The organism is Hoylesella oralis ATCC 33269, from assembly GCF_000185145.2.
Lineage (GTDB): Bacteria > Bacteroidota > Bacteroidia > Bacteroidales > Bacteroidaceae > Prevotella > Prevotella phocaeensis.
Window position 1 is genome coordinate 1,957,163 of the sequence record NZ_GL833119.1, and the last position, 115,343, is coordinate 2,072,505.

Here is a 115,343-nt window from a genome sequence, read left to right on the forward strand (position 1 = left end):
CTTATACAGTTATCTCCATTAATGGAAATAGTGCAATTGTGGAGCATAATTTGGATAATGATCCGCAGCATCCGCAGCGAATAACACTCATAAAAGTAAGATAAAACAATTATTTTTGTACGGTTAAAACTACTCGAATAATTAAGCACTTACCGATTGCCGGTAGGTGCTTTTTCGTTTAACCATCGAAGATTACCGGAAATATTAGTCGGATATGAGATGTAGAGAGCGATATAATAAATGCAATGCGGATGATTTCGAGGAAATAAACTCTTAAAAAAGAATAAAAATGGCATGAACCTTTCAAGCGATTGCACCTTATTTTATTACCTTTGCGACCAAAAATACAGATAACCTATCATGAAGAAAAGTTTTTTCTCTGTTTCATTTATTGCGTTCATGGTTGCCTCTTTACTGTTCCACTCAGAGTGCATGGCGCAAGGAAAGAAGCGAGAGTTCAGAGGTGCATGGATACAATGTGTCAACGGTCAATTCGAAAGAATTGGTACAGAGAATATGAAACGTATGCTGACTTACCAATTGAATGAGTTGCAAAAGGATGGTGTTAATGCCATCATATTTCAGGTTAGGGCAGAATGCGACGCATTATATAATAGCTCTTTGGAGCCTTGGAGCCGCTTTCTTACGGGAAAGCAGGGCGTTGCTCCGTCGCCCTATTGGGATCCGTTGCAATGGATGATTACCGAATGCCATAAACGAGGTATGGAATTGCATGCATGGATAAATCCATATCGTGCCAAAACTAAGTCTACGGCTACGCTTGCCGGTACGCATGTGGCTATCAAACATCCCGAACGGGTGTTTGCATATGCTAACCAATTTATATTAAATCCCGGGAATCCGGCTAACAGAGAACATATATATAAGGTGGTGGAAGATATTGTTCGGCGGTATGATGTAGACGGCATTCACATGGATGATTATTTTTATCCGTACCCCGCAGTCGGCGAAACTATTCCCGATGACCGCGAGTTTAGGCTATATAATAATGGTATATCTAATAAGAACGATTGGCGGCGCGACAATGTAAACGTATTGATAAAACAGCTTTCGGAGAATATTCACAGCCTTAAGCCATGGGTGAAGTTCGGTATATCGCCTTTCGGTATTTATCGGAACAAGAAAAACGCCCCGCTTATAGGAAGTAATACCAATGGTTTGCAGAATTATGATGATCTGTATGCCGATGTATTGCTATGGATTAACAATGGCTGGGTGGATTACTGTGTGCCGCAGTTGTATTGGGAAATAGGGCATCCTGCGGCAGATTATGAAACTCTAATTACTTGGTGGAACAAATATGCCAAGAACCGTCCGCTCTTTATTGGGGAGAACGTGATACGAACAACGGAGTACCCCGACAAGAATAATCCGAAAAATAATCAAATGAACGCAAAGTTCAGTCTGCACGACCGGTTACCCTATGTAAACGGTACCGTGCTGTGGTATGCTAAGGCGGTGACAGATAATGTAGGCAGTTATGGTACAGCACTTCGCAATTATTATTGGAAACGGCCTGCATTGCAGCCGCTCATGCCGTTCATCGACAGCAAAGCTCCCAAGAAACCCAAAAAGGTGAAACCCGTATGGACTAACGACGGGTATATTCTGTTCTGGCAACAGCCTAAAGGGAGCAAATGGGATGATGTAGTAGAGAAATATGTTGTGTATCGTTTTGAGGATGGGGAAGAAGTAGATCTTGAAAAACCATCGAAGATATTGGCAATAACGAACAAAACTTATTATAAACTTCCTTACATAAATGGAACAAAGAAATGCGTATATGTTGTTACATCTCTCGATAAAATGAGCAATGAAAGCAAAGGACGTAAGAAACGTGTGAAACTGTAATATAAAAGATCGGATTGAGGTTTCTCTATCCGATCTTTTATTTGTAAGGCGCATTCAAATATCTATTCAGTATTTCTCGGTTCTTTTCTGATAGGCCATATAGCCTATTATTCCGCATATGATGAACAGTAGTCCGATACCTAAAAGAATATTGGATTTTAAGTTCGTAACATATTCGATGCATAGGCATGCCACACCAAGATATACGAATGGAAACCCTATATATTTGATGTATCTTTTCATTTTATAGCTAATTTTCGGACAAAAATACTAATAATATTTGTCTGCATCAAAAAAAAACGTACTTTTGCATCGCATTTGTATAAGGTGCATTTTATTATTAATTATTTTATTAATTTAAAGTAGTATGAATCAATACGAAACCGTTTTCATTTTGACTCCCGTTTTGTCTGATGAACAGATGAAGGAAACGGTCGCTAAATTCAAGAAACTGCTCACCGATAATGGTGCGGAGATCGTGAATGAAGAGGCTTGGGGACTGAAGAAAATGGCTTACCAAATTCAGAAGAAGACCTCGGGCTTCTACTGTTTGTTTGAGTTTAAAGGTGAGCCGACAATTGTGAATAAGCTCGAAACAGGCTATCGCCGCGACGAGAAGGTAATCCGCTATATTACCGTAAGTCTCGACAAATATGCTGTTCAGTATGCAGAGAAGAGGAAACAAAAGTACGCTAAAAAACAGGAGGCATAATCATGGCAGAACAGAATAATTCAGAAATTCGTTATTTGACCGCTCCTTCTATCGACGTCAAGAAAAAGAAGTATTGCCGTTTCAAAAAAAGCGGAATCAAATATATCGACTATAAAGATCCCGAGTTCCTTAAGAAATTCTTGAATGAACAAGGTAAAATTCTTCCGCGTCGTATTACTGGAACATCCTTGAAGTATCAGCGTCGCGTTGCTCAGGCTGTAAAGCGTGCACGCCAGATAGCACTGCTTCCTTACGTAACCGATTTGATGAAATAATTAAAGAGGAGGAAACAGAATGGAAATAATACTGAAAGAAGATATTATCGGGCTTGGTTACAAGAACGATATTGTGAATGTAAAGAACGGTTACGGCCGTAACTATCTTATACCACAAGGAAAAGGTGTTATAGCTTCTCCTTCGGCAAAGAAACAACTTGCAGAGGACTTGAAGCAACAGGCACACAAGATTGCTGCTTTGAAAGCAGAGGCTGAGAAGAGAGCAGAGGCCTTGAAAGATGTTGCTTTAACCATTTCGGCAAAGGTAAGCGCAACGGGCGTTACATACGGTTCTGTTGGTGCTGCCAATGTTGCAGAAGAGTTGAAGAAATTAGGCATAGAAGTAGATCGTAAGATTATTACTATGCACGATGCCAAGAAAGTCGGTGATTACGAAGCAACTGTTCACTTCCACAAGGAAGTTGAGATAAAAGTACCGGTAAAAGTGGTTGCTGAAAATGCTCCTGTTGTGGCAGCACCTGTTGAAACAGTAGTAGAGGAGGTTGCCAAGATTGAAGAGACTCCTGCAGAAGAATAATTTGCACTGTAAAGCAAACCAACATAAAAATCCCGATTACCGTATAAGGTGATTGGGATTTTTTATTTCGATTTTTGTTCAATTTGGGTATTTCGCATTAATAATATACCTCGAATAAAAATATATAACTCAATATTTTGTAATCTGTTTGATTTAGTTTAACTTTGCAGGGCAAATATTTTAGGCAGATTAATTAATTTGAATTAAGAAATGAAAGCATTTGTTTTTCCCGGACAGGGTTCTCAATTTGTAGGTATGGGTAAAGACCTGTACGAAAACAACTCTCTTGCAAAAGAATTATTCGACAAAGCTGATGAGATCCTTGGCTTTAAGATTACAGATATTATGTTTGCCGGAACCGATGATGAACTAAGGCAAACTAAGGTTACTCAACCGGCCGTATTCCTGCACAGTGTGATTTCAGCACTTTGCATGGGCGATGAATTTGCTCCTGCAATGGTAGCCGGCCATTCATTGGGCGAGTTCTCTGCGTTGGTTGCAGCGGGAGCGTTGAGCTTTGAAGATGGCCTTCGTCTAGTGCACGCTCGTGCTCTTGCCATGCAGAAAGCATGTGAGGTAAGCGAGGGAACTATGGCTGCAATTATCGGATTACCAGATGAGAAAGTGGAGGAAGTTTGTGCAGAAGTCAGTGCGGAAGGTAATGTGGTAATTCCTGCTAACTATAATTGCCCCGGGCAGTTGGTAATTTCAGGGAACGTAAATGCTGTAAATGCGGCATGCGAAAAGCTGAAAGCTGCGGGAGCAAAGCGTGCTCTCCCTTTGAAAGTCAGCGGTGCATTTCACTCTCCATTGATGCAACCGGCTAAAGAGGAATTGCAGGTAGCTATTGAACAGACTACTATCAATGCCCCTAAATGCCCTGTTTATCAGAATGTGGATGGTAAACCGCATACGGATGCAGCCGAAATTAAAAGCAATTTAATTGCCCAGCTGACAAGTCCCGTACGCTGGACTTCTTCGGTACAGAATATGATTGCCGACGGTGCAAATGATTTTACGGAGTGCGGGCCGGGCAAGGCATTGCAGGGAATGATCAGCCGTATTGATAATACCGTGACGGCTCACGGTATTGAAGAAGCATAATCAATGGAGGATAGTAAGAAAATTATTATCTATCAAGTTCTCACACGTCTTTTCGGCAATCGTAACCAAACTCGTAAAGAGAATGGTTCGGTTGCCGAAAATGGTGTAGGAAAGATGGAAGACTTTACGCCGAAAGTCTTGAAACAAATTCGCGATTTGGGAGTTACGCACGTGTGGTTTACGGGAATTATTCGCCATGCAACGGCGACGGATTATTCACAGCGTTACGACATACCGCGACAACACGCGGAGGTGGTCAAAGGGAAAGCGGGTTCTCCGTATGCAATAACCGATTATTACGATGTTGATCCGGATCTTGCTGTCGACGTGGAAAAACGCATGCAGGAGTGGGAAAGCCTGATTGCGCGCACCCATCATGCGGGCTTGAAAGTTATTATGGACTTCGTTCCTAACCATGTAGCAAGGGAATATCGGTCGATATGCAAGCCAAATGGAGTAGAAGATTTGGGAGAGAACGACCGAACTGACAGGCAATTCGACCAACAGAATAACTTTTATTACTGTCCTAATCAAGAGCTGTCTCTTGGTTTTATCAATAAGGAGCACAATACTTATCATGAAATGCCTGCCAAAGCTACCGGTAATGACCATTTCGACAATTGCCCGGGAGTGAACGATTGGTACGAAACCGTGAAGCTGAATTACGGTGTTGATTATTGTGATACGGGCGGACGTTCTTACCATTTCGATCCCATACCCAATACATGGCTGAAGATGACGGATATACTTCTGTATTGGATGGCTAAGGGGATAGACGGCTTCCGTTGCGATATGGTGGAAATGGTTCCCACTGCTTTTTGGGCATATGCCATCAGTATTGTAAAAAAGCGTTTTCCTAAGACGGTCTTTATCGGTGAAGTGTATGTTTCCGACCAGTACCGAGCATATATCGAAAGCGGTTTCGATTATCTTTACGATAAGGTTGGGATGTATGACTGCCTACGGGATGTTATCTGCGGAAATCGTCCGGCTGGCGCCATTACATATCAATGGCAACATGTCGATGATATCAATGAACGCATGCTCTACTTCTTGGAGAACCATGACGAACAGCGTATTGCGAGCGACTTTTTCTGCGGCGATGCTCGTAAGGCCATTCCGGGAGTGATGGTAAGTGCGTTGATGCGTAAAAACCCGTTTATGCTTTATGCCGGACAGGAATACGGTGAACGCGGGATGGACAAGGAAGGTTTCAGCGGAATTGATGGTCGTACGAGCATCTTCGACTACTGGTCGGTTGATGCAATACGCAGAGGGTATTTTGCCAAGCTGCAGTTGAAACCGGAAGAACGAAAACTGGTAGCACGATATAAACAGATTTTGAATATCGCTAAACGAGAGCAGGTTGTTGCAAAAGGCGACTTTTTCGATTTGATATATGTAAATCCTATGTCGGATAGTTTCGATCCCCGTTATCAGTATGCTTTTCTGCGAAAGTACCGAAGCACATTGCTGTTTATCATCGTCAACTTCTCTGATAAGACGGTGCAGACGGCTACGATTATTCCCGAACACGCATTCGATTGTTTAAGGATGGCCGAGTGCATTACCAACGGTGTAGAACTGCTGACGGGTAAAAGTCAGACCATTGCGCTAAGGAAAGATGGTGTGATAGCAACAATGGTATCTCCATACAGTGGATGTATTTTTAAATTCAATTTATCGATGACGAATATAGACATTAATTTCAACGACCATAACAAGGAAGATTTCCCGCCTGCACACACTGCGGAGCATCTGCTCAACCAAACTATGGTGAGAATGTTCGGTTGCGAACGTTCGAATAACGCACACATAGAGCGGAAAAAGAGTAAAATTACCTACATCTTGGACCATAAGCCAGACCGTAAGGAAGAAAAGGCCATAGAAGATAAGATGAACGAGCTGATACAGGAAGACCTCCCCGTAACCTATGAAGTCGTAGACAGAGACCATCTGCCTACCGATGTAAAAACCGATCGTCTGCCTGCCGACGCCTCAGATATGCTCCGGCTTGTACGGATTGGCGATTACGACGTTTGTCTTTGTATTGGCAAACATGTGCGGTCGACGAGTCAGATAGGTAGATTTGAAATCCTCGGTACGAACTGGGATGAGGCGAAACACGCTTATCGCATTCGGTTCAAAGTGGTGCAGTAGTTGCGAAATCGACGATTTCTGCACCGATCGAACGAAAAGTATGCATGGCACCGAAGATTTCGGCGTTAGTGTGCGATCTTCATCAATAAAACAACTGTAAATTAAAAGAAAAATAATATGACAAACGAAAGACAAACATTAAATCGTAATCTGGCCCAAATGTTGAAGGGCGGAGTAATTATGGATGTAACAACGCCCGAACAAGCGCGTATTGCCGAGCAGGCTGGGGCATGTGCCGTAATGGCGTTGGAAAGAATTCCGGCCGATATCCGCGCTGCCGGAGGCGTCTCGCGAATGAGCGATCCTAAGATGATAAAAGGAATACAAGAGGCTGTTTCTATTCCCGTGATGGCGAAATGCCGTATCGGCCATTTTGCAGAAGCGCAGATATTGCAGGCCATCGAGATTGATTATATCGACGAAAGCGAAGTGCTGTCGCCTGCCGATCCCATTTACCATATCGACAAAACACAGTTTGCCGTGCCTTTTGTTTGTGGTGCCAAAGACTTAGGCGAGGCGTTGCGTCGAATTGCCGAGGGGGCAACGATGATCCGCACGAAGGGCGAACCCGGAACGGGCGACATTATTCAAGCCGTTACTCACATGCGTTTGATGCAAAGCGAAATACGCAGGCTCGTGTCGATGACCGAAGATGAACTCTTCGAAGCGGCTAAACAACTGCAATCGCCCTACGAGCTGGTGAAGTTCGTACATGATAACGGAAAGCTGCCCGTTGTGAACTTTGCTGCCGGAGGCGTTGCCACACCCGCCGATGCCGCACTGATGATGCAGCTTGGAGCAGAAGGCGTGTTCGTTGGCAGCGGTATCTTCAAGAGCGGTAATCCCCAAAAGCGTGCCGCCGCAATCGTAAAGGCCGTAACGAATTATAACGATGCCAAGATTATTGCTGAACTGTCTGAAGATCTCGGCGAGGCGATGGTCGGCATCAACGAACAGGAAATACAGGTATTGATGGCCGAACGGGGTAAGTAATGAAAATTGGAATATTAGCCTTACAAGGAGCATTTGCCGAACACGCGCAAATGCTCCGAACTTTAGGAGCCGATACGTTTGAAATACGCCAGAACAGCGATTTAAACCAACCCGTAGACGGTTTGGTTATTCCGGGAGGTGAAAGCACCGTACAGCTTAAGTTACTGAACGATCTCGATTTGTTAGTGCCGATGCGCCGGATGATTACAGACGGTATGCCGGTGTTCGGAACATGTGCCGGCCTGATACTGCTTTCGAAGAAAGTAGACGGACAGGCTTATGGCGGAATTTCTACCATGAATATACAAACGTGCAGGAATGCTTACGGGCGCCAGTTAGGGAGTTTCTATGCGGAAAGCGTGATGGAGGGAGTGGGGGAGAAAGTTCCCATGCCGTTTATTCGCGCGCCTTACATTCAAACTCTTTTGAGCGACGAATGCCAAACGTTGGCCACGGTCGAAGGGAGGATAGTTGCCGCCCGCGAAGGAAATCAATTGGTAACGGCTTTCCATCCTGAGCTTACGAACGATACCCGTGTGCACAGGTTCTTTTTAAATATCGTGAGTTCGGCCGATAGTCGGTAGCATTTGCAGCTTGCGGTAAGGGTGAGGACATGAAAAATCCCGATCCTGTTCTCGTCGTCGCGACGGTCAAAAATGGCGGATCGGGATTGTCATAGAGAGTTATAAAATATTTTCAAGTGGCGAATGTTGAATTCTGAAGCGAAGTTCGGTGTTTGGCCGATTGCTGCGTGTTGTGCGATCGGTTAATGCAGACTTTTCTTTTGCGCTTGTTCGTTCTTTATTCCCCACGGCATTATGCCCCCGGTTTGGGTGTGGTTTGAGCAGGTTTTTCGCCTTCCAACTTTACTTCGAGACCTTGCAGGAACTGTTTCCGGCGCGTATGATCTGTAGCCGTCCAATGCGTTTCGGGCTGGAAGTTGATGCGTGCGCCCACGATGTGGTCTGTAGAATTAAAGTCTTTGGGCGAATTGGCAGGCTTGCTTTTCAGCCCTACCTTGAATGCGCCGAAGCCTTCGAGCACCACGCGGTCGCCGTTCTGCAGATGACGGCGGAACACGTTGATCATTTCTTTCAGCACTACGTACACATCGGCCTGCTTAGCCGTGGTGTTGTCTTGTATTTCCTGACTGATTTCTTCGAGGTTTACCACGTCGTTTATCACTGCGCGGGCATACCATTTGCCTTTGTAGGCACTGTTCTTGCGGTTGTCTTGATACAACTTGTATTTCACTGCCATAATCGTTTGGTTTTAAAGGGTTTAACATGTTATTTATAAAGAGTTTGGCTGCTTGTTGTAAGGAGACGGTCTTTTTATGCTAAGGAGATGGCCTTTTTACGATAAGGAGATGGTCTCTTTACGATAAGGAGATGGTCTCCTTACAAGCTGCGGGTTATTGATTGTCCCATTGCATGTCGTTTACTTGCCATTCTTCGTCGTCTGACGCTCCTTTAGCCTCGCCTCCGTTATGAGTAGTTACTACGAATTGTGCGACGTTTTTTTCGGTTGTGAGACGGATAATCCTGATAGCGGGAGCTATGTATATCTTTCTCTTGTTCATTGTGTTGTGTGTTTATTTAATGATTTTCTTTTTTCTATTTAAAAAGTTTCTTCATATTTTCTTTGTTTTATAGTTGAATATTTAGTGCAAAATTGTGCTTGTTTTGCCTTTCGAAGTTTGATGAAAACGCATGAGAAACGTAGCAAAGGGAACTTATGTGAGCCCTTTGTTTATGGGAGATACACGGCGCTTCGCGCGTGCGTATGAGAAAGCTTAAAATAGAGGGGTTAAGCGACGGTGTGTGTGTGTGTGTGTGTGTGTGTGTGTGTGTGTGTGTGTGTGTTAGCAAAATATCTGACACTGCCAAATATAATGCGTTAAAAAGCACAGAGAAATTAAAGTTTCTCTGTACGCCATTTACACCTTTATTATATATACTACACTTTTCTAACATTTCGGGACAAAGATAGGTAATATATCTTAAACTTGCAAGTAAATGAATGAAAAATATTACAAATAAGATAAAAAGGATGCTTATTGGGAGTGTTCTGATTAAATATCATGGATGTAGGATGAACGTTTGAAAAAAAATAATTACATTTGCACGTTCATGAAAAGAAATGAATAAAGGATTTTTATATTCGTTGGTCTTAGGTTTGTGCATTTTTATTCTGTTTGCACTGAACTTGTTGCTCGGCTCTGTTGCAATTCCGGCAGGGGATGTGTGGACAATCCTAACTGCCGGAGAAGGGGTAAAGGAAAGCTGGCGGTATATCATTACAGAGTCGCGACTGCCGCAGGCTATGACGGCAACACTATGCGGAGGGGCATTGTCGGTGAGCGGACTTATGCTGCAAACGGCATTCAAAAATCCGCTGGCGGGCCCGTCGGTTTTGGGTATCAACGGTGGAGCCGCGCTCGGTGTAGCATTGGTGATAATGGCAACGGGTGGAAGCGTTTCTGCTTTCATGTTCAGTGCGAGCGGTTTCATGGCCGTATTCACAGCTGCTTTTGTAGGAGCAATGGGTGTTACGGCTGTTATCTTTATCTTTTCGCTTGCCGTTCAAAATCGCATAATGCTGCTAATCATCGGTTTGATGATTAGCTATCTGTCTTCGTCAGTTATTTCTTTGCTCAATTTCTTTGCAACAGACGAGGGTGTGAAGTCTTTCACAATATGGGGACTCGGCGATTTCAGCGGAGTTTCTCTGCAGTATATACCCATCTTCGCAGGCGTTATTGTTATCGGACTGCTTTCTTCTATCACACTTATCAAGCCCCTCAATGCGCTTCTTTTAGGCGATAAGTATGCAGAGAGTATTGGCGTTTCGGTAACGAGAGTAAGGAATAGACTGTTGATTACAACGGGATTGTTGACTGCTATAACGACTGCTTTCTGTGGTCCGATAGCTTTTATCGGCCTTGCCGTACCTCATATTGCAAGGCTATTGCTCGGAACAGAGAACCACAGACAACTCCTTCCTATAACAATACTGACAGGAAGTGCAGTTGCGTTGTTGTGCAATCTGGTATGTTATCTGCCGAAAAATGGGGAAATTATTCCTCTGAATGCCATTACTCCTTTGATTGGAGCGCCGGTTGTGATTTGGGTGATGTATAAAAAGAGGTAATCTTTCGGCAAGCATCTTATCCACAGTTTTATTTGCTTTGGCACTTCTAATAATGCTTAATTTCGCCATATTTTTGTCGGAAATGCCTTATATATGAAAAAAAAATAGTAATTTAGCCCCTCGGAAAACGATATAAAACGGCTTAGAAGTAAAATAAAGGCCGTTCTCGCGAATATTCAACAAAATAACATAGATTAAATGGACGAAAATCAGACAATGGATCAAGACAGGATCATGAAGATCAACATTGAAGAAGAAATGAAATCTTCGTACATAGATTATTCAATGTCGGTCATCGTGGCTCGTGCTCTTCCTGATGTACGTGACGGCTTTAAGCCGGTTCACCGCCGTATTTTATACGGCATGTTGGGAATAGGGAATACGAACGACAAACCTTATAAAAAATGTGCGCGTGTAGTAGGAGAGGTGTTGGGAAAATACCATCCGCACGGCGACTCATCTGTGTATGGCGCATTGGTGCGTCTTGCACAAGATTGGAATATGAGGTACACCCTTGTCGATGGTCAAGGAAACTTCGGTAGTGTAGACGGTGATTCGGCAGCGGCCATGCGTTATACGGAATGTCGCCTCTCAAAAATGGGCGAGCATATCATGGATGATCTTGAAAAAGACACCGTTGATATGGCCAATAATTTCGACGATACTCTGCAGGAACCGACGGTTATGCCGACGAAAATACCTAATTTGCTCGTAAACGGAGGCAACGGTATAGCCGTGGGTATGGCAACGAATATCCCGACGCATAACCTCAACGAAGTAATCGATGGATGCTGTGCATATATAGATAATCCAGCTATTGATACAGACGGATTGATGGAGTATATCAAGGCTCCGGACTTTCCGACAGGTGCATATATTTATGGTCTTCAAGGTGTAAGGGATGCCTACGAGACAGGCCGTGGCAGAATAGTAATTCGTGCCAAGGCAGAAATCGAGGTTGGAGAGAACCATGATAAGATTGTTATTACTGAAATACCGTATGGTGTCAATAAGCAACAACTTATCGAGTATATCGCAGACCTTGTGAAGGAAGGCAAGCTCGAGGGTATTTCCAATGCGAACGACGAGTCTGGCCGGCAGGGTATGCGTATTGTGATAGACGTGAAAAGAGAGGCGAATGCCAATGTTATCTTGAATAAACTGTTCAAGATGACGGCTCTTCAAAGCTCTTTCTCCGTAAATTGCATTGCGCTGGTGAAAGGCCGTCCGCGGTTGTTGGCATTGAAAGACTGTGTGAAATATTTCGTTGAGCATCGTCATGAAGTAACAATCCGCCGCACACAATTCGAATTGAAGAAAGCACAGGAACGGGCACATATCTTGAAAGGTCTTATCATTGCCTGCGATAATATAGACGAAGTGGTGCATATTATTCGGGCGTCGAAGACTCCTGCCGATGCACAGAAGAATTTGGAAAACAGATTCGAACTCGATGAATTGCAGTCGAAGGCAATTGTTGACATGCGTCTTTCGCAGCTTACAGGGTTGCGTATGGACCAATTACACGCAGAATATGAGGAGTTGGAAAGGCTAATTGCTCATTTGCAACAGATACTCGAGGATCCTGAATTATGCAAAAAGGTAATGAAAGACGAACTCAATGAGGTAAAAGAAAAGTATGGCGATGACCGTCGTACTAAGATCATCCCAGCAGAACATGAGTTCAATGCCGAAGATTTTTATCCCAATGATCCTGTTGTTATAACAGTAAGTCACCTCGGATATATCAAGAGAACTCCATTGAGTGAGTTCCGAGAGCAGGCTCGTGGAGGAGTTGGCTCTAAGGGAGCACGGCATCGCGAGCAGGATTTCACAGAGTTTATTTATCCTGCGACAATGCATCAAACCATGCTTTTCTTTACCAAGAAGGGGCGTTGTTATTGGCTGAAATGCTACAATATTCCGGAAGGAGCGAAAGATGCGAAGGGTAGGGCTATACAAAATCTGTTAAATATCGAAAGTGATGATTCTGTTAATGCTATTCTGCGTCTGCGCGGCCTTGATGATGAAGAATTTATCAATTCACATTATGTCGTATTCGCAACAAAGAATGGAACCGTCAAGAAAACAAGTCTTGAAGCTTATTCCCGTCCTCGTACAAACGGAGTTATTGCCATTAACATTGCAAATGGCGACGAAGTGGTAGATGTAAGATTAACCAACGGGCACAATGAGCTGATTATGGCCAATCGTAATGGTAGGGCTGTTAGGTTTGATGAGAAGACCATTAGAACTATGGGACGTACTGCAACCGGCGTGCGAGGTATTCGTCTTGATAAGGGAGATGATCAAGTTGTTGGTATGATAGTAGTTAACGATTCTGTTCAAGAAACGGTAATGGTTGTTAGTGAAAACGGTTATGGTAAACGTAGCGGAGTAGAGGATTACCGGAAAACAAATCGTGGAGGCAAGGGAGTAAAGACCATGAATATTACCGATAAGACAGGACGTCTCGTTGCAATAAAGAATGTTACGGATGATAACGATCTCATGATTATCAATAAGAGTGGTATAACGATCCGCCTTGCTGTAGCTGATTGTCGGGTGATGGGCCGTGCTACTCAAGGTGTACGCTTGATAAATCTGTCGAAAAAGAATGATGTCATTGCAAGCGTATGTAAGACTATGAGTTCTGAATTGGAGGCTACCGTTGAGGAGGAAAGCCGTTCACAGTGGGCGCAGAAGAATGAGAACGCTCCATTGAATAACAGCGAAGAAGGAGACAAAACCGTAACGTCTCCGCTTGACTTTGATGACAAGGTAGATGAATAAAGTAAAATTTAAAATAATAAGCTTATGAAAAAATTAATGATTATGGCTTTATTGGCACTTAGTGCCACTACAGTCTTTGCAGGAGATAGCGAACCGTTAAAGGCTATTATGAAAGCTAATGATTTTGCTACGGCGCAAGAATTGGTTAAGTCGAGCCTTTCGCAACTTCCGAATGACGAAGAAAAGGCGAAAGCTTACAATAAGTTGGTGGAATTGGCTATGTCTAAAGTTGAGAAAGAACAGACCATCATTACCCAAAATCAGTTGGCTGAACAGTTAAAGCAAGGTAAGGTAGAACCTTTTGATACAGCTGGCTACTATTCAGCTATTTATAATGCGATCACTAATGCAATCGAATGTGATAAGTATGATCAGATGCCTAACAGTAAAGGTAAGGTAAAACCAAGGTTTCATAGTGGCAACCAAAGCAAGCTTTATCCTTTGCGTCCGAACCTGATTAACGCCGGTCAAGAGGCGATACAAAAGAAAGATCAAGAGGCTGCACTTAAATATTTCGGTCTTTATGCTGAAAGTGCAAGTGCTCCTCTCTTTAAAGAAGTAGATAGAACAAAAACACCCGATACGTATTTAGGAGAAGTTGCACGTGTTGCATCCGTATATGCTTTCCAAAATAAGAATATGGAACTTGCAAACAAGTATGTGGATATTGCGATGTCTGACACGGCCACTTATAAAGAAGCCTTGGACCTCAAGGTTTACTATATGCAGCAAGGGCTGAAGACGCATGAAGATTCGTTGCAATTTGTTTCAAAGTTGCAAGAACTTTATGTAAAGAACCCGAAGAGCGATCAAATATTTATGACACTGTCTAACTTGTATGGAAGTTTAGGTCAGAAGGGTGAAATGGATAGACTTATCAATGAAAAAATCGCTCAAGAACCTAACAATTTTACGGCATGGGCTATGAAAGGACAGGCCGAAATGAATGCTCAAAAATGGGATGAAGCCATTGCAAGTTTCAAGAAAGCTGTAGAAATCGATACGAAGAATGCCTTGGTATTGACTTATTTAGGGTTCTGTATCAATGCTAAAGCGCAAAATATGAATAATCCTCAAGAACAGAAGAAGTTGTATACTGAGTCTGTAGGATATTTGGAGAAGGCCAAGGAAGTTGATCCGAATAGGGAGAAAGCAAATTGGAGCTATCCTCTTTACCAATGTTATTACAATCTCTATGGGGCTAATGATAGTAGAACTAAAGAGATGGAAGGTATGAATAAGTAATTTATTTAGTATAGTTGGTACATATAGAGTAGGTGTGTACCAACTATATTTATACTCTCTATGAAGAACGAAGTTCCTTATACTTTGTTTATCTTGTTGTCAATACTCTCAATATTTGTAAGAAACGGGAAGATTTTCAATCGGGCAAGTCGACATCGTTTGGAGGTAAATACGATTATGAATTAATTTCTTACGGTTAAAGATAACGATTTTTATAATGTACTATTGTGCAAAGTTATTATAGTAGCCTTACCATATAACAGAATATGATAAAGCTACCTGATAAAATAACAGGTAGCTTAGAGTAAAATTTTCGTCTGTTTATCCCTCTTGTATCCATAAAATAAAGGATTATAAACCGGCTGAATAGTGGATTAAAATTAAATTCGTATTTAAAAAGATTAGCCAAATACTGTCATTATATAAAAGATATTGCATATTAGGTAAAAGAGAGAAAGTCAAGAAAATAATCTTACATAAAAAGAATAATATATGATAAAGGGGCGACAATATATACTATTGTTTCTATTTTTCTTTACCTTGAATACTATTTATGGGCAAAAGAAAGAAATCGCACAGGCCCGTCAGTTTATTAAGAACGGGAATAATTTAGAAAATGCAGAAAGCATGATGACTAAATTATTACAGGATTCGACGAATAAAAACAATACAAAGATATGGAATACTCTTTTTAATGCGGTTAAGAAGCAGTATGAATTAGGAAATGAAAAACTATACTTGAAACAACAGTATGATACAGCCCAGCTGTTTATAATAACAAGACGGATGTTCAATATATTAGAGAGCTATGATTCTGTAGAGGCAATTCCCGATAGGCTTGGGAATATAAAAATAAAAAACAGGGACAAACATGCTGATTTTTTGAACCAATATAGAGCGAACCTGTATAATGGAGGAAATTTCTTCATCAAGAAGCAAAATTTTAAGGAAGCATATGCTATGTTCAATGACTATATAGATTGTACAAGGCAACCATTGTTTACGAAATATAACTATTTACAGAATGATAAAATTCTTCCTGAAGCAGCTTATTGGACTGTTTATTGCGGATATAAGATGAAGGATGCTAAAGCGACTTTGCTTTATGCCGATATTGCTGCAAAAGATACGGCGCATTATATGTATATGTTGCAATATTTGTCAGAAACTTATAAAGCGGAAAATGATACAAGCCATTATGTCGATTGCTTGAATGAGGGGTTTAATAAATATCCGACTTCACCATTCTTTTTTCCTCGTCTGATAGATTACTACAGTCATGAGAAAGATTATGCTGCAGCAATGAAGATTGTGAATGTTGCTTTGCAGATGGATAGTGCTAATGTGGTATACCGATTTGCGAAAGCCTCTGTTCTTTTGAATACCGGCGATTATGCGGAATGCATTAAGATATGTGATAAAATAATTCTTGAGAATGATACTTTGGCGGATGCTTTTCTATTTGCAGGTTTGGCCTACTTCAATCAAGCGGCAGAGTTAGAAAGAAATGTACAGATAAGTCGTGGTGATAGGCAACGTATAATCAAGTGCTACCAAAAGGCATATCCGTATTTGGAGCGGTATCGTGAGTTGGCTCCCGACCAAGAGAAAAAGTGGGGAATGCCTCTTTATAAAATATATTACAATTTAAACATGGGGAAGAAGTTCGATGAAATCGATAAAATAATAAGGGGAGAGAATAATGCAAATAAATGACATGCTTTCTAAATTAAAAATAACACAATTGAACCGTATGCAGGAAGATTCTATTGAAGTGATACTGCATAATGATAAAGATGTTATTATATTGTCTCCTACCGGTTCGGGAAAAACGTTCGCCTATCTGCTTCCTCTCATTCAGTTACTCGACAGTCAATCAAACTTGTGCAAGCTATAATTATCGTCCCGGGCAGAGAACTGGCTTTGCAGTCTGCCAATGTATTGAAGTCTATGAACACTGGCATACATGCATTTGCCAGCTATGGTGGGCGTACGACAATGGAGGAACACAAAGCAATATCACAAATTAAGCCCCATATTGTCTTTGCTACGCCGGGGAAATTGAATGATCATATAGATAAAGATAATTTTAATACGAAAGATGTTAAATTTTTAGTTATCGATGAATTCGATAAATGCCTTGAGATGGGGTTTCAAGAAGAGATGAAGGCTATAATCGATAAGCTTCGTTCGGTAAAACGCCGTATATTGGTATCTGCCACCGATGCAGAAATTATACCCGATTTTGTAAATATAGGTCGAAGTTGTAAGATTGATTATTTATCTTCTAAAGAACAGATACCTAAAAGGATAAAGGTATATAAGGTGAATAGTCCTACAAAAGATAAACTCGAGACCTTATCTGGTTTATTAAAAACCGTTGGTGAAAAAAGCAGTATTGTCTTTCTTAATCATAGGGAAAGTGTAGAGCGGACAGCAGATTTTTTATATAATAACGGCTTTGTAGTGAGTTCTTTTCATGGGGGAATGGAGCAAAAGGCGCGAGAAGATTCATTATATCGTTTCTCCAACGGTTCAACAAATATCTTTGTTTGTACCGATCTGGGTTCTCGTGGCTTGGATATTCCCGATGTAGAGAATGTAATCCATTATCATATACCTGAAAATGAAGATAGCTATATTCATCGTGCAGGCAGAACAGCCAGATGGAAATCTGATGGAAATACTTATTTTATACTTGGTCCTGAAGAAAATATTCCAGACTATGTAAATAGTGTTATCGAAAATTTCTCTATTCCGGAAGAATTGCCCGCTCCTGCTTTGCCGGTTATGACAACCCTTTATATCGGAAAAGGTAAAAATGATAAGATCAGTAAGGGAGATATTGTAGGATTTCTTTGTAAAAAGGGTAAACTTAATATAGGAGATATCGGAAAGATAGATGTAAGGGATAGATATTCTTATGTAGCTATAAAACGAACAACAATGAATGCTGTCTTAGACTTAATTTGCGGTGAAAAAATAAAGGGATTGAAAACAATTATAGAACAAATTAAATAATAAAACGTAAGAAAATCAATTATTCAAAAAATAGATGGTGAATAATTTGTTTGTATCATACAAAAGATGTATCTTCACGGTCGACATTATATACGAACCGTTATTTATTAATTTTTAAAATACTCTAATCAGATGAAGAAGTACAACTTTAATGCAGGTCCGTCAATGCTTCCTCGCGAAGTAATTGAAAACACAGCTAAGCAAATTCTGGATTTCAATGGTTCTGGTTTGTCACTTATGGAGATAAGTCATCGTGCCAAAGATTTCCAACCGGTTGTTGATGAATGTGTGGCTCTTATCAAAGAACTACTCAGTATTCCTGATGGTTATTCGGTAATTTTCCTTGGTGGGGGTGCTTCCCTTCAATTCTGTCAGGTTCCTTATAACTTTCTTATCAAGAAAGCTGCTTACCTGAATACAGGTACATGGGCGAAGAAGGCTATGAAAGAAGCAAAACTTTTTGGGGAAGTTGTTGAGGTAGCATCTTCTGCTGATGCCAATTATACTTTTATACCCAAGGGGTGGACATGTCCGACTGATATAGATTATCTGCATGTCACAACCAATAATACGATTTACGGAACTGAGATGCGTAAAGAACTGGATGTTCCTGTTCGTTTAATTGGCGATATGTCTTCCGATATTTTTAGTAGACCGGTCGATGTAGCTTGTTATGACTGCATTTATGCCGGTGCACAAAAGAATCTTGCTATGGCAGGAGTGACGGTAATAATTTTAAAAGACGATGCTCTCGGAAAGGCTCCTCGTGAGATACCGACAATGTTGGATTACCGCACACATGTAGAAAAAGGTTCGATGTTCAATACTCCTCCTGTCGTTCCTCTTTATTCTGCTCTTGAAACTCTTCGCTGGATTAAAAGGAATGGTGGTGTAGAGGAAATGGATCGTAGGGCAAAAGAGCGTGCTGATATTTTGTATAGTGAGATTGATCGTAACAAATTATTCCATGGAACCGTCGAAGAAGAAGACCGAAGCCTCATGAATATATGTTTCGTTATGAACGAAGAATACAAAGAACTTGAGAAGTCTTTCTTAGACTTTGCAATAGAAAGAGGCATGGTTGGAATTAAGGGGCATCGTTCTGTGGGTGGCTTCCGTGCAAGTTGTTATAATGCACAGACAGTAGAAGGAGTTCAAGCTTTGGTAAAGGCGATGAAAGATTTTGAAGCGATGCATTAATTAATAAAAAGTCAAAGGTGTAATTTATGTTATGCCCATTATTATTAATCAAATTAGGGTAGTTTGTAATTTATATTATTTGAATTATTCTAATTCCTTTCCTGAATGGAGAGATTTATTATAATATAGACTATGAAAATATTAGTAGCAACAGAAAAGCCTTTTGCCGCAACTGCGGTTGAAGGCATAAAAAAAGAGATAGAAAATATTGGTAATCAAGTTGTTATGCTTGAAAAGTATACGGATAAGCAACAATTACTTGATGCGGTAAGTGATGCAGATGCCATGATTGTGCGGTCTGACAAGATTACCGCCGAAGTCCTTGACGCTGCGAAACAATTAAAGATTATCGTACGTGCAGGAGCCGGCTATGACAATATTGATACAGAATATGCAAAGGGAAGAGGAGTGATTGTGGAGAATACTCCCGGGCAGAATTCCAATGCTGTTGCCGAGTTAGTGTTTGGTTTGCTTGTATTTGCCGTTCGTAATTTCTATAATGGTAAATCCGGTACGGAACTTAAAGGAAAAAAGTTGGGTATTCTCGCTTTCGGGAATGTAGGACGTAATGTGGCCCGTATTGCCAAAGGCTTCGATATGGAAATATTTGCTTACGATGCATTTTGCCCTGCAAGCGCAATCGAAGAAGCTGGGGTGCATGCAGTAGCAAGTCAAGATGATCTTTTTAAAATATGTGATATCGTATCGTTGCATATTCCTGCAACAGCAGAAACTAAAGGTAGCATTGACTATAAGACTGTTGCACAAATGAAAAAGGGAGGTATTCTTATTAATACGGCCCGTAAGGAAGTTATTAATGAGCCGGAATTATTGAAACTTTTTTCAGAACGTGAGGACTTGAAGTTCATTACAGATATCAAGCCCGATGCTGACGAAGAATTTGCAAAGTTTGAAGGCCGATACTTCTCTACTCCGAAAAAAATGGGAGCACAGACAGCCGAGGCGAATATCAATGCCGGTATTGCTGCCGCACGACAAATTAATGCATTCTTTAAAGATGGCTGTACTAAATTCCAAGTAAATAAATAATTTATTATCGTATTCGCACGGCAACAACACTCTTAGCCGTGCGAGTTTATTAATCAACTAAAACACAATATCATGGCAACAATAAAGCCTTTCCGCGGTCTCCGTCCTCCAAAAGATTTGGTCGAGCGAGTAGAATCTCGTCCATACGATGTTCTCAATTCTGAAGAGGCAAGAAAAGAAGCCGGTTCTAATGAGATGAGTCTTTATCATATTATCAAGCCTGAAATCAATTTCCCCGTTGGAACATCTGAATATGATCCGCGTGTTTATGAGAGCGCTGCAGAGCAGTTTCAAAAATTTCAAGACAAAGGATGGCTTGTGCAGGATGAAAAAGAATTGTATTATATTTATGCCCAAACAATGAACGGCAAAACACAATACGGTCTTGTTGTCGGAGCTTATGTCGACGACTATCTTACAGGTGTTATCAAAAAGCATGAACTTACACGGCGCGATAAAGAAGAAGACCGTATGAAACACGTACGGGTATGCAACGCAAATATGGAGCCTGTGTTTTTTGCTTATCCGGACAATAAAACTCTTGATGATCTGATTAACCGTTATGCTACTAAGAAACCCGAGTACGATTTTATTGCACCGATAGACGGATTCCGCCATCAGTTTTGGCTTATCAGCGATGATACAGATATACAGACGATTACCGATGAGTTTGCTAAAATGCCGAGTTTATACATTGCGGATGGGCATCATCGTTCTGCTGCTGCTGCTTTGGTGGGAGCAGAAAAGGCGAAACAAGACTCTCATCATACAGGTAAAGAAGAGTATAACTATTTCATGGCCGTATGTTTTCAAGCCTCTCAACTGACAATTCTCGATTATAACAGGGTGGTAAAGGACTTGAACGGAATGACCTCTGATCAGTTTCTTGAAGCATTGAGCAAGAATTTTGTTATCTCATGTAAGGGAAAGGACAATTACAAACCGACAAAACTCCATGAATTTTCATTATACATAGATGGTAAATGGTACAGCCTTATTGCAAAAGAAGGAACTTATGATGATACAGATCCGATAGGAGTGCTCGATGTAGACATCTCATCGCGTCTTATCCTTGACGAGTTATTAGGTATCAAAGATCTGCGTTCCGACGAGCGGATCGACTTTGTTGGTGGTTTGCGTGGGCTCGGAGAGCTGAAACGAAGAGTCGACGACGGCGAAATGAGAATGGCTTTAGCCCTATATCCTGTGACTATGAAGCAAATTATGGATATTGCCGACAGCGGAAAGATCATGCCTCCTAAAGCAACATGGTTCGAGCCCAAACTGCGTAGCGGTCTCGTTATCCATAAATTATCTTGATTGATGGCAGTCGAAGACACTTTTAAAACGATAACCAATAAAGTAGGCGAGGGATATTACACAGAGAAGCGGAGTAAATTCCTCGCCTTTGCACATCATGTTACAACGATAGAACAAGTTAAAAACGTTATATCCGATTATCGTAAAAAATATTATGATGCTCGCCATTGCTGTTATGCATATATGCTCGGTTCCGAACGAAAAGAGTTCCGTTCGAACGATGATGGAGAACCCAGTAGCACAGCAGGTAAACCCATATTGGGACAGATAATTTCTCATGAACTTACCGATATTCTCATTATCGTAGTGCGTTATTATGGCGGTATCAACCTCGGTACTGGCGGACTCATCACAGCTTATCGTGAAGCAGCGGCGGATGCTATCTTGCATTCCGAAATAGAGACAAAGGTAGTAGAAGAAGTTGTTAACTTTTCATTCAGTTACGCAATGATGAATTCCGTAATGCGTGTAGTCAAAGAATTGTCACCACGCATCATTAGACAAGAGTTCGATAACACGTGCACAATCTCGCTCGCGATATCGCGGAGTAAGGCCGATCAGTTGCGCGAACGCCTGCGTAAATTATCCTTTGAATAATTTTGTTATATCGGAAATAAATATTACTTTTGCAAAACCCTTAGGAAGGTTGGCAGAGTGACCGAATGCGCTGGACTCGAAATCCGGTATACCCATTACGGGTATCGGGGGTTTGAATCCCTCACCTTCCGCAATCGTTAAAAAGAGGGCTTCAAAAATGAAGTCATAATGACGGTCAAAAATAGCAGAATCGTTGTAAAACCTTGTTTTTACAACGATTTTTTGTATTCTTATTTCGATGGCTGAATAACGATATATATATGAGTTGACTGTCATAAAACGGCCGTTTATTGCTATATTTACTGCTACACAAAATTTTCAGGATGAAAAAATGTAGCAGTGATAGCAGAATGAGTAATATATAGACTGAACTAATTTTCTTGTTCTCAGTGCTTTATAGCGAATTTCAGTTGTCAACCTCCGTGGTTCATGTTGTCAACCTCCGTGGTTCACGTTGTCAACTTCCGTGGTTCACGTTGTCAACCTCCGTGGTTCATGTTGTCAACCTCCGTGGTTCACGTTGTCAACTTCCGTGGTTCACGTTGTCAACTTCCGTGGTTCACGCTGTCAACCTCCGTGGATCACATTGTCAACCTCCGTGGTTCATCGTGTCAACCTCCGTGGTTCACACCGTAACTTTCATACGGACAGAACTTCTCGTAATTCTCTTACCGATGAAGAAGTCATGGCCATTGATTTCGAAAAGTTTTGCACGGCACATCAGGATTTAGTAAGGGACGTTTTCTTATTTTGCCGGTTTGGCATATATTGATGTCAGAAATCTTGCAGTGTATTTCAGAAAGAAAATCAGTTTTTTAGCCTATCTTTAATATATTTTCAGTATATTTGTAGCGTGTTTCTTCGGAAGCGCAAGGACATATTTGCTCAATAGCTTCACAATCACCACCGAAACAAAGAGCAATCATCAATATTGGGACTGCCCCGAATACGGGCGCAGCTTTCCCGTATTTGATGATGGTTTGTGGTGAACTGTGAGGCGTATGGCGAAAGTCTGCGCCTTTTTAATTGGCACAGGTAGATGACGATAATTTTTATTCACTTAAAAAAATAATTTTATGAAGAAACTATTATTATGTGCCGTAATGCTCCTTTTGGCAGTCGGAGTCAATGCCCAATTGATGAGAGCAAAAGAACTGGAAAAGTATGCCAAGGAAAAATATGGCGAGAAATGGAATGATGCAGCCAAGAACCTTGCTGGTCAACTACAGTTAGACAAGAACAATGCGCTGACCTACACACAGATTATCGAGGTACCTGAAAAAACTAAAACGCAACTGTACGTCATTCTCAACTATTGGTACAGTAATACTTTTGGCAGTGGTAAATCTGTTATTCAACTGAATGACAAAGAAGCTGGAGTTATTATTGCCAAAGGGTATGTTGATGCCATAGCCGTCCATGCAGGAGGAACAAACTCATATACGGTTAACCTCACTCCAATCATCAAGACAGATATCAAAGAGGGCAAGGTTAGGGTAACATACACTGTGCCTTTCTACGATGTGGACAAGATGGCAGGAGGCGGTATTTTGGGGGCGATGAATGGCTCGCGCGGAACATTGGTACAAGAGAATTGGCCCATAGAGAAATGCTTTCCTTTTGCAGAGAAAGACAGTCATAAGAAAACTTCAGCAAAGGCTCTCGTGATGGCTCATGCTTATTCGAATGTTATCATGGATAAGATAGAAGAGGCTGTCAAAAATGGTGTGTCTAATAATGAAAATGAAGAGTGGTAATATACACCACCAAATCAAATTATCTCTTTCAAAGCAAGCATCTGTCTGTAAAGGCAAGTGCTTGTTTTAGCTTAAGACGATGCAGGACGGAAGTTCTCAGATTACTGTCGCGAGATGCTTCTTAGTGGAGTGTTTATTTCTGTTCCCAAGATGACGGACAATGAAAAGGAAGCTATCAAGGTACTCAAACGAACCGCCTAATTCTGTGATAAAATAAGAATAGAGGACTAATTCCGATTGACGAAAAACAAAGCAGGGAGGAGTAAAGCAAAGAGGAAGAACCGCAGCAGATAGATGAAGTGTACAGGTAAACAAATGTTTTTCTACTACCTTTATTAAATTAAAGCCTGCATCCAACGAATATAAACGTACTGTTTATATTCGTTGGATGCAAGCTCTATCGTTCTTGGATAGCCTTTCGACAATGGTTATTTGTCATACTTATGCGGTCTGTTCCGACTGTATCTGTCTTAAGAGCATCTTCTGATGTTCCGTTAAGTTGGTGGGCAAGGTTACGTTGTAAGTGATGATCAGATCGCCTGTGGTGCCGTCTCCGCGGTCGTAGCCCTTACCTTTCAGCCGGACTTTCGTGCCGTTCTGCGTTCCGGGTTTTACTTTAAGTTTCAGGCGGCTGCCACCTGTGGTTTGTATGATGATGTCGCCTCCGAGTATTGCCGTGAACATATCGATAGAGACGTTGGCGTCCATCTCGCCGGTGGTTCTCCGCTGCGTGCGGCGGGTTGTGCGCGTTTTGGCACCACTTCCGAACAGATCTTGGAAGAAACTCGAGAAGCCTCCACTGCCGAAACTGCTGAAGTCGAAGCCTTCGAAAGGTGAGTCGCCACCTGAAGACGACCACTGGAAACCTCCCGTATTCTGTCCGCTTGCAGCATTAAATCCGTCTGCCTCGCGCCACTTCTCGCCGTATTGGTCGTATTTTTGCCGTTTCTCGGGATCGCTCAACACGTCGTAAGCCTCGTTGAGAGCCTGAAATTTGGCCTTTGCCTTCGGATCGTTGGGGTGCAGGTCGGGATGAAATTGTTTGGCACGCTTACGGTATGCCGCCCGCACATCCTTCTGCGGTATGTTACGGTCTACACCTAATATTTTATAATAGTCTATAAATGCCATGTTTATTGAATTAATTTGTTACTTGTAGGGTAGCAAAAAGTATGCCGTTGGGCCGCTTTCCTGTAATTATTTTTGGCTGTGTGTTGCTCGTAAATGAAAAATCGGACAGGCGTATTTGTTGTTAAAAGAATAATTACTACCTTTGCAAAATACAAATGTGAAGAGAGAAAGTGGCAATTATGAACGATATAATCATTAAGGAAAGCAGGCTGGTCGAGGCCGCTGAAAATGGAATGGACGCTTTTGTGGACGTGTTTTTCGATGCAATAAACGGTGCGGTCGGCGGAGAGCTTTCTGTGGAACATCTGCAACAGCTCAATGTCGACCAGATTACGCTTCTGGCATATAGGTATATGCGTGATGAGGTGATGGACGGCGGTTTCGTGCAATTGATACATAACGGTTACGGCGGTTTCATATTTATGAACCCGTTCAATAAGGCCGTAAGGGCGTGGGGCATGCAAGATCTTCACCGGATTATTAGCAAGTGCCATAGGCTTTATGTCAAATATGGTAAAGAGATCGAGAAAGATTGTAGCGACGATGAATTCATGGCACTGTTCGAACGTTTCCCTGAGTTCGATGTGTTCGACGATGAGTTCGTGGAAAAAGAAGAAGCGTTTACGGCGGCCGTAGCCCATTATATCGACGAGCATATCGAAAACTTTGCGAAAATAGAGAAAGATGAATAAAGAAGAATTGGAACTCCGCAGAAAGAGTCCTGTACAGATAAGAAACAAAAAAGCTTCATTCGAATACTACTTTGTAGATACTTATACGGCGGGCATCGTGCTCACCGGCACGGAAATCAAGTCGATCCGGCAGGGAAAAGCCTCGTTGGTCGACAGTTTTTGCTACATCAACAATGGTGAAATCTGGGTAAAAGGTATGAATATTTCGCCTTATTTCTATGGTTCTTACGCCAATCACGAGGCGAAGCGCGACCGTAAGTTGCTGTTGACCAAGCGCGAAATCTATAAATTGCAGGAGGCTACAAAGGCGGTGGGCTTTACTATCGTGCCCATACTCGTGTTCATAGATGGCAAGGGGCGTGCCAAAGTAGATATCGCCTTGGCCCGCGGAAAGAAAGAATACGACAAGCGGCAGACACTGAAAGAGAAAGAAGACCGGCGCGAGATGGATCGTGCAATCAAACATTTTTGAGCTATCATGACTTTACGGGATGCCGCGGCACAGCGGATACTGATACTCGACGGTGCTATGGGCACCATGATACAAGACTACGGGCTTACGGAAAACGACTTCCGTAATGAACAGCTGGTGGATATTCCGGGACAAATGAAAGGTAATAATGATGTGCTGAATCTTACACGTCCGGATGTAATCATGGATATTCATCGGCGATACTTGCAGGCCGGAGCCGATATTATAGAAACCAACACCTTTTCTTCGCAGCGCATTTCGCAGGCCGACTACCGTTTAGAAGGTTATGCAGTTCGGCTTTCGCTGGAAGGCGCACGCTTGGCAAGACAGGCAGCCAATGAGTTTTCTACTCCCGAGAAGCCACGATTTGTTGCGGGAAGTGTGGGGCCGACCAATAAAACCTGCTCTATGTCGCCCGATGTAAGCAATCCTGCTGCAAGAGAACTGACTTATGATGACTTGTATCAAGCTTATACAGAGCAGATAGAAGCATTGGTCGAGGGTGGAGTGGATGCTCTTTTGATAGAAACAATTTTCGATACGTTAAATGCGAAAGTAGCCATTGATGCTGCGCAGAGCGTTATGGCATCGCATCAAATCAGTCTCCCGATCATGCTGAGCGTAACTGTCAGCGATCTTGCCGGCAGAACCTTGAGCGGACAAACATTGGAGGCTTTCTTGGCAAGTATCAGTACATACGATATTTTTTCCGTGGGCTTGAACTGTTCTTTCGGCGCTCGGCAGATGAAGCCCTATCTGAAAGAGCTGGCACGGAAAGCACCTTATTATATTTCCGCCTATCCAAACGCCGGTTTGCCTAACTCTATGGGGCTTTATGATGAGACGGCCGAGTCGATGACTCCTCAGATAGGAGAGTTCATAGACGAAGGATTGGTGAATATAGTCGGTGGGTGTTGCGGTACAACCGATGAGTTTATCGCCCGATATGCCCGATGGGCACAGGGAAAAAAGCCCCGCCGAGTGGTTGCGAAACCAAAGACGATGTGGCTTTCGGGGCTCGAATTGCTCGACGAAACTCCCGAAGTACAGTTCGTAAACGTAGGAGAACGTTGCAATGTAGCGGGAAGTCGTAAGTTTCTTCGCTTGATAAAAGAGAAAAACTACGAGGAGGCGATGTCGATAGCCCGTAAGCAGGTGGAAGACGGGGCGCTCGTAATTGATGTTAATATGGATGACGGACTGCTCGATGCCAAGGCGGAAATGGTGACTTTCTTGAATATGATTGCCGCCGAGCCCGATATAGCAAAGGTTCCGGTAATGATAGATTCTTCGAAATGGGATGTGATTGTTGCCGGATTGAAATGCTGTCAGGGTAAGTGTGTAGTTAATTCCATTTCGTTGAAAGAGGGAGAAGAGAAGTTTATCGAGCATGCCAAAGACGTGCAGCGCTATGGTGCAGCCGTGGTAGTGATGTGCTTTGATGAACGGGGACAGGCTACCTCTTTCGAACGCAGGATAGAGATAGCAGGGCGGGCCTATCGCATTTTGACGGAGAAGGTGGGCATGAATCCGCTCGATATCATCTTCGATCCGAATATACTGGCTATTGCCACGGGGATGGAGGAGCACGACAATTATGCCGTAGACTTCATTAAATCGGTGGAATGGATAAAGAACAACCTGCCCGGAGCTCATGTGAGTGGAGGAATAAGCAATCTGTCGTTTTCTTTCAGAGGAAATAACTATGTGCGCGAAGCCATGCATGCTGTGTTCCTTTATTATGCTATTAAGGCGGGGATGGATTTTGGTATCGTAAATCCAGCAGCTAAGGTAATGTACACAGATATACCCGAAGAGCATTTGCAGATACTCGAGGATGTGGTGTTGAACCGTCGGAAGAATGCGTCGGAAGATTTGATAGAACTAGCCGATCGTTTGAAAAAAGAAGCAGAGGAGGCATCCGCGAGACAAAATGTCGGTAACTCTCAGGCGGAAAATCGGGAAGGATGGCGCAGCGAACCGGTAGACAAACGCTTGGGATATGCTTTGAGGAAAGGTATAGGGGATTATCTTGATGAAGATATCCGTGAGGCGTTGAAGGTATATCCTCGTGCGGTCGATATTATAGAAGGTCCATTGATGGCGGGTATGAATGAAGTAGGGGAGTTGTTCGGTGCGGGAAAGATGTTCTTGCCGCAGGTAGTGAAGACGGCACGAACGATGAAACAAGCAGTTTATATTCTTCAGCCTTATATAGAAGGCGAAAAGAAAGATAATTCTTCGAAAGCGGGAAAAGTAATACTTGCCACAGTAAAAGGCGATGTACATGATATCGGCAAGAATATAGTTTCAGTGGTGATGTCGTGCAATAACTACGAAGTGATTGATATGGGAGTGATGGTTCCGGCCGAACATATTGTGAAGAAAGCCATTGAGGAGAAAGCCGATTTGATAGGATTAAGCGGACTTATTACACCTTCGCTTGAGGAAATGGTGAACGTGGCAGTAGAAATGCGGCGGGCAGGGCTGGATATTCCCATCATGATCGGTGGGGCCACAACCTCGCAATTGCATGTGGCATTGAAAATTGCCCCGGTATATAGCGGTCCTGTGGTATGGATGAAAGATGCATCGCAGAATGCTTTAGCGGCGGCAAAGCTGCTGAATAAGGCGGAAGAACCTTCGTATGCTAATTCTCTGAATGAGAAGTATGCCAAGTTGCGCGAAGGCTATCGGCAGGAACAGCAACAACTTATTTCGATAGATGAGGCACGGAAAAATAAATTAAATTTGTTTGAATCTTGATTTTATTTCTTTATGTATGGATTTTTCTTACTAAGAGATGGTGAAAAAATGTGAAATAATATTTTGTGAAATATATAATTTACACTACTTTTGTAGAGGTTTAGTAATTTTGAAATGAAGTTTAAAAATAGAAAACGGTGGCATTGCTTACCTGGTCAACCGATAACAGAACTCGATAAGCAAGTGATGTATTGGGAGAATAAAGGTAAGGAAGTGCCCACGCGTGAATTGATAAAAACGCCCGAACAGATAGAAGGTATACGAAAGAGTGGGGGTGTTAATACAGGAGTGCTTGACGAAGTTGCAAAACAGATACATGCTGGAATGAATACACTCGAAATAGATAAAATCTGTTATGATTATTGCACTGGGCACGATGCTATTCCCGCATGCTTGAATTATGAAGGTTTTCCTAAAAGTGTATGTACAAGTATCAATGAGGTCGTATGTCATGGGATACCGAAAGAGGAAGATGTTTTGCAGGAAGGAGATATTGTAAATGTGGATTTCACTACAATATTGGATGGATATTATGCAGATGCATCCCGTATGTTCATTATAGGGAAAACTACTCCTGAAAAAGAACAGCTTGTAAGGGTTGCCAAAGAATGTCTGGAAGTAGGTGCTGAGGCAGCTAAGCCATTTGGGTTTGTTGGCGATATCGGGCATGCTATTCAGAAACATGCAGAAAAATATCATTATGGAGTTGTACGTGATTTGTGTGGTCATGGAGTCGGTCTTGATTTTCATGAACAACCGGATGTGGTACATTACGGACATCGTGGAACGGGCATGTTACTTGTTCCCGGCATGGTGTTCACGATAGAACCGATGATCAATATGGGTACATGGAAAGTATTTATAGATGCAGATGATAGATACGGATGGGAAGTTATTACGGGAGATGAACTACCTTCGGCACAATGGGAGCACACCTTTGTGATGACAGAGCATGGAGTTGAAATCTTGACATATTAAATGGAAACGAATAATATTTATATATTAGGTATAGAAAGTAGTTGTGATGATACTTCTGCAGCAGTGCTTAAAAACGATGTACTACTGAGTAATGTAACGGCTTCACAAGAAGTACATAAGGCATATGGAGGAGTTGTTCCAGAGCTTGCTTCGAGGGCACATCAACAGAATGTAGTTCCTGTAGTTGATCAGGCAATAAAGAAAGCCGGTATCACCAAAGAACAACTATCGGCTATCGCTTTTACACGTGGGCCGGGATTAATGGGTTCATTGCTTGTGGGAGTTAGTTTTGCCAAAGGTTTGGCTCGCTCATTGGAAATTCCTTTGATAGATATCAACCATTTACAAGGACATGTTATGGCTCATTTTATCAAGGAAAGTGATAATGATTATCATCAGCCACCCTTTCCTTTTCTTTGTCTTTTGGTAAGTGGAGGTAATTCGCAGATTGTAAAGGTGAAGGCTTATAATGATATGGAGGTACTCGGGCAGACTATTGATGATGCAGTAGGGGAAGCTATTGATAAATGTTCGAAAGTAATGGGGCTTGGCTATCCCGGAGGTCCAATTATCGATAAGCTGGCGCGTCAAGGTAATCCGCATGCTTTTCAGTTTTCTGAACCTAATATCTCCGGAATGGATTATAGTTTCTCCGGTTTAAAGACGTCTTTTTTATATAACTTGAGGAAATGGATTGAAGAAGAAGCCGATTTCATCGAAAAGCATAAGACGGATATAGCAGCAAGTCTCGAATTTACGATTGTAGATATATTAATGAGAAAATTGCGTATGGCTGTCGAGAAAACAAAAATTACGCATGTGGCTGTTGCAGGCGGTGTTTCTGCTAATAATGGTTTGCGAAATGCTTTTCGTGAGCATGCAGAGAAATATGGATGGACTATTTATATACCTAAGTTTAGCTATACTACGGATAATGCTGCAATGATAGGAATAACTGGATATTATAAATATATGGATCATGATTTCTGTAGCATAGATAAGCCTGCTTTCAGCAAAGTAACATTCAAATAGTTTATGCTGCTTTATGTTAATAAATAAATTTATAAAAGAATGGAATTAGAAAGTAAAGTTTTGAGTAAAGAGCTACAACAGCTTCTTTATGATAATAAGAAAACGTTAGGTACGGCGGAGAGTTGTACTGGTGGAAGAATTGCAGAGGCTATTATTGCGGCTCCTGGCGCTTCTAATTATTTTAAGGGAGGAATTATTGCTTATACAAACGGAATCAAAGAAGAATTGCTACATGTGGACCATCAGACGTTAGAAGAGAAGACTGCTGTGAGCGAGGAAGTTGCAATCCAAATGGTAAAGGGTGCTTGCAAGGTGCTCCATTGTGATTATGCTATTTCTGCGACAGGTATTGCCGGACCGGGAGGAGGAACTGTTAGTATTCCTGTAGGAACAATTTGGATTGCTTGTGGAACGAAAGACAAGGCTCATACCTATAAATTGGAAGAAGATTTCGGACGTGATATCAATCTTGCAATAGCAACGAATAAAGTCCTCCGCCTATTTTTAGATTTTCTGAAAGGAGAGAATATAAATGAAATTTCAGAATCCGAAGGATAAAGTTTCTGTAACATCATTTAAATTTAATATAGATTTTTTGCATTAGACTCGAGTATTTAAAACGGCATTTCATTGCTTATGAAAAAGTATCTCTAATTTTTTCTTTTTAATTCCGTTAGTGATTTAAGAGCCAATATCTTATGCCTACCACTGAGATGGGTATTGTTACAAGAGCTGGGCGAAGTAATAGTACAACATAGGCATCCTTTATTTCAAATGAGTAACGGTAAGTTGAAGGTAAACATTCAGCAAACTATGCTATCCAATGTAGGGGACGCAATACAAATCCAGTCGCTATTGCCTTTATCAAGCAAAACGAAGGAATAGCAGACTCCAACCCCTCTTTCCGCACGGATATAGTCTTCAACACAAGCTTCCTCAAAATTAGTCATGCAAGTAGAACTGTGTCAAGGTTATTTCTCTTATATAGTATTAATCTCAGATGGGAGACACGATATTTAATCGTGTTTTCTATGTGAGGAGCTTTTTTGTTCGCAAAGTTACATGATTTCATACCGTTCTCCAAATTTTGTAGTCAATTGCTGTGAGATGAGTGCCCAATTCAACAGGGACAATAAACCACTTCTCCCTGATGTTACGATAGGTCAAGATAGACGAGTTTTTCCAATGCCGTATCGGAGGGGAATTACTCCCTTGTTTTTCGTGACCTTTTGTATCTGGCGGTGGTAGATTGGTGAAGACACTTCGAATGACATCAGGGAAGCCTTTAAGCCTATCCGCATCGCAAATCATAATATCCTCCATTATCGTCCTTTCCCTTGTAGCAGAATGCATTGAGCCGGCAGATAGTATAGACCGGCTCCAGCATGCGAGACATACATTTCTTTATCTCAGGTAGCACACGGTCTATAATTGCGCTTATGGTTTCAGCAGAGAGCTTAGTATTATTGTCTCATGCTTACGAACCATCTGAGAGGAAAAACTGTCATCACGGTTACGGAGTGTGTCTTGTCGCAATGAGTAGTATATTTGTAGCTGTATTCCTAATTAAGACATTGATAAAATAGTTTTGTTATCTTATCACATGATACATAAAAAGAGGAAATCAACAACTGATTTCCTCTTGGTGACTCCGCTGGGATTCAAACCCGGAACCTTCTGATCCGTAGTCAGATACTCTATTCAGTTGAGCTACGGAGCCTTCCTTTCTTATTGCTGATCTTATTGAGTGACTCCGCTGGGATTCAAACCCGGAACCTTCTGATCCGTAGTCAGATGCTCTATTCAGTTGAGCTACGGAGCCATTCTTGATTAGCGTCGGCAAAGGTAGTTACATTTTTCGTAACTGCCAAATGTTTTACGATGTTTTTACTTGATTAAATCGATGCTGCGCTTCAAGAAAGCATCAAGCGATGCACCTTTCAACATTCCGTTTTGAAGTAAGGCCAGATCTATAAGTTGGTGAACAACCTGATTGTTTTTAGCATATTCAGACAAAATCTTCGTCTTTTTCTCACGTTGTTCATCAAGACTCTTCTCCGTATTTTGAATATCGTCACGCTCTTCCTGTGTTATTTCTTCTTGTTTTTTCTTGCTCTGTGCTTGCCGCAGAGCAGCAAGGCGGGCTTGAAGTCCTTTCAATTCACTTTCAATCGGTTTCAATGCTTCTGTCGTTGAGGCATCTGTATCGGCAAGAATATTCTTCACCAATTCGTGATCACTATTCAAAACAAGTGTATAAGAATCTGGCATTTGTTGATAGAAGCCCATGCCGCTTTGGAACCTGCTCATATCTTTCATACGGCGCATATATTCGTTCTGCGTGATCAGGACTGGCTGGTTGTCCACTCCAAGACTTTGTACTTCGACATTGAAGTTTGCCTTATTAAGTTTAGGCATCTGTGTACGGAATACCTGTGACAGTTTGTCACGTTCTTCTTCCGAAAGCGTACTTTCAGTTGCATCCTTTTTTACAATGATACGTTCAATAATATCGCTATCCACGCGTACAAAGCGACTTTTTTCGAACTTCTCTTCCAATAACGAAATTGCAGGAACGTCGAGTTGTCCATCGAGAACTAAAATACTATAGTCCTTTTGCTTTGCTGCTTCTATATATGTATATTGATCTTCTACATTGGTAGCATAAAGGTAAATCAATTGTCCGTCCTTGTCCGTTTGATTATCTTTGATGTGATTTCTATATTCATCAAATGTAAAATATTTGCCTTCAGTGTCTTTCAACAATGCAAAGTCTTTCGCACGATCATAAAAAGTAGTCGTTTCTGAAAGCATACCGTAATTGATAAAAAGTTTCAGATTATCCCACTTCTCCTCATAGTCCTTTCGGTTTTCCTTAAAAAGGCTTTGTAAGCGGTCGGCTACCTTTTTGGTAATGTAAGTGGAAATCTTCTTGACATTGTTATCGCTTTGGAGGTATGAACGACTTACATTCAAAGGTATGTCCGGTGAATCGATAACACCGTGCAACAGTGTGAGGAACTCCGGTACGATACCTTCAACCTGATCGGTAACAAAAACTTGATTACAATAAAGTTGTATTTTATTTCTCTGCAGATCTAAATTGTTGGTGATGCGTGGAAAATAGAGTATTCCTGTCAGATTAAATGGATAGTCAACGTTCAAATGAATCCAAAACAACGGTTCATCTTGCATGGGGTAGAGCGTACGATAGAAGTTCTTATAATCTTCATCTTTAACACTACTTGGCGCTTTTGTCCAAAGAGGCTCCACATTATTAATAATATTATCCTCTTCAGTATCTACCTGTTTGCCATCTTTCCATTCTGTTTTCTTACCAAAAGCAATTGGAACGGGTAGAAATTTACAGTATTTATTCAACAGCGACTCAATACGCGGACGTTCAAGAAATTCCTTGCAGTCGTCATCTATATAAAGAATAACATCTGAACCATGATCATCACGTTCTGCTTCTTCTATTGTAAAAGAAGGACTTCCGTCACAACTCCACTTTACAGCCTTTGCTCCATCCCGATAACTCTTGGTGATAATTTCCACTTTCTTACTTACCATGAAGCTCGAATAGAAGCCAAGACCGAAATGTCCGATAATTGAATTGGCATTTTCTTTATATTTGTCAAGGAAATCGTTTACGCCAGAGAATGCTATTTGATTGATATACTTATCAATCTCTTCTTCTGTCATACCTATGCCATGATCGCTGATCGTAAGCGTACCATTTTCCTTGTCAAGAGTTATATGTATGGTAAGATCGCCTAATTCTCCTTTAAATTCACCTTGAGTTGCAAGTGTTTTCAGTTTCTGTGTTGCATCAACAGCGTTAGAAACCATTTCACGAAAGAAAATCTCATGATCCGAATAGAGAAACTTTTTAATGACAGGGAAGATATTCTCCGTTGTAACCCCTATATTGCCTTTTTGCATAATTATGATGTATTTTAATAATTTCAACATCAGCTTATACAAATAGCGTGCCAAAACTATCTGTTTATAGCTATATCTTGTAATATCTCGCCTAATGTGGGATGCGTATGTATAATATCGGCAAAGTGGGGGAGAGTTATTTCACAATTCATGAGTGCGGCAATCTCCTGTACCATATCTGCAGCATGCGCTCCATAAATATGGCACCCGATGATCTTATCGTTTCGATTATCCGTAATAATTTTTACCATACCTTCCGAAACTTCACTTGCCAAAGCCTTACCGTTAGTACGATAATATCCCTTGTATTCTTTACAGTCTATACCTTGTACTGCACATTGTTCAGCCGTCAGTCCCACACAAGCAGCTTCCGGAACTGTGAAAACGGCGGCAGGCATGATGTCAAACCGAATGCTATCGCTTTTCCCTAAAATATGATTAACGGCACGAAATCCTTGAAATATCGCTGCATGGGCAAGCATCTGTCTTCCATTTACATCACCAATAGCATAGATGTGGGGAATGTTTGTCTGCATATTCTCATTTACCGGAATACCTTTTCCGCTATATTCCACGCCAGCATTTTTAAGATTCAGCTCTTTTACATTGGGTACTCTTCCCGTTGCAACAAGAACCGTATTCGCTATAATCGTAGTTTCTTTTCCTTTTCTTTCAAAAATAACACTATCATCAGTAATTGCTTTAACAGAAGACTGAAGATAGAATTTTATGTTTCTTTTCTCCAAACATTTGCGCAACCGTTTGGCAATATCGCTGTCCATTGTAGGTAAACATTCATTCATAAACTCTACAAGTGTAACATTGCTGCCAAACCTTTGAAATGCAGAAGCAAATTCCATTCCTATTACACCGGCACCTATAATACAAAGATTTTCCGGGATATGTTCAAAATCGAGTAATTCTGTGGAAGTAACAACGCACTTAGAGCTAATCCCGTCGATAGGAGGGAGTTTCGCATGTGCACCTGTCGCAATGATTATATTATCGGCTGTAAATTCATCTTCACCTACTTTGATAGTCTTTGCATCTTTAAAAAAGCCTTTTCCCTGCTGCACGAATGTAATACCGGGTTGCATCATTAGTGTTTCAATACCGTTGCGCAACTGTTCGACAACATGTTTTTTGCGTGCAAAGACACGCCGGAAATCACTACAATCTCCGATTTCCGCATCATGTGCATAGCATTTCGTAGGAATACATCCAAAGTTCAGACAGGTACCACCTGCATGTTTGTTTTCGATTATAGTTACGGTAAGACCATGCTTTACAGCATATTCGGCTGCGCGATATCCACCGGGACCACAACCTATGATTATAAGATCAGTCTTTGTCATTTATCAATTGTTTATAAGTAAGGATAGGATGTTTAGCGGCCAACACATCGTCTACACGAGATATTGGTGTTGTATGTGGCGCTTTTTTTACGATTTCCGGCATCTCAGATGCTTCTTGAGCTATCTTTCTCAAAGCTTCTATAAAGCCATCAATGGTATTCTTACTTTCATTCTCGGTAGGCTCGATCATCATAGATTCGTGGAAGAGTAACGGAAAATAGATGGTAGGAGCATGATAGCCGTAGTCGAGAAGACGCTTTGCCACATCCATCGTTGTTACCCCAGTACTTTTGTCTTTTAGTCCATTGAATACAAATTCGTGCTTACATAGGCCTTCTATCGGTAATTCGAAAACATCTTTAAGCGACTCTTTGATATAGTTTGCATTTAAAGTTGCAAGCGAACCGACTTTCTTCAAATTCTCTTTACCAAGTGTAAGGATATAGGCATAAGCACGAAGTTCTACAGAAAAATTACCATGATAAGGATTGACGATCGGAAAAAAGCGTTCCAAACCTTTGCGTACACCTACAGGCCCGCTCCCCGGGCCACCTCCTCCATGAGGAGTAGAGAATGTTTTATGAAGGTTAAGATGTGTTACATCGAATCCCATATCTCCCGGTCGACATTCGCCAAGCATAGGGTTAAGATTGGCACCATCATAATATAAGAGTGCTCCACAGGCATGAACGAGCTCTGCTATTTGGGGTATATCTTTTTCAAACAGCCCTAAAGTGTTGGGATTTGTCATCATCATAGCGGCGACAGTGTCATCCAATAGCTCACGAAGATCATCCATATCGATGATACCTTCGGGAGTACTCTTCACTTCCACGACATCAAGTCCGCAGACTGCAGCCGATGCAGGATTGGTACCATGGGCCGAATCGGGTACAATAACTTTGGTACGCTTATCGTCGTTCCTACTTTGGTGGTAAGAACGGATAATCATCAATCCCGTAAGCTCGCCATGAGCTCCTGCACAAGGATTGAGTGTGAAGCTGTTCATGCCCGTGATTTCCGAGAGAGCATGCTGTAAATTTTCGTATACTTCATATGCTCCTTCTACTGTATCTTGTGGTTGAAGCGGATGCAAATTGCAAAAAGCCGGATGATTGGCAATCTCTTCATTGATACAGGGATTGTACTTCATTGTACACGAACCGAGAGGGTAAAAGCCATTGTCTACACCAAAATTATTTTCACTATGATTAGTATAATGCCTTACAACCGTCAATTCATCACACTCCGGAAGTACTGCATCTTTAGTTCGGCACTGTTCTTTAGGCAATTCATAATGTCCAAAATGGTTTTTGGGTAGACTATAGCCACGCCGACCGGTATGAGATAACTCAAAAATCAGATTACTGTATAACTTGTTATTCATGGCACAAATCTATTAAACGGTCTATTTCTTCTCTACTTCTTTTTTCGGTTACGGCAAACATGATTGTATCATTGGCAACTTTGATTCCCCCGAAAATCCCACGATCGATAAGATGTTTTTGCAGTTTATCCACATCTCCATCGTAGCGCATACAACATTCGTTGAAAAAGGGCCTGTCGTAAGCCAAAACAAAATGGCCAGTCTTATTTAACTGTTCACATAGGTAATGCGCCCCGTCATATGACATTTGAGCCGCTTCTTTCAACCCCTGTTTACCCATAAGCGACATATAAATGGTAACCCATAGCGCCATAAGCGACTCATTGGAGCAGATGTTAGAAGTTGCTTTCTGTCTTCTGATATGCTGTTCGCGTGCCTGCAAAGTAAGTACAAAAGCACGCTGCCCGTTCCGATCCACCGTCTTGCCAACGATACGTCCCGGCATTTTACGCATTAGCTTTTCAGTACAGCACATATAACCCACATATGCACCGCCCCAAGACATCGGAATTCCGAGTGATTGTCCATCGCCTACGGCAATATCTGCGCCCCATTCGCCCGGTGTTTTCAGCAATGCAAGATCGGCAGCTATACTGTTCATAATAAATAGAGCTTTCTGTTCGTGGCATAATTCGGCAAAACCGCTGTAATCTTCTATAATTCCAAAATAATTAGGTTGTTGCACTACGACACCGGCAACGCCCCCCTTGCCGAGTCTTTCCTGCAAATCGTTTTTATCGGTTATACCGCCTGTTGCAGCTATCATTTCTATTTCAATCCCATGAAAGAATGCATAAGTCTTGACAACATTAAGAACTTTGGGATCAAGTGTACCACTGACAAGCACTTTATTCGCTTTTTTCCCCATATTTCCGGCCATCAACACCGCCTCGGCCGTAGCTGTAGAACCATCATACATCGAAGCATTCGACACATCCATGCCTGTAAGTTCCGCCATCATCGACTGGTATTCGAAAATATAGTGCAAGGTGCCTTGTGATATTTCGGCTTGATAAGGAGTGTAACTCGTAAGAAATTCGGAACGCCCGACAATAGATGGAATTACTGCAGGGGTATAATGATCATACACACCGGCACCGGCAAAACAAATCAACTGCTTGTTTTTAGCCCCCAGCGTGTCGAAAAAACGGCGCACTTCAATCTCGCTCTTTTCTTCGGGAAGGTGATATTCGCGACGGAAACGTATGCATTCGGGCACCTCGGAATAAAGATCATCTAAAGATTTTATACCGATCTTCCGCAACATCTGCTCTATATCTTCCTCCGTATGTGGGAAATATTTGTAGTTCATTGGTCGTAGTTCGTGTTTTGATACGGCAACTATACAGATACAGTCGGTATGGGTGCCGTATCTTTATCATGAATTGTCTATTGGTTGCAAAAGTCTTCGTAGGCCTTAGCATTCATCAGTTTATCGAGTTCTGCCTTATCGGAAAGCTCAACTTTGATAATCCAGTTACCGAAAGCATCTTTATTTAAAAGTTCCGGAGTATTTTCGAGTGCCTCGTTCACCTCAACGACAATGCCGCTCACAGGAGAAATCAGGTCGCTTGCAGCCTTCACACTTTCCACAGCTCCAAAATCTTCATCAATCGTAACCTCATCATCTATTTCGGGCATATCCACATATACGATATTTCCAAGTTCGTGCTGGGCGTAATCTGTAATACCGATATAACCGAAATCCCCTTCAACCTTCACAAATTCATGCGACTCCGAATAATAGAGTCCTTCAATAATTTTTGCCATATTATTTCTATTTTTAATTGTTTAATCTTTCTTTTTATCAAGATGCTCCTACAGTCTGTCGAATTTAAGCAGCCATCTGTCGAACACAGGTAATGTATCTGTATGGCATAGATCATCTATCTGTCAATAATAGAGAGTGCATATTACAGATACTGTTCGCAGACCTCGGCCCATACGATTTATTTCTTATAATGTTTATCGTAGAACTTCTTCTTGATTACAATGGCTGGGAAAAGTTTTTTGCGTATCTGTATGTCTACTTCGGTACCAATTTTCGTGTACTCCGTATCGATGAGGGCAAAGGCGAAACTATGGTCTACGCTGATACCACGGTAACCGGTTGTAATTATTCCGACTTGCTTACCATCTTTCATCACGGCATAGCCGTGGCGAGGTACAGCACGGTCTTCCAAAGCAAGACCTACGAGTTTTTTATCCACCCCGTGAGTCTTTTGTTTGATAAGGGCTTCTTTGCCGATAAATTCTTCTTTATCCAACTTGCAAAACATGCTTAATCCGGCCATAACAGGAGAAATTCCTTCCGATAATTCATTACCATAAAGAGGTAATCCGACTTCAAATCTGAGCGTGTCACGGCATCCAAGTCCGCATGGTTTACAGCGATTGCTTGCCATAAGTTTATCCCATTGGTTTCGGATAAAACTATGCGAGCCGTATATTTCGAACCCGTCTTCGCCCGTGTAGCCCGTACGACTGATAATCACGGTTTCTCCCTCAAGCTCCAATGTTTTTGCTGTATAGAACGCGAGTTCTTTGCATGGAATACTTAAAACTTCTTCAACAACGGCTTCTGCTTCCGGACCTTGCACGGCTAACTGACCGTAGTAATCTGAACAGTGATCGATGGCGACGTCGAAGCCTTCAGCATTTTCGCGCATCCAATCTACATCTTTACCGATGTTGGCAGCATTGATAACGATAAAAAACTCGTTTTCTGTCATCTTATAAACGAGCAGATCATCTACCGTTCCGCCATCTGCATAGAGCATCATTCCATAGAATACTTTCCCTATCGGGGCATTCGTAATATCATTGGTGAAGATGTGATTGACGTAGCGTTCGGCATCTATGCCCGTTACATATACTTCGCCCATGTGGGAAACATCGAAGACTCCGCAGTGACAACGCACAGCATTGTGCTCTCCGATGATGGAGGAATATTGGATAGGCATATCAAAACCGCCGAAAGGCTGCATGAGTGCTCCGAGAGCAACATGCTTGTCGTGAAGACAGGTTTGCTTGGTTTCCATATTGTTTAGGTGTTTTTAAATTGGTTCTTTTTTAAAGTAGGTCGACGAAATCTTGCTTTCGCAGGTGAAGTATTATATCATCTATGCGGTCGGGGAGAGCTTTCGAGATTGCTTCCTTATTATACGGTGTGTTTTGCAAAGGTTGCAGAATGCGGTTATCTATGTCGCCCGTCAGAAAGTAATCGCCCATGATATTGATATTTTTTATTATATTATTCTTCAATTCCATACGTATTTCCAGCTCACCTACGTCGTTTATCCGCTGTTTCTTAATCATTGTGTAGCGCGGATTATTACCATAAATGAACTCATCCGCAAGATATTCCTTTTCTATCTCCTCTATGTTCTTGATGTCTTCGGCCGTAAGTTTAAGTTCACGTTTACAAAGGTTGCGCCTTACAAAATCTTTAAATTCGGACAATGTGAGCTGAGTGTAGTCTTTCAGCAATGCAATATGCTGGCGTACACTCTTCACCCCTTTACTCACAAGCTTACTGTCGGACGGCGTGATGCTGGCCACCATATTTTGCATGTCTGTGTCATAAAGCATCGTTCCATGTACAATACTGCGCCCGGGGATATGGTAGAATGCGTTTCCAGATACCTTTTTTCCATCAATCATGATATCGTTTCTACCGCTTGCTACGGCGTCTACCCCCATTTTCTGCAATACTTCTACAACAAGTTGAATATATTTGTTGAAAGTAAAACTCACGTTTTCATCTTTTGTAATATATGAAAACATCACGTTGTTCATGTCGGCATATACGCATCCACCACCGCTTTTTCGCCTGTACATACTTATATTGTTACTTCGGCAATATGCTGTATTTACTTCGTTATCAATGAGTTGGTTGCGTCCGAATATCACAGAGGGACGTACTTGCCACATGAAAAAGCAATCGTCCTCATCCAAATGGCGTGCAATATGTTCTTCCATTGCGAGATAGAAACTCAAACGCCTGTCTTTTTCGGGTATGCTAATGTAAACCATCAGTACGTAGTTTTAAGTATCTTCGATTGCAAATATACATAATATTTATCGATATGGGCAAGGAAAAGCAGAAAGAATATAGGTGAAAGACCTATACAAAAGCGATAACGTTTTTTGTTTATAACGGAGACGGAAAATAATGTGATGCAGCTTACACATTAAGCAGTAGGAATTTAAGTGCCTGAAAGTCTACATTCATTGTCAGGCTTTGCTTTTTGCCTTTGATGAATGTAGCGAGGCGTTCTGGTATTTCGATATTGGTTTTCAGGATATCGTCAACTACTTCTTTGAACTTTGCCGGATGGGCAGTCTCGAGGAATATGCCGACTTCATGCGGTTTTAATTTTTCGGTCAACGCACGGTAAGCGCATGCACCATGTGGATCGAGAATGTATCCCGTCTGTCCGTAGCATTTCTTGATGGCTTCCCTGATTTGATTGTCGGTATATGTAGCTCCCGTGATATGCTTCTTGATGGTTTCCCATGAATTACTGTAGAGATCGAGAATACGTGCGAAATTACTGGGATTGCCAACATCCATAGCATTAGCAATTGTCTGTTTGCTTGGTTTCGGTTTATAGTCTCCCGTCTGTAGATATTGGTAGAACACGTCATTGGCGTTGTTGGCGGCGATGAAACTTTTTATGGGCAATCCCATCTGCTGTGCAAAGAGACCTGCCGTGATGTTTCCGAAATTTCCGCTCGGCACACATATAACGAGATTATCGGCTTTTCGCATTCGTTTCATCTGGGCATAGGCATTGAAATAGTAGAATGCTTGTGGTAGGAAACGAGCCACGTTGATGGAGTTAGCAGATGTAAGGTTGAGCCTACGGTTGAGTTCTTCGTCCATGAAAGCTGCCTTTACAAGAGCTTGACAGTCATCGAATGTTCCGTTGACTTCGATAGCTGTAATATTCTTTCCCAACGTTGTGAACTGGCTTTCCTGTATCTTGCTGACTTTTCCAGCAGGATAAAGTACATAAACATGAATACCGTCTACACCTAAAAAGCCATTGGCGACGGCCGATCCGGTATCGCCGCTTGTTGCGACAAGCACTTTTATTTCTTCTTTTCTTTCTTGCCGGATGAAATGTTGCAGGAGCCTTGCCATAAATCTTGCCCCGACATCTTTGAACGCAAGGGTGGGGCCGTGAAAAAGTTCGAGCGAGTAAATGTTGTCGGCAACTTCTACACAAGGCACATCGAACGATAGTGTATCGCAAACGATTTGTCGCAGAGCAGTGGCTTCTATATCCTCACCGAAAAATGCTTGCGCTACAATATAAGCAATCTCTTGAAACGGCATATCTTGTATATGTTCGAAGAAATCCGTCCCGAGAGGTTCGATACGTTCCGGCATATAGAGCCCACGGTCGGGAGCAAGTCCCCTTATTACCGCGTCACATAAGCCCGCTAATGGTGCATTCTCATTGGTCGAATAATATTTCATTTTACGAAATTGAAGCATTAAAATTAATTATCGGAAAGAGTTTAAAGTTTCATAAATATGTTCATGAACTGTTCGAGATGTAGAAGGCCATATGAACCATATGCGCAACTTACTTCATCATATGTTTGTACATCATCGGGAATAATTCCATGATACCATATTAAAAAAGGAACAGGCTCTTTTACATGCGTTCTTATCTCGACGGGGGTAGGGTGGTCGGGCAATACGGCGATGCAGACAGGCTCTGCCCATTCCTTCACTTTATTATATATCGGGCCTACAATTCTGCTGTCAAGATATTCTATTGTCTTTAGTTTTAGTTCAAGATCACCGTCGTGCCCCGCCTCATCACTTGCCTCGATATGAAGAAAGACAAAGTCGCCTGTTTCCAGTGCCCGTATTGCCGCTTCGGCCTTTCCTTCGTAATTGGTATCGGCAAGACCGGTTATTCCTTCTACTTCAACACGATGCAATCCGGCATACTTTCCTATTCCTCTGATTAAATCGACCGCGGAGATAACGGAACCTTTCGTTATCTGCGGGTATATTTCTCCCAAAGGTTTCATTGAAGGTCTATAACCGCCACTCCATGGCCAAATGCTGTTTGCCACATCCAACCCTCTTTTTGCACGTTCTTTATTAAACGGATGTTCGGAAAGGAGTTGCTGCGACTGCAGGATTAAACTGTTAATAAGATCGGCGGTTGCCTGTCCTGTCATTCTCTCTCCATCGGCTTTATCTGCCCAGCCATCCTCCGGTCGTACCAATAAAGGCCTCCATTCCTCATTCGGATGATCATGTGGGGGAGCACATAAGATATGTTTATTGCCGTTTTTTATAATTAATAGGTGACGATACTGAATACCCGTGATGAATTTGATCTGGTCGTTTCCAAGTTTATCATTCAGATATCGGATAAACATATCGCCTTCTTCTGTCTTCAAATGTCCACCGTGATGATTTTTAATAACACTATTCTCAAGACAGATAATGTTACATCGCAAAGCGAGATCGTCACTATGCATATCGTAGCCGATAGAAGCAGCTTCGAGAGGTCCTCTACCTTCATACACTTTGTTAAGATCATACCCCAAAATAGAGGTATTCGCGACTTCAGAGCCCGGTAAAAATCCCTCAGGAATAGTCATAAGTCTCCCTGTACGTCCATTCTTTGCAAGCAAATTCATATAGGGAGTATTGGCATATTGCAGAAGTGTCTTGCCTCCCAAACGTTCTATCGGATGGTCTGCCATTCCGTCGCCAAGTATAATAATATGTTTCATATATGTTTCGTAAAAACGATTCTTTAAATATTTGCTATCGACATGATATTTGCAAACACGCCCGCTGCGGTAACACTTGCCCCAGCACCGTAGCCTTGTATTTGCATGGGATATTCCTTATATCTCTCTGTCGTGAGAAGCACGATATTGTTGCTTCCTTCTAAATTATAGAAAGGGTGTGTGCTGTCTACTGTCTGCAGAGCAACATTCGTTTTACCGTGATCCATTGTCGCAACAAAGCGCCAATGCTTCTTCTGTTCTTCTAAAAGTTTACGTTTCTTTTCAAATTCTTCATCAAGAATAGGCAGTTTTTTCCAAAAGTCTTCTACAGTTCCTCTAAAAAAATCATCGGGCACGAAGAGATGTTTCTCCACATCTTCCTGTTCTACTTTATATCCGGCTTCACGAGCCAGTATGACGAGTTTTCGAATAACATCGGTTCCGCTTAGATCAATACGTGGATCAGGTTCGCTGTATCCCTGTTCTTTGGCACGTTTTACCGTTTCCGAGAAAGGAACATCAGCTGCAATCTCATTGAATATAAAATTAAGAGTTCCGCTCAATACAGCCTCTATCTTCAGTATTTTATCTCCAGAATTACGTAAATCGTTAATTGTACCGATGATGGGAAGCCCAGCACCGACATTTGTTTCATATCTGAATTTCACACCGCGGGCCAAAGCAGTTTGCTTCAGTTTTATGTAATCGCTGTATTGAGATGATGCTGCAATCTTATTGGCAGCCACAACGCTGATATTATTCTCAACCAAAGTTTGGTATAAAGAAGCTATTTCCTTACTTGCTGTGCAGTCTACGAATACGGAATTGAATATATTCATTCCTACTACATTATCGCGGAGGCTTGTAACATTACTTGGTTCAGAGTTTTTTAAATCATCAAGATAAGTATCAAGGCTTATCCCATCACGGTTGAATACCGCATTCCTTGATGTGGCTATACCTACGACATTCAACTTTAAGCGGCTATGCTCTTTCAGCTCTTCATATTGTGAACGTATTTGTTCCAGCAGCTTTCCGCCAACAGTTCCGACACCACATATAAAAAGATTCAACACTTTGTATTCCGACAAGAAGAATGAGTCGTGTATGACATTGAGGGATTTTCTTAAAGACATATTGTCCACAACGAACGAAATATTTGTTTCACTCGCTCCTTGCGCACAAGCTATCACACTGATGCCGCTTCTACCCAAGACACCAAAAAGTTTGCCTGCTATGCCCGGTGTGTGCTTCATATTTTCACCGACAATAGCGATTGTAGCAAGATTGCTCTCTGCATGCATAGGGAACATGGCGCCCATTTCTATCTCTTTGGCAAATTCTCGGTTCAACACATCCACAGCTTGCTGAGCATCTATATCGCGCACACCGATAGAAGTTGAATTCTCTGAAGAGGCCTGAGAAACCATAAATACAGATATTCCACGTTCAGCCAATGCAGTAAAGATGCGTCGGTTCACGCCAATGACACCTACCATAGAGAGACCTGTAACAGTAATTAAAGTAGTTCCTTTTATACTCGAAATACCTTTGATCGGTTTACGATCATTGGTTATCCTACTCTTGATAATTGTTCCCCGACTATTCGAATTAAATGTATTTTTTACTCTAATAGGGATATTCTTGATGCACACTGGATATATTGTAGGAGGATATATCACCTTAGCCCCGAAATTACAAAGCTCCATAGCCTCAATATAACTCAACTCGTTTATAGTGTAGGCTGTTTTTATCACCTTGGGATCAGCTGTCATAAAGCCATCTACATCTGTCCATATCTCCAACATTTCAGCATCAAGTGCTGCAGCAATAATGGCAGCAGTATAGTCTGATCCGCCTCTTCCGAGATTTGTTGTCTCCGACGTGTTCTTATCACGACTGATAAATCCGGGGACAAGTGATATGCGGGGCAGATCTACAAAGATTTCTTTAACGAATTTGTTGGTAAGTTCGCTATCTAAAGTGTGCTTTCCATGCTTACGTTCTGTTTTTATAAAATCTCGTGAGTCAAACCATTTAGCCCCTTTGATCAAGGTAGCTACAATTTTCGAACTCAGTCTTTCGCCATAACTAACAATCGTATCTTGAGTTTTCTCACTTAAGTCGTGTATCAAAAAGACGCCATAATATATTGATTTTAATTGTTCAAATAGCGAATCTACTGCGTTGAACAAGTCTTCTCTGCTCTTAGGTTCTGTGATAATTGTATCTATCATCTTATGATGACGGTCTACCATTGTGCTAAATTCATCTTTCCATGTATTATCACCTTGCAAAGCCAATTGTCCTGTAGATATTAATTTATCGGTAATCCCCCCGAGTGCACTCACTACAACGATTATAGGTTGCCGTTTTGCTTCTTTCTCTACAATGCGTTTTAAACTTAAAATACTCTTTACGGAACCAACAGATGTTCCACCAAATTTTAGTACTTTCATTTTTCTATCTATATTAATAATGTAAAACCCTCCCCAAAACAAATGGGGTAATGGAAAAACTTGGCAACAAAAATACTAATAAATATTAGGAATACCAATGTTTTTATTGGCAAATTGATTAATTTTGCGGGAGAAATAATATAAATAAGATATTTATGATGGAGGAATATCAATTACGCGTATTGCCTCAACAAGCTTTCTCCGAACAAGCCATTATAGATTTTTTGGCAAAAGATAAAGGTATAGATGCACGAACGGTAACACATGTAAGAATACTAAAACGAAGTATAGACGCGCGGCAGCGTACCGTTTTTGTAAACCTAAAAGTACGAGTTTATATCAACGAACCACCGCAAGACGATGAATATATACGCACTGTATATCCTTATGTGGGCGAAAAACCGCAAGTAATTGTGGTAGGAGAAGGTCCTGCCGGACTGTTTGCATCGCTCAAACTGATAGAACTTGGATTTCGTCCTGTGGTATTAGAGCGTGGGAAAGACGTGCATGAACGTAAAAAAGACCTATCACTCATTACCAAAATACAGAAAGTCGACGGCGAAAGTAATTATTGTTTTGGCGAAGGTGGGGCAGGGGCTTTCTCCGATGGAAAGCTTTATACCCGAAGTAAGAAGCGGGGATCTACAGACAAGATATTGAATGTATTTTGCCAGCATGGAGCTTCTACGAGTATTCTTGCGGATGCTCATCCCCATATAGGTACCGACAAACTGCCGCGGGTAATCGAGAATATGCGAAATACGATATTGAACAGTGGGGGAGAGGTACATTTTCAAACGAAAATGGTATCACTGGTTATTAGGGAAAACTGTGTAACAGGCGTTGAAGCCATCGACCTGCAAAACAATTCAAATAAAATTTTTCACGGACCGGTAATCCTTGCTACAGGACATAGTGGCCGTGATATATATCGGTATTTGGCAGATGCAGGAATTGAAATCGAATCGAAAGGAATTGCCGTAGGTGTACGCTTGGAGCATCCTTCAGAGCTGATAGACCAAATTCAATATCATAATAAAAATGGTCGCGGCAAGTATTTGCCGGCAGCAGAATATTCTTTTGTAAACCAAATTGATGGACGTGGCGTGTATAGCTTCTGTATGTGTCCCGGCGGCTTTGTCATTCCGGCAGCCACAGGGCCACAGCAAATCGTTGTTAACGGCATGTCTCCGAGTAATCGCGGCACGCGTTGGTCTAATTCCGGAATGGTAGTGGAGGTGCGTCCTGACGATATTTATGCCTTGCAAAATACCAAAAAATATTCTATAGAAGGGAAGAATAAAAATGACGTTCTCTCTATTATGCGCTTCCAAGAAGAACTGGAACGCAATTGTTGGTTACAGGGTAATATACGACAAACGGCACCGGCACAACGAATGGGCGACTTTGTCAATAACCGTCTATCGTATGATCTCCCCAAAAGTTCTTATACTCCCGGCCTCATTTCCAGTCCGCTCCATTTCTGGATGCCGAAGTTTATAGTAGAACGTCTGCAACAAGGTTTCCGAAATTTCGGTAAGATGAGTCATGGGTTTCTGACCAATGAAGCTGTGATGATTGCTGTAGAAACCCGCACAAGTAGTCCCGTACGTATCTTACGCGACAAGGAAACACTTCAACACATACGCCTTCATGGTCTCTTTCCTTGTGGCGAAGGTGCCGGATATGCAGGAGGAATAGTTTCGGCAGGAGTCGATGGCGAAAGATGTGCAACGATGTGTGCAGAATATATGACTGCCATCGGAATGTAACCCCAGCTATTTTTATGGTAGTAAAAAACAATAAAAACAGTAGATAAAAATAAGAAATAAGTATAATTATCAGAATTATTTTGTACTTTTGTAGCTCTATATTTAGGTAGTTATATGACAATTTTAACACTATAAACGTGCTAATTTTGAATAACAAAAACTACGCATTAACGTTTTTAAACATTGTACAAATCGATTATGGAAAGGTTAGTTATTAATTCATACAATGAATTTGCAGTACATTTAGGCAAAGAGTTAGGACATTCTGATTGGGTTTTAATAGACCAAGGCCGTATCAATATGTTTGCAGATGCCACATTGGATCATCAGTGGATACATGTAGATGTAGAACGTGCTAAGGCGGAAAGTCCATATAAAAGTACCATCGCACACGGATACCTCACATTATCGTTGCTGCCATACCTGTGGAATCAAATTGTAGAGGTCAACAATATAAAGATGTTGGTAAATTATGGTATGGATAAAATGAAATTCGGAAAGCCGGTGTTAACCGGCAGTCGAGTAAGATTAGTTACCACATTGCATAAAATTGAAAACCTGAGAGGTATATGTAAAACGGAAATTGCATTTAAGATAGAAATAGAAAACGAACATAAACCTGCATTGGAAGGAATAGCAACATTCTTATATTATTTTAATTAAAGTTTTTCCATAGGACTTAATTAACCTGCTTCTTTAAGGCAGTTAAGTTGTAAACCTAAGGAGCATGGAACGGCTAAGTAAGAAATCTAAAATACCCTTTTAATCAGTATACATATACTTTTCATATAATGTACATTATGATAAATAAAAAGCAATATAGCAATGAAAAGACTCCTATTAACTTACATTGCAGCATTTTGTTTAATCCTTAATGCAATGTCTGCAGAAAAAACAGTAAATCTAAGGATTATTCAGACAAGTGATGTCCATGGTTGCTTTTTTCCATACGATTTTATAAATCGCACCCCCAAAAGCGGTTCTTTGGCGCGTGTTATTACTTACGTAGATTCTTTACGAAAGGTCTATGGCAGTAATCTTATTCTTTTAGATAACGGAGACATTCTCCAAGGGCAACCTACCTGTTATTATAGCAATTACATAAAACCGTCTGTGCCCAACGTAGCTGCATCTGTCGTTAATTATATGAAATATGATGCAGAAACCATAGGAAATCATGATATCGAGACTGGTCACGCTGTTTATGATAAATGGATCAAAGAAGTAAAATGTCCTATGCTTGGAGCGAATGTTATTGATACGAAGACAGGAAAGCCGTATCTACATCCTTATACGATCTTACAGCGAGACGGTTTGAAAATTGCAGTTATCGGTATGCTTACACCGGCAATACCCAATTGGCTGAACGAATCTCTATGGAAAGGGCTTAGGTTCGATGAAATGGTGTCTTCTTCAAGGTATTGGATGGAATATATCAAAATACATGAGAAACCTGATGTGGTAATAGGCCTGTTTCATTCTGGAAAGGAAGGCGGTATTGAAACTGCCCAATATCAAGAGGATGCATCGCTGAAAGTTGCAAGGGAAGTCCCCGGCTTCGACCTTATTTTATTCGGACACGACCACACCAAATTCAAAGGGATAGTGAAAAATATAGAAGGAAAGGATGTCGTATGTTTGGATCCTTCTTGCAATGCATATATGATTAGTGATGCTCGAATATCCATAACATTCGATAGACAGCATAACAACACTAATAAAATATTAAAGAAAAACATCGAAGGAGATGTCGTGAACATTGAAAGTCAAGAAATTAACAAAGAATTTATATCAAGATTTCAACCGGAAATAGACTCTGTTATGCAATTTGTTAATCGAAAAATTGGCAACTTCACCCATTCAATTTTTACCCGTGATTGCTATTTTGGAAGTGCTGCATTTACCGATTTCATACACGACTTACAACTCAAAATAACCGGAGCCGATATTTCTTTCAACGCCCCACTTTCTTTTGATACGAGCATATCGGCAGGAGATATACATGTCAGCGATATGTTCAATCTTTATAGATACGAAAATCAAATCTACGTATTGAAGATGACAGGGGAAGAAATTCGTAAACATTTGGAAATGAGTTATGATTTGTGGGTTAATACTATGACCAAACCGGATGATCATATCATGCTTCTGAATGATGATGCCAAGAATGACCAGCAGCGATTTGGATTTAAGAATTTAGCATTTAACTTCGACAGTGCTGCCGGTATAGACTATGAAGTAGATGTTACAAAGCCCAATGGAAAAAAAGTAAAAATATTGCATTTGACTGATGGGCGGCCTTTTGATGAGCACCAATGGTACAAGGTAGCGATGAATAGTTATCGCGGTAATGGTGGCGGAGAGCTTTTAACAAAGGGTGCAGGTATTCCCCGAGAGGAACTGAAGAAGCGTATTGTTTACGAAAGCGAGAAAGATCAGCGATATTATTTAATGAAAGAAATAGAAAGAGCGGGAACTCTGAATCCGCAAGCGCATAATAATTGGAAGTTTGTTCCTGAGGCATGGACAAAACAAGCCCTATTGCGAGATAAACAACTGATATTCGGAAAATAGAAAACGAGTACGAAATGTCTAAAGCATATTGGTTCATATTTTGTAAAGGAGACCTCCTCCTTCAAAAAAATATGGATGGAACATATACAATTCCGCTTAGTATAAAGCCTCCCATAGCAATCAAAGCGTGGACACATATTATGCACGTAACATCAATGGATGACGGAACAGAGGTTCGAGTTTTTTCTATTGATGCCCCCATTACAAACCGAACTGAGTATGAAATGTGCGGATTGCGTGCCTCATACTATAAACTCTCGAGAGACTTGTACCTAAAAGCTGGCAAATGTCAGGAGTTAATTTATTGGGATCATAACACACGTTATTGTGGCGTTTGTGGTACACCGATGGAGATGCACACAGATATTTCAAAGCGATGTCCTAACTGTGGAAAGGAGATATGGCCCCAGTTGGCGACTGCAGTTATTGTATTAGTGCATAAAGGGGATGAGGTCTTACTTGTACATGCTCGTAATTTTAAGAGTGACTTTTATGGACTTATCGCAGGTTTTGTAGAAACAGGGGAAACTTTAGAAGAAGCTGTACATCGGGAAGTTAGGGAAGAAACGGGAATTACAATAACAAATTTGAAATACTTCGGTTCACAACCGTGGCCCTATCCTTGTGGCTTAATGGTTGGCTTTAATGCCGATTATATCGACGGGGATATCCACTTACAGCGTTCAGAGCTTTCAAGAGGAGCTTGGTTTCATAAGGATAATCTTCCGATCATCCCAGAAAAACTTTCTATAGCACGAATGATATTGGACAATTGGCTTGACACTTTTAATCATTAATACATACTTATGGAATTTTTATCAAAAGCACTTGGCTTCGATGCCAAAAACATGAAATTCAAAACAGAATTGGTTGCAGGAGCAACAACCTTTCTCACTATGAGCTATATTCTTGCCGTAAATCCTTCTATTCTTTCAAGTACAGGTATGGATAAAGGGGCCCTGTTTACCGGTACAGCCATTGCTGCAGCCATAGCAACCCTACTACTTGCTTTCATGGCCAAGCTCCCTTTTGCCCAAGCTCCCAGTATGGGATTGAACGCATTTTTTGCCTATACGCTCTGTCAGGCCATGGGATATACTTGGCAGCAATCATTAGCAATTATGCTGATAGAGGGTATAATATTTATTCTCATTACATTCTTTAATATACGCGAACTAATTCTTGACAGTATTCCCAAGAATTTAAGATATGCTATTTCTGCAGGTATCGGCATGTTTATCGCCTTTATAGGACTGAAGAATGCCCATATTATTGTTGCTAAAGAGGGGACTTTCGTAGGTTTAGGTAGCTTTTCTTCTGAATGTATTTTAGGTATTATCGCTATTCTTTTAAGTGGAATTTTAATAGCACGCAATATAAAAGGAGCTTTATTTTATGGTATCATTGCGAGCTCTCTTGTAGGTATACCGTTAGGAGTTACCGTTATTCCTGCAAATTGGTTCCCTATTTCTGCCCCACAGTCGATATCTCCAATATTTTGTCAGTTTGACTTTAATGGCTTTTTCAATATACAAACCCTTCTCGTTGTTTTCTCTCTTCTTATCGTGAATATATTTGATACGATCGGCACTTTGGTCGGATTGGCGGAAAAGACAGGTATTGTACGGCCGGATGGCTCCATTCCTCATGTAAAAGAAGCTATGATGAGCGACGCTATAGGCACCACATGTGGCGCAATGCTCGGTTCGTCTACTCTTACTACATATATTGAAAGTGCATCGGGTATTGCGGAAGGTGGACGTAGCGGACTTACCTCTTTCTTTGTGGGGATACTCTTTCTTGTGTCATTACTACTCTCTCCTATCTTCATGTTAATTCCCAGTGCAGCAACAAGCGGAGCACTGGTATTGGTCGGAGTATTGATGCTCGATTCGGTAAAGAAGATAGATTTGAGTGACGTTTCTGAAGCATTTCCTGCATTTATTACTATGATTACTATGGTATTATGTTATTCTATTGCAGACGGTATATGCTTAGGAATCTTGAGTTATGTTATAGTTAAAGTATGCACAGCCCAATGGAAAGCATTGAATATAACAATTGTAATACTTTCCATACTGTTCATAATAAACTTTATTTTCAGTTGATATATGAAACTGATAAGTTGGGGTTTCATCGGATGCGGTGAAGTAACGGAAAAGAAATCAGGGCCGGCTTTTAACGAGATAGACGGTTCCCACGTAGAGGCTGTTATGAGTAGAAGTGAAGAAAAGGCACGCTCGTATGCCGAACGACACCATATCCGTAAATGGTATACTGATGCTCAGGCATTGATAGATGATCCGGATGTAAATGCTATTTATATTGCTACCCCACCCTCAAGTCATGCCACATTTGCCATAATGGCCATGAAAGCAGGCAAACCTGTTTATGTAGAAAAGCCATTGGCGGCAAGTTATGAGGACTGTGCACGTATCAATCGTATCAGTGAACAGACAGGAATGCCATGCTTTGTAGCCTATTATCGCAGGTATCTACCCTATTTCAAACGGGTTAAAAGTATCATAGATAATGGAATTATTGGCAAAATTCTTAACGTTCAGGTAAGGTTTTCGGTTCCTCCGAGAGATTTGGATTTCAAAGGGAGTCATAATCTTCCATGGAGACTGCAGCCAGATATTGCCGGTGGAGGGTATTTCTATGATTTAGCCCCTCATCAATTAGACTTGTTACAAGAGTTTTTCGGTGTTATAACGCGTGCTCATGGCTATTGTGCCAACAGGGCGCAACTTTACGGGGCAGAAGATACGATCAGCTCGTGTTTCCTTTTTGAGAGCGGTCTTGTGGGAAGCGGCTCGTGGTGTTTTGTAGGTCATCAAAGTTCAAAAGAAGACTGTATCGAAGTTATTGGCGACAAAGGGATGCTCTCTTTCTCTGTTTATAATTATGATCCTATAAAAATTGTTACAAGTGAAGGTACTACAAGTATAATCGTACCCAATCCGTCTTATGTTCAATTGCCCATAATAAAATCCGTAATAGAAGATCTTCAGGGCTTTGGAGTTTGCAACTGTACAAGTGTTAGTGCCACTCCAGTGAATTGGGTTATGGATCGTATTCTCGGAAAGCTATGACAAAATGAAAAAGATATATTTGTTCTTCTTTCTAATTCATGGCATGGTGATGCCTGCTATCGCGACAGATAGTATAACATCACATAAACCTTTTTTAAAAAAGGTGGTCGGCAATATATCTACGGCCCTTAGAAATTTTACGAGTATAGATACAAACTACATTGAACCTCAGCACTATAATTTTACCGTAATGCTACAAAATACGAACACTTATGAACAATACAGAATAAATAATAAGAAAGGACAATCCATCCGTTTTTCTCCGGAACCGTCTGTAAAACTCGGACCTTATTTAGGATGGCGATGGATATTTTTAGGCTACACCTTAGATATTAATCACTTGAGGGGTAACAATAAGAAAGAATACGACTTCAGTATCTACAGTTCGCAGATAGGAATAGACATCTTCTATCGTGTAGGAAAAGACTATAGAATTAAAAGTATGTATTTAGGTAAAGGTATCAATACCGACCAGATAAGAAATGTTCCTTACAATGGTTTCAGTTCAAGTGTAAAAGGTTTTAATTTGTATTACATCTTTAATCATCATCGATTTTCCTATCCGGCAGCTTTTAGTCAGAGTACAATACAGAAAATCAGTTGCGGTTCCCCATTAGTAGGAATCGGTTATACCAAACATTCCATTGATATCGATTGGCAACAGTTGGATACTGTGCTTAAAGAAAGATTGGGGAATACGTATGAGAAGATGCCTATAGATAGCAGTCTCCGTTTCGGAAATGTTAAATATACAGATATAGCTATATCGGGGGGCTATGCATACAACTGGGTATTTGCTCATCACTGGTTATTCGCATCTTCTTTATCTTTAGGTATTGCGTATAAAAAAACAGTCAGCGATTTACAACATGAAAGGCAAAATATGCGCGATTTTTCTATTAAGAACATGAATATCGATGGCATCGGACGGTTCGGTATCGTATGGAATAATATGAAATGGTATGCCGGTGCGAGTGCTATAGTGCACACCTATAATTATAATAAAGACCAGTTTTCCACTAATTCTATTTTTGGAAATGTCAATATTTATATAGGTTTTAATTTCAATAAGAAAAAACAATATAAATGAAAACGATTGTCTTCTCACTTTTTCTATCTCTGATATGCACCAGTCACAATGCTTCTGCACAGGTACAATACACAAAAAGAGACAGTATAATTGCCATGAACATGCTGCATAAGGCCATTTCAAACAAACAGAAAGAAAATTTATTTCTGTTCTTTGCAAGAGAATTTAAAGGTACACCTTATGTAGCACAAACTTTGGAGCGTAATGAAAAGGAGAAATTGATAGTTAATTTAAGGGAAGTAGATTGTACCACATACATCGAATATGTATTGGCATTGACATTATGCTATCAGAATAAGAAGAATACATTTATAGACTTCTGTAATTATCTGCAACATGTAAGATACATAGATGGGCATATATCTTACCTTAAACGTCAGCACTATTTTACAATATGGATAGAAGACAATTGCAAGAGTGGTTTTGTAAAGGAAATCCAGACACCCGATCCCCCGTTTACAAAGTTACAGACCATTTCCATTAACTATATGACAGTTCATCCCGACAAATATCCAATGTTGGTAAAACATAGAGAGTGGATAGACGGCATCGCGAAACTTGAAGAAGATTATAATGGGAAGGAATACCGATATATCCCCAAAACAGCGATTGCTAACACGCGACTTTTTCGTAATACAGTTCACGATGGAGACATACTTGCCCTTGTAACAAGCAGGAAAGGCTTGGATACGACACATATCGGCATTGCCGTATGGCATAAAGATGGCTTGCATCTGTTACATGCGTCTTCCATCAGAGGTAAGGTTGTAGAAGAAATAACGACTCTCAAGACTTATATGCAAAAGCATCCTTCTCAAATTGGTATTAGAGTTATCAGAGTATTGCCTTAAAAACGCCCTACCCTATTTTCACCACTTTTAGGTATACGAACCGCTCTTATATACTATTGAGAGATGCTGTAAATAGGTAAATACCTATTTCTATCTATTGCATATTCCGAGTTTTTTTTGTTACTTTGCAGCGAAGTAGCTAACAACAATTAGGTATCAGATGAAAAATCAAAAAATGTATGAACCGGATGATAAGATGATTTCTATCATCGGAGATAACTACAGTATTCTCCAAAGTCTCGGCTCGTTTGGTATCAACCTCGGATTTGGAGATAAAACTGTACAGGAGGTATGTGAAGACCAACATGTAGATACATATACTTTCCTTGCTATCATAAACTTTACAATTAATGGGTATAGAGAATATGATGATGCGGAACGCCTTTCGATACCGACATTAATGCAATACCTGAAAGCGAGTCATGATTATTATTTAGGTTTCGAATTGCCCTACATCCGTCAAGGGCTTGTTGGCGCCCTTGACGAAAATGATAATTTGGCAAGACTCATCTTGAAGTTATATGATGAATACGCACGCTCTATAAGAAACCACATGCAATATGAGGAAAAAACTGTTTTTCCTTATGTGGAAGACCTAATAAATAATAAGGTAACCACTAATTATGATATAGAAACTTACTCTAAGCATCATGGACAAACCGACCAAAAGCTGCGCGAACTTAAAAACATTATTATAAAATATCTGCCATCGGACGGTTTGCGGAATAACCAACTTTCGGCAACTCTCTATGATATTTATAATTGTGAAGAGTGGCTTTCGCAACATGCTTCTGTTGAAGAAGAAATATTTATACCCGTTATTAGAAGTCTTGAGAAACGATCGAAACAGAATGATGTTTCGTTTAAGATATCTAATATGCTTAATCAAAATCCGGAAAATCAGGAAACATTGAGCGATCGAGAGAAAGATGTGATTGTTAGTTTGGTACAAGGAATGACAAATAAAGAAATCGCAAATCATCTTTGTATTTCCACAAATACAGTCATTACTCATCGAAGGAACATAGCAAGGAAATTACAGATACATTCACCTGCAGGTCTTACAATATATGCTATTGTGAATAATCTTATTGATATTTCTTCTGTGAAATTATAAAAAAGTACAATTCTTCTTAGCACCGATTATTAAAATAATCGGTGCTTTTTTATTTTATTAACCTAATGGTTATCAATACATCTATATTATAATTACAAATTATACTTTAATTATTATGTCATTTTTTTAGTCACTAAAAAAATATAAAAGCAAGAATTAATAATGTATTTTGAATTTATATTATTTTCTTTTTATTATCTTTGTACACATAAAATAATTACTAAAAATGATAATTTTAAAATTATATTATAAATAAAAATTACCCAAAACGGAAAACTTTTTATCAAATATAAATAGAAAAGTTTTCCAAAAAGTATAAAAACAATGGAAATTAGAGATTTTGTTATTACCAAAAGAGACGGAAGTAAAGACCGTTTTTCGCTTGACAAAATTATGAATGCTATTATTAAGGCATTCAATTCTGTGAACGAACCAATCAATTTAGGAAGTATTTCTAAACTTTTAAGTCATCTTGCTATACATGACGATATTAAAGTAGAAGATATACAAAACCAAGTAGAAGAAGCTCTAATGCGAGAAGGCTATTACAATGTAGCCAAATCGTTTATGCTTTATCGCCAAGCACACACGGAAGATAGAGAGACATTGGAGAGGCTGAAATTTCTTTCGGATTACTGTGATGCTTCTAATGCTGCAACAGGCTCTAAATACGATGCTAATGCCAATGTTGAACATAAGAATATTGCAACCCTTATCGGCGAACTTCCCAAAGCAAGTTTTATTCGTCTGAACCGCAGACTACTTACCGACAGAATAAAAAAAATGTATGGAAAAGAGGTAGCTGATGAATATATTAATAAGCTTACACATCATTATATATATAAGAATGATGAGACGAGTCTTGCAAATTATTGTGCATCCATCACGATGTATCCTTGGTTAATAGGAGGAACGGCTTCTATTGGTGGAAATTCTACAGCGCCGACAAACTTGAAGAGTTTCTGCGGAGGATTTGTAAATATGGTCTTCATGGTGTCAAGTATGCTAAGTGGGGCCTGTGCCACTCCGGAATTTCTAATGTACTTGAATTATTTTATTGGGTTGGAATATGGAAAGGACTATTTCAAAGAGCCGGATAAGGTTGTTGATTTGTCTGTCAAGCGTAGAACCATTGATAAGATGATAACCGACTGTTTCGAGCAAATTGTATATACCTTAAATCAACCAACTGGTGCAAGGAATTATCAGGCCGTATTCTGGAATATCTCCTATTATGACAAGTTTTATTTCGAGAGTCTCTTTGGTAATTTCTATTTCCCCGATGGAAGTCAACCCGACTGGGAAGGGGTGTCATGGCTTCAGAAACGATTTATGAAGTGGTTCAACAAAGAACGTACTAAAACAGTGTTGACTTTCCCCGTAGAAACAATGGCATTATTAACAAAAGATGGGGACAGTATGGATAAAGAATGGGGAGACTTTGCAGCAGAAATGTATTCGGAAGGGCATTCTTTCTTCACTTATATGAGTGACAATGCAGATTCGTTAAGTTCATGCTGTCGGTTGCGTAACGAGATACAAGACAATGGTTTTAGTTACACTCTCGGTGCAGGAGGAGTATCGACAGGAAGCAAGAGTGTGCTGACTATCAATCTTAACCGCTGTATCCAACATGCGGTAAACAACAAGATAGATTATAAAGAATATCTATCAGAAGTGATTGATTTGTGCCACAAAGTGCAATTAGCATATAATGAAAATTTGAAAGAACTACAGAAGCATGGTATGTTGCCACTCTTTGATGCCGGTTACATCAATATTTCAAGGCAATATTTAACAATCGGTATCAATGGTCTTGTAGAAGCTGCAGAGTTCATGGGATTACAAATTACCGACAATCCCAATTATCTGAAATTCGTACAAGAGGTTCTTGGACTAATTGAAAAGTATAATAAGCAATACCGTTCAAACGATGTTCTTTTTAACTGTGAAATGATACCTGCCGAAAATGTTGGCGTAAAACATGCCAAATGGGATCGCGAAGACGGTTATTTTGTACCACGCAATTGTTATAATAGTTATTTCTATATCGTGGAAGATTCTTCGCTGACAATTCTCGATAAGTTCAAGTTACACGGAGCTCCCTATATACAACATCTTACAGGAGGTTCGGCTCTACACATGAATCTTGAGGAACATCTTTCCAAAGCGCAGTATCGCAAACTTCTTAAAGTGGCCGCCAAAGAAGGTTGCAACTACTTTACATTCAACATTCCCAATACACTCTGTAATGATTGTGGGCATATTGATAAACGTTATCTACAGGAGTGTCCTAAATGTCATAGTAAGAATGTGGATTATATGACACGCATTATCGGTTACTTGAAACGGGTAAGTAATTTCTCGTTACCTCGTCAGGAGGAAGCCCACAGACGTTACTATGCAGACAAGCAGAAATATACAGTCTCGGTAAAAGACTATGAAATGGTAAAATAATCAGCCGTTTGACAATATAATAAGGTGTTGAAATTTGTAAATACAGGAATTGTATTCCAAGAAATCCCAGATGAAGTGACACTGGCAATCAATATTTCAAATTGTCCGTGTCGTTGTCCGGGCTGTCATAGCCAATACCTGTGGCAAAATATAGGAGAGCCACTAACGCCGATAGCCATTAGCTCTATGATAGAACGTTTTGGAAATAGCATTACTTGTATATGCTTGATGGGAGGAGACGCAGAACCGTCTTCTATCAATATGCTTGCCCGTTATATACACAAAATGCACAAAGGATATAAGGTGGCATGGTATAGTGGCCGGCAATTAATACCTTCAACCATTAGGAAAAGCGATTTCGATTATATTAAACTTGGCCCGTATATCGAACATTTAGGATGTCTGAAAGAAAGGACAACAAATCAAAGACTTTATAAACATATTGTTGGAGAAGATTTTATTGATATCACCGAAACGTTTTGGAAATAATGGAATTGCTATCAGCTATAAAACTTTTATTACAGCGTTTTATAGCATAATATCGTCATAGGAGTAAATGGTTATAAAAATAAGCGGATAAGGAAAAAACTTATCCGCTTAAACTTATAAAGACAATATATGATATTATTTCTTCGCAGTTGCTGCTTTTGTTTCAGCTGCAGGTTTATATGCTTTATTTAACCCAGCTATTACATCATTCGTAATATCAAGCGCTTTATCTGCATAGAGGAGGTTATCTCCGGCCTTGCTCAATATCAATGTGTATTTCTTATCTTTATTATATGAAGCCAAGAAATGCTGAATACTGTCGCGAAGTGCTTTGTTATATTTATCTGTTTCTGCCTGAAATTCTGTACTTAAGCGCTGATTTAGTGCTTGTAAATCATTATTCTGGCGTTGCAATCCTGCTTGTATGGCTTCAGCCTGTTCACGAGTATAGGCATTCTGTTGTACTTTCTGTTGGAAATTTGCCGCTGCATTTTGTAATTGTTGTTGCTTTCCTGCAAGAGTATTTTGTATGTTTTGTCCTTTTTTCTGCAATATCAAAGAATAATCTTTACAGAACTTATACTGAGACATGATACTATCTACCTCAACATAAGCAATTTTTATTGTCGATGGAACATCTCCCTTCCCAGAGTCGGTTTTTGTGTCCATTTGAGGTTGCGACTGATTGCACGAAGTAATAACAAAGGCTGCAAGCGAAGCAACCGTCATTGTTAAAATGTCTTTTTTCATTTTCTTATCTTTTTATTATTAATATGCACAATTCGATTTTCTTGCCTCTAAATCTTGATCTATAAAGCAATGTATGCCTTTTTTTCGCAATCCGGCATTGTCATGGATGTGTGGAGAGACAAATTTTCCATTTTTCTTAAAGATCAACTTCACGGATAATAATGCAATAGCTATAGCAATAATTAACACGCTTAAGAGTAACATTTCTACCATATTTTATTATATTTGCAGAGCTTATGATACACTATAAATGCGTCGCAAAGATAGTGTAATTTAAGTGAAACACAAAATAAAAAGCCTGATATTGTAGGTAATTTAAGAATAAAAAACAATGGTATTATAATTAAATGAATAACTCAATGGAAAAGAAAGACCTCAAACCTGCTCGTGTGTTCGAACAATTTGCAAGAATTAATCAAATTCCACGCCCATCCAAGCACGAGGAAAAGATGATAGAATACTTACGAGAGTTCGGCAAAAGCCACGGATTGGAAACAAAAGTAGACAAAACCGGAAACGTTTTGATACGAAAGCCCGCAACAAAAGGATATGAAAATCGCAAGACCGTAATCTTACAAAGTCACATGGATATGGTGTGTGACAAACTTGTTGATGTAGAATTTGATTTCTATAAAGATGCTATTCAGACTTATATCGATGGGGAATGGCTGCATGCTAAAGGTACTACGCTCGGGGCTGATGACGGTATAGGAGACGCCATAGAACTTGCCATTCTCGACTCTGATGATATCGAACACGGTCCTTTGGAATGCGTATTTACCCGTGATGAGGAAACTCAGCTTACCGGTGCTTTAGGAATGGAAGACGACTTTATGAATGGAGATTATTTAATCAATCTTGATTCTGAAGACGAAGGACAGATTTTTGTGTCGTGTGCAGGTGGGAGGAGCACAATCGCTACGTTCAAATTCCAACGTGAACAAGCTCCCAAAAGATATTTCTTCATGCAGGCATCTTTGAAAGGACTTATCGGCGGACACTCCGGAGACGATATCAACAAAAAACGCGCCAATGCCATAAAGGTGTTAACACGCTTTCTCTATAATGAACAATCTAAGTACGATTTGCACTTGGCAAGTTTTAATTCTGGCAAGTTACATAATGCAATACCACGCGACGGTCGTGTTATCTTCGCAGTACCCGACGAAGTAAAAGAACAGGTAAAAGCTGATTGGAACGTATTTCAGGCTTCTGTTGAAGACGAATTTCATGTAACGGACACCTCTATGGTATTTACATTGGAGAGTACCGAACCTTCTGAGGTTTTACCAAAGGAAACCGGTCGTAAATTTATCATGGCCCTACAGGCTGTAGACAATGGCATTTTCGCGATGTGCCAAGACGAAGCACTTGCTTCTATGGTTGAAACATCAAGTAATGTGGCAGCGGTTATTACAAGAGAGAATGAGATTGAGGTGCTGTCTTCCCAACGTTCCAATGTGATGAGCAATCTCGACAATATGTGTAACTCCGTAAGAGCGGCCTATGAACTGGGAGGGGCAGAAGTTATTGCAACAGACGGCTATCCGGCTTGGAAAATGAATCCGAATAGCGAATTGGTTAAAATTACTGTAAATGCTTATAAGAAACTTTTCCACAAAGAACCGAAAGTGCTGGGCATTCACGCAGGATTAGAATGCGGTTTATTCTCCGAACGATACCCCGATCTCGATATGGTTTCATTCGGTCCAACCCTTCGTTATGTGCATACTCCTGATGAATGTCTTCATATACCCACCGTACAGATGGTATGGGATCATTTATTGGAAGTTTTGAAAAACATTCCCGAAAAATAATACATTTAAACATACAGCAGAGACAGCGTTTGGGCTTGTCTCTGTTGTAATAAAATCATAACATGAAAAAAAGTATCTTTCTCTCCTCCGTTTTCTTATCATTGTTGTTAATAAGTTGTGGCCAGAAACATGATGCGGAGAAACTGATCTCCAATTTTCTTGACAATAATCTTGTAGATAACGATATCCGCGAGAAAACATTCTCGGATATTGATTCCACATTCTATATAAACGACAGCATCGTAAATGCGATGCGAACGAATGCTCGTACCAACAGGCTCGTCAAAAAAGAAGCCCAATATGGTACTGAAAAGGTTTCTGGAAAATTACTTTTTATGAGCGTGAAATATAGGAAGAACGACGGAACAATGCAAAAGTTTACTTTCTATATGGATCCCGAACTTGAAGAGATAGTTGCTTTTAAACAAGATGCAATCTAATTGTCTGGTTTTAGATTACATCATGAACCACGGAGCTTGACATCGTGAACCACGGAGCTTGACGATTGGGGAGTACCATTCGTTTGCGGTACACATATGTTTTATCCGCAACAGAAATGCAACCTATCGGACTTATCTATAGCATGTTTTTCCGGTAAATCGCAATCTATCCGGCACGCATATTACTATTTTCTCAAAATAACGCATACAAAAACTCTACTATCAATAACTTAAGCATCGTTGCACTTATCTCTACCCCATCGAGGATAATCAATGGACTTTTATTGGCACCGAATGTGGATACGCCTCGAATATAGAACTCTGCATTGTCGTACCCCGGCTCACCAGTAGTCTGACGTGCTATGATGCCCGGAACATTTCCTGCAAAAGAGGTTGTAAGACTGCTGGATGTCATCTTCAAATCTTGGGGCTTTACAGATTGTACGGCCCCTACCAACGATTCTTTTTTCTGCTTACCGAAACCGACAACAACTACTTCATCCAAAACTTTATTGTTAGGTATCATGGAGATGGCAATAAATGTTCTGCCTTTCAACCGTATTTCTTTATTCTGATAGCCTATATAAGCAATATCTAAAGTGGCATTGGGCAACACTTTTAGCGAAAAGGTTCCATCTGCATCTGTAATAGCAGCATTAGCGGAACCTCGCTCCCTGACTGTGGCTCCAACTATCGGTTCTCCGTTCTCGTCGCCTATAAATCCTTTGATAGCTGTTTTTTCATTTTGCAACATCTTATTGGTATTCCACTCTTTTGCAGTAGTGGGACCGCCGTTATTTAGCAATTCAGCCTGCAATGTTATCAGGCTTGATTCGAACAACAACAAAAGCATCAAAAGTAGCCTTTGCCAACAACAAAATTTACTTTTCATCTGTTTTCAAGTTATAAAATTATTATATGGTTTATTGACTAATGAATTGTCAGGTCTCTATACCAATTTATCAGGCAATAGTTTATCAAACTACGCCAAATAGGTCTAAGTAATAGTTTTTCAATAAATTATTGTAGTTTCACGATACCAGTATAATATTGGATTGCAACAAAATAAAGAATAGCCATTGGATAGTCGCAAAAATAATTAATTTTAGTTAGAAATCCAAACTTTTTCTTGCAAAATATTAAATGTAAAACGGATTTCTGATGTTTTTACATGATTTAAATCTATCAAATAGTTCTACCAACAAATAAGGGCATAAAAAATAAATTTTATGGATGTATTACAATGAAAAAATCTAATAGAAATATGGCTTGAGATGATATACACAACTCCTAATCACGCCATATACAGCCTCTATCGGCATTAGAATAATCATATATGAACAATAAACATACTGTGGATTATAACAATATTGAAACAACATCTTCATGCTTCCCTATTTTCATTATTCACCGAAAGTATATAATATCTTGTTCAAAATAACAAAAAAGCATGTAAAACATATCGCAACAGTTCTTTATCAGCAAACTGTTGCAACATGCTTTACATGCCCTATCTGTATTAGGAATTTATTCTCCCTCGGGAGTAATCAGTTTATAACCTTTGCCATGGATATTAATGATTTCGATTTGATCGTCGTCTTTCAGATGTTTGCGTAGCTTCGTGATATACACATCCATAGAACGAGCATTGAAATAGTTGTCATCTATCCATATCGTTTTCAGGGCAAAATCTCTTTGCAGTATTTCATTGGCATGAGCACACAACAGAGCGAGCAGTTCATTCTCCTTTGTTGTGAGCTTTGTCTGCTTATCTCCGATAGAAAGTAACTGCTTCTGTGTGTCGAATGTGAAGCGCCCGATATGGTAAAGTGTAGACTCTTTATTCTTCTTTCCGCGCACACGACGCAGGATTGCCTCTATACGTAAAACCAATTCTTCCATAGAAAATGGCTTGGTAATGTAATCGTCTGCCCCGATTTTAAATCCTTCAAGGATATCTTCTTTCAACGTTTTAGCTGTAAGGAAAATAATAGGTATCTCTGCATTAGCTTGGCGGATTTCCTGTGCTAATGTAAAGCCATCTTTCTTAGGCATCATTACATCGAGTACGCAAATGTCGAACTTACTCTTCAAGAATTCCTTATAACCAACTTCACCATCAGGACATAATACTGCCGTATAGTCCTTTGCCTGTAAATATTCGCGAAGTAACATACCTAAATTTTCATCATCTTCGCACAATAAAATCTTCAACTTATCTTCCATAATTTTTAATGTTTATATATTAATAATTCTTATCAACCTAATCAGTCTTCCTTGATAACAGGAAGTTTGATTGTAAATTCCGTACCTTTTCCGAACTCACTGTCTACACGAATTTCGCCATTATGCAGATCAATAATCTTCTTTACATAAGCCAAACCAAGCCCGAAGCCCTTTGCATCGTGCACATTACCCGTATGCACACGATAGAACTTTTCGAATATACGCTTCAAATTTTCTTTTTTGATACCAAGTCCGGTATCGCGAACAGACAGATATAGATAATCGTTATCATTCCATGTCTTCAGATAGATATCGATAGGCTTATCTTGTTTCCTATATTTAACGGCATTATCCATCAGATTAAATATCACATTTTGGAAATGCATTTCATCTACATAGATAGTAGAATCGATGGCACCTATATCTGTATAAATCTTTCCTCCCGTATGCTCTACACGCAACGTGAAAGAATTAGCTATATTCTCCACAATCTCATTCAAGTCGAGGCGTTTCTTTTTGAACACTGCTTTCTTGCGATCGAACATCGACATCTGTAATACTTTCTCAACAAGGAAACGCAAACGTTTGGACTCATCGTTGATCACTCCACCGAGATGTGCCATCATTGCCTCGCTCTTGCTAACCGACTTGTCATTAAGCATCTGGGCTGCAAGCGATATACTTGCTATAGGTGTTTTTAGTTCATGAGTCATATTATTGATAAAATCGTTTTTGATTTCCGTATATCTCTTTTGCCTAAAGATGATAACTATCGTGAAAACAAACGTTACCAAGAGCACGAAAGTAAACACGACTGCCGGTATAAGAAACCGTACTGAAGAGAATATGTACTCGTTCATCTCCGGAAAATGTATCTTAACAACTCCCATATTCGACTGTGGATCGTTGCGGAAGAGCACTTGAGAATAGGTATATTCCTCTCCATCATCAGAATAATCCGGACATCTATAGACCTCCCGCCCGTCTTGTGTGCTTACAGTAAAGTGGTAAGGTATATTAATTCCGTTATTCATCAGCTCCGCCTTCAAATCCTGATCGAGCAATTTAAAGTTAACTCTTTCTTTTAATGGTTTTTCTGAAGCTGAATATAATATGGAGTACACTACCTCATCGAGCAATGCCTTTTGATAAACATAGCGATTTTTAACGATTTCCTGTAACGACTTGGAAGCCTCTGACAATGAATTTTTATCGTTATGTAAAATCATTGCTTTAGGCATTTGAGACGGTTTTGTTGTTATTGTTTTCAACTCGAATGATGAATAAACCGTTCCATCATTACCTGCAACGGAATATTGATGGGACTGTTGAATAGTACCATCAGGTTGCCCCGACCTCGTACCAATAGAGTCTTGTCGGAAGGCTTTGCGTTCTGTTTCGTTTACATCCTTTTCTAAATAGCGTAAAGTTTCATTGAGTTCCAAATTACGTGCAGCCTGATAAAGCGCACGGTTCACAGACTCATCGAATTGTTCTTTCTTCATATTTGTCATTTCACGAATATATTTCAATTGCAGAAATAGCAATGCAAGGAAAGAAAATCCCATTATAATCGATATAATCCAAATCGTTTTCTTCTTCATGTCAGCAAAGATAACAAATATCTTAACTCGTTAACACGATCATGTTAAATAAACATATAAAATTCAATAATATTAACATGGTGCATTATTTTATATTTATATAAACATATAACAATAAAAGATGTAAGTATATTCATAAAAAGAAACAATAGATTTATGGAAGAACAACGCGAGTGGAATAAAATAATAAATAATAAAAATATGTATTCTTATTTCACCTTATTAAGGTTTTTGCAAGAGTAAGAGATAAACTAATTTCCTACTTAAAACTATATGTACACAACATTTTGCTTTCTTGTCATCAGCATCAATCAGGCATTAATCTCCCTGTAATCAACAGATTACATTCTCTGCAGCTCTATGACAGAAAAATTAGATCAACATAAAACTGTATATAAAGACTTCTCGATATTCACTAAATTCATGTATATAGACGCTAATCCATAATATGTTTTTCTTAAACAGCTATACATTTATTAAGGCACAAAACAAAAGCAGGAGAGAGGCAAATACAGTCTCATCTCCTACGTAAACTTGATTTTAAAATTATCGTTAATTATTGACACTTCCTCCGACAATATCAAGCAATTCGTTTGTAATAGCCTGTTGCCTGCTTTTGTTATATTGTAAGCTCAAATCACGCAACAATTCATCCGCATTATCTGTTGCCGTCTGCATTGCTACCATGCGTGCAGCATGTTCGCTTGCATTACTGTCCAACAGTGCGGTATACACCATTAAATTGAGCAACTTCGGAGTTAAAGTCTTCAATACTATCTCAAGATTTGGCTCTACAATAAAGTCATCATTCAATGGTTTCACCTCTTCGACGTTCGATTGTTCTTTCTGTTTCTTCTTACGTAGATATTCCTGTGCCTTAGCAGTCGCCATGTTTGAACTCAAATCACGATCGTTATCTGAACCGATCTCTGTAGATAAATCTATCGGTAAGAAACATTTTCTTGTTAATACCTGAGAACCGGCACTCTTAAAATGATGATAAATCATTTCCACCTTATCAACTTCTCCTTTCAAAAACTTTGCAGATAACTCCTTGGAAACTTCAGCACATTGCTTTGCATCTGGTTTTTCGGCAAGCTCAGTAAAGTTACCAGCACATCGCAACCCGAATTTTACCGCTTTTTCGGCAATCTTTCTTCCTATGGGATAAATAATAATATCATCAATGCCTTGCTGTTTATATTCATCAACAGTTTGCTGCATCATCTTGATAATATTGCTATTAAATCCTCCGCAAAGAGAGCTATTGGAAGAGAATACCATAAGCGCCACTTTTCTAACATCCTTATGTCCAATCTCAAATGGACTTTCGGCTTCCTGTCTGCTTGCAAGAAATGCCTTAAGAATATGTTCCAACAAATTTTCATAAGGAAGCATATTTTGAATGGCGATCTGAGCGTGATGTAATTTAGACGATGCCACCATCTTCATAGCACTCGTTATTTTACGTGTACTATTGACAGATGCTATACGTGTTTTGATCTCTTTTAATGACGGCATAGGCTATCAAGCTTTATATTGTCCAGCTATATCGGCCATAGTACTTTCTATCGTGGCCGTCACTTCATCGGTAAGTTGTCCGTTTGCCAAAAGCTCAATAACATCCGGATGCGATGTGCGCATCTTATCAAGGAATGTATCTTGGCATTTTCTTACTTGATCAACTGGAACGCTTTGCATCAGTCCGTGAACTCCACAGTACAGAATAGCAATCTGTTCACCCACCGGCATCGGCGTATATTGAGGCTGAATAAGAAGTTGGTTATTCTTCCGCCCACGATCAATCGTCATTGCCGTTACAGGATCCATATCGCTTGAAAATTTAGAGAAAGCCTCGAGTTCACGGTACTGTGCTTGATCTATTTTCAGAGTTCCGGCAACCTTTTTCATACTTTTAATCTGTGCAGAACCTCCAACACGAGATACTGATATACCAACATTGATAGCCGGACGGAAACCTTCATTAAAGAGATTGGTCTCCAGATAAATCTGCCCGTCTGTAATAGAAATTACATTGGTTGGGATATATGCGGAAACATCTCCAGCCTGCGTTTCAATAATCGGGAGAGCGGTTAATGAGCCTCCGCCTTTTACATGTCCTTTCATACATTCCGGTAGATCATTCATTTGTTCTGCAACTTCCTGCTGATCGTTTATACGTGCTGCACGTTCGAGTAAACGTGAGTGGAGATAAAACACATCGCCGGGATATGCTTCGCGTCCTGACGGGCGACGTAAAATTAACGAGACTTCTCGATAAGCAACAGCCTGCTTACTAAGATCATCGTATACAACAAGGGCAGAATATCCTCTATCACGGAAATATTCACCGATGGCAGCTCCTGCAAATGGAGCATAATACTGCATGGCTGCAGGATCGGCGGCTGTTGCACTTACAATAATCGTATAAGGCATGGCACCATGTTCTTTAAGTGTCTGTACAAGTGTAGCAACGGTAGATGCTTTCTGTCCGATTGCGACATAAATACAATATACTGGCTTTCCTGCCTCATAGAAACTTTTCTGATTTATAATGGTATCAACCGCAATCGCAGTCTTGCCCGTCTGACGGTCACCAATGATAAGCTCTCGCTGTCCACGACCTATAGGAATCATAGAGTCTACGGCCTTTAAACCTGTTTGTAATGGTTCTTTTACCGGCTGCCGATAAATAACACCGGGTGCTTTCCTATCAAGAGGCATTTCAAATGCGTCCGTAAGATCAATATCTCCTGATCCGTCAATAGCCTGTCCCAAAGGATTAACGACACGTCCGAGGAAGTTATCATTAACGCGGATGGAAGCAATTCGGTGAGTACGTTTTACCGACTGTCCTTCTTTAATACCTGTAGTAGAACCAAGAAGCACACAACCAACATTATCTTCTTCCAAGTTCATCACAATAGCCATCGTACCATTCTCGAATTCAAGGAGTTCATTCGCCTCGGCATTACGTAGTCCGTAAATACGAGCGACACCATCGCTAACAGTTAGCACTGTGCCAACTTCTTCAAAATGTTCTCTTTCATTAACCTGTCGGAGCCGCTGAAGCAATACCTCTGACACTTCACTTGGTTTTATTTTATCTGACATTTTATTTATTTTTTAAATTCTGTTAGAATACGGCGAAGCTTAGTCTTTACACTGGCATCCAGCCGATATGTATCATATTCTAAGATAAATCCACCAATGATATCAGGCTCTACTTCCGTATTAAACTCTACAGTTCCATGAGTTTTGCTTTCAACCATCTGCTTCATTTTCTGCTCTGTGACAGAATCTACAGCAGTAGCAGTGACAAGCTTTCCGAGAGTGATATTCTTATCTTTCCTGTAAAGAGTAATATACGATGCAGCTATGAATTGCAAAACATTCTCCCTGTCTTCTCTCAATACAAGAGCAATAAATCTCCTTGTTAACGGATTGACAACATCACCACACGCTGTTTCAAGTAATATCTGCTTCTTACTCTTTGAGAGAATAGGATTATCTATCGTAATTCTCAGTTCAGGCACTTCGACATAACTCACCATCAGATATTGCATTTCATGATAGAGTTCGTCTTCCCGCTTTTCCATAACTGCACATTTGAGAAGGGCACGGGCATATCGAACTGATATTACACCTAAATCCATAAACTACAATTTAATCTTTATTTTTGCCTTTAGAAACTTCATCTAACAATCGATCAATCATTTCCATTTGCATATCATTTGAGGATAATTTTTCGCGTAAGATATTTTCTGCTATTTGAATACTAAGCTCAGCCACCTGAGTTCTAATATCCCGAACAGCATTCTGCTTATCATTCTCGATTTGCGCCTTGGCATCTGATATTATACGAGCACTTTCTTCATGTGCCTTTGCTTGTGCCTTCTCGACTATAGCATCACGAGTTACGGCAGCTTCATTTATGACTTGGGCCTGTTTCTCGCGTGCTTCTTGCAATATAGCATCTCCCTCCTGTTTAATATTATCAAGACGTTCCGAGGCTTCATGTGCCTTGCGCAGGCTATCATCTATATATTGCTTACGCCCCTCCACCATCTTGATAATAGCGGGGAACCCGAATGTAGCAAGAACACCAAAAACCACCAAGAACGCCAAGAACATCCAAAACAGCAGTCCGAAATCTGGCGTTAATATTGATGGGAAATTATTCATCTATATTTTTATTACTTGATAATGAATGCACAAGCTGCAATAGCAAAAAGAGCACATCCTTCTACGAAAGCCGATGTCAATATCATGTTTGTCATAATCTTACTGGAAGCTTCGGGTTGACGTGCAATGGCGTCCATTGCGTTACCACCGATTTTACCAATACCCAAACCTGCACCAATTGTTGCAATACCTGCACCAAGACCGCAGCCCAGCTGTGCCAGACCTTCAGCAGCCAATAATGTTGAAATCATCATAATTCTTTTTTATTTATTAATTATTTGTTATTATTCTTTTTATTCTGTTTGTGTTACTCAACTTCATGCTCTTTATGAGCCATACCGATAAACACTGCGCTCAATAATGTAAACACATAGGCCTGAACAAATGCCACCAATAGCTCAAGACAATTCATAAAGAGGAGCATGATTACACTAAAAAGATTTAAACCTATACCATAACCAACTCCCATAGACCAACCAAGAAAAATCACACATGTGAAACTCAATATTACTGCATGACCAGCCATCATATTGGCAAAAAGACGAATCATCAAGGCAAAAGGTTTTGTAAATATTCCGAATAATTCTATTACAGGCATCAGAGGTATAACTTTTAGAAAAATCGGAACCTCAGGCCAAAAGATTTCTTTCCAATACTCTTTGTTGCCAAATAGATTAATAGCAAGCATAGTACACACTGCAAGAAACATTGTAATATTAATATTTCCCGTAACATTTGCACCTCCGGGAAAGATAGGAATCAATCCTACTAAATTACATGCAAGTATGAAGAAGAATACAGTAAGCAAGTAAGGAGCATATTGTTTATAATGCTTCTCACCCACCGATGGCCTTATCACTTCATCATGAATGGTCATCACCAACATTTCCATTGCTCCAACAAAACCTTTCGGGGCATCGCTCTTTTCATTCCTTTGAGTATACCACCGAGCACATGAAAGAAAAACGATAATAAGTATTATCACCACTATCCATATTTGCAAAACAGCTTTTGTAATACTTAAATCAATAGGACGCACACTACTGCCATCTTCCAGACGTTCATATATTTTACCATGATGGTTTTTATCGAAAAAGAAACCTTTAGGCAAACTATGAACAGTACAAAAATGCCACTCACCTGTAGATTCACTCCTTATAATAATAGGTAGCGGAATACTTAAATATTTTCCATTATAAGTCGTTATATGCCATTCATAAGAGTCAGATAAATGCTCAAGTACAATCTCCGATATATCCAACTTACTATTATTACCCTCGTTGGCATGACTCTGCATCGGGGCAAGCATCATCATCGTTAGAAAAAGTATTGCTTTTATCTTTCTCATTATTTTAATATCTATATTCATTTTATACATGTTATATTCACCCTCATGATTTCTGCATTTTCGCAAAAAACAGTGCATGATGTATTATCAACATGAGGTAGAATACAAGAAATATCAAAAAGAAAACTGACATTTCACTACGCCCTGCAATAAGATAATAGACAAAGAATACTATCAAAGCCAAAAGCATTCTGAAACCAGACACTGCCATAAAAAATGTAGGCAGGCTGTCAACCGCCCTTTGAGCAACACGACACCAGACCTTAGCCTCTGTTATTTCAGACATAAGAGAAAAGACAACAGCAACAGTTAAGGGAACAAGCATCCCTTTTATTGCTCCGATCCACATTATAGATAATATAAGAAAGCTCAAACCAATAATTGCCCAAAGGCCCTGCTTGATATACAATTTACACAACTTGTTTATATCTGTCATCTTTTCGTCCATATTCTTTCGTGCGAAAGATTATATTTCAACACACATACTCACTTCATTTTTCTGAACTTCTACAAATCCTCCCAAGATGTCTATTGCTGTCTTTTCACCTTTAGGCATAATAAACCGAATCGTTCCTTTTTCAAGAGAAGATATGATCGGAGCATGATTAGATAAAATCTCAAATTCTCCGAGAGTTCCCGGAACAACTACATTGTCCACTTCTCCTGTGAAAATAATCCTTTCGGGAGATATAATTTTAAGTTTCAGCATATAAACTTATAATTGCTAACATTTATCACCTTACACATTTGCAGCGGCAAGAAGTTTTTTTGCTTTCTCCTTGGCATCCTCAATCGTACCCACATTAAGAAACGCTTGTTCCGGCAAATCGTCAACCTCTCCATCAAGAATAGCATTGAAACCTTTTATGGTTTCTTCAATCGGAACCATCACACCGGGTAGCCCTGTAAACTGTTCTGCAACAGCAAACGGCTGAGATAAAAATCTCTGTACACGACGTGCACGGTTCACAGTTAACTTATCTTCGTCTGACAATTCATCCATACCAAGGATAGCGATAATATCTTGCAACTCGTTATAACGCTGAAGCAATTGCTTAACACGCTGAGCACAATCATAATGCGCCTTTCCTACTATCAACGGATCAAGAATACGCGATGTACTTCCCAGCGGATCCACCGCCGGATAAATTCCGAGTTCGGCTATTTTACGTGAAAGTTCTGTCGTTGCATCCAAATGCGTAAACGTTGTAGCAGGTGCCGGATCAGTCAAGTCGTCTGCCGGCACATATACAGCTTGCACAGATGTAATAGAACCTTTTTTAGTAGAAGTGATACGTTCCTGCATAGCCCCCATTTCAGATGCCAGCGTAGGTTGATAGCCAACAGCAGAAGGCATACGTCCTAATAATGCAGATACTTCCGAACCTGCTTGTGTAAAACGGAAAATATTATCGATAAAAAACATAATATCAGCCGGTTCACCATTCTGACCTCCATGGTCACGGAAGCCCTCGGCAACGGTCAAACCAGACAACGCAACAGAGGCACGTGCGCCCGGTGGTTCGTTCATCTGTCCATAGACAAGAGTCGCCTGAGACTTTTGCACTTCTTCCGGATCGACGAGACTTAAATCCCATTTGCCTTCTTCCATAGCCTTACGGAACTTATCTCCATAACGGATAACTCCCGATTCAAGCATATCTCGAAGCAAATCATTACCTTCACGGGTTCTCTCCCCTACTCCAGCGAACACAGAATACCCATTGTGTCCTTTAGCTATATTATTGATAAGTTCCATAATAAGTACGGTCTTACCAACTCCCGCACCACCAAATAATCCGATTTTACCACCTTTCATATATGGTTCCAACAGGTCAATAACTTTGATACCTGTTGCTAACATTTCTTTATGAGTAGATAATTCATCGAACTTAGGAGCTGCACGGTGTATCGGATATGAGCCTTCCATATTCAATGCACTCATACCGTCTATCGGCTTTCCGATAACATTCATCATTCGTCCTTTTATCTGATCACCTGAAGGCATTGTAATAGGACTACCCGTAGGAATAACTTCCAAATTACGTTGCAGACCGTCGGTATTATCCATAGCTACGCACCGCACGGTATCTTCGCCAATATGTTGCTGAACTTCTATGACAAGATCACTTCCGTCAGGACGCTTCACTTTCAGCGCATCATAGATTCTCGGAAGCACCTTTTCGGGCTCTTCTCCTTTTGTATCAAAATAGACATCAATAACAGGTCCGATAATCTGAGATATTCGTCCGCTAATTTGTGACATAATTATTATATTATATAGTTTTACTTCTGCAATATTGTCGCAAAGATAAAAATAAAATTCAGCACAAACAAATTTATGCTGTATAATTCTTACAATGCAGTTCTAATTTAAATACTCAATTCATCTAATACTTTTATCAGTTTTCTATCGAAAGGCTTATCAGATCTTATTGCCTCGGATAAAGGTACGTATACTACTTCGTTATTGCGCACTCCGACCATGACATTCCGCTGTCCTTGCATGATTGCTTCTATAGAACCGATACCGGTACGTGATGCAAGTATACGGTCATGGGCTGTCGGCCTTCCACCACGCTGCAGATGTCCTAAGATAGATACCCGGACATCATATTGGGGAAATTCATTACGTACACGGTCTGCATAATACAATGCACCACACTTGGGACTTTCGCTTACTATAACAATACACGAACGTTTAGACTTTCTTATACCACGTTCCATGAACTGTGCCAATTGGTCTACATCTGTACGGTCTTCAGGTATAATGGCAGCTTCTGCACCAGATGCGATCGCACTATTTTGCGCCAAGAAGCCGGCATCCCTACCCATAACTTCTACAAAGAATATGCGTTCGTGGCTTTGAGCCGTGTCTCTTATGCGGTCTACACATTCCACAATCGTATTTAATGTCGTATCATAGCCTATCGTAGAATCTGTTCCATAGAGGTCATTGTCAATTGTTCCCGGGAGTCCTATACAACATACGTCATAATCTTTGGCAAACTCCATCGCTCCGGTGAGCGAACCGTTACCGCCAATCACCACCAAAGCGTCTATTTGATGTTTTACAAGAGTATCGTAGGCCTTACGTTTACCTTCATCGGTCATAAACTCCATAGAACGAGCAGTCTTAAGTATTGTCCCTCCGGACATAATAATGCCGCTGACATTTTCCGTTGTAAAATCGGTCACTTCATTGTTTATCAATCCATCATAACCCCTGTAAATTCCTTTTATTTTAAATCCATTGCATATCCCCGCACGGGTAACAGCTCTTATTGCGGCATTCATGCCCGGAGCATCGCCGCCGGAAGTAAGAATTCCTATTGTTTTTATCTGTGCCATTTTAACTTTATAGATTAATTATAATATACAACACTGCAAAACCGAATATGCCGCCGACCAAAGTCTTTCCGCCTATTGTTTTCAGATACCATCCCATACGCATGCGTTCGGTCTTCATTAAAATCAGCCCACTCATCGAACCTATCCCAAATAGATTTCCTCCTACTGCAACGGTATAGGCTATAATTTTCCAGTATTCGTCATTGAGAACCGGATTTGTCTTTAATGCAAAGAAACTGATTGCCGTAACAAAGTTGTCGAGAATAGTACTTGCCAAACCTGCAAACATGCCCATCAACCAGTCGTTGTCTATATATTTCAGAAAATGAGACACAAACCATTGCACAGCACCGGTCTCTTGTACGACACCTATCGCAAGCATAGATCCCATTACAAACAGCATCATTTGTATGACACCATATTGGAATATCCGCGGTATTCGGCGTTGTACCAGCACATCCGCATTCATCAACTTCCTATTGAATATCTCATTAACGATCCACAACACTGACAATACGCACAAAGCACCGAGGAAAGGACTCAGTTGAGTGATATTATGAAAGGTGGGAATAAACCAAAGACCTCCTATTCCAACGAACAACATCAAAGCACGTTGCCATGTATTTAATCGTGTATCATCACCACGATAAGGCATCGTTACCCATTCTATCTCAATACGTTCAGGCAGTCTGGCGCTTATCCACCATGTAGGTACGGCCCATGCAACCAAGCACGGCAGCAACAAGGTCATAGAATAATCGGTAGGAGTTACACAGCCATTGTTCCACAAAACCAACCCCATAGGTTCCCCGATCACAGTTAAAACCCCTCCGCAGTTCGCTGATATCAACACTACTGCACCGTATACCATACGATAACGCCGATTAGGAATAATTTTATGAATAATGGCAAGCATCATTACCGTGGTCGTAAGGTTATCCAAATTTGCAGATATAATAAATGTAACGCTTGCCAATATCCATAACATCGCCTTGCTTTTGCGTGTACGAAGCAATTGAGGAATGAAATCGAAACACCCATTGATATTCAAAATCTCTACAATAGACATCGTTGCCAATAAAAATAAAACAACCTCTGATGCTTTTCCTACATATTTCAGAAAAATATTTTGAGCAATAAACTGTTTTACGGTATAGCTCGTAGATTGCCCGTTTTGCAAGAAATTATGATATTCCGAGCAGTGTAATCCCATAACAAAGTCGGCACCATAGCATATATATAAAACCCAACCAACCGTACCTGCGAATATTGTTACGGCAGCTTTGTTTATATTTGTCATACGCTCTGTTGCCAAGAGAATATAGCAAAGAAATAATATCGTTACTATAATGGGAGCCATCATTCTATCTTCATGGCAAAAGTAACAAATATTCTTTATAATTCAATATGTAATCTTTAGGTTTTATATCGATTTAACACTGAAAACAATTGAAACAAACAAAAAGACTACAATTAATTACAAATCGGATATAATTCATAATAAATCAGTCGCGATTACGACTGCTGAACTTCCTACTCACCTTATTTTTCAGACTTTCCCATAACTTTGTTTTATCACGCATAATTCTCAAAGAGAAACAGGAACTTACGCCTATCCATAAAATTCCCACACTCCAATAAAGAACATCGGATACTATATGTGTCGAAACATAGGCAAATAATCCTAAAAGGAATTGGAAAGAAAAATATTTCATTACCGGAACAGACATGCGATACGAATATATCAAATGGGTATAAACTACGACAAATAACGTTTCCACCACCGCTGCCAACGCCATAAAAATACCAATTCCTTTTAGTCCGTAACTGTTGTATCCCCAAACAACGAATACAACAAGCAAGACTGCACTGAAAGCTTCCTGAAAAAAATATATCAACGAATTGCCGCGAGAAAGTGCTATATATTCCATAGGAAGGTAAACCGCCCGCAAAAACATGGCCAGTACGGCTGCCTGAGTCATACCGAGAATAGCCATAAACTCACTGCTATACAGCAATGGCAGTAGTATAGGCAATACGATCATCAATGCTATAAGCAACGGTGAAATCAGCAGTATCGACACTTCTATCTGCTCGTTCACCGTACGGTTCAGCTCTGTACCCGTATTTCTCACGGCAGACAAGCGTGGATAAAAGTCTGTTTCCATGGCCGAGAATATCATGCCAGCATAAGTTATCGTTATCATGAACCCCGCATTATATAACCCCAAAGCCTCCAATGAACCATGGTTATTAAGGTAAGAGCGTATCAGAAACTCGGCTCCGCTCCCCATTATACCGGCTACAACAAATGCCAATCCCAATTTCACCATACCGAAACCCTTACGTATGAGTACACCATTGAAAGACAGGTGTAAGGGATAATTCCGGTAGGAGTACATAACGGTCAGCAACATCTGCACAAAAGCAGCAATAACAAGCGACGGTACGATCGCTGCCTCGCGCCAAACGACGTAGAGAGGCACCGATATAATCAATGCGGCTATCACACCATACAGTGATATGCTGGCAAGGTTCATGAGCTTTCGGGTACCTTTCAGTATGGCAAGTTCGCCTCCTGTAACTGCTGTAAAGCCTATCACCGGAGATAATAATATAAAATGAAGCGTATGATCTCCCCACTCAAAAGTCCACGCATTGAGCAACGGGCTCAATGTCACGCACGCAATAGTTCCGATAAATGCCGTAAATATCGTCCATAAACGTACCGTCTGAATGGAATAGACCAAACGCCTATCGTCATTACTTTTATAATCTTCCGCTATTTCCCTTACCGCACTGATCGGAATACCCAACCCTGTACCGTCGGAAAATAGCCTTATAGTGGAATTAAACAGAGAAATAAGCCCCATACCATCCGGCCCTAAGAGCATTGCCACAACCTTATTGCGTATGATCCCGATAAATATGCTCAACCCTTGCACGCCGCCGAAGATACCCGTATATTTAAGTATGTGGGAATAGTTGTTGTCTTTTTCCTTATTTTCCATTGCTTTCTTAACGCGAATAAAAACTTTTTATTATCTTTGTAGGTATGAAATTGAGCATTGTTGTTCCGGTTTTTAATGTGGAAAACTCTCTTGATGAATGTATAGAAAGTATTCTTCAGCAATCATTTCATGATATTGAAGTGATATTGGTCGACGATGGTTCTACAGATAATTCTCCTTCTATCTGCGACAGATGGGCGGATAAAGACACGCGGATTATCGTTATTCACCAACCGAACGGAGGTTTAAGCAATGCAAGAAACAAGGGGATAGAACATGCTAATGCCCAATACATTACATTTGTAGATAGCGACGACAAGATCAGCCATGACACCTATGAACGGCTGATGGACATATTGCTTGCTCATCCCGAATATGATCTGTTGGAATATCCCGTAACCGAGCGATACGGGAACTGTAAGCGACAGCACCTGCTTACCTTTCCGACACAAACATACCACGATATGAACACATATTGGCTGGCATGCCGTGCTTACGACCATGCCTATGCATGGAACAAAATATATAAGAAAACTTTATTCAACAGTGTACGCTTTCCCGAACAACACGTCTTTGAAGACGTATATACACTACCGAAAATTCTTTCAAAATGCCATATCGTGGCAACTACAAACCAAGGGATGTATTACTATTGTTGGAATTCAAACGGCATTACGGCACAAGCCGATGGCAAACAATTGCAATATCTATTGCTGGCACATGTGAATATCTGGAACGGATTATACAAACAGAAAGAACGGTTAGACTCCCGTTTGATGCGCGATTATTATGCCCGTTTGCTGAATATACAGTTGGATGTATATGAACTTACCGGTAATGAACCGATACTTCCCCAAGCAGATTATACAGGTAACTATAAATTAAGACTCTTACATTTTATTGGATTGAAAAAGATATGCCGACTCAACAAATTACTACACCGAATAATAAAACGGAGAAGATAAGCTTTATCATTACGGCTTATAACCTTCCTTTGCACATGATCAAAGAGTGCCTAAAAAGCATTTTAGTATTGTCTTTGAACCGCAAAGATAGAGAAATCATTATCGTAGACGATGGTTCTGATCTTTCTGTAATAAACGATCTGATAGACTATAGAGACGATTTCATCTATCTAAGACAACCGAATAGGGGTGTCAGTGCAGCAAGGAATGCAGGCTTGAGATTGGCAACAGGCAAATTCATACAGTTTGTAGACGGCGACGATTACATCTTGCAAGCACCCTATGAACACTGCATCGATATTGTAAGATACTACAATCCCGATATCGTTCTCTTCGATATGACGAATAAGAAGCACACCGAACCGCAATATGATTTTACAGGTCCTGTAGACGGAAGTGAATACATGTTGCATAACAATATACATGGAAGTGCATGCTGCTGCATCTTTAAAAAGGATATGTTGATAGACCTTCGGTTTACGGAAGGTAGAAAATACGGAGAAGACGAAGAGTTTATTCCTCGTTTGATACTACGTTCGGAACGACTTTTCTATACTAATTCGCAAGCATACTATTACAGAAAGCACGCTGCTTCCGTACTCCACAAAACTTCCCCAAAAGATAAAATCAAGCGATTAGACGATAATGTTTCCGTTATTCTTCGTTTATCACAGCTGGCAGATACACTGACACCCCTTGAAAGAGAAGCATTGAACAGAAGAGTTGCTCAGCTCACTATGGATTATATCTATAACGTAATAACGCTTACTCATAATAGTCATTACCTTGAGAATTGTATCAGAAGACTCTACGAACGAGGGCTATTCCCACTACCCGATAAAAAATATACAACAAAATACGCGTGGTTCCGAAAATTCACCATGACTAAAACCGGACGAAACTTCTTATGTAAATTCTTACCTCGGCTCTCATGAAGATATTGCTAATAGGAGAATATAGTAATGTACACGCCACACTTGCCGAAGGATTAAGGTGCTTAGGACACGAAGTAACGGTACTTTCGAACGGTGATTTCTGGAAGAATTATAAACGGGATATCGATTTAGTGAGAATTCCGACTAAACTCGGAGGATTTATTTATTTGCTGAAATTGCTGCGTATGCTGCCTAAACTTCGGGGATACGATGTCGTACAGCTTATTAATCCTATGTTTCTTGAATTGAAAGCTGAACGCATCTTCCCTATCTACAGATATCTTAGGAAACATAATAAAAAGGTTTTTCTCGGTGGTTTCGGCATGGATTGGTATTGGGTGAGTACATGTCGCACGACAATGCCATTGAGATATAGCGATTTTAATATTGGGAAATCACTCAGAACCAATCATGATGCGATAAAAGAAACCAAGGATTGGATCGGAACAACTAAAGAAAAACTCAACAAATACATTGCTGCCGACTGTGACGGAATTATTACCGGACTCTATGAATACTGGGTTTGCTACCATTCATATTTCCCTAATAAGGCCGTATATATCCCGTTCCCTATCAAGATGCCTTTGCATCTACCCGCCATACCGCAGGCACATAAGAAGCTAAAACTCTTCATCGGTATCAACAAAACACGCAGTGAATATAAAGGTACAGATATTATGTTGGCCGTTGCACAAGATATTAAAGCAAAATACCCACATCATATAGAACTGCGGATTGCAGAAAGTGTTCCTTTCGAACAATACCAAGAAATGATGAATGATGCGGATGCTATTCTCGATCAACTGTACAGCTACACGCCTTCTATGAACTCTTTGCTGGCAATGAGCAAAGGAATTATCTGTATCGGCGGAGGCGAACCGGAGTGTTACGATATCATCCATGAAAAGAATTTAAGACCGATCATCAACGTTCAACCTACCTATGATAGTGTGTACCATGAATTGGAATATCTCATACTGCATCCGGAAATTATTCCAACATTAAGAAAACAGAGTATCGAATATGTAAAGAAACATCATGATTACATAAAAGTAGCGCGCCTATACGAACAGTTTTACAGCCGTACACACACTATTTAGCAACGTAAGATTATTTCATAAAAAACAAAAAGAAATATTTGGTACTTAGAAAAAAACACTGTACCTTTGCCGTCGCAATTGAAAATAAGCGCCCTTAGCTCAGTTGGTAGAGCAACTGACTCTTAATCAGTGGGTCTAGGGTTCGAGTCCCTAAGGGCGCACTTTTCAAAGGTTAAACAAGCGCCCTTAGCTCAGTTGGTAGAGCAACTGACTCTTAATCAGTGGGTCTAGGGTTCGAGTCCCTAAGGGCGCACCGCTCTCTACACGAATTACAGATTTCCAATTCATTTTTCTCTATAAAGACTTGTATTGATTAGAAGTTCCTTTTAACTGAGTTCTTCATAACTCGCATTGTATATCAGCTCATAAATAAATAGCCTCACTAATTTCGTCAATCACGTGTAAAAATAATACTTATTCTCTATATTCATAAATTAAATATTACACTGATCTTAACTAAAAGAATAGAGGAGATAAAAAATATATATTTTATTATCATCTACTATTACCCGCATAACCTATTGCTTATCATTAAAATATATTTTTTATAAATGACTGTATGATAGAAAAATGGTAAAAGTTTTCAGCATTCAGAACTATTTTGAGTAAGAATCTTCTTTCTTATGACAATGGTATACATAGATATAAAAATAGATATTCTACACCAACAATTATCATCTAAAATTAGCATACATTATCTATAGGAACGAATTTATTACCTATGACTTTTATCAAACTTCAGTAAAAATTTATCTTTACATCCCAAAAATATAAATAACAAAAAAGAGAAGCTATTCATACGAATAACTTCTCTCTGTCGGGGCGACAGGATTCGAACCTGCGACCGCCTGGTCCCAAACCAGGAGCGCTACCGGGCTGCGCTACACCCCGATGAGAAATATTCCGAAGTAATACTTTCTCTATTTGCGAGCACAAAGGTAATGATTTTACTTGGGCTTTGCAAATTTTGCACTTGCTTTTTTATGATGCGTCCACAGTAGCATACTTATTGCATACTACTATGGAAACTTTTTATTTAATAATTCCTTCCTGCACGAAGATCTTTTTCAAGGCTTGAACACCACGTTCTACCTCATCTTCCGTGTGAGTTGCCATCAATGCAAAGCGTACTAAGGTATCCTGTGGAGCACATGCAGGCGGTATAACCGGATTGATGAATACTCCCGCATCGAAAGCCAACTTAGTTACATAAAACGTTTTATCTATATCACGCACGTATAAAGGAATGATCGGACTCTCGGTATCACCTATTTCGAATCCCTCCTCACGGAAACGTTTCAACGCATATTTTGTAACATTCCAAAGATGTTCTATGCGTTCCGGCTCCTGTTGCAAGATATGTAAAGCCTCCATAGCGGCAGCCGTTGCAGCCGGAGTATTAGAAGCACTGAAGATATAAGTACGACAAGTGTGGCGCAGATAATTAATCGTATCCTTATCGCCGGCAATGAAACCGCCGATAGAAGCCAAACTTTTAGAAAATGTACCCATAATTAAGTCCACATCATCCGTAACACCAAAGTGGTCGCAAACTCCTCTACCATCTTTGCCGAACACACCTAAGCCATGGGCCTCGTCTACCATGAGCGAACAGTTATACTTATGTTTCAGCGCAACCATTTCTGGCAATTTGGCTAAATCGCCTTCCATGGAAAATACACCATCTACAACGATGAGTTTAATAGCCTCATGAGGAAGTTTCTGAAGCACACGCTCCAAATCTTCCATATCGTTATGTTTGTAATGTAGCTGCGTTGCGAACGATAAACGACGTCCGTCAACGATACTTGCGTGGTCGCGATCGTCGCAAATCACATAATCGTTTCTTCCGACAACCTGCGCTATCACACCCTGATTTACAGAGAATCCAGTAGAGAAACACAATGCATCATCTTTATGTTCGAACTCTGCAAGTTCTTTTTCCAGTTGCACATGAATATCCAAAGTTCCATTGAGGAAGCGGCTTCCGGCGCACCCCGAGCCGTATTTTTCAAGCGCATCTTGAGCCGCTTTGATTACTCGTTCATCACCGGTTAAGCCGGTGTAAGCATTGGAACCGAACATCAGAACCTTATGCCCTGCCATATCTACTTCTGTTCCTTGCTTGCTCGTAATGGCACGGAAGTAGGGATATACTCCGGCATCCATATACTTCTGAGGTTCACGATAATTCTTGTATCTGTCTTGTAATTGTCCCATTTTATTTAATAGGTGTAAAAACACTTTGTTTATTTTAGTGCGCAAAGTTACAAAAAAAAAACATTATACATCATTTTTTCATAAAGAAATCATGGTTTTAGTGTTTTTTATTTATTTATAAATAGATATTCAAACTAAAATAATTACTTTTGCTAAATGAAGAATATATGGATTTAGAAGCTAATTATGAAAAGGAAAATTGTCTTCATTTTAAACCCCATATCTGGTACGAACAGTAAGGCAGGCATACCGAAACTGATTGAAAAAACAATCAACAAAGATTTATTTGATTACGAGATAATACCTACAGAATATGCAGGACATGCGTCGAAGATCGCTACCGAAGCCAAAGAACGGGGCGTCAATGTGGTAGTAGCGGTGGGAGGAGACGGTACTGTCAATGAAGTAGCGCGTGCCATCGTACATTCCAACACAGCACTTGGTATAATACCTTGCGGCTCCGGCAACGGTTTGGCCCGCCACCTGCTCCTTCCAATGAATATCAGAAAGGCCATTGAAGTTATCAATAAATGTGAAATACACGATCTTGATTACGGTATCATCAACGGTTATCCATTTTTCTGCACGTGTGGTATGGGCTTTGACGCGTTCGTTAGCATGAAGTTTGCCGAATCTGGAAAACGCGGACCGATATCGTATGTGGAAAATGTATTGCATGAGGGGCTGAAATATAAACCCGAAACCTATGAAATACAAGATGAGAACGGCACCACGCGATATAGGGCTTTCCTTATATCGTGTGCCAATGCATCGCAATATGGCAATAATGCTTACATCGCTCCACAGGCATCCATGAGCGACGGACTAATGGATGTTATCATCATGGAGCCGTTCGATATGCTCGACGCACCGCAGATCAGCATCGACATGTTCAATAAAACGCTCAATAAAAACTCTAAAATCAAGACTTTCAAATGTAAGAAACTTCATATTCACAGAAGTAAGTCCGGCGTGATACATTACGATGGCGATCCTGTTATGAGCGGTGAAGACATTGACGTGGAATTACAAGAAAAAGGAATAAAGATTATTGTCAATCCCGATGCAAATAAGAATTTGCGCAAACCCAACGCCTTGCAAAGTGCAGCATCTGAGCTTTTTAACGAGATAAATATCGTACGCGAAGACATCACCAAGCAAGGGCGACACATTCAGGCGCTCAGCAAAATCTTACAACGTAAACTTAATATCTGACAAACATGTATGCACTACGGCAAGCAATGCGTTGCATTGCTTAGCATAGAGCGTATTCATATCAATACCGGACAGCGTTTTTCGACAATTTTATTCTACACATAGGATTTACATTTTTTATAACAATTTACATCACATTATTCTCGTATTTCCAATTCATATCTCACCCACTAAAAAAGAGCAAGATTTCTATAGACTGCAAATCGTCATTTTATAAATATTAGGGGCGCTATCTAATCATCATACATCCCTATTCTAACCCTGTTATACGGTATATATATTCGCTCTATTCCACAACATCCCCATGCAAAAAATATAAGAAAATAAAGATATCTTTGCCATCTATCTCCTCAATACAGTCATTTCTGTTGAAAGAACAATGTACTTTGCAGGACAAAAGAACTATTTTTATCTCTATTATCAGATTTTAGAAACACGATTAAAATATCATTTTTTATAACATCCCGAGACGTTCTACATTATAGAGAACGATATCTGGCAAGTCATAAATCAGAGATATATTCTACTTGTCCAAATAAAATTGCTTAGTCAGCTGCCCATACCACTCCGACGGCATGCCGCCACTGCGATGCAGGCACACACTTTCTGTCTCTAATATATCCTTAGGCTGTTTACCGAAGGCAAGTAAAAAACGTTTTACAGGCTTATTTGCCACTGTTTTTACTGCAATTTTACGATAGAGATACAAACCGGCAATATAGCCCTCGGATATAAATTCGCCGCTGTTATCAAACGGTATTACGGCAGAGAAGACACCGGTTTCGGCAAGTAAAACCTTCACACTACGAAATAAATCTGCATAAGACAGCGTGCTTGCATGGCGAGCCACACTGCGTTGCTTATCGGGATTTCTCAAACTGTTCACAAAGAAAGGCGGATTACTCACGATACTGTCGAACTTTATATCGGGCAGATAATCCTGCAAACGGGCATTTATGATTTCCACACGAGATACAAACGGGCTCTCTGTCACATTCTGCTGCGCCTGTAAACAAGCATCTACATCAATTTCAACCCCTACAACTCTGCTCTCTGCAAAGCGCTGCGCCATCATCAAGGCGATAAGGCCGGTACCCGTACCAACGTCGAGTATCCGCATTCCTCCTTCAGCCCATGCGCCAAGAAGCACTCCATCGGTACCCACTTTCATGGCACATCGGTCTTGATGCACCGTAAACTGTTTGAATGTAAATATATCTTTACCCATATTGATACATGCATATAACGAAAGATATTACCGTTTATTTTAATCATTTTACAGTTTTACGCGTACATCATATATAATTTTCATTTCCGTATTTTCGGGTTTCAATTAAAAGTAGTACCTTTGCACTCCATAATCAACAACGAAATATGAACGACAAACCAAATACATCCATCCAGATGATAGCCGATTACGACGGCGACATCTCGAGTCTCCTGAATGTGACTGTCGAGGGCGATACACCTATTCTTGCTACAAGAAACATGGTGCTGTTTCCGGGAGTACTTACCCCGATCCTTATAGGCAGAAGTGCAAGTATGAAGCTCATTGAAAAGGCCAAAGACGATCCGAACTTCATATTCGCCTTATTTTGCCAGAAAAATGCTGAGGTAGACGATCCGCAGCAAAAAGATTTGTACGAGTTTGGTGTTTACGGGAAGGTGGTAAGAGTGCTCGAAATGCCGGGGCACGGTCATAACCTTACAGCCATTGTGCAAGGGTTGGGCAGGTGTCGTCTTGATGAACTGACCAAGAAGAAGCCTTATCTCATGGGCAAAACATCATTGGCTCCCGAAGATATTCCTTCCATCAAGGATAAAGAGTTTAGAACTGCAATCGACGATTTGCGCCAAACTACGATAGAATATATCAAAAAGAACGACGAAATACCCGACGATTCGCAATTCGCATTGAATAACATTCAGAATGATATCGTAGCCATCGGGTACATTTGTACCAACATTCCGTTCTCGATCGCAGACAAAATAAAGATGCTCGAGGCCCGCTCTATGACTGATAGAGTGTTCACTGCACTAAAATGTCTGCATAAGGAATTGCAATTGCAAGACCTGAAACAAACCATCAGATCGAAAACCCGCGAGGATATAGACGAGCAGCAGCGCGAATACTTCTTGCAACAACAGATCAAAAATATTAAAGAAGAGCTGGGCAACGGTGATGGTTCGCCCGAACATCATGACCTCGAAGAACAGGCAAAGATAAAAAAATGGCCTGCCGAAGTGGGAAAAGTGTTCTATAAAGAGCTTGATAAACTCGATATGTATAACCCGCAAAGTCCGGAATATAGCGTACAGTTGAACTATTTGCAAACAATGGTGAACCTGCCGTGGGGCGAATATACGCAAGATAATTTGGACTTGAAGCGTGCTCAACGCATACTCGACCACGATCATTACGGCATGGAAAAGGTAAAAGAGCGCATACTTGAGTACATGGCAGTATTGCAATTGCGGGGCGATCTCAAATCTCCGATCATCTGTCTTTATGGTCCTCCGGGTGTCGGAAAGACCAGTTTAGGTAAAAGCATTGCCGAAGCAATGAAGCGAAAGTATGTCAGAATGTCGCTCGGAGGGGTACACGACGAATCGGAAATACGCGGTCATCGCCGTACATATGTCGGTGCCATGCCCGGAAGGATTATCAAAAGTTTGCAGAAAGCAGGCTCTTCCAATCCGGTGTTCATTCTCGACGAGATCGACAAAGTAACGCAAAATTCCATCAATGGCGATCCTGCATCGGCATTGCTCGAAGTGCTTGATCCGGAACAAAATAATGCCTTTCACGACAATTATCTCGATGTAGATTACGATCTTTCCAAAGTACTGTTCATAGCCACGGCAAATGATTTAAATACGATACCTCGTCCGTTGCTCGACCGAATGGAGATTATCGAGGTAAGCGGATACATCACAGAAGAAAAGATAGAGATAGCCAAGCGACATCTTGTTCCCCGAGAGTTAAAAAACGCTGGGCTCGACAATATTGAACCCAAAATCAAGTTCAGCAAGCCTTCACTTGAAAAGATTATAGAGCAATATACTCGAGAAAGTGGTGTACGCCAGTTGGAAAAACAGATAAATAAGGCATTGCGGAAAATGGCATATAACAAGGCACTCGAAGGTATGCTTTCCGACACAAATATTACTCCTGATAAGTTGCAAGGTTTGTTGGGTAAGCCGCCTTTTTATCGCGACATTTATCAGGGAAACGACTATGCAGGAGTGGTAACCGGACTGGCTTGGACAAGCGTGGGGGGCGAAATTCTGTTCATCGAAACCTCTCTGAGCAAGGGAAAAGCAGGGAAACTTACCCTTACTGGCAATCTCGGCGACGTGATGAAAGAGTCGGCAATCATTGCACTCGAGTATGTGAAGGCACATGTTGACAAACTCCATATCGATTACCGCATATTCGATCAGTGGAACATCCATATACATGTACCCGAAGGAGCTACCCCAAAAGATGGCCCCTCTGCCGGTATAACCATTGCAACCAGCATTGCTTCGGCGCTCACCCAACGTAAAGTGCGTAAAAATACTGCCATGACGGGCGAGATAACTCTTCGCGGCAAGGTGCTTCCGGTTGGTGGTATCAAAGAGAAGATACTCGCTGCAAAGCGTGCAGGCATTACAGATATCGTTATGTGCAAGGAGAATAAGAAAGATATAGAGGAGATCCCGGAAAAATACCGCAAGGGTGTAACGTTCCATTATGTGGAAAATGTGCAAGACGTATGGGATTTTGCGCTAACCAATGAGCGTGTCCAGAATCCGGTAGACCTAACGGTTTCCGACGATAAACCGATAGAGAAATCGGCTTAAAGATTATAAATGACATTCGAATTACAACATACAGACAGCGCAAGTGATGCCCGTACCGGTATTATAACCACTGCCCACGGACAGATCAAAACACCGATATTCATGCCGGTAGGTACTGCCGGTACCGTTAAAGGTGTTCACTTCAGCGAATTGCGCGAACAGGTAAAAGCGCAAATCATACTTGGCAACACCTATCATCTATATCTCCGCCCGGGATTGGACATCCTGAAAGCTGCGGGAGGCCTACACGGTTTCAACGGTTGGGAGCGCCCTATCCTTACCGATAGCGGCGGTTTTCAGGTGTTCTCCCTTACAGGCATCAGGAAACTTTGTGAAGAAGGTTGTGAATTTCGATCGCATATAGACGGTTCAAAACACATTTTCACGCCGGAAAACGTTATGGATACCGAGCGTATCATCGGCGCGGACATTATGATGGCATTAGATGAATGCCCACCCGGTCAAAGCGATTATGCCTATGCAAAGCGAAGTCTCGGTCTTACTCAACGTTGGTTGGATCGTTGCATCAAACGTTTCAACGAGACGGAACCGCTTTACGGCTACAATCAAAGTCTCTTCCCTATCGTTCAGGGCTGCACCTATAAGGACTTGAGGCGCGAAGCAGCGAAGTTCGTTGCCGACAAAGATGCCGATGGAAATGCCATCGGGGGGCTCGCCGTAGGCGAACCGACAGAGGTAATGTATGAGATGATCGAGGTTGTAAACGATATTTTGCCCAAACAGAAGCCCCGCTATCTGATGGGAGTGGGCACTCCACAAAACATACTTGAGGCAATCGAGCGCGGCGTAGATATGTTCGACTGCGTTATGCCCACAAGAAACGGGCGTAATGCCATGCTCTTTACCTATAACGGCACAATGAACATGAAGAACAAGAAGTGGGAATACGATTTTTCACCCATCGATGAAACGGGCTGCGATGTAGATCGTGTCTATACCAAAGCCTATCTGCACCACCTTTTCAAAGCACAGGAACTCTTGGCGATGCAGATAGCCAGTATCCACAATCTCGCATTCTATCTCCGATTGGTTAGCGATGCACGGCAGCATATCGAACAAGGTGATTTTGTAAGATGGAAAGCCGGTGTCATCGAACAGCTGGGAAAAAGGATTTAATAACGACTATTTACGACGGATGATCAGCTTTCATAACATACGAAAATATCACAGTTTTCTTCATTTGCTCTCATTCAAACGATTGCAGAAACACCTGCCATGGCTTCAAGCAATAACTGTTTTTTTCGATAAGCACTTGGAATTTCTGCATTCTCTCAACCTCAATAAATACATAAAACGACTGGATCGGTACATTATAAAGAAATTTATCGGTACTTATATCTTCTCCATCCTGCTGATCATTGCCATTGCCATCGTATTCGATTTTAACGAAAACCTGTCGAAGTTTACGCAATATCATGCCCCACTCCATGCGATTATCTTCGATTATTATGCCAATTTCATTCCTTATTACTCCAATCTGTTCAGTCCGTTATTTGTATTTATCGCCGTTATCTTCTTCACCTCGAAACTCGCAGGCAACTCAGAAATCATCTCGATGCTTGCTGCCGGCGTGTCTTTCCGTCGCCTGATGCGCCCTTACATGATATCCTGCGTCCTCATATCGGCATTGTCTTTTTACCTCAGTGCCTATGTCATCCCACACGGAACCGTTATTCGACAGAATTTCGAGTCTTTATACAGGAACAATAGGAAGCTGACTTCGGCCGACAATGTACAACTTCAAGTAGGCACCGGTATCATTGCCTACATCCAACATTACGACGACAGATCGAAACGAGGCTATGGATTTTCGCTCGACAAATTTCAAGAGAAGAAGCTCATCAGTCACATGACAGCGACGGAAATCAGCTACGATACCATCTCCGAATCGAAGTATCACTGGACTGTGCGTAACTGGAAAATCAGACAACTGAAAGGTCTGCGCGAGCATATCACATCGGGTGGTGAGAAAGATACGCTCATTCAAATGGAACCGACCGACCTTGTATACTCCAAAGGTCAGCAGGAAACCTTCACTAGCCCACAGTTGAAAGACTATATATCTAAGCAAATCGACCGCGGATCGGGTAATGTAGTGCAATATCAGGTGGAATACCACAAGCGAATAGCTGCCTCGTTCGCCTCGTTCATTCTGACAATTATCGGAGTATCTCTATCTTCCCGCAAGCGTAAAGGTGGCATGGGACTCTATTTGGGAATAGGAATGGGACTGAGCTTCGGCTATATTTTACTGCAAACAGTGTCATCCACGTTCGCCATCAACGCCGGTGCACCACCTATGCTTGCTGCTTGGATGCCCAATATTCTATTTGCTTTTATCGCCTATTTCTGTTACAGACAAGCGCCGAATTAGGCAACAAACACTATTATCAACAAGTATTCATATAATTATACATCTATAACATCGTGTATTTCGACGAATTAAATTTAAACAATAACGTGCTTGATGCACTGTATGACATGCATTTCGACACGTGTACACCGGTACAGGAACGCTGTATTCCGGAAATATTGAACAAGAGAGACGTGCTCGGTGTGGCGCAAACAGGTACGGGAAAAACCGCCGCATATCTGCTTCCGATACTGAGCATGCTCGATGATGGCGGCTATCCGAAAGATGCCATCAACTGTATTATTATGAGCCCGACGCGCGAATTGGCACAGCAAATAGATCAAGCCATGCAGGGCTTCGGCTACTATCTAAGCGGGGTAAGCAGCGTGGCTGTGTACGGCGGCAACGACGGTAACCGATACGACCAAGAACTGAAGAGCCTTCGATTGGGGGCAGATGTTGTTATTGCCACCCCCGGCCGGTTCATTAGTCACATTAGTTTGGGCAATGTAGATCTGAGCAAAGTGTCGTTTTTCATACTCGACGAAGCCGATCGCATGCTCGATATGGGCTTCTCGGAAGACATTATGACCATTGCAAAGCAATTGCCCCCTACATGTCAGACCATCATGTTTTCGGCCACCATGCCCGATAAGATAGAAGAGCTGGCCAATACGCTGCTCAAAAATCCGGTAACCATAAAACTTGCCGTAAGCAAGCCCGCCGAAAAGATCAGGCAGAGCGCCTACGTGTGCTACGAAACACAGAAGATGGATATCATCAAAAATATCTTTAATGCAGGCGATCTGAAACGCGTAATCATCTTCTCCGGCTCAAAACAGAAAGTTAAGCAAATTACCAAAGCGCTGCAGCAGAAGAACGTAAACTGCGGAGAAATGCACTCCGACCTTGAACAAGCGCAGAGAGACGACATGATGTTCAAGTTCAAGAGCGGGCAACTCGATGTGATTGTTGCCACCGACATCATATCTCGAGGTATCGATATCGATGATATAGCCATGGTTATTAACTACGATGTGCCCCACGATGCCGAAGACTATGTGCATCGCATTGGTCGTACAGCACGGGCCGACCGCGACGGTGTAGCCATTACCTTGATCAACGAAGACGATATCTATTATTTCCAGCAAATTGAAAAGTTCCTCGGGAAACCTGTAGAGAAGACCGCCTTGCCTGAAGGACTGGGCAAAGGACCGGAATATAAATCGCACGGAAAACCGCAACGCGGCGGGCGTTCGGCCAAAGCCATACGCAGAAAGAGTCGCGACACCAATGCCCATCGCCATAAGCCTAAGGTAAACGGCGATGATAGGCAACAGCACAAATCCGACAACAGCAATGGCACAAAAGCGGAGAGGTCCCGACAAACCGGCGATAAAGAGCGAAACAACAGAAACAAAAACCGCCAGCAACAGAGCAATAAACCACGACACGACCGCCAACAGCAGTCCGATGGTCCGCAACAGCAGCAGGCAGATCGCCGGCAGCAACGAAATGGCAAGCAAGGCAGGCAGCAGGATAATCGACAACAGCAGCATGGAAATCAACAACACAAGCCTAATTCTAACAAGAATAGAAATTACAGACAGAACAGAAATAAGTCTGCTACGCAACCGGCAAAAACAGCCCCGAAACAAGAAAGCCGTATCAAACAGCTGATCAAGAAACCGCTGAAATGGTTGAAATCTTTTGGAAGATAAAAGATTAAAAACCGTCTAAAACCGAGATAAGGCTGGTGCTTTTGCAACACCAGCCTTATCTCGGTTTATATTCGCCACACTTTTTGAATATCATGAACGACACACAACAAAAACTTTGTCGTATTCTGTGGCGAAAATACCACATACAAACGACCGCTACAGACGTTACCCCTATCAGACAGAGCCAATACCCCTATCAAGTACAGGCAACATTCCTGTCTGCCATAACCGGCGCCCCTATCAAGCATAGTCCTAATCTTGATCCGGCACAGCACGCACAGCCATCGCTACTTCTCGTTCCACCCAAGAGACGAAGCGCCTTGCAGAATTTGGAATTCCCCTCACCCGTTCATTTTCTCGGACATTGCCTTTTTGCTTTTCCCTCACGGTTCCTTTGCGGTTGAAGGAACCGGAGAAGAACAGAGCCCTAATGATGTTCGGGCACTACGGCGAAGTATTTCACGTCGTGTTCGGTCAGATTTTCCATGTAATGGCTGTGCCCCATCGGACAATAATGCACCTCTCCGGCGTGCGCCTCCTCTACTCTACCGTCGTAATGAAAAGTAAGCGTGCCCTCGAGCACATAAATAACTTCACAGTTCCGCTCATGCACATGGCTACCACTCGATGCCCCCGGCGTAAGCGTAGACAGCATAATCTTACACTTCTCGTCGGCGTAATTGCGCGAATAGAGCCTACCCCGACCGCCTTTGAAACCGTCGATAGCAAGCTCTTCAATATCGTTAAAACCGATTACCATATCAGAACGTGTACTTCAAGCCAATCTGTCCGCGCCAGCGAGAATAGTAATCGTCAGGATTCTTTAGCACGTAATCGGGCGTCTGAAGGAACTGGAATTTACCGTTGCCGCTATAGGTGAGTGGACTCATAAATTCGCTCGAATAGCCCGAGCCATAGCTGCGCCCCCAGTTCTTGTTGAGCAGATTGGCCACGTTCATAATATCCATAGTCAGTTCAAGGCCGTGTACGTACTTTCCAACCCTGATGTTGACCTTCTGGGCTACATGCAAATCGAAATGGTTTTCAAACTGCAGGTTGTCCGCATAGCGCTTGTAATACTCTCCCCTGTGATCTCTAAGGTAAGGCGTATTGGCAAGCCACTGCTTAAAGTTAGCCCGCTGCTGGTCGGCGGTGAAGTCTTTAGTCGGCATGAACTGCATTTGGTCGATCTGCTCGTCGGTTGGTATGAACATCAAGTCGTTGCCCCGTCCGTTATCGCCATTGATATCGTTTCTATATAGGATGGAATATGGCGAGCCGCTGCGCCCCTCGTAAATAATACCGACAGTAGTCGTGAGGAGTTTGTTCCGCCCCCAGTCGAGATGATAAAAGGCAGACGCCTTGATAATGTGGGGAATATTGAAGGCGCTGTTGCCCAGTTCAGGGCTGTTGGAGAAGCGATACGTGTGCGTATTGTTCCAGTTGCTGGCCGCTACGGACGAAGTAACGCTACTGATGCTCTTCGATTTGGTGAAGGTATAGCTTGCCGTGAGGTCGAGACCGAAGTCGAAACGCTTTTCACCCTTTATGGAAAGACTGTAAGTATATCCCTTGCTCGTGTTCTTCAGCAGATAGATGTCGCTATACGGCGTGCCCTTGGTTTTACGCTCATACATGGGGCGGTTGTCCCACGCATAGCCGTAGGGCATCTGGCTGAATGTTTTTCCGGTTTCCTCGTATGCAATATTCTGGTAGTACACATCGTTCAATGTTTTCGAATAAATGGCCTCGGCCGTCCAGTCGATGCCCAGCAGATTGAAGTCGAAGCCGAGATTGAAGCGGAGGCTCTGCGCGAACTTGAAGTTCTTGTCGAACAGATTGATCGTCTGGCTCCCGCTCGCCTTCAGAAGCGCAGCGTTGTCTTCCTGCTTATTGGGATCGAGGATAAGGCGCAAGTCTTTCGTGCCGCTGGTGCGGTAATTAGAGAACTGCACGCCCGTGTTAGAGAAGTTGTTGCTCAGCCAAACGAACGGGATGCGGCCGGTAAAGATGCCCACGCCTCCGCGGAGGATAAACTTGCGGTTGTTCTCGATGTCCCAGCGGAAGCCGGCCCGCGGACTCCACATCGGCGTAGAGCTGAGCCGCTGGTTGGTCTTGTAGTTCCACCCCTGTGCGGTAGCATACTCGTTGAAGCCCTTGTTCTCGGTGGGCGTGTCGAAGAAGAGCGGCATATCCATGCGTAGGCCGTAGGTAAGCTGAAAGCTGTTCGTTACGTCCCATTTATCCTGCACGTAGAATCCCAGCTGGCCGGCACCGAATTCGGGTTTCCAGTGCGCATCACCCGTTACATCTACGTTGGCCCGCTGAAAGCGGTAGTCCTTGATGCTCGTTCCGTCGGGATTGCCGGCTTTCCAGTTATCGTAATAGTTTTTGAACTCGTCGTAGCTGTCGAAGGTGTAGCCGCCGTAAAGATTCGGAATATATAGGTTGGCAAACTGATAGAACTCGTTGTGAGTTCCGAACGTAAAGGTGTGGTTGCCCTTATACCACGTAAGGTTGTCTTCCAAGGTAAACACGTCTTGGTCGAGGCTGTTGGCCATAGAATTATAGTCGTTGCCGATATATACGGCCCCGCCTCCGGTGCCAACGTTTGAAACCGTCACCGAGGGGAAAGGCGCCCCCGAGGTACGCGCATCGCGCACGTTTACGTAAGTGGCGCGGGCTTCGTTGCTCAGCACTGCCGACAAGCGGCTCTGTAGTTCCGCAATAAACGTATGCGTTTTCGAGGCGAACTCGTAGGGGCGGTCGCCGCTCACCAGAATCTTCCGGCCTCCGTTCGCCTTTGTTTGGTTACCCTTCACGTAGCTCCAGCGCACGGAAAGTTTATTGAAGTCGTTGATATTCCAGTCGAGCTTCAGTCCCATTTTCTCGCTTTTGGTATAGATCGACGGCGTAACGTAGTCTTGCCCGTAGTTGTAGCCCTGTGCCGATGCCATTTCTTTGATATTCTCGAGAATTTCTTTGGCGCGGTCTACGGGTACGTCAGAGCCTTCGGCTCCCAAGCCATACTGGTTGGGATAATGCTTGTCCGACTTCTCGTAATTGGCGAAGAAGAACAGCTTATTCTTCACGATCGGGCCGCCGAGCGTAAAGCCGAAGAGGTATTCCCGCTCGTCTTGGTAAGGCTGGGCATAGGTGCCGTCGGGATTTTTATAGTGTCGGCCGACGAGGTTTTCATTATTCCCATAGGCGTAGGCGCTTCCGTGGAAATCGTTGGTGCCGCTCTTGGTGATGGCATTGATGGCCCCGCCAGTAAAACCGCTCTGGCGCACGTCGAACGGCGCAATGTTAATCTGTATCTGGTCGATGGTTTCCATAGAAACGGGCTGCGTATTTGCCTGCCCACCGTTACTTCCGCTGGCAGTCAGTCCGAACACATCGTTATTCATGGCACCGTCTATCTGGAAAGCGTTATAGCGGTTATTGGTTCCCGCGAACGACATGGCGCCCGACTGATTGTTCGTAGTTAGCTGCGGGTTCATGCGGGCTATATCGGAAATACTGTGCGACACCGAGGGCATCTTACCTATCATGTCTGCATCGATGCTCATGGCCGCTCCCGTTTTGCTGGCGTTCAGCCCCGACTTTCCCGTAACCACGAGCTCTTGCAGCTCGTGTGCGTCTTCTTCGAGAGAGCAAGACAGGTTGCGCGTCTCGCCGAGCAGCAAAGTCACGTTGTTGAAACTCTTGGGCTGGTGCCCCACGTAGGTTATCTCCACGGTGTAAGGCCCTCCCACGCGCATTCCCTGTATGGTGTAGCGCCCGTCGGTGTTGGTTATGGCGCGATAAACAGTGCCTGAGGGTTCGTGTTTTGCCGTGACCGTGGCTCCGATCACTTCGCCGCCTGCCGAGGTGATCTTTCCGCTGATGCCCGACGTTGTGACTTGCGCCATGACGGCAGAGGCGAGCAAGAGCATCGCCGCCGTCAAAACTTGCATTTTTCTAAGCATACCTTGGTGTTTTTTAATTAATGATTGCGGGGCGTCGAGCCCGCGCCGTTTAGTATTATGTTGCAAAAATAAGCAAAATAATCCAAAAATCGTTGCAGCACATACAAAAACTTCATGCATGCCCCACAAATAACGGCAGAACGCCCACCAAAGAAACGGGCATCCCGCTACCATAAGCCTTCTGGTCGGTGCACGCCGTCTGCCGTAAAGCAAGGTGCCCACACCGCCGCCCGGACCGCTGAAATACGAAACAATACACGGACAATTCAACGGAACTATCAAAACTGATGTTGAAAAGAAAAAGTTATCGTTAACGGCAACCACATTCGTGTTACTGCAGAGAAAGATGCTGCAAATTTGAAATGGAACGAGATGCATCTACCAGTTCCACACGTATTTATAATAGAGAGTTATAAAAGAAATCAAATTCTATCTTTATAAAAATAACTGTTCCTCGTTATCAGTGTCTTCTTCTTCCCACTCTTCGTCAAGGAAGTCCGGATCGCCGGAGTGTTTAGCAGGACCTACCCCCGGACTGGCGGAGATCATCAGTTCATTCACATCCAAGGTAACTCTATCGGCCTTGGACTTTACATATACATTCTTTTGTGACGCAAAAGAAAGCTCCCATCCGAGATAATTATCTCGGATGGGAGCTTTCTGTCCATAACATACAAACTTTTTTTAATTACAGTTTGTTTAATATTTAAAAGGACCATATCTTACTTCTGCATTCCACTCTCCCTGCAAACGCAACGACGAAATGGTAAACAGACGTCCACTACCAACAGGTGCTCGACCATCTTTATAGAAATAAGAACCGTCATCAAAATCACAAGAAACCGTTTCTGCATTGGTAAACTTCTTCACCAATTCTTTTACAGTATTATTGGCCGTTGCCTTGGATGATGTTTTTATGTAAAAGCGTGCTTCTGCAAATTTAGAGTTTCTAAAATTGAAAACTATTCTATCAAAATTAACTCCTTGATAATTTTTATGTTCATACACCACCTGCTCGGATGTAACAGAAATCGGAATACCGAATTCGTTTTCTAACAATGGTACTATCTCTTGATAGCTCTTTCCAAACTCTGCTTCACCTATCTTTGCAAGACCTGTAGCCCATGTCGTTGTCGCAATGAACATACAAATCGCCAAGAATACTTTTTTCATTAACTTATTAAATTTATAAACTCGTAACAATTTTAAAAATATAGCATAGTATATAGCCCTAAAAGCTATCTTTTCCAAATGCGAGCACAAAATTACAAAATAAATTCGAAAACGATAAAATTATCATAAAGTTTTTGCAAACAAAGAGTATCGTAAAAGAACTTATAAATCTTAAAATGAGAAAAATAATTGTTTTTTTATTCTACAGATAGGTGATGCGTGCGTTCGTCATAAGCATAAGTGAGAACAAAAACATCATTGATTCTGTAGTGGACGCATAGTGTTTTGCCTTTCATCTTCAGATTTTCTACAACTACAGAGCCCAAACAGTTTTCTTGAAAAACTTGTAAGCGCATCTCAAAATACTGTAAATTTTGCTCCGAGAAATATTTATAAGTTGTTTCCTTGGCACTCCAATTGATTAATTGCGCCTCTATCGTCGCAGCATATTCATCAGAACGGATGAATTTTCGAACAATACGAGATACTCGATCGCTAAAATATTCAATATCAACTGCCACTTTCTTTTCTTTTGAAACCACAACCGCAGCATAACCTTTAGTATCACTTATACTGATGTTCCATCCCTCAAGATAAGGTTTTCCATTCTGCCGGTGCTTGATTTCCATAACTGTGCCACCAGTTAATATAAAAACAAGTTCGTATACAGCAAGTTTTTCACGCAGACGTTCCTGATGATGGTAAGCAGTAAGATATGGCATGACTTTCGATAAACGTGCATCACAGGCAAGTAATTCATCTACGGTTTCTTCGATACGCCATATCCCTAATCTTATATTGGGGGCAATGTCTTCAATTGAAACGAGTGCCATACGACCTATTATTCTTCGAGAGATGCATCATGTTTTATCTCGTGTACGACTACTTTTATCTTGCTGATACGTCTTTCTTCTATACCCAAAATCTCGAAAGTATAGTTTTTATAATCAATTTTTTCACGTATACTGAGGAAATCACCCTTTATCTCAAGCAACAATCCGGCAAGCGAATCAGCATCGCCTTCGACATCTTCGAATTCATCGTCTGCAATATTCAGTATACGACAAAAGTCGCTAAGTAGCGTTTTCCCTTCAAAGACATAAGTATTATAGTTGAGCTTAGAATAAATCTTTTCCTCTTCATCGTATTCATCATTGATCTCCCCTACAATTTCTTCCAAAATATCTTCCAAGGTTACAATACCACTGGTTCCGCCAAACTCATCGACCACGATTGCTATATGAACTTTATTTTCTTGGAATTCACGCAGCAGATCATCGATTTTTTTCGTTTCAGGTACGAAATACGGTGGACGTATCAAACTTTGCCACCTAAAGCCGGCCGGCTTGTTTAAATGCGGAAGCAAATCCTTTATATAAAGTATTCCTCGAATATTATCATCATTATCTTGATAAACGGGTATTCTGCTATAATTATTTTTGATAATACACCTTAATACTTCATCGAACGGGCTGTGTATATCGATATCCACAATATCTTGGCGACTGGTCATAACCTCTTTGGCCGTCTCATCTCCGAAACGTATAATACCCTGCAATATGCTTTGCTCGTCCTTAATATCCTCTTTATCAGTAAGTTCTAACGCCTGTTCCAGATCATCCATACTTAGCACATGACTTTCCTTTTGCACCACCTTTTCTGCCAACACGCCACTTCCCAATAGCAAATTCTCTATTGGCCAAAATAGTTTACGCATAAATAATACACCTTTTACGGCTCTTCTACAAAATTGCAAAGGGTTTTGTCGGCTATAAACTTTTGGCATAATCTCGCCAAATAATAATAAAAGAAAAGTAAGTATAACCGTTATACAGACAAACTGAAGCCAATAGGCCTTCGGTCCAAAATGAACAATTGAGCCAAAAACATAATTACACAACATGATAATCATGACATTAACGAAGTTATTGGCTATCAATATAGTAGCTAAAGTTCGTTCACTATCGTTACGAAGTTCTTCTATGTATTTATCTTTCTCTCTTTTTTCGCCGTCAAGTTCGGCAATATCTACCGGAGAAAGACTGAAAAATGCTATTTCCGAACCACTTGCAAAACCTGACACTAATAGTAGGATAGCAGCCAATAACGCTGCTATGATGACACCAATCGTAGGATATTGCAGATAGACGTCGGTTAAAGAATCGTTTATATTAGAAAAGTTCAATTTCTATCTATTAACAATAAATCGTAAATATTTAAAAAGGTAACGGACCTTGTGTATCTGTAGAAATTGGTTTGTCTGACGATTCCTGTGTCTGATTACCTTCTCCTTGCATTAGCGGTTTGGGTGATAAAAGTTCCATATTTTCGGCAAGAATTTCTGTCACGTATCGCTTCATTCCTCGCTGATCATCATAAGTACGGTAACGTATGCGCCCTTCTACATATAGCTTATCGCCTTTATGTACATATTTCTCAACAATTTTTGCTAATCCTCGATAAAATACAACAGTATGCCAATCAGTATGATTGGGTACTTTAGTCCCGTTTTGAAGTGTATAGCCTCGCTCGGTTGTGGCAAGACTTAGCTGCGCAACTGCCTGATCGACCTCAAAATATCTCACATCAGGCTCTTTACCCGCATTACCTATCAGCATTACCTTATTCATATTTGTAAGTCATTAAGTTAATTTATGTCCGTTCCACGTAAAATTACTTCCACATACCAAGATATTTGAAATGAAAATTCTTGCCTTTGGCAGAAGGGAATTGTGAACGTCCATCAACACGAGAACGTAAATATTCAACAATTCTATTATAACAATCTAAACCGGAGTCTGCCTTACATTGGACTACAAAATGAGTATCCCGATATTCGTGCTTACCCGTTGCCGGAACCATAACAACACGTTTAAAATCTAATACTCCCTCATACCAACCGGGATGATTTTCCGTTAATCGCGTAGCAACACTATTCATCAGTTCATGCTTATCATTGGCTAAACCGTTCGTAGGTATCATCGGATGCAAAGCTTTCTTTTGTTTAAAATCCGTCATCGTTTCGGCTGTAGTCTTTATAATAATAAAGTACACTCTAGGCCTTACTTTATAACGCTTCGGATAGAAAACATTACTTGAGACGTAATCTCTTATATCTGCTTCAATATCTGGTGTCATCTCTATCTCGGGAATAGAATGAAGAAAATCCAAAGCCTCTTCAACATTGTATACTAAAGCTTCTCTATCAAAGTATCTTAAATATAAATTCATTGATGTGTATGTTTCTCTTAAAAATACAATGAGCGGCAAACGGGGCTCGAACCCGCGACCTCGACCTTGGCAAGGTCGCGCTCTACCAACTGAGCTATTGCCGCAGAGCGTAAAAAAGTATAATAAAAATGGTGAAGAGGAGGAGACTCGAACTCCCACGAAACAATTTTCACTACCCCCTCAAAGTAGCGCGTCTACCAATTCCGCCACCTCTCCAACAAGTCTTTCTCTCTGAATAAATTGTGCCCAGAACAGGACTCGAACCTGCACGTCGTAAAACACACGCACCTGAAACGTGCGCGTCTACCAATTCCGCCACCTGGGCAACTTGAAGTTCCCGACTTCATTCCATCATTTATTCAAGAAATGAGCGGCAAACGGGGCTCGAACCCGCGACCTCGACCTTGGCAAGGTCGCGCTCTACCAACTGAGCTATTGCCGCATTATCCCTTATTAAGGAGCACTTCTCTAAATGCGGTTGCAAAGGTAATGTTTTTTTCCGACTTTCCAAACTTTTACTGTATTTTTTTTCTAAAAAGTAAATTGGAGCCGTTAGTCCATTCTACTTTTATAATCTTCATAGCCAAACTGTCGCAAAATCTCAAGCCTCCCATCATCATGAGCTATAACTATTGATGGATGAGTTATCCCATTAAACATACACGTCTTTACAGTTGTATAATGTATCATGTCTTCAAAAATCACATTTTCTCCCACTTTCAACTCATGATCAAATTGCCACATGCCCATAAAATCACCTGCCAAACAGCTATTTCCCCCCAAACGATAGAGAAACTCCTTCGCCTTGTCATTTACATTAGATTCCTCAACTATTTCTGCTCCACGCACATTAGGCATATACGGCATTTCAAGACAATCGGGCATATGACAAGTAAAACTAACATTCAACACAGCCGTGCGTATATATTGGTCTTCTACTATATCGACGACTTGTGATACAAGGGAACCAATTTGCCATGCAAAAGCACTCCCCGGTTCGAGGATTATTTTCAAATTAGGGTATCGTGCATGAAATCTTTGAAGAATATATACAAGCCGTTCTATATCATAATCTTTCCGTGTAATAAGGTGCCCACCTCCGAAATTGATCCACTTTAGTTGTGGAAACCATTTCGAGAACTTTCCCTCAATATGAGCCAATGTACGCTCAAATACATCGGCTCCGCTCTCACAATGGCAATGACAATGAAAACCATCCACGTCTTTGGGTAGCACAGCGGGTAATTTATCTGCCGTTATCCCGAAGCGTGTACCGGGCGAACATGGATTATATAAATCGGTACTAACCTCAGAATATTCTGGATTTACACGTAACCCAATGCTAATATCTGGATTTTCTTTGCACACACGTTTATGAAATCGTTCATATTGAGACAGCGAATTAAAGGTAAGATGGCTTGAATAAGACGCAATATCATTAATTTCATAATCAGTATATGCAGGCGAAAAAGTATGTGTTTTCGCTCCAAACTCTTCAAATCCGAGACGTGCCTCATATAAAGAACTCGCCGTAGTAGCCCGAATATATTCTCTGAATATCGGGAAACATTTCCATAAAGCAAAGGCCTTAAAAGCTAGAATAATCTCCACATCAGCCCGTTCCGCCACCTTATTTATTATAGACAAATTATGCCGAAGCCTACGCTCTTCCGCCACATATGCCGGTTTGTCTAAGCCATCAAAAGTTTTCAAGTCCACTTTCATCCCAATATTAAAAATCGTTTTTATCATGCAAAGATAGCTTTTTATTATCGGATATAATTGCAAGATTGCAAGTTTTTTCATACATTTGCAAACCGAAAAGTAATGACGATGAAGCTTGTAATACTTACTAAATCTACATTTTTCGTAGAAGAAGACAATATACTCGCCACCCTCTTCAATGAAGGTATGGAAAATCTTCATGTATACAAGCCGGGGGCATCTTCTTTATATTTAGAGCGGTTGTTGTCTTTATTACCCGAAGAACATCACAGTAAAATCACTATTCATAACCATTACCATCTAAAAAACGAATTTCATTTGGCAGGCATACATATAGACAATGATAAAGCAACGTATCCTTCCGGTTATAAAGGTAGCATTGGCAGATCATGTACAGACTTGACAACATTGAAAAAACTAAAAAAGAAATCCGATTATGTTTTCCTCGGAAACATCTTCGATAGCATAGAATTCAAAGAAAAAAAGTCGAATTTCAATATAAAACAGTTGGAGGAAGCCTCTTATCAAGGCCTTATAGACAAGCATGTATTTGCTTTTGGAGGCATGAATATCGAGCATGCTAAAATTGTCAGGCAACTCGGCTTCGGCGGAATAGTCATATGTGGCGACCTATGGCAGCATTTCGATATACACAGACAGACTGATTTTAAAACAATTCTGACTCATTTTGAAAAATTACATAAAACAATTAGTTAAAAGAAATACACTTTATAATTTCATAAACGCTAAAAGAAATGAGTGAAAATAACTCTTTTTTGGTATTCTCAGGTACTAACACGAGATACCTTGCAGAGAAGATCTGCGCAAGTTTAGATTGCCCACTGGGAAACTTGGTTGTTACAAGATTTTCCGACGGAGAGTTTGCCGTATCTTACGAAGAGTCAATCCGCGGCCGTGATGTATTCCTCGTTCAGAGCACATTCCCTAACTCTGATAATCTTATGGAGCTATTATTAATGATCGATGCAGCCAAACGTGCATCGGCGCGTAACGTCATAGCTGTGATACCTTACTTTGGTTGGGCTCGTCAAGACCGCAAAGATAAACCGAGAGTGAGCATTGGAGCTAAACTGGTTGCCGATTTGCTGAGCGTAGCAGGTATAGATCGTTTAATTACAATGGATTTACATGCCGATCAAATTCAGGGGTTCTTCGATGTACCAGTAGACCATCTCTACGCTTCCGGTGTCATTTTGCCGTATCTACAGAGCCTCAAACTAAAGGAACTCGTTATTGCAAGTCCGGATGTTGGGGGTTCTAAGCGCGCTAACACCTATGCCAAATATTTAGGATGCCCATTAGTTCTTTGCAATAAGACACGTGCTCGTGCCAACGTTGTGGACAGTATGCAAATCATCGGTGATGTAAAAGGCAAAAATGTGGTGATTGTAGATGATATGGTCGATACAGCCGGTACTATCACTAAGGCTGCCGATATCATGAAAAAGGCCGGTGCACTGAGCGTACGCGCATGTGCTTCTCACTGTGTCATGAGCGGTCCGGCATCGGAACGCGTACAAGCATCCTCGATAGAAGAGATTGTTTTCTCCGATTCAATTCCTTATACCAACCGTTGTTCAAAGGTGAAGCAGCTATCAGTTGCCGACATGTTTGCCGAGACCATACGCCGCGTAGTAAATAACCAGAGTATATCCTCGCAATACCTCGTATAATCCGAACTATATGAAACTAAATCTGAAAATCTTCATACTGGCTTTCGCCGGATTTATATTTCTCGGCTGTCAGTCCAAAACTTCCCCGAAACAGGAGCCACAATCCCCAAATACCGAAAATATCTTGCCAGATTTCAAAATGAATCATATCGGCGGAGGAAGCATATCCGTAAGGGACGAGATAAGTAAACATAAGATTACGGTCATCGATTTCTGGGCAAGTTGGTGCGGCCCGTGTATGCAAGAAGCTCCTTATATGGTCGACTTATACAACAAATACAGCGATAAAGGCTTAGGTATCATCGGTATTTCACTCGATAAAGATGAACAATCATGGAAAAATGCCGTAAAACGTATGCACATGAATTGGACTCATATCTCCGATCTTCAGGGGTGGAATAACGCCGCAGCACAGATGTTGGGAATAACCTCTATACCTTTCACCATTGTTGTAAACAGCGAAGGAGCCATCCTCACAGCCGGACTGCGCGGCGAAGAACTTGCAACTTTCGTAGCAAGTAAATTGCAATAAATATTATAGGCGTATCTTTCTGTCTTATAAGCAGATACGCCTATATTTTACAAAGATACCTCTCAATATCGTTAAAAACCGGATATATGTAGCACAGGTAGCAGACTTAAGCAATATACATATATTCCCTATATCAATCTCATCATCTTACTATATACAATACTCTCGTCGAATTTCTTCGACTGTTTTTGCTATTCCTTAAATTATTATATCATTCTAACGGGGTAACAAAATCCATCCGATACCTAATAATATAATAGCTATATAATGAAAACAGCTCTAAAAACCTCATAACAAGCCTTCTATACCTAAAAGTAAGGAATATGTTTTTCATTACTTTTAAGTATTGCAACGATACTATAAATAACGTATCTTTGCATTAAGAATAAGTGCAGTGACGGTTACCACTTTCGATCGACAATGGTCACAATCCAATTCAATTATTATTATGTTAATAACAAGACAATTGAAGACGGAAACGCAACTGAAAAACTGCACTTATCTTTTTGTCTTATTTCTATCGCCACAAATAGGTATTTTTTATTAAAAGTTTATTAAAAATACATTATTTTAGGTATTGTACGGTCATTTTAAACGACTTACTTTTGCAGCTGTAATATGATCAAAATGTTTTTTTAAACAACACAATTTATTCAAATGAACAAATTTATAGTAGCTTTTGTCGTAGGTATGACAATAGGAAGTTTTACGTCTCAGCATGTAAAAGCACAAGTAAACGCTTCCGACAGTGTTATGCAACATGCCAAAGGCAATCGGCTAAGTATAGGGGGATATGGAGAAGTGGCTTATTCTCGTAACTTTTATAGCGATAATCAATACCGTTATCGTAATCAAAGCAAGTATAAAGATGATCCAAGCAACGGGCGTTTTGACATTCCTCACACCGTTATTTATTTGGGTTACGACTTCGGAAAGGGCTGGACATTGGGCACAGAAATCGAGTTTGAACACACAGGAACGGGCTCTGCTACCGAAATAGAAGCCGATGAAGGCGGAGAGTATGAAGTTGAAGTAGAAAAAGGCGGCGAAGTTGAGTTGGAACAGTTTTGGATCAACAAGCGCTTTGCCCAATGGGCAAACATAAAACTCGGTCATATCATCGTGCCGGTTGGTCTGAATAACGCACATCATGAGCCTTTAAACTTCTTCACGATATACCGTCCGGAGGGAGAAAACACCATCCTTCCCTCTACATGGCACGATACTGGTGTTAGTTTTTGGGGCAAGTATGGCAAATTCCGCTACGAAATAATGATGGTAGCCGGACTTGACGCCATGATGTTTAGCCGTGATGGATGGATTCACAAAGGTGCCGGATCGGCTTATGAGTTCAAGCCAGCTAACAAATATGGCTTTGCGTTCCGTACAGATAATTATTCTATTAAAGGTCTACGTTTAGGATTGAGCGGATATTACGGCCAATCCATGCACAACACCTACCCGAATGAGATGCAAGGAGCAGGAAAAACCTACGATAAAACCCAAGCCAACACATTTATAGGCTCATTTGATTTCACGCTTAATCGGTTTAATTGGATCGTTAGAGGGCAGGCAGATTACGGATACATATCCGATACACCGATGTTAAACAGTGCAAAGGCCAATTCTCAAAAGAGCTCTCCGTACGACGTTACCAAAGTAGGAAAGAATGCTGTCGCCATAGGTATAGAAGCAGGATACGACATCTTCTCCCAAATAGTAAAACTTCGGGCTGATAAACAGAAGCTGTATGTGTTCGGCCGTTTCGACTATTACAACTCGTACATTCCCGAAAAAACACAGAGTAAGTACGAATATACATCAAGAAAATGTATGACTTTCGGAGTAAATTACTATCCCATACCGCAGATAGTCTTAAAAGCAGATTACTCCAAACGTTATTTAAAGGCTAACTATAACAATGAGCCCAGCATCAATATCGGTATAGCCTATGAAGGTTTCTTTATGTAAATAAAGCAAATACAATATATTCAATTATAATTAATATAATAGAAAAACAAATGAAAAAGTTATTCAGAAATGCACTTTTCTTTGCAATGTCGGGCACACTTACATTAAGTACAGTTGCCTGTAGCAGTGACAACAACGGAAACGGTGGTACCGACTTAGCTACACAGAATGCGGAAATACAGAGTATCACACAACGCTATTTGAACGATGTAGTGTATCCCACTTACAGCAATTTGGCAATAGAAAGCGAAGGACTATACAATAAAATCGCAGCATTAAAGGCTAAACTCAACGCCGGAACGAACGTCAATCAAAGCGAGATAGACGCTATATGCTCGTCGTATAAGGCTGCTCGCAACTATTGGGAAGAGTCTGAAGCCTTTCTTTACGGCGCAGCAACAGACTTCAACATCGATCCACACATCGACACATGGCCTCTCGCAGTTGAAATTTTGGCCAAAGACCTGTCTAATAAAGATAAGATTGCAGGCCTGAATGCCAATACAGGTGTCGATTTTGCACGAAAGAATTTAATTCCTGATAATCTCGGATTCCACGGGATAGAATTCATATTCTTCCGCGATGGTAAAAATCGCCCTGCTACTTTCTTCAATAACAACGAAAAAGAGAATTATGTTGATCCGAATGGCAATGCTTATTTTAAAAATGTAACGGTTACCGGAAAAGAAGAGGTGATCTTTGCATCGGCAGTAGCCGGCGACTTGCGTGACAAATGTTATCAGCTCGAAGTGGCTTGGGAGGGCAATAAAGCTCCTGCAAACCACATAGCACGCGTGGCAGAATGCGCAAAGAACTTCGATGATTTCGGCACTCTTACCAAAACAGGGTTAAGCTATGGTGAAGACTTGCTTGCTGCAAACACGTCAAAGAGCTCATTAGCGTCTGCATCATGGAAGAAAGTTCTCGAAACTATATTTATCTCCGGATGCTCGAATATCTGTGCAGAAGTGGCAGATCAGAAAATGGGACAGGCCTATCGAACCCACACCAGTTCTTCTCCGACATACCATGAAGGAGAGAATGGTAATAAAGAGGAAGATGATCCTAACTATATTGAGTCCCCGTACAGCTATAATTCTTTTACAGACTTCTATGATAATATTCAAAGTATTCAGAATAGTCTTTATGGGAATTACAATCAATCAGCCTACAGTGATAATTCGATCATGGCATATCTGACAGCCCACAATGCAGCAATGGCCACAAACCTACAAAACAAACTCACGGCAGCATTGCTCGCTTTAAAGGCATGCCAGAACAGTAATAAGGCATTTGTTCAAAACCCGGGAGCATCGTATGTTAAGACCGCAATGGATGCTGTCAGCGCACTTGACGATGCACTTACAGAAACATCTAAGTGGGTTTTGGCAAACTGACAGACTTTCTACCAGCGATAAATAGTAGTTGTATCTGCATTATACCAAATGATACAGGTACGACTATTATAGGTTAAAAAGAAACAATGTGATCAATTACAACATTATGAAACCATTTAAGAACTATAAACTTCTATTGCTTTGCTGTCTCATAGCGGGTACATTGCTATCATGTTCAGACGAAGATGAAAGACTGATCAGTACAAATGGCGAAGACGACTATAAGTATATAGGGCAGGCAGTAGAGGGATTTGACAAATCCGAATGGTATCCGGGAGGGGAATTAGGGACTACGGAAAACACGACCAGCAGTTGTTATGAAGACGAAACTCCATCTATAACAAACGGAGATTTTCTGCAACCTTTCAAACGTGGTGAGATATTATTCGAACATTATTTTCGCGAATCAAGTACGACAAAAGACTTTACCGGATTAGGTCCGGCATACGTTCGGGCAGCATGCATAGACTGCCATCCCGCTTATGGGCACGGGTGGCGCGTATCTAAATACAATGCCGACGAAAGAGGCAACGGCTATCTACTCGTAATATACCATCCTTCCGATGGTGCCAATAGTGACGACGGACCATACATAAGTGAAATAACCGGCATGCCACAAACACGTGCCGTATCTCCATTCCTTCCTCCTGTCGACGAAAACGGCATCAGTATCAAATGGGAAAACATTACAGCAATGGAAAGCGGACTGCCGATGACTTTCCCCGATGGAGAGAAATATGACCTTATCTATCCCGAGGTTACGATTATGCCTACAGCATTCAATACAAGTCCCATACCCACCAACTATGCCGTACGTTTGGAGTCCACAATCGGATTATACGGTACCGGTCTTTTAGATGCCATACCGCAAGATTCCATGAAAGCCCAGTATGCCAAGGAAGCTAAATTCATAGAATTGAACCCGAACATGTGGGATAAAACCAAGAATGATTGGGCCGGCGATCCTAAACTTGGTAAAGCAAACGGTGCTTGGTATAAATTGGCAGACGGCACGATGAAGGTAAAGAAATTCACTTACGCTATGACGCGTGCCTCTCTCCAAGATGGGGCAGGTGCTAATGCGATGTGGAATATTACAAACGTAAGCCGCAGCGACCGTCCATACCTTTATACAACTTCGGCATGGGCCAAGGCAATGTCCGAGAATAGCAGTGTGATTGCCAAAATTCAGGCAGATCCTACATCTCCTTATTATGGCGACGGTACGCCGGATAGCATCCGTGGAATGGTAAGAAACTTGCTTGATCCGAAAACCAATCAGTTTAATAATAAATGGCATAACTTTGCCCCCGAGATGAGCGATCTTAACTTCTGGCAGTACATGGTTTGGCACCGTGGTCTTGCTGTAGCCCGTGCACGTGACTTGAACGATGCTACCGTACAAAGGGGTAAGAAAGTATTTATGGAAATCGGGTGTGCCAATTGTCATCGCCCGAAGTGGCAAACCGGTACAGATGATTACTGGGCTCCGGCTCCTATCATTGCTAATCGTTTGAACTTGCCCATTTATCCGAAACAAACGATTTATCCATATACCGACTTAGTACAGCACAGACTCTACATGAAGAATGGCATTCACGGGTCATGGTGTCGTACAACTCCATTATGGGGAAGGGGCTTATCTCTTGTAAATACAGGGCATGAAGATCGGTTACACGACTGTCGCGCCCGTAACGAAATAGAGGCTATCATGTGGCATGCATACAGTAAAAACAGCGATGCCTATAGGTCTGCCGAGAAATTCTATTACTTATCGAAGGCTGATAGAGACGCCGTAGTAAAATTCCTCAGATCGATCTAACCCTTTATACATATCAATCATAGGGATGAGGTATATACCCATCCCTATATTTTTATATACAAAAATGATCAAGAAAGCACTCATATTTCTCTATATATGTATCATCATCGTAATGGCTACTGCCACTTTTGTAGAGAAATATACCGATACTACTTACACGGCATCATACATCTATGGGGCATGGTGGTTTATTCTTTTATGGACCATGCTTACTGCTACGGGCATTACATATATACTGAAAAGTAAAATGAGACGGTGGAATCTGCTGTTGCTCCACCTCTCTTTCCTGATTATTCTCATTGGTGCACTGCTCACTCACCTCACATCTTATATTGGTGCCATCCATCTCCGAGAAGGCGAGACCACCGATAAATATTTCAAAAGAGATACGAATGAAGGCATGAAACAGTACGAACTGCCGTTCAAAATCGAGCTTCGTCGCTTTCACATCTACTATCATGAGGGGACAGAGGCCATTTCCGACTATGCTTCAGATATCGTTATCACCCGCGGAAACACAATTAAAAGCGGCAAGGTGTCCATGAATAACATCATGCGTTTTGCTGGCATACGCCTTTATCAAAGCTCTTACGACGATGACAAGAAAGGAACCGTTCTCTCGATCAATAGCGATCCTTACGGCATTCCGATAACCTATGTAGGCTATTCGCTCTTGTTTTTCTCTCTACTCTATCTTCTGATCGATCCTAAAGGTACCTTTCGAACCTTATTGAAAAGTCCGTTACTGAAAAAAGGGATATTGCTTATACTGCTCACATGGGGCATCGGCACCCCTACATTTGCCGTTACAACTTTTCCAAAAGAAACTGCATACGAGTTCGGCAAACTCTACATCGATTACAACAACCGTATCTGTCCGCTACAGACATTCGCCATTGATTTTACGAAAAAACTGTACGGCAAACCAATCTATAAGGAGTATAGTGCAGAGCAAGTACTTCTGGGTTTCATCTTTTGGGGAAACGAATGGAGCAATGAGCCCATTATTAAGATAAAGAACGGCGTTTTCAAAGAAACACTGCAACTGCCTGATTATAGTTCCATCAATGCCTTCTTTAACATGGGGGCGCAAGGATACCGCTTGGCACCATATATCGAAGAGCTTTATGCCGGCAATCAAGATGCATTCCATAAGCAGGCAGGCGATTTAGACGATCGCATTCAGCTGGTATTGAACGTGCGCAAAGGCACATTACTCAAGGTTTTTCCCTATACAGACAGCAGAAATAAGCATACTATACGGTGGTATGCGCCCACCGAAGCACTGCCGGTAAGTATTGATTCGATACACAGGAAATACATCAAAGAGTTGTTCAACATTCTTTATTCAGATGCCCTTACCGGAAACTACGAGCACGCAAACAGCCTTATATGGGGGCTCCGCAAGTTCCAAGTAATAAATGGAAAGAAAAGCCTGCCCACGATTACACAGACCAAAGCCGAACGATTATACAATTCTTTCCCCTTCGTGTCGTTCCTCTTTATGGCAAATCTCTGTCTTGGAGTGCTTGCCATCCTTTGGCTGATATACGGTATTACGGGGAAAAGCCGACTTTCACGACGCACGAACCGCATTATCGACGTTCTTTTTACCGCAACGTTCGTGCTCTTGTTCGGCGTATTAAGCCTATTACTCGCCTTGCGATGGATTATTACAGGCAACATTCCCATGTCTAACGGGTACGAAACGATGCTTATGATAGCATGGTTCGTACAACTGTCGGTGCTGCTTTTACGCCGTCAAATGCGCCTCCTACTCGTGTTCGGTTCCCTACTTTCGGGCTTTTTCATGCTTGTCTGTCACATCGGACAGATGGATCCGACGATTACACACCTTATGCCTGTACTCAACAGTCCGCTCTTGAGCATACATGTGAGTGTAATCATGATGAGCTATGCTCTCTTGGCATTGACGTTCGTTTGCGGCTTCACTGCCATTAGCATTGCCATGTTCGATAAAAAGAACCGAAAAATGTTGGAGGCACTTGCCGTTCTTTCGCGCATTTTCCTATACCCCGCCCTCGTCACACTGGGCTTGGGAATATTCATAGGTGCCATTTGGGCGAATATCAGTTGGGGCCGGTACTGGAGTTGGGACGCGAAAGAAGTATGGGCGCTCATCACATTCATGATATATGCCGTACCGGTGCACACACAATCCCTCCCACGTTTACAACGACCGATGGCATACCATATCTATACAACAATAGCCTTCCTCGCAATACTGATGACCTATTTCGGCGTAAACTATTTCCTTGGCGGTATGCACAGCTATGCTTGATACTGCTCGAAGAATACCCGCCACTAACCGATAAAAACAAGAACTGGAGGTTTGCAATATATAGTTTTGCAAACCTCCTTTAATTTTCTTAATAACATATAAGTCTGTTTTGTAGAAATTATATTTTATTGTAACTTTGCACAACAATGAAATTTATATTCTATTTATCATTCGCATTTTCGGTATTATCAGCTTCTGCAAAGATACCGAAAGCGTCGTCTCCAATAGCTAACAGAGTAAATACGGCAGCTAAGCACTTACCCTTATCGGCCATGCTTGTGGCGAAATACACCGATAATAGGCGGCACTGTCTGTATTACATATACCAAAACAGACTCTATTGCTTCGATGTAAAAAGCAATAAAACGCAAGATATTAACTTCGAAACGAACAATTATTCCTCCATCTTGAGGGCTTTTTCTGTGGCAGACGGCAATCTACTGTTCATAGCCGTGGAACGTAAAGGGCTTACAAACTCATATATTACCGACGGACAGGTATTGTGGGGCATAAACACCTTCAATAAACAATCGTTCAAAATAGGCGAAGGCTACGATATATCTAAGCACAAAGACCATTTTCTTATAAAGAAAGGTGCGAGATGTCTCAATCCGCAAGCCCCGCAACACCGTCGCAAATGGATGATTAAAGACCACTATTTCTATTTGGACGGCAAACCGATGTTCGTAAAAGAAGAATATTTATATCGTCCTTAAACGCGATAAGAGTTTTCTCAACACTCTCTAATGAATAAAGAACGTACTCATTAGAGAGATTATTTAAGCCCGATAGATAATATGTCTACTGATCACAAACCATACGTCTGATAGAAATATTCTATAGAAATATCTGTCATAAAATAAATCTGCCTTATTGTCGAAAAATCGGAGAAGCGCCGTTATGTCAATTTACTGTGATATGAAAACACCCCTGATGCACTTCGTACTTGACTAAGCAACGTTTGTTGTTTCGCATGTCGTTCAGTACTTCGCTTAGTACCCATTTCAACGTGTCATTACGAACTTGTCGGCGAGAGGGGCCATCCGGCTCTTCTACAGTTTTATAACGGTTATAACAAATATCGAAAGTAGTTCCGTAAAGATGGCAACTATTCTGCGTTGCATTGCCATTATGTCCGCGTAACTTGTCCACATCGACCTTGCTACGCATTACACTTGTTACGATAATCTTATGCAAAGGAATGCCCTTAACTTGCAGACTATCAAAAAAATTACGCCCTATATCTTGAAGTAAGACTACGGCACGAGGTACCAAATACGGTATGCTGCTGCGCAAACGATCTACATAAAAGTAAGGATTACTGCCCACATACACAAGTTCCGCCTTACGATTTTCGGCCTCTTCCCTATCCATTACCGGTTTTACACCATATCTATTAGCCGCCAACAGCTGCACATCATTTTGATCGGGAAAAGCATTTCCAAAGTTCGGAACACTATAAATTCGGTTTTTTATAAGGCTTCCATCGGCCTTAAAAAACTTAGATGTCGCAGAAGTACCTACAAAAATGCGGGCATCATCGGCCCCTTTGTTCGCCACAACCGCAGCTTCAGCCGCCGCCGAACTGTTCGAATTTCGGACTGTTGTATCGCTTGCAAAAGCCGTATCTTCCCTGCCCTGCGCCACTTTAGGAAATATACACCTCACCATGCCCAACAAAATAACGACGATACAAAAACCCTGCAGATATCTTTTTTTAGAAATTATCATTGCCCCGTTGATTGCTATAGCTGTGCAAAGTTACTAAAATAATTCATAAACGGATAAATGATAATTACGATTTCTTTGCGGATTTGAGGTTTTTTTGTAAATTTGCACCTAAAATAATAATAGCAAATTCAGTCTAAAAACATTGATAGAGAAGCATATAATTCTTGAGGATATCGATCCCGTAGTGTTCTACGGCGTCAACAACAGCCATCTTCAAATGATCAAATCGCTCTTTCCTAAGATGCGTATCGTGGCACGCGACAACGTGATAAGAGTACTTGGCGATGAGGAAGAGATGGTAAAGATCGAAGACAACATAGAGACCATACGCAAGCATGTGCTAAAATATAACACTCTTAACGAGGAAGATATTCTTGATATCATTAAAGGCAAGCAAACCAAAGCCGATGCTATTAAAGGAGTACTCGTTTACAGTATATCCGGAAAACCGATAAAGAGTCGT

General features: G+C 41.1%; 97 protein-coding genes, 10 tRNA genes and 4 pseudogenes (2 of these 111 running past the window's edge). 61 read left to right on the plus strand and 50 right to left on the minus strand.

All coding sequences use genetic code 11. The features are described 5' to 3' along the window. From HMPREF0663_RS10575 to pdxT, 9 genes are all read left to right on the plus strand, one after another. Nucleotides 1-104, plus strand: partial view of a lipocalin-like domain-containing protein gene (locus tag HMPREF0663_RS10575; RefSeq protein WP_004370532.1) — the final stretch only. 361 nt of this gene lie to the left of the window's left edge; the window shows 104 of its 465 coding nt (coding positions 362-465); its start codon lies off the left edge, out of view; the stop codon is at nt 102-104. A 256-nt stretch (nt 105-360) separates the two neighbouring features. Beyond that, nucleotides 361-1,872, plus strand: coding sequence for a glycoside hydrolase family 10-like protein (locus HMPREF0663_RS10580; protein ID WP_004370534.1), 1,512 nt, complete (start codon nt 361-363; stop codon nt 1,870-1,872). A gap of 367 nt (nt 1,873-2,239) precedes the next feature. Continuing rightward, nucleotides 2,240-2,584, plus strand: coding sequence for a 30S ribosomal protein S6 (gene rpsF / locus HMPREF0663_RS10585; RefSeq protein WP_004370536.1), 345 nt, complete (start codon nt 2,240-2,242; stop codon nt 2,582-2,584). Between the two features lie 2 nt (nt 2,585-2,586). Beyond that, a complete protein-coding gene (rpsR, locus tag HMPREF0663_RS10590; protein ID WP_004370537.1) occupies nt 2,587-2,859 on the plus strand; it encodes a 30S ribosomal protein S18 in 273 nt (90 codons plus the stop codon). 19 nt (nt 2,860-2,878) lie between these two features. Continuing rightward, on the plus strand, nt 2,879-3,397 hold the full coding sequence (gene rplI, locus HMPREF0663_RS10595) for a 50S ribosomal protein L9 (RefSeq protein ID WP_004370538.1): 519 nt from the start codon (nt 2,879-2,881) through the stop codon (nt 3,395-3,397). Between the two features lie 210 nt (nt 3,398-3,607). Then, nucleotides 3,608-4,501, plus strand: coding sequence for an ACP S-malonyltransferase (gene fabD, locus HMPREF0663_RS10600; RefSeq protein ID WP_004370539.1), 894 nt, complete (start codon nt 3,608-3,610; stop codon nt 4,499-4,501). A 3-nt stretch (nt 4,502-4,504) separates the two neighbouring features. After that, entirely contained in the window at nt 4,505-6,661 is a 2,157-nt protein-coding gene (locus HMPREF0663_RS10605) for an alpha-amylase family glycosyl hydrolase (RefSeq protein ID WP_004370540.1), read from the plus strand. A 117-nt stretch (nt 6,662-6,778) separates the two neighbouring features. Beyond that, nucleotides 6,779-7,654, plus strand: coding sequence for a pyridoxal 5'-phosphate synthase lyase subunit PdxS (pdxS, locus tag HMPREF0663_RS10610; RefSeq protein WP_004370541.1), 876 nt, complete (start codon nt 6,779-6,781; stop codon nt 7,652-7,654). Beyond that, nucleotides 7,654-8,238 carry a pyridoxal 5'-phosphate synthase glutaminase subunit PdxT gene (gene pdxT / locus HMPREF0663_RS10615; RefSeq protein WP_004370542.1) on the plus strand — a complete coding sequence of 195 codons (585 nt, stop codon included), beginning with the start codon at nt 7,654-7,656 and terminating at the stop codon, nt 8,236-8,238. Before pdxS ends, pdxT begins: the two co-directional genes overlap by 1 nt. Nucleotides 8,239-8,470: 232 nt before the next feature. On the opposite strand, the gene HMPREF0663_RS10620 is transcribed toward pdxT, so the two are convergent. Both HMPREF0663_RS10620 and HMPREF0663_RS10625 read right to left on the minus strand, forming a co-directional pair. Continuing rightward, nucleotides 8,471-8,914: an HU family DNA-binding protein gene (locus tag HMPREF0663_RS10620; protein ID WP_004370339.1), complete on the minus strand. Its 444-nt coding sequence runs from the start codon at nt 8,912-8,914 to the stop codon at nt 8,471-8,473. A gap of 154 nt (nt 8,915-9,068) precedes the next feature. Continuing rightward, nucleotides 9,069-9,236 carry a hypothetical protein gene (locus tag HMPREF0663_RS10625; protein ID WP_004370355.1) on the minus strand — a complete coding sequence of 56 codons (168 nt, stop codon included), beginning with the start codon at nt 9,234-9,236 and terminating at the stop codon, nt 9,069-9,071. Nucleotides 9,237-9,796: 560 nt separating this feature from the next. On the opposite strand from HMPREF0663_RS10625, the gene HMPREF0663_RS10630 reads away from it, so the two are divergent. The 12 genes and pseudogenes from HMPREF0663_RS10630 to HMPREF0663_RS12375 form a co-directional block, all read left to right on the plus strand. Then, nucleotides 9,797-10,807, plus strand: coding sequence for an iron chelate uptake ABC transporter family permease subunit (locus HMPREF0663_RS10630; protein ID WP_004370543.1), 1,011 nt, complete (start codon nt 9,797-9,799; stop codon nt 10,805-10,807). 198 nt (nt 10,808-11,005) lie between these two features. Further along, nucleotides 11,006-13,600 (plus strand): DNA gyrase subunit A, encoded by a 2,595-nt coding sequence (gene gyrA, locus HMPREF0663_RS10635; protein ID WP_004370544.1) that lies wholly within the window; start codon nt 11,006-11,008, stop codon nt 13,598-13,600. Nucleotides 13,601-13,624: 24 nt separating this feature from the next. Beyond that, complete coding sequence (locus HMPREF0663_RS10640; RefSeq protein WP_004370545.1) at nt 13,625-14,845, plus strand: tetratricopeptide repeat protein; 1,221 nt, start codon at nt 13,625-13,627, stop codon at nt 14,843-14,845. Nucleotides 14,846-15,337: 492 nt separating this feature from the next. Then, the gene (locus HMPREF0663_RS10645) at nt 15,338-16,561 is read left to right on the plus strand and encodes a tetratricopeptide repeat protein (protein ID WP_004370547.1); all 1,224 of its coding nucleotides are present in this window, start codon (nt 15,338-15,340) and stop codon (nt 16,559-16,561) included. Continuing rightward, nucleotides 16,548-17,866: pseudogene (locus HMPREF0663_RS10655) on the plus strand (DEAD/DEAH box helicase). The gene HMPREF0663_RS10645 and the pseudogene HMPREF0663_RS10655 overlap by 14 nt, the downstream one beginning before the upstream one ends. Nucleotides 17,867-17,998: 132 nt before the next feature. Further along, nucleotides 17,999-19,066, plus strand: coding sequence for a 3-phosphoserine/phosphohydroxythreonine transaminase (serC, locus tag HMPREF0663_RS10660; RefSeq protein WP_004370550.1), 1,068 nt, complete (start codon nt 17,999-18,001; stop codon nt 19,064-19,066). Nucleotides 19,067-19,198: 132 nt separating this feature from the next. After that, a complete protein-coding gene (locus HMPREF0663_RS10665) occupies nt 19,199-20,116 on the plus strand; it encodes an NAD(P)-dependent oxidoreductase (protein ID WP_004370551.1) in 918 nt (305 codons plus the stop codon). A gap of 72 nt (nt 20,117-20,188) precedes the next feature. Beyond that, entirely contained in the window at nt 20,189-21,436 is a 1,248-nt protein-coding gene (locus tag HMPREF0663_RS10670; protein ID WP_004370552.1) for a DUF1015 domain-containing protein, read from the plus strand. Between the two features lie 3 nt (nt 21,437-21,439). Beyond that, on the plus strand, nt 21,440-22,033 hold the full coding sequence (locus tag HMPREF0663_RS10675) for an IMPACT family protein (protein WP_004370553.1): 594 nt from the start codon (nt 21,440-21,442) through the stop codon (nt 22,031-22,033). Between the two features lie 43 nt (nt 22,034-22,076). Next, nucleotides 22,077-22,164, plus strand: a tRNA-Ser gene (locus tag HMPREF0663_RS10680). A 945-nt stretch (nt 22,165-23,109) separates the two neighbouring features. After that, entirely contained in the window at nt 23,110-23,790 is a 681-nt protein-coding gene (locus HMPREF0663_RS10685; protein WP_004370554.1) for a DUF4468 domain-containing protein, read from the plus strand. Nucleotides 23,791-23,865: 75 nt separating this feature from the next. Further along, nucleotides 23,866-23,985 (plus strand): annotated as a pseudogene (locus HMPREF0663_RS12375) (plasmid mobilization protein); the annotation flags it as partial. A 246-nt stretch (nt 23,986-24,231) separates the two neighbouring features. Here the strand turns inward: HMPREF0663_RS12375 and HMPREF0663_RS10690 are convergent. Then, entirely contained in the window at nt 24,232-24,921 is a 690-nt protein-coding gene (locus HMPREF0663_RS10690; RefSeq protein ID WP_004370555.1) for a DnaJ domain-containing protein, read from the minus strand. Nucleotides 24,922-25,100: 179 nt separating this feature from the next. Between HMPREF0663_RS10690 and HMPREF0663_RS10695 the strand changes: the two genes are divergently transcribed. The 6 genes from HMPREF0663_RS10695 to HMPREF0663_RS10720 all read left to right on the plus strand — a co-directional run bounded on the left by HMPREF0663_RS10695 (nt 25,101) and on the right by HMPREF0663_RS10720 (nt 31,419). Continuing rightward, a complete protein-coding gene (locus HMPREF0663_RS10695; RefSeq protein WP_004370556.1) occupies nt 25,101-25,613 on the plus strand; it encodes a DMP19 family protein in 513 nt (170 codons plus the stop codon). Beyond that, the gene (smpB, locus tag HMPREF0663_RS10700) at nt 25,606-26,085 is read left to right on the plus strand and encodes an SsrA-binding protein SmpB (RefSeq protein ID WP_004370557.1); all 480 of its coding nucleotides are present in this window, start codon (nt 25,606-25,608) and stop codon (nt 26,083-26,085) included. Before HMPREF0663_RS10695 ends, smpB begins: the two co-directional genes overlap by 8 nt. Nucleotides 26,086-26,091: 6 nt before the next feature. Next, nucleotides 26,092-28,851 carry a methionine synthase gene (gene metH, locus HMPREF0663_RS10705; protein ID WP_004370558.1) on the plus strand — a complete coding sequence of 920 codons (2,760 nt, stop codon included), beginning with the start codon at nt 26,092-26,094 and terminating at the stop codon, nt 28,849-28,851. A 114-nt stretch (nt 28,852-28,965) separates the two neighbouring features. Then, entirely contained in the window at nt 28,966-29,829 is an 864-nt protein-coding gene (gene map / locus HMPREF0663_RS10710; protein WP_004370559.1) for a type I methionyl aminopeptidase, read from the plus strand. Continuing rightward, on the plus strand, nt 29,830-30,861 hold the full coding sequence (tsaD, locus tag HMPREF0663_RS10715; RefSeq protein ID WP_004370560.1) for a tRNA (adenosine(37)-N6)-threonylcarbamoyltransferase complex transferase subunit TsaD: 1,032 nt from the start codon (nt 29,830-29,832) through the stop codon (nt 30,859-30,861). 39 nt (nt 30,862-30,900) lie between these two features. Then, nucleotides 30,901-31,419, plus strand: coding sequence for a CinA family protein (locus HMPREF0663_RS10720; RefSeq protein ID WP_004370561.1), 519 nt, complete (start codon nt 30,901-30,903; stop codon nt 31,417-31,419). 500 nt (nt 31,420-31,919) lie between these two features. On the opposite strand, the pseudogene HMPREF0663_RS12355 reads toward HMPREF0663_RS10720, so the two are convergent. The 13 genes and pseudogenes from HMPREF0663_RS12355 to thrA form a co-directional block, all read right to left on the minus strand. Next, nucleotides 31,920-32,108: pseudogene (locus HMPREF0663_RS12355) on the minus strand (IS256 family transposase); the annotation flags it as partial. Nucleotides 32,109-32,504: 396 nt separating this feature from the next. Then, a tRNA-Arg gene (locus tag HMPREF0663_RS10730) sits at nt 32,505-32,581 on the minus strand. 28 nt (nt 32,582-32,609) lie between these two features. After that, nucleotides 32,610-32,683 (minus strand) — tRNA-Arg (locus HMPREF0663_RS10735). Nucleotides 32,684-32,748: 65 nt separating this feature from the next. Continuing rightward, nucleotides 32,749-34,806 carry a molecular chaperone HtpG gene (htpG, locus tag HMPREF0663_RS10740; protein WP_016665100.1) on the minus strand — a complete coding sequence of 686 codons (2,058 nt, stop codon included), beginning with the start codon at nt 34,804-34,806 and terminating at the stop codon, nt 32,749-32,751. Nucleotides 34,807-34,862: 56 nt separating this feature from the next. Then, nucleotides 34,863-36,161 (minus strand): dihydrolipoyl dehydrogenase, encoded by a 1,299-nt coding sequence (lpdA, locus tag HMPREF0663_RS10745; protein WP_004370564.1) that lies wholly within the window; start codon nt 36,159-36,161, stop codon nt 34,863-34,865. Further along, nucleotides 36,148-37,548 carry an aminomethyl-transferring glycine dehydrogenase subunit GcvPB gene (gene gcvPB, locus HMPREF0663_RS10750; RefSeq protein WP_004370565.1) on the minus strand — a complete coding sequence of 467 codons (1,401 nt, stop codon included), beginning with the start codon at nt 37,546-37,548 and terminating at the stop codon, nt 36,148-36,150. The genes lpdA and gcvPB overlap by 14 nt, the downstream gene beginning before the upstream one ends. Beyond that, the gene (gene gcvPA, locus HMPREF0663_RS10755; protein ID WP_004370566.1) at nt 37,541-38,860 is read right to left on the minus strand and encodes an aminomethyl-transferring glycine dehydrogenase subunit GcvPA; all 1,320 of its coding nucleotides are present in this window, start codon (nt 38,858-38,860) and stop codon (nt 37,541-37,543) included. The genes gcvPB and gcvPA overlap by 8 nt, the downstream gene beginning before the upstream one ends. Nucleotides 38,861-38,937: 77 nt before the next feature. Further along, entirely contained in the window at nt 38,938-39,318 is a 381-nt protein-coding gene (gene gcvH, locus HMPREF0663_RS10760) for a glycine cleavage system protein GcvH (protein ID WP_004370567.1), read from the minus strand. 179 nt (nt 39,319-39,497) lie between these two features. Further along, the gene (gene gcvT, locus HMPREF0663_RS10765; protein WP_004370568.1) at nt 39,498-40,589 is read right to left on the minus strand and encodes a glycine cleavage system aminomethyltransferase GcvT; all 1,092 of its coding nucleotides are present in this window, start codon (nt 40,587-40,589) and stop codon (nt 39,498-39,500) included. A 31-nt stretch (nt 40,590-40,620) separates the two neighbouring features. Further along, nucleotides 40,621-41,583 (minus strand): lipoate--protein ligase, encoded by a 963-nt coding sequence (gene lplA / locus HMPREF0663_RS10770; protein WP_004370569.1) that lies wholly within the window; start codon nt 41,581-41,583, stop codon nt 40,621-40,623. A 151-nt stretch (nt 41,584-41,734) separates the two neighbouring features. After that, complete coding sequence (gene thrC, locus HMPREF0663_RS10775; RefSeq protein ID WP_036875487.1) at nt 41,735-43,036, minus strand: threonine synthase; 1,302 nt, start codon at nt 43,034-43,036, stop codon at nt 41,735-41,737. Between the two features lie 41 nt (nt 43,037-43,077). Then, nucleotides 43,078-44,319, minus strand: coding sequence for a cofactor-independent phosphoglycerate mutase (locus HMPREF0663_RS10780; RefSeq protein WP_004370571.1), 1,242 nt, complete (start codon nt 44,317-44,319; stop codon nt 43,078-43,080). Nucleotides 44,320-44,342: 23 nt separating this feature from the next. Beyond that, nucleotides 44,343-46,778, minus strand: coding sequence for a bifunctional aspartate kinase/homoserine dehydrogenase I (gene thrA, locus HMPREF0663_RS10785; RefSeq protein ID WP_016665099.1), 2,436 nt, complete (start codon nt 46,776-46,778; stop codon nt 44,343-44,345). A 155-nt stretch (nt 46,779-46,933) separates the two neighbouring features. Between thrA and HMPREF0663_RS10790 the strand changes: the two genes are divergently transcribed. The 11 genes from HMPREF0663_RS10790 (at nt 46,934) to nrdG (ending at nt 60,223) form a co-directional block, all read left to right on the plus strand. Beyond that, nucleotides 46,934-48,550, plus strand: coding sequence for an NAD(P)/FAD-dependent oxidoreductase (locus tag HMPREF0663_RS10790; protein WP_004370573.1), 1,617 nt, complete (start codon nt 46,934-46,936; stop codon nt 48,548-48,550). A 198-nt stretch (nt 48,551-48,748) separates the two neighbouring features. Then, nucleotides 48,749-49,213, plus strand: a complete 465-nt coding sequence (locus tag HMPREF0663_RS10795; RefSeq protein WP_004370574.1) for a MaoC family dehydratase — start codon at nt 48,749-48,751, stop codon at nt 49,211-49,213. Nucleotides 49,214-49,375: 162 nt separating this feature from the next. Next, complete coding sequence (locus HMPREF0663_RS10800) at nt 49,376-51,124, plus strand: bifunctional metallophosphatase/5'-nucleotidase (protein WP_004370577.1); 1,749 nt, start codon at nt 49,376-49,378, stop codon at nt 51,122-51,124. Nucleotides 51,125-51,138: 14 nt separating this feature from the next. After that, complete coding sequence (nudC, locus tag HMPREF0663_RS10805; protein WP_004370579.1) at nt 51,139-51,921, plus strand: NAD(+) diphosphatase; 783 nt, start codon at nt 51,139-51,141, stop codon at nt 51,919-51,921. Nucleotides 51,922-51,930: 9 nt separating this feature from the next. Next, nucleotides 51,931-53,232 carry an NCS2 family permease gene (locus tag HMPREF0663_RS10810; RefSeq protein WP_004370581.1) on the plus strand — a complete coding sequence of 434 codons (1,302 nt, stop codon included), beginning with the start codon at nt 51,931-51,933 and terminating at the stop codon, nt 53,230-53,232. 3 nt (nt 53,233-53,235) lie between these two features. Continuing rightward, on the plus strand, nt 53,236-54,219 hold the full coding sequence (locus tag HMPREF0663_RS10815; RefSeq protein WP_004370582.1) for a Gfo/Idh/MocA family protein: 984 nt from the start codon (nt 53,236-53,238) through the stop codon (nt 54,217-54,219). A 4-nt stretch (nt 54,220-54,223) separates the two neighbouring features. Then, the gene (locus HMPREF0663_RS10820) at nt 54,224-55,309 is read left to right on the plus strand and encodes a DUF4421 domain-containing protein (protein ID WP_004370586.1); all 1,086 of its coding nucleotides are present in this window, start codon (nt 54,224-54,226) and stop codon (nt 55,307-55,309) included. Next, nucleotides 55,306-56,160 (plus strand): N-acetylmuramoyl-L-alanine amidase-like domain-containing protein, encoded by an 855-nt coding sequence (locus tag HMPREF0663_RS10825; protein ID WP_004370587.1) that lies wholly within the window; start codon nt 55,306-55,308, stop codon nt 56,158-56,160. The genes HMPREF0663_RS10820 and HMPREF0663_RS10825 overlap by 4 nt, the downstream gene beginning before the upstream one ends. A gap of 160 nt (nt 56,161-56,320) precedes the next feature. Further along, complete coding sequence (locus HMPREF0663_RS10830) at nt 56,321-57,277, plus strand: LuxR C-terminal-related transcriptional regulator (protein ID WP_004370588.1); 957 nt, start codon at nt 56,321-56,323, stop codon at nt 57,275-57,277. A 324-nt stretch (nt 57,278-57,601) separates the two neighbouring features. Next, nucleotides 57,602-59,734, plus strand: a complete 2,133-nt coding sequence (nrdD, locus tag HMPREF0663_RS10835; protein WP_004370589.1) for an anaerobic ribonucleoside-triphosphate reductase — start codon at nt 57,602-57,604, stop codon at nt 59,732-59,734. Nucleotides 59,735-59,758: 24 nt separating this feature from the next. Continuing rightward, nucleotides 59,759-60,223: an anaerobic ribonucleoside-triphosphate reductase activating protein gene (nrdG, locus tag HMPREF0663_RS10840; RefSeq protein ID WP_036858906.1), complete on the plus strand. Its 465-nt coding sequence runs from the start codon at nt 59,759-59,761 to the stop codon at nt 60,221-60,223. 135 nt (nt 60,224-60,358) lie between these two features. On the opposite strand, the gene HMPREF0663_RS10845 is transcribed toward nrdG, so the two are convergent. Then, a complete protein-coding gene (locus HMPREF0663_RS10845) occupies nt 60,359-60,973 on the minus strand; it encodes an OmpH/Skp family outer membrane protein (protein ID WP_004370591.1) in 615 nt (204 codons plus the stop codon). Between the two features lie 18 nt (nt 60,974-60,991). Beyond that, the gene (locus HMPREF0663_RS12360; protein WP_004370592.1) at nt 60,992-61,186 is read right to left on the minus strand and encodes a hypothetical protein; all 195 of its coding nucleotides are present in this window, start codon (nt 61,184-61,186) and stop codon (nt 60,992-60,994) included. Between the two features lie 146 nt (nt 61,187-61,332). On the opposite strand from HMPREF0663_RS12360, the gene HMPREF0663_RS10855 reads away from it, so the two are divergent. Both HMPREF0663_RS10855 and HMPREF0663_RS10860 read left to right on the plus strand, forming a co-directional pair. Continuing rightward, nucleotides 61,333-62,790, plus strand: a complete 1,458-nt coding sequence (locus tag HMPREF0663_RS10855; protein WP_016665095.1) for an aminoacyl-histidine dipeptidase — start codon at nt 61,333-61,335, stop codon at nt 62,788-62,790. Nucleotides 62,791-62,852: 62 nt separating this feature from the next. Further along, nucleotides 62,853-63,230, plus strand: a complete 378-nt coding sequence (locus tag HMPREF0663_RS10860; protein WP_004370594.1) for a hypothetical protein — start codon at nt 62,853-62,855, stop codon at nt 63,228-63,230. Between the two features lie 193 nt (nt 63,231-63,423). On the opposite strand, the gene HMPREF0663_RS10865 is transcribed toward HMPREF0663_RS10860, so the two are convergent. From HMPREF0663_RS10865 to HMPREF0663_RS10935, 15 genes are all read right to left on the minus strand, one after another. Next, nucleotides 63,424-64,122: a carboxypeptidase-like regulatory domain-containing protein gene (locus HMPREF0663_RS10865; RefSeq protein WP_016665094.1), complete on the minus strand. Its 699-nt coding sequence runs from the start codon at nt 64,120-64,122 to the stop codon at nt 63,424-63,426. Between the two features lie 635 nt (nt 64,123-64,757). Continuing rightward, nucleotides 64,758-65,456: a response regulator transcription factor RprY gene (gene rprY, locus HMPREF0663_RS10870; RefSeq protein ID WP_004370596.1), complete on the minus strand. Its 699-nt coding sequence runs from the start codon at nt 65,454-65,456 to the stop codon at nt 64,758-64,760. A gap of 41 nt (nt 65,457-65,497) precedes the next feature. Continuing rightward, nucleotides 65,498-67,060, minus strand: coding sequence for a sensor histidine kinase (locus HMPREF0663_RS10875; RefSeq protein WP_004370597.1), 1,563 nt, complete (start codon nt 67,058-67,060; stop codon nt 65,498-65,500). Nucleotides 67,061-67,612: 552 nt separating this feature from the next. Continuing rightward, nucleotides 67,613-68,581 (minus strand): F0F1 ATP synthase subunit gamma, encoded by a 969-nt coding sequence (locus tag HMPREF0663_RS10880; RefSeq protein WP_004370598.1) that lies wholly within the window; start codon nt 68,579-68,581, stop codon nt 67,613-67,615. Between the two features lie 6 nt (nt 68,582-68,587). Continuing rightward, nucleotides 68,588-70,174 (minus strand): F0F1 ATP synthase subunit alpha, encoded by a 1,587-nt coding sequence (gene atpA / locus HMPREF0663_RS10885; RefSeq protein ID WP_004370599.1) that lies wholly within the window; start codon nt 70,172-70,174, stop codon nt 68,588-68,590. A gap of 5 nt (nt 70,175-70,179) precedes the next feature. Beyond that, complete coding sequence (locus tag HMPREF0663_RS10890; RefSeq protein WP_004370600.1) at nt 70,180-70,716, minus strand: F0F1 ATP synthase subunit delta; 537 nt, start codon at nt 70,714-70,716, stop codon at nt 70,180-70,182. A 10-nt stretch (nt 70,717-70,726) separates the two neighbouring features. Further along, nucleotides 70,727-71,245 carry a F0F1 ATP synthase subunit B gene (atpF, locus tag HMPREF0663_RS10895; protein WP_004370601.1) on the minus strand — a complete coding sequence of 173 codons (519 nt, stop codon included), beginning with the start codon at nt 71,243-71,245 and terminating at the stop codon, nt 70,727-70,729. 11 nt (nt 71,246-71,256) lie between these two features. Next, nucleotides 71,257-71,499: an ATP synthase F0 subunit C gene (gene atpE, locus HMPREF0663_RS10900; protein WP_004370602.1), complete on the minus strand. Its 243-nt coding sequence runs from the start codon at nt 71,497-71,499 to the stop codon at nt 71,257-71,259. A gap of 53 nt (nt 71,500-71,552) precedes the next feature. Beyond that, entirely contained in the window at nt 71,553-72,593 is a 1,041-nt protein-coding gene (gene atpB, locus HMPREF0663_RS10905) for a F0F1 ATP synthase subunit A (protein WP_036875486.1), read from the minus strand. Between the two features lie 43 nt (nt 72,594-72,636). Next, nucleotides 72,637-73,041, minus strand: a complete 405-nt coding sequence (locus HMPREF0663_RS10910) for a hypothetical protein (protein ID WP_004370604.1) — start codon at nt 73,039-73,041, stop codon at nt 72,637-72,639. A gap of 18 nt (nt 73,042-73,059) precedes the next feature. Beyond that, complete coding sequence (atpC, locus tag HMPREF0663_RS10915; protein WP_004370605.1) at nt 73,060-73,302, minus strand: ATP synthase F1 subunit epsilon; 243 nt, start codon at nt 73,300-73,302, stop codon at nt 73,060-73,062. Nucleotides 73,303-73,332: 30 nt separating this feature from the next. Beyond that, nucleotides 73,333-74,859, minus strand: a complete 1,527-nt coding sequence (atpD, locus tag HMPREF0663_RS10920) for a F0F1 ATP synthase subunit beta (RefSeq protein ID WP_004370606.1) — start codon at nt 74,857-74,859, stop codon at nt 73,333-73,335. Between the two features lie 107 nt (nt 74,860-74,966). Continuing rightward, nucleotides 74,967-75,944 (minus strand): 6-phosphofructokinase, encoded by a 978-nt coding sequence (gene pfkA / locus HMPREF0663_RS10925; protein WP_004370607.1) that lies wholly within the window; start codon nt 75,942-75,944, stop codon nt 74,967-74,969. 7 nt (nt 75,945-75,951) lie between these two features. Further along, nucleotides 75,952-77,304, minus strand: coding sequence for an SLC13 family permease (locus tag HMPREF0663_RS10930; protein WP_036875485.1), 1,353 nt, complete (start codon nt 77,302-77,304; stop codon nt 75,952-75,954). Nucleotides 77,305-77,449: 145 nt separating this feature from the next. Further along, nucleotides 77,450-78,955 carry an oligosaccharide flippase family protein gene (locus tag HMPREF0663_RS10935; protein WP_004370609.1) on the minus strand — a complete coding sequence of 502 codons (1,506 nt, stop codon included), beginning with the start codon at nt 78,953-78,955 and terminating at the stop codon, nt 77,450-77,452. Between the two features lie 44 nt (nt 78,956-78,999). Between HMPREF0663_RS10935 and HMPREF0663_RS10940 the strand changes: the two genes are divergently transcribed. From HMPREF0663_RS10940 to HMPREF0663_RS10960, 5 genes are all read left to right on the plus strand, one after another. Further along, entirely contained in the window at nt 79,000-79,920 is a 921-nt protein-coding gene (locus HMPREF0663_RS10940; protein WP_004370610.1) for a glycosyltransferase family 2 protein, read from the plus strand. Beyond that, complete coding sequence (locus HMPREF0663_RS10945) at nt 79,872-80,855, plus strand: glycosyltransferase family 2 protein (RefSeq protein ID WP_004370611.1); 984 nt, start codon at nt 79,872-79,874, stop codon at nt 80,853-80,855. The genes HMPREF0663_RS10940 and HMPREF0663_RS10945 overlap by 49 nt, the downstream gene beginning before the upstream one ends. Continuing rightward, on the plus strand, nt 80,852-81,955 hold the full coding sequence (locus tag HMPREF0663_RS10950; RefSeq protein ID WP_004370612.1) for a glycosyltransferase family protein: 1,104 nt from the start codon (nt 80,852-80,854) through the stop codon (nt 81,953-81,955). Before HMPREF0663_RS10945 ends, HMPREF0663_RS10950 begins: the two co-directional genes overlap by 4 nt. 88 nt (nt 81,956-82,043) lie before the next feature. Beyond that, nucleotides 82,044-82,116, plus strand: a tRNA-Lys gene (locus HMPREF0663_RS10955). Between the two features lie 19 nt (nt 82,117-82,135). Beyond that, nucleotides 82,136-82,208, plus strand: a tRNA-Lys gene (locus tag HMPREF0663_RS10960). A gap of 564 nt (nt 82,209-82,772) precedes the next feature. On the opposite strand, the gene HMPREF0663_RS10965 is transcribed toward HMPREF0663_RS10960, so the two are convergent. Beyond that, nucleotides 82,773-82,846 (minus strand) — tRNA-Pro (locus tag HMPREF0663_RS10965). 141 nt (nt 82,847-82,987) lie between these two features. Further along, nucleotides 82,988-84,175: a serine palmitoyltransferase gene (gene spt / locus HMPREF0663_RS10970; protein ID WP_004370613.1), complete on the minus strand. Its 1,188-nt coding sequence runs from the start codon at nt 84,173-84,175 to the stop codon at nt 82,988-82,990. A 186-nt stretch (nt 84,176-84,361) separates the two neighbouring features. Here spt and HMPREF0663_RS10975 point away from each other — a divergent pair, with 186 nt between their 5' ends. Then, the gene (locus HMPREF0663_RS10975; RefSeq protein ID WP_004370614.1) at nt 84,362-85,390 is read left to right on the plus strand and encodes a diacylglycerol/lipid kinase family protein; all 1,029 of its coding nucleotides are present in this window, start codon (nt 84,362-84,364) and stop codon (nt 85,388-85,390) included. Nucleotides 85,391-85,913: 523 nt separating this feature from the next. Here HMPREF0663_RS10975 and HMPREF0663_RS10980 read toward each other — a convergent pair. Beyond that, entirely contained in the window at nt 85,914-86,618 is a 705-nt protein-coding gene (locus HMPREF0663_RS10980; RefSeq protein WP_004370615.1) for a tRNA1(Val) (adenine(37)-N6)-methyltransferase, read from the minus strand. Between the two features lie 146 nt (nt 86,619-86,764). On the opposite strand from HMPREF0663_RS10980, the gene lon reads away from it, so the two are divergent. The 5 genes from lon to HMPREF0663_RS12020 all read left to right on the plus strand — a co-directional run bounded on the left by lon (nt 86,765) and on the right by HMPREF0663_RS12020 (nt 93,735). Then, complete coding sequence (gene lon, locus HMPREF0663_RS10985; protein WP_004370616.1) at nt 86,765-89,236, plus strand: endopeptidase La; 2,472 nt, start codon at nt 86,765-86,767, stop codon at nt 89,234-89,236. A gap of 9 nt (nt 89,237-89,245) precedes the next feature. Continuing rightward, nucleotides 89,246-90,373, plus strand: coding sequence for a tRNA guanosine(34) transglycosylase Tgt (gene tgt, locus HMPREF0663_RS10990; RefSeq protein WP_004370617.1), 1,128 nt, complete (start codon nt 89,246-89,248; stop codon nt 90,371-90,373). A 19-nt stretch (nt 90,374-90,392) separates the two neighbouring features. Then, a complete protein-coding gene (locus tag HMPREF0663_RS10995) occupies nt 90,393-91,631 on the plus strand; it encodes an LptF/LptG family permease (RefSeq protein WP_004370618.1) in 1,239 nt (412 codons plus the stop codon). Nucleotides 91,632-91,684: 53 nt separating this feature from the next. After that, on the plus strand, nt 91,685-93,331 hold the full coding sequence (locus HMPREF0663_RS11000) for a DEAD/DEAH box helicase (RefSeq protein WP_004370619.1): 1,647 nt from the start codon (nt 91,685-91,687) through the stop codon (nt 93,329-93,331). 92 nt (nt 93,332-93,423) lie between these two features. Then, nucleotides 93,424-93,735: a hypothetical protein gene (locus tag HMPREF0663_RS12020; protein WP_143150390.1), complete on the plus strand. Its 312-nt coding sequence runs from the start codon at nt 93,424-93,426 to the stop codon at nt 93,733-93,735. Nucleotides 93,736-93,758: 23 nt separating this feature from the next. Here the strand turns inward: HMPREF0663_RS12020 and HMPREF0663_RS11005 are convergent, their stop codons facing one another. After that, nucleotides 93,759-94,091: a cupin domain-containing protein gene (locus HMPREF0663_RS11005; RefSeq protein ID WP_004370621.1), complete on the minus strand. Its 333-nt coding sequence runs from the start codon at nt 94,089-94,091 to the stop codon at nt 93,759-93,761. 1 nt (nt 94,092) lies between these two features. Further along, on the minus strand, nt 94,093-97,302 hold the full coding sequence (locus tag HMPREF0663_RS11010; protein ID WP_016665090.1) for a TonB-dependent receptor: 3,210 nt from the start codon (nt 97,300-97,302) through the stop codon (nt 94,093-94,095). A gap of 238 nt (nt 97,303-97,540) precedes the next feature. On the opposite strand from HMPREF0663_RS11010, the pseudogene HMPREF0663_RS12235 reads away from it, so the two are divergent. After that, nucleotides 97,541-97,671 (plus strand): annotated as a pseudogene (locus tag HMPREF0663_RS12235) (glyceraldehyde 3-phosphate dehydrogenase NAD-binding domain-containing protein); the annotation flags it as partial. A 66-nt stretch (nt 97,672-97,737) separates the two neighbouring features. Here the strand turns inward: HMPREF0663_RS12235 and HMPREF0663_RS12275 are convergent. The 11 genes from HMPREF0663_RS12275 to nspC form a co-directional block, all read right to left on the minus strand. Next, on the minus strand, nt 97,738-97,863 hold the full coding sequence (locus HMPREF0663_RS12275; RefSeq protein ID WP_262502377.1) for a hypothetical protein: 126 nt from the start codon (nt 97,861-97,863) through the stop codon (nt 97,738-97,740). A gap of 138 nt (nt 97,864-98,001) precedes the next feature. Further along, on the minus strand, nt 98,002-98,475 hold the full coding sequence (locus tag HMPREF0663_RS11015) for a hypothetical protein (RefSeq protein WP_016665089.1): 474 nt from the start codon (nt 98,473-98,475) through the stop codon (nt 98,002-98,004). Nucleotides 98,476-98,672: 197 nt separating this feature from the next. Next, the gene (locus HMPREF0663_RS11020) at nt 98,673-99,308 is read right to left on the minus strand and encodes a 4'-phosphopantetheinyl transferase family protein (protein ID WP_004370625.1); all 636 of its coding nucleotides are present in this window, start codon (nt 99,306-99,308) and stop codon (nt 98,673-98,675) included. Between the two features lie 8 nt (nt 99,309-99,316). Beyond that, a complete protein-coding gene (gene gldE / locus HMPREF0663_RS11025; RefSeq protein ID WP_004370626.1) occupies nt 99,317-100,660 on the minus strand; it encodes a gliding motility-associated protein GldE in 1,344 nt (447 codons plus the stop codon). 31 nt (nt 100,661-100,691) lie between these two features. After that, complete coding sequence (locus HMPREF0663_RS11030; protein ID WP_004370627.1) at nt 100,692-101,105, minus strand: single-stranded DNA-binding protein; 414 nt, start codon at nt 101,103-101,105, stop codon at nt 100,692-100,694. 43 nt (nt 101,106-101,148) lie between these two features. Next, complete coding sequence (locus HMPREF0663_RS11035; RefSeq protein WP_004370628.1) at nt 101,149-101,706, minus strand: hypothetical protein; 558 nt, start codon at nt 101,704-101,706, stop codon at nt 101,149-101,151. A gap of 31 nt (nt 101,707-101,737) precedes the next feature. Continuing rightward, nucleotides 101,738-101,810: transfer RNA gene (locus HMPREF0663_RS11040), tRNA-Gly, on the minus strand. 25 nt (nt 101,811-101,835) lie between these two features. After that, a tRNA-Leu gene (locus HMPREF0663_RS11045) sits at nt 101,836-101,922 on the minus strand. 27 nt (nt 101,923-101,949) lie between these two features. Next, nucleotides 101,950-102,031, minus strand: a tRNA-Leu gene (locus HMPREF0663_RS11050). A gap of 44 nt (nt 102,032-102,075) precedes the next feature. Next, a tRNA-Gly gene (locus HMPREF0663_RS11055) sits at nt 102,076-102,148 on the minus strand. A 110-nt stretch (nt 102,149-102,258) separates the two neighbouring features. Then, the gene (gene nspC, locus HMPREF0663_RS11060; RefSeq protein ID WP_040560386.1) at nt 102,259-103,431 is read right to left on the minus strand and encodes a carboxynorspermidine decarboxylase; all 1,173 of its coding nucleotides are present in this window, start codon (nt 103,429-103,431) and stop codon (nt 102,259-102,261) included. A 102-nt stretch (nt 103,432-103,533) separates the two neighbouring features. On the opposite strand from nspC, the gene HMPREF0663_RS11065 reads away from it, so the two are divergent. The 8 genes from HMPREF0663_RS11065 (at nt 103,534) to HMPREF0663_RS11100 (ending at nt 113,865) form a co-directional block, all read left to right on the plus strand. After that, nucleotides 103,534-104,148, plus strand: coding sequence for a thiamine phosphate synthase (locus tag HMPREF0663_RS11065; protein ID WP_004370630.1), 615 nt, complete (start codon nt 103,534-103,536; stop codon nt 104,146-104,148). A gap of 38 nt (nt 104,149-104,186) precedes the next feature. After that, nucleotides 104,187-105,125: a ribose-phosphate pyrophosphokinase gene (locus tag HMPREF0663_RS11070; RefSeq protein WP_004370631.1), complete on the plus strand. Its 939-nt coding sequence runs from the start codon at nt 104,187-104,189 to the stop codon at nt 105,123-105,125. Nucleotides 105,126-105,135: 10 nt separating this feature from the next. Then, on the plus strand, nt 105,136-105,657 hold the full coding sequence (locus HMPREF0663_RS11075) for a TlpA family protein disulfide reductase (RefSeq protein WP_016665086.1): 522 nt from the start codon (nt 105,136-105,138) through the stop codon (nt 105,655-105,657). Nucleotides 105,658-106,314: 657 nt separating this feature from the next. Further along, on the plus strand, nt 106,315-107,628 hold the full coding sequence (locus tag HMPREF0663_RS11080; protein WP_004370634.1) for a hypothetical protein: 1,314 nt from the start codon (nt 106,315-106,317) through the stop codon (nt 107,626-107,628). Nucleotides 107,629-107,678: 50 nt separating this feature from the next. Further along, nucleotides 107,679-109,025 (plus strand): imelysin family protein, encoded by a 1,347-nt coding sequence (locus HMPREF0663_RS11085; RefSeq protein WP_004370635.1) that lies wholly within the window; start codon nt 107,679-107,681, stop codon nt 109,023-109,025. Between the two features lie 106 nt (nt 109,026-109,131). Beyond that, on the plus strand, nt 109,132-110,847 hold the full coding sequence (locus HMPREF0663_RS11090) for a di-heme oxidoredictase family protein (RefSeq protein ID WP_004370636.1): 1,716 nt from the start codon (nt 109,132-109,134) through the stop codon (nt 110,845-110,847). Between the two features lie 64 nt (nt 110,848-110,911). Next, the gene (locus HMPREF0663_RS11095) at nt 110,912-113,149 is read left to right on the plus strand and encodes a cytochrome c biogenesis protein CcsA (protein ID WP_036875438.1); all 2,238 of its coding nucleotides are present in this window, start codon (nt 110,912-110,914) and stop codon (nt 113,147-113,149) included. A gap of 146 nt (nt 113,150-113,295) precedes the next feature. Next, entirely contained in the window at nt 113,296-113,865 is a 570-nt protein-coding gene (locus HMPREF0663_RS11100; RefSeq protein ID WP_016665084.1) for a hypothetical protein, read from the plus strand. Between the two features lie 187 nt (nt 113,866-114,052). Here HMPREF0663_RS11100 and HMPREF0663_RS11105 read toward each other — a convergent pair whose 3' ends face one another. Continuing rightward, entirely contained in the window at nt 114,053-114,880 is an 828-nt protein-coding gene (locus HMPREF0663_RS11105) for a DUF5715 family protein (RefSeq protein WP_004370639.1), read from the minus strand. 142 nt (nt 114,881-115,022) lie between these two features. Between HMPREF0663_RS11105 and HMPREF0663_RS11110 the strand changes: the two genes are divergently transcribed. Next, nucleotides 115,023-115,343, plus strand: partial view of a PhoH family protein gene (locus tag HMPREF0663_RS11110; protein ID WP_004370640.1) — the beginning only. It continues 675 nt past the right edge of the window; the window shows 321 of its 996 coding nt (coding positions 1-321); it begins with the start codon at nt 115,023-115,025; the stop codon falls past the right edge of the window.

Excerpts from the sequence above, each read along its gene's own strand:
- HMPREF0663_RS10625 (WP_004370355.1), bottom strand. The coding sequence starts at position 9,236 with ATGAACAAGAGAAAGATATACATAGCTCCCGCTATCAGGATTATCCGT.
- rpsF (WP_004370536.1), top strand. The coding sequence starts at position 2,240 with ATGAATCAATACGAAACCGTTTTCATTTTGACTCCCGTTTTGTCTGAT.
- HMPREF0663_RS11070 (WP_004370631.1), top strand. The coding sequence starts at position 104,187 with ATGAGTGAAAATAACTCTTTTTTGGTATTCTCAGGTACTAACACGAGA.
- HMPREF0663_RS10675 (WP_004370553.1), top strand. The coding sequence starts at position 21,440 with ATGGCAGTCGAAGACACTTTTAAAACGATAACCAATAAAGTAGGCGAG.
- serC (WP_004370550.1), top strand. The coding sequence starts at position 17,999 with ATGAAGAAGTACAACTTTAATGCAGGTCCGTCAATGCTTCCTCGCGAA.
- HMPREF0663_RS10695 (WP_004370556.1), top strand. The coding sequence starts at position 25,101 with ATGAACGATATAATCATTAAGGAAAGCAGGCTGGTCGAGGCCGCTGAA.
- atpE (WP_004370602.1), bottom strand. The coding sequence starts at position 71,499 with ATGATGATTTCAACATTATTGGCTGCTGAAGGTCTGGCACAGCTGGGC.
- HMPREF0663_RS10890 (WP_004370600.1), bottom strand. The coding sequence starts at position 70,716 with ATGGATTTAGGTGTAATATCAGTTCGATATGCCCGTGCCCTTCTCAAA.
- HMPREF0663_RS10935 (WP_004370609.1), bottom strand. The coding sequence starts at position 78,955 with ATGGAAAATAAGGAAAAAGACAACAACTATTCCCACATACTTAAATAT.
- rplI (WP_004370538.1), top strand. The coding sequence starts at position 2,879 with ATGGAAATAATACTGAAAGAAGATATTATCGGGCTTGGTTACAAGAAC.
- fabD (WP_004370539.1), top strand. The coding sequence starts at position 3,608 with ATGAAAGCATTTGTTTTTCCCGGACAGGGTTCTCAATTTGTAGGTATG.
- HMPREF0663_RS10640 (WP_004370545.1), top strand. The coding sequence starts at position 13,625 with ATGAAAAAATTAATGATTATGGCTTTATTGGCACTTAGTGCCACTACA.
- HMPREF0663_RS10860 (WP_004370594.1), top strand. The coding sequence starts at position 62,853 with ATGAAAAAAAGTATCTTTCTCTCCTCCGTTTTCTTATCATTGTTGTTA.
- HMPREF0663_RS10875 (WP_004370597.1), bottom strand. The coding sequence starts at position 67,060 with ATGAAGAAGAAAACGATTTGGATTATATCGATTATAATGGGATTTTCT.
- pdxT (WP_004370542.1), top strand. The coding sequence starts at position 7,654 with ATGAAAATTGGAATATTAGCCTTACAAGGAGCATTTGCCGAACACGCG.
- HMPREF0663_RS10820 (WP_004370586.1), top strand. The coding sequence starts at position 54,224 with ATGAAAAAGATATATTTGTTCTTCTTTCTAATTCATGGCATGGTGATG.
- thrC (WP_036875487.1), bottom strand. The coding sequence starts at position 43,036 with ATGAAATATTATTCGACCAATGAGAATGCACCATTAGCGGGCTTATGT.
- HMPREF0663_RS10790 (WP_004370573.1), top strand. The coding sequence starts at position 46,934 with ATGATGGAGGAATATCAATTACGCGTATTGCCTCAACAAGCTTTCTCC.
- lplA (WP_004370569.1), bottom strand. The coding sequence starts at position 41,583 with ATGGTTTACATTAGCATACCCGAAAAAGACAGGCGTTTGAGTTTCTAT.
- HMPREF0663_RS10670 (WP_004370552.1), top strand. The coding sequence starts at position 20,189 with ATGGCAACAATAAAGCCTTTCCGCGGTCTCCGTCCTCCAAAAGATTTG.
- gcvPA (WP_004370566.1), bottom strand. The coding sequence starts at position 38,860 with ATGAACTACAAATATTTCCCACATACGGAGGAAGATATAGAGCAGATG.
- HMPREF0663_RS12360 (WP_004370592.1), bottom strand. The coding sequence starts at position 61,186 with ATGGTAGAAATGTTACTCTTAAGCGTGTTAATTATTGCTATAGCTATT.
- gcvH (WP_004370567.1), bottom strand. The coding sequence starts at position 39,318 with ATGGCAAAAATTATTGAAGGACTCTATTATTCGGAGTCGCATGAATTT.
- smpB (WP_004370557.1), top strand. The coding sequence starts at position 25,606 with ATGAATAAAGAAGAATTGGAACTCCGCAGAAAGAGTCCTGTACAGATA.
- HMPREF0663_RS11085 (WP_004370635.1), top strand. The coding sequence starts at position 107,679 with ATGAAAAAGTTATTCAGAAATGCACTTTTCTTTGCAATGTCGGGCACA.
- HMPREF0663_RS10865 (WP_016665094.1), bottom strand. The coding sequence starts at position 64,122 with ATGAAAAGTAAATTTTGTTGTTGGCAAAGGCTACTTTTGATGCTTTTG.
- HMPREF0663_RS10685 (WP_004370554.1), top strand. The coding sequence starts at position 23,110 with ATGAAGAAACTATTATTATGTGCCGTAATGCTCCTTTTGGCAGTCGGA.
- HMPREF0663_RS10980 (WP_004370615.1), bottom strand. The coding sequence starts at position 86,618 with ATGGGTAAAGATATATTTACATTCAAACAGTTTACGGTGCATCAAGAC.
- HMPREF0663_RS11005 (WP_004370621.1), bottom strand. The coding sequence starts at position 94,091 with ATGGTAATCGGTTTTAACGATATTGAAGAGCTTGCTATCGACGGTTTC.
- HMPREF0663_RS10940 (WP_004370610.1), top strand. The coding sequence starts at position 79,000 with ATGAAATTGAGCATTGTTGTTCCGGTTTTTAATGTGGAAAACTCTCTT.
- HMPREF0663_RS10580 (WP_004370534.1), top strand. The coding sequence starts at position 361 with ATGAAGAAAAGTTTTTTCTCTGTTTCATTTATTGCGTTCATGGTTGCC.
- HMPREF0663_RS11065 (WP_004370630.1), top strand. The coding sequence starts at position 103,534 with ATGACGATGAAGCTTGTAATACTTACTAAATCTACATTTTTCGTAGAA.
- lpdA (WP_004370564.1), bottom strand. The coding sequence starts at position 36,161 with ATGACAAAGACTGATCTTATAATCATAGGTTGTGGTCCCGGTGGATAT.
- HMPREF0663_RS10945 (WP_004370611.1), top strand. The coding sequence starts at position 79,872 with ATGCCGACTCAACAAATTACTACACCGAATAATAAAACGGAGAAGATA.
- thrA (WP_016665099.1), bottom strand. The coding sequence starts at position 46,778 with ATGAAAGTACTAAAATTTGGTGGAACATCTGTTGGTTCCGTAAAGAGT.
- HMPREF0663_RS12020 (WP_143150390.1), top strand. The coding sequence starts at position 93,424 with ATGAACGACACACAACAAAAACTTTGTCGTATTCTGTGGCGAAAATAC.
- gyrA (WP_004370544.1), top strand. The coding sequence starts at position 11,006 with ATGGACGAAAATCAGACAATGGATCAAGACAGGATCATGAAGATCAAC.
- nudC (WP_004370579.1), top strand. The coding sequence starts at position 51,139 with ATGTCTAAAGCATATTGGTTCATATTTTGTAAAGGAGACCTCCTCCTT.
- HMPREF0663_RS11030 (WP_004370627.1), bottom strand. The coding sequence starts at position 101,105 with ATGAATAAGGTAATGCTGATAGGTAATGCGGGTAAAGAGCCTGATGTG.
- HMPREF0663_RS10910 (WP_004370604.1), bottom strand. The coding sequence starts at position 73,041 with ATGGACGAAAAGATGACAGATATAAACAAGTTGTGTAAATTGTATATC.
- atpB (WP_036875486.1), bottom strand. The coding sequence starts at position 72,593 with ATGAGAAAGATAAAAGCAATACTTTTTCTAACGATGATGATGCTTGCC.
- HMPREF0663_RS11090 (WP_004370636.1), top strand. The coding sequence starts at position 109,132 with ATGAAACCATTTAAGAACTATAAACTTCTATTGCTTTGCTGTCTCATA.
- nrdD (WP_004370589.1), top strand. The coding sequence starts at position 57,602 with ATGGAAATTAGAGATTTTGTTATTACCAAAAGAGACGGAAGTAAAGAC.
- HMPREF0663_RS10855 (WP_016665095.1), top strand. The coding sequence starts at position 61,333 with ATGGAAAAGAAAGACCTCAAACCTGCTCGTGTGTTCGAACAATTTGCA.
- HMPREF0663_RS11095 (WP_036875438.1), top strand. The coding sequence starts at position 110,912 with ATGATCAAGAAAGCACTCATATTTCTCTATATATGTATCATCATCGTA.
- HMPREF0663_RS10880 (WP_004370598.1), bottom strand. The coding sequence starts at position 68,581 with ATGCCGTCATTAAAAGAGATCAAAACACGTATAGCATCTGTCAATAGT.
- HMPREF0663_RS10930 (WP_036875485.1), bottom strand. The coding sequence starts at position 77,304 with ATGGCTCCCATTATAGTAACGATATTATTTCTTTGCTATATTCTCTTG.
- HMPREF0663_RS10795 (WP_004370574.1), top strand. The coding sequence starts at position 48,749 with ATGGAAAGGTTAGTTATTAATTCATACAATGAATTTGCAGTACATTTA.
- HMPREF0663_RS10845 (WP_004370591.1), bottom strand. The coding sequence starts at position 60,973 with ATGAAAAAAGACATTTTAACAATGACGGTTGCTTCGCTTGCAGCCTTT.
- HMPREF0663_RS10690 (WP_004370555.1), bottom strand. The coding sequence starts at position 24,921 with ATGGCATTTATAGACTATTATAAAATATTAGGTGTAGACCGTAACATA.
- metH (WP_004370558.1), top strand. The coding sequence starts at position 26,092 with ATGACTTTACGGGATGCCGCGGCACAGCGGATACTGATACTCGACGGT.
- HMPREF0663_RS10605 (WP_004370540.1), top strand. The coding sequence starts at position 4,505 with ATGGAGGATAGTAAGAAAATTATTATCTATCAAGTTCTCACACGTCTT.
- HMPREF0663_RS10810 (WP_004370581.1), top strand. The coding sequence starts at position 51,931 with ATGGAATTTTTATCAAAAGCACTTGGCTTCGATGCCAAAAACATGAAA.
- HMPREF0663_RS11010 (WP_016665090.1), bottom strand. The coding sequence starts at position 97,302 with ATGCTTAGAAAAATGCAAGTTTTGACGGCGGCGATGCTCTTGCTCGCC.
- htpG (WP_016665100.1), bottom strand. The coding sequence starts at position 34,806 with ATGCAAAAAGGCAATATAGGGGTTACAACGGAGAATATCTTCCCTGTC.
- spt (WP_004370613.1), bottom strand. The coding sequence starts at position 84,175 with ATGGGACAATTACAAGACAGATACAAGAATTATCGTGAACCTCAGAAG.
- tgt (WP_004370617.1), top strand. The coding sequence starts at position 89,246 with ATGACATTCGAATTACAACATACAGACAGCGCAAGTGATGCCCGTACC.
- rprY (WP_004370596.1), bottom strand. The coding sequence starts at position 65,456 with ATGGAAGATAAGTTGAAGATTTTATTGTGCGAAGATGATGAAAATTTA.
- atpD (WP_004370606.1), bottom strand. The coding sequence starts at position 74,859 with ATGTCACAAATTAGCGGACGAATATCTCAGATTATCGGACCTGTTATT.
- gcvT (WP_004370568.1), bottom strand. The coding sequence starts at position 40,589 with ATGGAAACCAAGCAAACCTGTCTTCACGACAAGCATGTTGCTCTCGGA.
- map (WP_004370559.1), top strand. The coding sequence starts at position 28,966 with ATGAAGTTTAAAAATAGAAAACGGTGGCATTGCTTACCTGGTCAACCG.
- HMPREF0663_RS10720 (WP_004370561.1), top strand. The coding sequence starts at position 30,901 with ATGGAATTAGAAAGTAAAGTTTTGAGTAAAGAGCTACAACAGCTTCTT.
- HMPREF0663_RS10950 (WP_004370612.1), top strand. The coding sequence starts at position 80,852 with ATGAAGATATTGCTAATAGGAGAATATAGTAATGTACACGCCACACTT.
- rpsR (WP_004370537.1), top strand. The coding sequence starts at position 2,587 with ATGGCAGAACAGAATAATTCAGAAATTCGTTATTTGACCGCTCCTTCT.
- gcvPB (WP_004370565.1), bottom strand. The coding sequence starts at position 37,548 with ATGAATAACAAGTTATACAGTAATCTGATTTTTGAGTTATCTCATACC.
- atpF (WP_004370601.1), bottom strand. The coding sequence starts at position 71,245 with ATGAATAATTTCCCATCAATATTAACGCCAGATTTCGGACTGCTGTTT.
- HMPREF0663_RS11015 (WP_016665089.1), bottom strand. The coding sequence starts at position 98,475 with ATGAAAAAAGTATTCTTGGCGATTTGTATGTTCATTGCGACAACGACA.
- atpC (WP_004370605.1), bottom strand. The coding sequence starts at position 73,302 with ATGCTGAAACTTAAAATTATATCTCCCGAAAGGATTATTTTCACAGGA.
- HMPREF0663_RS11105 (WP_004370639.1), bottom strand. The coding sequence starts at position 114,880 with ATGATAATTTCTAAAAAAAGATATCTGCAGGGTTTTTGTATCGTCGTT.
- HMPREF0663_RS10815 (WP_004370582.1), top strand. The coding sequence starts at position 53,236 with ATGAAACTGATAAGTTGGGGTTTCATCGGATGCGGTGAAGTAACGGAA.
- nspC (WP_040560386.1), bottom strand. The coding sequence starts at position 103,431 with ATGAAAGTGGACTTGAAAACTTTTGATGGCTTAGACAAACCGGCATAT.
- HMPREF0663_RS11020 (WP_004370625.1), bottom strand. The coding sequence starts at position 99,308 with ATGGCACTCGTTTCAATTGAAGACATTGCCCCCAATATAAGATTAGGG.
- lon (WP_004370616.1), top strand. The coding sequence starts at position 86,765 with ATGAACGACAAACCAAATACATCCATCCAGATGATAGCCGATTACGAC.
- HMPREF0663_RS10665 (WP_004370551.1), top strand. The coding sequence starts at position 19,199 with ATGAAAATATTAGTAGCAACAGAAAAGCCTTTTGCCGCAACTGCGGTT.
- HMPREF0663_RS10800 (WP_004370577.1), top strand. The coding sequence starts at position 49,376 with ATGAAAAGACTCCTATTAACTTACATTGCAGCATTTTGTTTAATCCTT.
- HMPREF0663_RS11035 (WP_004370628.1), bottom strand. The coding sequence starts at position 101,706 with ATGAATTTATATTTAAGATACTTTGATAGAGAAGCTTTAGTATACAAT.
- HMPREF0663_RS10975 (WP_004370614.1), top strand. The coding sequence starts at position 84,362 with ATGAAAAGGAAAATTGTCTTCATTTTAAACCCCATATCTGGTACGAAC.
- tsaD (WP_004370560.1), top strand. The coding sequence starts at position 29,830 with ATGGAAACGAATAATATTTATATATTAGGTATAGAAAGTAGTTGTGAT.
- HMPREF0663_RS11100 (WP_016665084.1), top strand. The coding sequence starts at position 113,296 with ATGAAATTTATATTCTATTTATCATTCGCATTTTCGGTATTATCAGCT.
- HMPREF0663_RS11075 (WP_016665086.1), top strand. The coding sequence starts at position 105,136 with ATGAAACTAAATCTGAAAATCTTCATACTGGCTTTCGCCGGATTTATA.
- HMPREF0663_RS10780 (WP_004370571.1), bottom strand. The coding sequence starts at position 44,319 with ATGAAACATATTATTATACTTGGCGACGGAATGGCAGACCATCCGATA.
- atpA (WP_004370599.1), bottom strand. The coding sequence starts at position 70,174 with ATGTCAGATAAAATAAAACCAAGTGAAGTGTCAGAGGTATTGCTTCAG.
- HMPREF0663_RS10645 (WP_004370547.1), top strand. The coding sequence starts at position 15,338 with ATGATAAAGGGGCGACAATATATACTATTGTTTCTATTTTTCTTTACC.
- HMPREF0663_RS10825 (WP_004370587.1), top strand. The coding sequence starts at position 55,306 with ATGAAAACGATTGTCTTCTCACTTTTTCTATCTCTGATATGCACCAGT.
- HMPREF0663_RS11080 (WP_004370634.1), top strand. The coding sequence starts at position 106,315 with ATGAACAAATTTATAGTAGCTTTTGTCGTAGGTATGACAATAGGAAGT.
- HMPREF0663_RS10630 (WP_004370543.1), top strand. The coding sequence starts at position 9,797 with ATGAATAAAGGATTTTTATATTCGTTGGTCTTAGGTTTGTGCATTTTT.
- pfkA (WP_004370607.1), bottom strand. The coding sequence starts at position 75,944 with ATGGCACAGATAAAAACAATAGGAATTCTTACTTCCGGCGGCGATGCT.
- HMPREF0663_RS10620 (WP_004370339.1), bottom strand. The coding sequence starts at position 8,914 with ATGGCAGTGAAATACAAGTTGTATCAAGACAACCGCAAGAACAGTGCC.
- HMPREF0663_RS10830 (WP_004370588.1), top strand. The coding sequence starts at position 56,321 with ATGAAAAATCAAAAAATGTATGAACCGGATGATAAGATGATTTCTATC.
- pdxS (WP_004370541.1), top strand. The coding sequence starts at position 6,779 with ATGACAAACGAAAGACAAACATTAAATCGTAATCTGGCCCAAATGTTG.
- HMPREF0663_RS10995 (WP_004370618.1), top strand. The coding sequence starts at position 90,393 with ATGATCAGCTTTCATAACATACGAAAATATCACAGTTTTCTTCATTTG.